A 115343-nucleotide genomic window follows, 5' to 3' on the forward strand; every position below is an offset into this window, starting at 1 on the left:
AACGCAGACGCATCCACGCGCGAGGCTGCTTGGCGCGCGATTGGCTGGCACAAGGTCTCGGTCAATGCGACAGAGATACGCTTGCCTTCCCCCGGTCTTTCCGCGCTGACATTGAACGGCGTCGCGCAAGGAGAGGTTACGGACCGAGTTGCCAACCTTCTGAAATCATTCGGTCTCCGGGATGTTCTGGTCAACATGGGCGAAATCCGCGCCGAGGGGCAACGCGGCGATGGCCGCCCATGGCAAGTTGGGCTGGCGGGCCCGGAGGGTCGTGTGCACCGTCATATCGGTCTACAGGACCGCGCCGTCGCAACCTCGGCCCCTTCAACAATGACGCTGTCCGGGGGGCACGGGCATATCCTGAACCCAACGGGCGAAGGTTTGGTTCACCGCGCCATTTCGGTGTCCGCGCCCAGTGCGGCGATGGCCGACGGATTATCGACGGCATTGTGCGCGCTTCCCGAAAACATGATCGACGCGGTTCTGTCACAGTTTCCGGGCGCAAGGCTAGAGATGCAGATTTGATTTGATGGGCTTAACACATCCCTAACAGAACAGCACCGTCGCCCACCCAGTCGCTTTTGCCTTGTGGTTGAAAGCCGCAACGCAATCAGCGCTTTCGCGCGACAATGTAGCGGCTTGGCAACGTTCCGAATTGATCTGCGGTCTCGATTACCTCAAACCCCGCGGCGGCCATCTTTTGTTCAAGGGTCGCCGCTGGCAAGAACTCTACAAACGGCGCTTTTCCGACGGCCTGCATCAACGGGATCGCGACGCGTCGGATCATCGCGTATTTGAACCCGCCACCACTTGGCGCGCAGACCGTTTTGGAAACGAAAAGACCACCGGGTTTTATCAGTGACCAAATATGCTCCAGCGCCGTGTCCAGATCCGGCAGCAGGTGAAGCAGGTTGTGCGCCAGGACCGCGTCATATGTCGCATGGTCCGAGGGATGATCAAGAACCTCGGCCACTTGGAATGTGACGTTCTGCAAGCGTTCGCGTTCAAGCTTTTCCCCGGCGATCTCGATCATTCCCGGTGCCACATCCGTGGCGGTTATGTGGGCGACATAAGGGGCGAGCAACAGCGCCGTCGACCCGGTGCCGCAGCCGATCTCAAGCACGGTGTCATCGGGTTTCAGGTAGGATTTCGTGCGTTCCAGCGTCTTAAGATACCCGTCCATGTTCCGAATTGGATCGGATGCGTATTTGCGGGATATCCTGCTCCAGAATGCGGCATCTGTGGTTCGTGCGGCCATAATGCGTCTCTTTCGTAAATGGGTGCTTTGCGCCTGCTAAACTTAAACACAGATATATGGAATTGCCTCGAATTGCAGAACTGTTATGCATTATTGCATGAACTGGACGGCGATCAATTTCGATTGGAACCAGGTGCGCTCATTTCTGGCGACGGCTGAAATGGGGTCTTTCTCGGCGGCGGCGCGCGTGCTTGAACAAACCCAACCCACCGTGGGCCGTCAGGTAGCAGCGCTTGAGCAATCCCTTGGCGTCACCCTGTTCGAACGGGTCGGCAAAACGCTGAACCTGACCAGCGCGGGCGAAGAATTGCTGGTGCATGTGCGAGAGATGGCCGATGTCGCAAACCGGATTTCGATAACGGCAACGAGCCAGTCGAAAACCATCGAAGGTCAGGTCAGGATTACCGCGTCGGACATCATGTCCGCCTACCAGCTTCCGCCTATCCTCAAACAGATACGCAAACTCGCACCGCGGTTGCAGATCGATGTGGTTGCCGCGAATGACCTGCGCGACATACAGCGACGCGAGGCCGACATTGCGATCCGACATGTACGCCCAACGCAACCGGACCTGATCGCAAAGCTGGTGGCCGAGGCGACAGCGCATTTCTATGCGGCACCATCCTACCTGGATCAGGTGGGTCGGCCCAAAACCGAAGCAGAGCTTGCCAAGCTGGACTTTGTCGGGTTCGGCGAAGTGCGCACAATGATTGGCTTCCTCAATCCGGCCGGGATTCCGGTTACGGAAAAGAACTTTCGGATGGGGTCAAAAACCGGTGTTGTGTCCTGGGAACTGGTGCGTCAGGGGCTGGGCGTGAGTGTCATGTCAGACGACGTCGCCGCCATGACGCCCGGAGTTGAACGCGTACTTCCTGATCGGGACCCCTTCACCTTTCCGATCTGGCTGGCCACACATTCCGAATTGCACACCGCGCGACGCATCCGATTTGTCTTTGACCTGCTTGCCGAGCAACTCGGCGGCAAGGCAGGTAGGAAGGTGTGAGTGAAACTGTCGACGGTTCTGAGAAACGCGTACTACATCTCTCAAGGACGACGCCGTTTCTAGGCCGTCTTTAGCCAACTTGTTACGTCAAAATGCACAAGGCTTTGCAGGGTCAGAATGTCTTCGCGATAAAAATCCACAAGCCTGTTGTGCAGCCCAGGTGTAAGACGCGGTGACGCGGGCCAGCCGGACTTTTTGACTTTGTGCGCACTGGTGTGAATCGGATCGGACAGCGTGTCGAGCGAGATGTCACACGGGATCTTCAGCTCGGAAAAAAGATGCCTGATCGCGGCAGCCGGGTTATCTTTCAGATCATCATAGCGGCAAACTATTATGTCAGGAAACACCGTTTTCCAATGACTTAGGATACGTCCGTACAAACCAATTGACAGCATAATGTGGTCATCTGTCATCAGATCGATTTCAGGTGTGTAGTCCAGCCGCCCCTTGTGAATGTGATGCGTGAAGGCCGACCGGTAGCGATCAATTGGATTGCGTAGAATAACCACTGGGCGCACATCCGGGACTGCACCTTTTATCTGACTGGCAATATCCACAAAGACATTGGGTGCATGAAAATAATGTGGCGTGCTTTCAAGATAATATGCGGCACCTGGCTTTTCGCGGACGGGAAAATGCGCGCGGTATTCATCAAGCCGCGAAGCGCAGTCGGCCCGCCCCCAGAAATTCACCTCTTTCTTGGCGGACCCGAATATATGCCGTGACGAAGACAGCACTTCATGCATCCAGGTCGAGCCTGACTTTTGAACACCGACTAAAAGAAGGTTTGGCAACCGCGTTGATGAACTTTTCAAAAGAACTCCACTTTTTGCTGAAGGCGAAGGCAGGACGGTTTCACAACTCTTCTACGTCAGCGTTATCTGTAGGCCCAGAGGCAAAAGCAACCAAAGCAACAGGATCAAATCACGTTGTGATACGGCCAGCGCCGTAACATCATCCACCGCTTGATTTGGTTTACCTTTGATGATTAAGGTCAGCCGGTATTTTCGAGGCCGATGTGCTCAGATCAGTACCGACCAAAATTCGGAAGCAGTCCCGGACGGCAAAATAACCAAGCATGGCACCCTATCTCCTCAATTCAGGTATCAAGGTAACCCTGTCGGGCCGACGCATCCACCCCAACGAAGCTCAGAATCTCAAGCGAGTTTAATCAGAATGACCGACGCACCGCTTCCTTCACATATTGTACTGGTTCTAGGTATGCATCGCAGCGGCAGTTCCTCTGTGACCAGGGTGCTCAACCTCTTGGGATATGCATTGCCGAAAACACTGATCAAAGGAAATGCATCGAACAGACGCGGACATTGGGAAAGCCAACCCGTCGCCAGATTGAACGACCGTTATCTGAACGGTGCTGACCTGACATGGGCGGACTGGAGCCCTGGCAAGCTGAAAACGGTCAGCGCGAAAGACCGTCAGAATTTCGAACAAGATATCAGGGCACTGCTCGCCGATGAGTTTCCTGCGGGTCAACCTGTCGTTCTGAAAGAACCCAGGATTTGCAGGCTGGTGCCTCATTACCGCGCAGCGTTGGAAAATCAGGTTCCGATGACCGCCGTGATAACGGTTCGCAACCCGCTGGAGGTCATCGCGTCTTTGGTCAAGCGCAACGCGCTTTCGGAAACCAACGCGTGTCTGCTTTGGCTGAGATATATGTTGGATGCGGTGTCTGACACGGATGGGATGCAGCGCACCTTTATTGCATATGAAGACTGTATCTCGGACCCGGTCACAACCCTGACGATGGCGGCAGAACATTCGCAACTGTCCTATCCGAATGATCTGCAGACAGTTGTCCCGGAAATTGATGAATTTCTAAGCACCTCCCTGCGCAACCACACCCGCACGCCCGAAGATGTCATTCACAACGATCTGACCCACGGATGGACCAGCGATGTCTACGAGGCACTGCGGTTGCTGAAACACGACCCGAATGCACCCACAGCGCTGGCGACAATTGCCCGTGTCCGGCAAGAGCTTGATGAAGCATCACCGATGCTGAACTTCATCGTTGGCAATTACGACCGGGAATGCAGCGAGTTGAACCGTCGCGTCGCGTCGTTGACCGCCGCGCTGGACCTGAAGACAGAGCAGGTAAAGCTACTGCGCGAGCAACTGGAACAACCGCTGACGAAAGTGGTTGCATCTTCGATCAAGGTGAATCGACGATCTCTTCGGGATCGGTTACGCAAGATCAGAAAGTCTCTCAAAAAGCGCGTTGGTAAGGCCTAGCGGCCGCTTCGCACCCGTTGACAAGCCGCCCCAATACGCTTCGGAAGATGCCGGTTACCAATACACCGGCGTCTGGTTCGTCGCGCAGTGCGACTTGGAAAAGAACCATGTTTCGATGGCATATCGCGGCTGCGTGTAACCCGGGTCCGACGATGTTGCGTGAAGGTTGAAGTGGTCAAAAAACAGCGCATCACCTGCGCCAAAATATGGTCTGACCGGTTTGATGTCGGGAAAGGTTTCGGCGACCGTTGCGCCTGAGATCGACCAGTTGAAAATCGCGCCATTCGTACCCGGCTTCAAAACCTTGGTCAGTCGCTTCGGAATCAAATCCATCCCGGGACTTTCGGTGCCTTCGCCGCAATCAGTCAAAGCGACCCAGACATTCAGGCTTTGAATGTTCTTGTTCATGAAGGCGCCATCCTGATGCCATTCAGCCTTATGCTTTAGTGGCGTGGCCCGGCGCAGCACGCATTTCTGGTAGGAAACGCATGGCTCGTCCTGAAAGTAGCGCTGTAAAATTTCCCGCAACCCGACGCGTTCAAAACTGTCGAACAGATTGTGCGAAACGAGCGGAGACAGAAATGTCTCGATCGAACCACTGTCATTCAGGAATACATGCGCCGTTTCTCTGTCTAACCCGGCCTCCTTGGTCAGAGGCATGAAGTAAGATTTCTGGGTCGTGCTGCGATCGTCAGGCCCACCGTCCTGTGTGGCTTCTGCAAATGCTTTGGCCGAGTCCATGACCTCATCAATGTCTTTTTGGAATCGCAACGCCCGAGCCGGTTCAAAAAAGTTCCTGACGATTATCGCGCCGTAGTGATGCATCGCGCTGATGACAGCATCGCTTGTCAACTCATGAATATCGACTTCCGGTATTCCATGCGGGCCCAAATCGAACAGGTTTTCGGGCGCCACGGGCCTGCCTCGCATCCACGAGGTGTTCAGATCGGTGTGCACGCTTTTACCTGCCATCACCCTTGAATCGCGCAGGCGTACCAAGTCGCCGATCTGACCGTCCTTGCGAAAAACCCCGGCTGCCTTCGAAACCTTCGCAACCAGCTCATCGTTCAGAACGGCCCCGTGCAAGGGCGATGTTACCTGTGTCATAAATGCGCGATCCCGTGATTCGTGTGGTTGTGTTGGTAAATTTACTCAATTACCACTCTGGGACGCGAGCAGAATTGAGAAAGTTCGGACGATGTCACCGAATACAAAAACACAGCGACGGATAGATCAGTTGCTTCGGCACATCAGCGCGCTTGAAGAAGAACGTGATAAGCTGAAAGAGCGTGATCGCATCTATCAGGCGACGTTTGACAGGGTTACCGACAGCCTGAAATCCGAACGGCCGAAAGATGACGCCGCGAAAGGTGTCTTTTCCGGCCTGTCCATCGTTATCGCCTACTACGACATCCCCAGACAAATCGAACGGACCCTGATTTCGTGTTCACCGGACTATCAGGGCGTTTCTGAAGGCGACATCGAGGTCATCATCATCGACAACGGCTCGAACGAACCGTTGCCTGCCGATCTTCAAGCCCGGTTTCCATTTGTCAGCCAGATCATCAGGGTGGATGGCCACCCCTCGCCCGTTTTCGGACTGAACCAGGGTATCGAAGCCGCCCGTCATGAGATGATCGCGCTGATGATCGACGGGGCCCATATGCTGTCACCGGGTGTCGTCCGCAATTCCGGCGAAGTCTACGAGAGATTCCAAAACCCGGTTATCAACGTACCTCAGTACATTCTGGGGGCTGAATCCCAGAACCTCACTCTGGCATCCGATGCATTTGAACGTGAGACCGAAGATCTGAAAGCGCTTGGCTGGCCCGCGGATGGCTATCGTCTGTTTGAATATGCAGTTTATCCGGGCGAGAACTATCGGCGCAGTTTTGTAGATGCTATCGAAACCAATTGCCTGATTACGACACGCAAAGTGTTTCAGGAAAACGGCGGCTTTGATGAGCGATACAGCGAGCCCGGCGCTGGGTTCGCAAATCTCGAGATTTTTTCGCGCCTTATACATGAGCAGGACAACAGCTACATCATTCTTTCAGGCGAAGGCACATTCCATCAGGACCACAGCGGCGTGACGACGCAAAAGTCACCGGAAGACCGCAACGTACTTGTCGCCGAATACAAGAACCGCCACGCAGAAGTCACCGGAAGCCAGGCCATCGTCAATGCGCGCAGCCCTATCCTGTACGGCAAAACGCGGCGCATGACGCAGCGTGTACCGACCATCTCAACCGAGTTCGGCAAAGCCAGCAACAAAGTTCTGTCTCAGTTGGCAGACGTCTATATCAGCCGTATCCGCGCGGGCATTACCGAAAAATACGAACCGACCCTGACCGTTGGTCTTGTGCCGGATGAACGAAGGGCGCGGCCCCATCTTGCCCCTTTGGGTCTGCTATCCGAAGCTGCGCGCCGCAACGGCGTTGAAGAAAAGAAGCTGAGTTACCTGAACTGCTTACGACAGGTTCATCGTCATGTACGACCTGAAAGCTATTTCGAGATTGGCGTGGATACAGGGGCAAGCCTGAGTCTTGCCAACTGCCCCAGTGTCGGTGTCGATCCGGCGTTTACTCTGTCAAATCAGATTAAAGCTCCGGCGCGGCTGTATCGGGAAACAAGCGACGATTTCTTTGCCAACACGGACAGGTGCAAGGCACTGTTCCCGCAAGGCATCGATCTTGCCTTCATCGACGGCATGCATCTGGCCGAATATGTGGTGCGCGACTTCATCGAAACCGAGAAATGGATGGGTCGCGACGGCGTTATTCTGATCGACGACGTGCTTCCGGACAAGATCGAGATGCTGGAGCGCGACCGCCGGTTCAACGCCTGGTGCGGTGACGTCTACAAGATCGTCCCGATACTCAGGCGCTACCGGCCGGATTTGTCCGTATCGGTATTTGAAACCTTTGTCGGGCCTTACCGCAAGGGTCTTGCCGTTGTCTCTGGCCTTGATCCCGACAACACCAAACTCAGGCGCCACTACAAGGAAATCGAGGCGGGGGTTCTGGGAAACACTTATGATGTCGCCTCGATCGAGGCACTGGACAAGGTGATGAAACCCGAACCGATTGCGGGTCTGGGCGCGGCAACCGGCCGACGACCTGTCCGAAATCTGGCGGCGTGTCTGGCGGATGGTCCCGTTGCAGATACTGCGACGGGATCTGAGGTTCCCGCCACCCCGCGCCTGTCGGTCGTAGTGATTGCACATGAGATGGCGCGGGAAATTCCACGCACACTGCGTACGCTGTCCGCCAAAATGCAAAAGGACATCTCGACGGATGATTACGAGATAATCATCGTGGACAACGGTTCCACCGACACGAGCGGATTTGCCAGCTGGGTTGAAACAACCCCCAATGCAAGGGTCATTTCCCTGCCAGCTGGCAATGTCTCCCCATGTCACGCCGTGAACATAGGGCTTGCCGCCGCCAAGGCGGATCAGATCGGCGTGTTCATTGACGGCGCGCGCATGGCATCACCCGGCATGCTGTCTCGCGCTTTGGATCAACTGAACACAGACCCAAATGCAATTGTCGGAACCTTCGGGTTTCATCTGGGGCACGAAGTGCAGGCCGATGCGGTTCAGTCTGGATATGACGCCTCTGCCGAGGATGCCCTTTTGGAAAACTCAGGATGGGAAGACGACGGGTATCGCCTGTTCGATGTTTCGGTATTCGCAAAATCGTCAGGCAAGGGTTGGAAGGTTCTTCCGTCCGAAGCAAACGCTGTCTTTATGCACAAGAAACTTTGGATAGAACTGGATGGGTTCGAGGAGCGCTTCCGCTCGCCGGGCGGTGGTCTAGCGAACCTTGATCTGTGGAAACGCGCTTGCGAGAAACCGGGCGTGACGATTCATATGTTGCTGGGTGAAGGAACATTCCATCAGATACATGGTGGTGTTTCGAGCAATGCGCCGGTTTCAAAGCGACCTGCTTTCGACGCGGAATACGAAACGATCCGTAAGGCGCCGTACCGCCGCCCGGACGTTCCTGCCAATTTCGTCGGCTCTGAACGTGAAACGGCAAAACCGGTTTTGTGATCAGTTTTGAGTTCAGATCATGAACCAGCGGGACTATTTAGAGCATCGACGCACTGAAACATATGGGGAACCATACTTGCGCTGAAACAAATGCGCATTCGACGAGACGAGTGCCTTAAGGCTAGGTCGGCATTGCCGAATGGCCCTATAGGATCGATGATAGGTAAGAATGACCAAGCTGACTGAACGCAATAAAAAAAACTCGCTCTGGCAGCGCCATTGGGTTCCGCAGATCAAACAAGCCGAGAAATGTCGGGCGTTCGACCAGAATTGTATGTCGCATGTTGCGGCGTCTGGACTGCCTGCGGCACATGCTATCCCTGAACAAGACGGGCTTGTCGTTTGCAGTTTGCGGATCGGCAACATTCCAGATGTGGACCGCTGGAACCTAATTGCCGTTTTGACGGCCGCAAAGCAGAACTGGCCCGAAACGGGTGCCAATCGCCATGCCAATTAGCCGGAGTGCAAAAATAAGAAGGGAACTTGTTCGGCCCGCCCGGCAACTCAGCCGCCTGATCTATCGATCCGCATCCAGCGTGTATTCGCCGTTTATTTACGACCATACCCAGCGGTCAAAGGTTCGAATCTCACCCGGCGCGGTCGCATTGAAGGATCATGTCTGCATTTATGTAATAGCTCCTTTTTTTGGATTGTGGCCATCAAGACTTGCTGCGTTGGACTACATGCTCGAAGCCGGAGTATCCCCTATCACGGTCTCGAACATGCCATTGTCGGAAAAAGACAAGGCATCCGTTTCCGAACGAAGCGCGATTGTAATTGAACGTCCAAACCACGGCTATGACTTCGGCGCGTATCGCGAGGCGAACCTTTACCTGCGGGATCGGCTGGACAGCTTGACGCGCTTGACGCTTCTGAACGACTCGACCTGGTTTCCGGCTCCGGGATCGCAGAACTGGTTCGCGTCCGTTGAACAAAGCCCGACAGATTTTATCGGTGCGACCTCCAATTTTGGAGGATCTACAATTGTCCCGAAATCGCTAACGCCGGAGCCCTGGGATTATGGTTCTTTTGCGTCCGGCTACCATCTTCAGTCCTTCGCCGTGTCCTTTTCACCGAACGTGCTGCGCAATCAAAGTTTTTTTGAGTTCTGGAAAAACTACCCATTGGTCAATGACAAAGACCTGACCGTAAAAAGGGGCGAAAAGGGCCTGACGAAATGGGCGCTTGAACAAGGCCTTTCAATGTCAAGCACCTATCCGGTTGAACAGCTTGACAACCTTCTGGCAAATTTACCCTTTGAACGTCTGCAACAGATTTCCGAGAATGTGATCGTCTTGGGTAATCCCAGATTTGAAACGTTAAAGCGTGAAGTCCTGCAAAGCTGCCCCGACGCCGAAACACTTAGATCGTTTCTTCTTGCGGCCGCGAGATGCCTGGGCGTTTCTTACGCATTGCCTGATTTCAACCTAAGAGAAATGCGGTTTCCGTTTCTGAAGAAAACACCCGTCTGGCATCAGCGGGAAGCGTCCGACATTACAATGAGGATCATCAACAGCCTTGGCGACACCTGGGACGTTGCGGAAGAAGCGCAGTATCTAAGGCGAACTCTGTTAAAATAATCTAGAAAGCTACCAACGGCACCTGCCGCGCTCGGTCGAAATCTGTCAGCCCGCCTTCAGGTTTTCGTGGCAGGAATATCCGAGGCGACAACGTCATTGGCCTTTATCCGTGCGCCGTTCCCGATGGTAATGGGGCCGATGATCTTTGCGCCCGTACCAATGCTCACACCCTTTCCAATCGTAGGGCCGACATAATCGCCGTCACGCAAGCCAATCGTTACAAAGGGTCTGATCGTGGCGCGCGCTCCGATATGAGTAATGCCGTCAATGACCACCTGCCCATGCGGCAAAACGATACCAGGGTCCATAACGACAGGGGCACCAATGTGCACCTGAGCAATCAGGATGGAAAGGCGTCGAAGGACGGTTGGTAAGATCGGAACCCCATGTGCGCGCAGTCGCGCGGCAGCCCGAATCAAAACAAGAGCGAGATACCCGTCAGCCTCCCAAATCATTCTTAGAACAACATGGGCAGCGGACCACTTTCTGCAAAGTTCGGCACTGTGCAAAGAGGCAGCGACAGCCTGTGCGTCTGCCAGGATTGCGGGGAAGAATTTGGGGTTCGCCCGACCGCGTTCTCTTAGGAATTCTCTTGGTGTCATATATGTACCCTCCGGCCGAGTAACCCTCACCCGATAATTGTTGATCACGTTTGGTGTTTCCAAGTAATGACCGGATTGTACAAAGACTACCAAAACCGCTTGCGTGTCGATTTAGTGACACACGCATGCACACACGCGTGATATGCCTGATGGATCCGCCGTGCAGACCTTGAACTGACGTGCGCACCCACCTAGAAGTTTGGTCGCTCGCGGGGAACAAACAGCAGTAGTGTTGGTGATCCTCAGAGCGACTAAAGCAATACTGCAAAGCGGTTCGCGCAGGCCCAAAGAAGTCTTGGATTTACGCGAGCTTTCCGTCGTCCTGCCGCGAAAGGCCGCTGCCTTTGAACGTGGCATCACACCGGTTAGCCTGCTGCGCGGTAAACAAGGGTAGCTGCATGGGATTGGCCAAATCAATCAACCGCCGGATGATGCTGGTCCGCGACGAAGACTTTCGGACGGCGCTCAAAGTGTTGCTTGCAAGGCGCAAGAAACGGCGTCAGTTCGAGCTTGAAAAGTTTGGCCGGTACCTGACCGAAGCGGGCTTGGGTCAGGATGATACAAATGCAGCAGAGTTCTTTACCGCGTCTGCATCCAGCCACCTCGACCGGGAATGGTACGCGCAAGTAAATGGTCTGCCGTCTGCCAAAGATGCCCTGTCGCACTATAAATCGGACGGGGTTAAGTTTGCCCTGGCACCGTTCCGGGAACTGGCGGCTGAAGATGGAAAAACCCTGTCGATGTGGGGCATTGAGTACCTTGTGCGCATGGGATTTCCCTTGGGTGACACCGGAGATCAACCCCTGCGCCCCGATGACCGCCGGGCGTTGGACCCCTTTAGCCTAACGAACAGCAACAAAAAGCGTATTGCTGTTGTAACGGCAATTTTCGGTCAATTTGACTCGCTTGTTCCGATCGATCCGGCTTGGAAAGAAACTGCTGACTTCTTTGTATTTTCAGATCGGGCTTATGATGCAACCGGCGGATGGCAACAGGTACACGCGCCGTTTCACCATGCGGATACCCGCCGCAAGGCCCGGTTCACAAAGCTGAATCTTCCGGCATTTTTCTCCGACTACGAATGGGTGATCTGGATCGACGGCAACATAATGATGTGTCATGGCCCAGAAGATATTCTGAACTCGCTGGATCCCGAATCCTTCGATTTTGCGACCTTCCGACATCCTGACCGTCAAGGTCTGATGGCCGAGGCCGCAAAATGCGTGCAACTTGCCAAAGACGATCTGCGCACGATGGCGCTTCACCTGAGCCAGAACCAATCCCACCCAGCGTTTCGCGACACTGATCTGTATGAAACTATGGTTATGGTTTTGCGCCCTTCGTCTTCGACAGTTCGGCAGATGTGCAACAGTTGGTGGCGGATGCTGGCACGCGGCTCGAAACGCGACCAGGTTTCATTGCCTTTGGCCATTGCAGAAACACCCGATTTACGCGTCAAACACTTGCCCGGTGACATGCGGTCATCCGCGTATTTCGCGCGTACGAGGCATCGCGCATGAAAAGAAACAAAACTCCGACCCCGGCCGAGGTTATTGTCTGCGTCCACAACAGTTTTGACGATGTGCAAGCCTGTATCCAATCTGTTCTCGACACTCTCAGGAACGATGACCGGCTTATCATTGTAGATGATGGATCCGAGACGGAAACGCAGAAACTGTGTGAGGGATTTGCTGCCAGCAATCCCGGCAACTGCCACTTGATCCGTCGACCGCAAGGCAGCGGGTTCTGCAAGGCGGCAAATGCCGGAATGCGGTATTCCACTGCTGACATGATTGTTCTGCTCAACAGCGACACAATTGTAAGCGGTGACTGGCTAAATCGTCTCGATGCCTGCTTAAACTCAAATTGGAAGATCGGGTTGGCCGGACCATTGTCCAACGCGGGGGGCTGGCAGTCCATTCCTTTCCTGCCGGGGCCAGATGCACGGCCAAACGAAGTCCCCTCAAACGGCGAAGTGATCGGTGCCATACATACACTATGCGGCGAATTCGCCGAGCGCTTTGGCTATCCGGTTGTCGAGCAGCTGAATGGATTCTGCCTTGCGATCAGTCGACCAGTGCTGGACGCCATCGGGATGTTCGACGAAGAGCGTTTTCCAATGGGTTACGGCGAGGAAAGCGATTTTGTCCTGCGGGCGCAGGATGCCGGTTTTCTGTGCGCTGTATCAATTGACTGCTTTGTTTTCCATTCAAAAACAAAGAGTTATACGCCCGAGCAACGTCTAAAATATAACGACGCAGGCCAAAAAAACCTGAAAGCTCTACACGGGGAACACCGGATTCGGAACGCGGTGTTAGGCACCCAATACCACCCGACCCTTGTGACGATCCGCAATGAAACCCAATCTTCCTTTGAGCAGAACGGTTGGCTTGATGCGGGCAAAGGACAAACCGCTTAAGCGCATGAAATGATTGGTCAAGTACCGGTCCTGGGTGCTCGTCCTCGCCTTGCGGGCTAACCCAACAGGGACTTCAGGTATTCGCCATAGGTGGATCTGGCGAACAGCTTTGCGCGCGCCTCCAGTACGGCGTCATCTACCCAGCCGTTCAGCCAAGCGATTTCGTCCAGGCTGCCGGTCTGCATACCCTGACGGTCTGTCAGGGTTCGCACGAAATTACCTGCATCCAAAAGTGAGCCATGGGTTCCGGTGTCCAACCAGGCAAAACCACGACCCATGGTCGAAACGTTCAGCAGACCGTCATGCAGGTACATTTCCAGCAATGACGTAATCTCCAACTCGCCGCGCTCGGACGGTTGCACCTGACGGGCACGGGCCGGTGCATCGCCGTCCAGAAAGTAAAGCCCCGTCACAGCGTAGTTCGATGGTGGAACCATGGGTTTTTCAACGATACCACGCACCTTGTCACCGTTGAAATCGACGACCCCATATCGCTCGGGATCGGCAACGCGATAGGCGAATACTGTCCCGCCGCTTTCCTGGGCATCCGCCTCTTGCAGCAACTCGGGCAGACCATGACCAAAGAAAATATTGTCGCCGAGGATCATCGCGGACGGCGCACCATCCAGAAAATCCTCGGCCAAAGTATAGGCTTGCGCCAGGCCTTCGGGCGACGGTTGCGTAATCCATGTGAGTGACAAACCATACTGACTGCCATCGCCCAGCAGTCGCTGGAATTGTTCTTGATCCTGTGGCGTGGTGATGATCGCAATCTCGCGGATCTGCGACAGCATCAGAACGCTCAGCGGATAAAAGATCATCGGCTTGTCGTAGATCGGCAGTAACTGCTTTGAGACCGCTGTGGTGATCGGATACAGCCGCGTTCCCGACCCTCCGGCCAGAATGATCCCTTTTCGTTGCATGTCCTATCCTTCTCCGGCGGGGCCGTTTGCCACCTTCATCTCGGATAACACATCCGAAAGGCCTGCTTTCCAGGCAGGTCGTCGAAGTCCGTAAATCTTTTCGATACGCCCGCAGTCCAGACTTGAATTCAAAGGCCTGCGCGCCGGGGTCGGGTATTCCAATGTCGGAATATCAACGATGCTGGTGGCCAGTCCGGCTTGCGCGACGATTTCGCGGGCGAAATCGGCCCAACTGACATCCGGGGCCCCGCTATAGTGAAACAGGCCTCCGTCGGCGCGCTGCCCGGATTTGGCAATGGTCAAAAGCGCATCAGCGATATCTGCGGCGGGCGTCGGACCGCCAATCTGATCCGCCACGATTGTCAGCTGATCGCGGGTTTCGGCCAACCGCAGAATGGTTTTGACAAAGTTGTTGCCATGGGCCGAAAATACCCAGCTCGTTCGCAGGATGGCGTACCACCCGCCAGCTTGCGCGATCTGGCGTTCGCCGTCCAGCTTGGTCAGGCCATAGACACCCAAAGGGCCAGTCGGATCCTGTGTGGACCGGGGAGTATCGGAAGATCCGTCAAAAACATAATCGGTTGAAACATGCAGGAAAGGCAGATCGCGCTGCGCTGCTGCCCGAGCCATTTCTCCCGGTGAGTCTCCGTTGATCAGCCGTGCGTGATCCGCCTCATCCTCGGCCTTGTCGACTGCTGTGTAAGCGGCAGCGTTTATGATCACCGCCGCATCAGTTTGTTCGATGACGGCTGCACAAGCCAGTGGGTCGGTTAAGTCAGCCCGAGATCGATCCAGCGCTTCAACCGAAATTCCATGCGTCCCGGCACGCCTGCGCAACTCTGTGGCGACCTGACCATTGCGACCGAAAACCAGCGCTTTCATCTGACAACCCCAAGCCGCTTGCCCACACCGCTGCGCGTCTTAAGCGCATTCAACCAGGCAGCATTGTCCAGATACCACCGAACCGTCTGCTCCAACCCGGTTTCCGGGGTATAGGATGGACGCCAGTTCAGCTCGTTCCGGACGCGGGTCGGGTCTATGGCATAACGACGGTCATGACCGGGCCGATCAGGAACATAGGTTATCAGATCGGCATAAGGCGCTTGACCCGGCTTCAACCGATCGAGAATGACACAGAGCATTTTGACCAGTTCAAGGTTGGTCATCTCATTCTCACCGCCAATGTTATAGCTGCGGCCCAGCTCACCCTTTTTCAACACCAGCAACAGCGCCTCGGCATGATCTTCGACATGGAGCCAGTCGCGGATATTGTCCCCTGCCCCGTAAATCGGAATAGGCTTGCCCGATAGCGCGCTCAGAATCACGACCGGGATCAGCTTTTCGGGAAACTGGAATGGACCGTAATTGTTCGAACAATTGGTGAAAACCACTGGCAATCCGTAGGTTTCATGCCAGGCGCGAACAAGGTGATCAGACCCTGCCTTCGAAGCCGAATAAGGCGAGTTAGGCCGATAGGGGCTGTCTTCAGTGAAAAGACCTTTCTCACCCAAAGACCCAAAAACCTCATCTGTCGAGACATGATGAAAGCGGAAGCTTTCTGGTCGGCCGGCATTCACCCAATAACTGCGCGCCGCTTCTAGCAGAACATAGGTTCCGGTGATGTTGGTGTCGATAAAGGCCGCGGGTCCGTCGATTGAACGGTCGACATGGCTTTCGGCTGCCAGATGCATGACTGCGTCTGGTCGATGACGGCTGAGAATTTCGGCCATCGCATCCGCGTCCCGGATGTCGGCGTGCTCAAAAGAGTAACCCTGCGCCCCAGCAACCGACGCGACATTTTCCAAACAGGCCGCATATGTCAGCGCATCCACATTGACGACCGAGTGACCTTCGGAAATAGCGCGCCGGATCACAGCAGAGCCAATGAAACCCGCACCGCCTGTCACCAGAATTTTCATAACGCGCCCTCAATCGAGAACGGAGAGTCGACGTCCCGCAGATTTGGCGCTGCTTTGTCTTTCTCTGACAATTGCGGCGCGGCACTGACCTGCGGCCAGATGATACCAATATCGGAATCGTCCCACCGAATGGACCCTTCTGTTTCCGGCGCATAGGTGTCCGAACACTTGTAGACAATCTCGGTATCCGGCTCCAACGTCATGAAACCATGGGCAAATCCGGCGGGGACCAGCAACATTCGGCCATTCTCAAAGCTAAGCTCTTCGCCGACCCAATGACCAAATGTGGGTGACCCCTTGCGGATGTCTACCGCTACATCGAATAGTCGACCGCGCCCGCATCGCACAAGCTTGGCCTGCGCTTTTGGCGGGGCTTGGAAGTGCAGGCCTCGCACGGTTCCGGCAGCGCTGGACAGCGAGTGGTTGTCCTGCACGAAGACCGTGTCGATTCCACTGGCCGTAAACCTGTCCAGGTTATAGGTCTCTTCAAAAAAGCCCCGATGATCGCCAAACCGACTGGGCGTGATCAGTTTCACATCCGGAATGGCAAGAAGCCTAATCTCCATCGTCCCAGTTGCCTCGTTCAAATAGCGCCGTACCACTGATTTGTGTGGTCATCTCATACCCGTGCGACAACGCAAAGGTTTTTATCTGTGTTGGCAGTTGCACTGCGGAGTAACCACGCGTCATTCCGCAACGCCCTACTGAGAGCTTTGTGAATTCTGGTGTGGCTGGGGTTCAATTGGATGGCTGCGGTCAGGTGTTCGCTCAGTTCGATTCCAAAACTGCGTTCAGGAATTGTTGCGTGCGTTCCCTTTGCGGGTTTTCGAACAACTCCCCGGGGGTCGCCTGTTCTTCGATTGCGCCGTTGAAGAAGAAACAGACCCTGTCCGAGATGTCCTTGGCGAACCCCATCTGATGCGTGACCATCAGCATGGTCAGGTTGTGGGCATCCACCAGTTTGCGGATGACATTGGTCACTTCGCCGATCACCTCGGGGTCCAGCGCAGATGTGACCTCGTCAAACAGCATGACCTTGGGGCGCATCGCAAGGGCGCGGGCGATGGCGACGCGCTGTTGTTGCCCACCCGACAGGCGCGAGGGGTGCTGGTCGCGTTTCTCGGCCATGCCGACCATCTGAAGCAGCTCCATCGAGCGTTCCTCGGCCTCTTTCCTTGGCAGGCCCAGAACCTGAACCGGCCCTTCCATGCAGTTTTGCAGGGCGGTCATATGCGGGAACAGGTTGAAATGCTGGAAACACATACCGATCTTGCTGCGGATGCGTCGGATATGGGCCGGGTTGGCGGGCACCAGAACGCCGTCCTTTTCCATATGCGTCAAGGGCTCCCCATCGACATAGATGACCCCGCCGTTGATCGTCTCCAGCGTCATCAGCATCCGCAGAACGGTGGTCTTTCCCGATCCCGACGGCCCGATGATCGTCACCATCTCGCCCGCGTCGATATCCAGATTCAGATTGTCGAGCACCGTCAGCGCGCCATAGCTTTTGCGCACGTTCTGAAACCGGACCATGGGGATGTCGTCACCCTCCAGACGCAAGGGGTACTGGCTCATGTCTTCGGTCATTTATCTCATTCCCATTTTGCGGCGTACCCATTTTTCGAACTGGGCAATCAGAAACGCGGTCGGCAGCGAGATCAAAAGGAAAATCACCCCCACCATGGTATAGGGTTCAAGGTAGCGATAGCTTTGGGCACCAACCGCATTGGCGGTATGCATCAACTCGGCCACGCCGATCACGGACAGCATCGGCGTGTCCTTGAAAATACCCACCAGATAATTGCCCATTCCCGATACGGCAGGCGGCAGCGCCTGCGGGATGATGATGCGGCGATAGGTCTGCAAGACCGGCATATTGATGGCCGTCGCGGCCTCCCACTGGCCTTTGGGCACGCTTTCGATGCCACCGCGATAGACCTCGGACAGGTAGGCCGCATAGTGCAGCCCGATGGCGATCAAACCGGATGTCCAGGGCGACAGGTTGATCCCGAGTTGCGGGCCCACATAGAAAACAAAGAACACCTGCAACAGCAGCGGGGTCGAGCGGATGAACTCGACAAATTCCCGCACGCACAGGGTCAGGATGCGGTAAGGCGTGCGCTGCGCCAGTGCAAACACAAGCCCCAGCACCACGGCGATGGCATATCCTCCGCCCGCAGCCAGCAGCGTTTTGCCCGTTGCGTCGATGAAACGCGGCAATTTAAATTGATCTTGAAACCAACAATGACAGAGTATTGAGCATGGTTGTCACACCATCGACAGCCTGGCTTCAGGCTCTTGTACGGGGATCGTTGGAAATGGAAGACACTTCAGTTCGTACGTCGGTACTAGAAGCGATAGACAGCGAAATTAGGGCTTCGAAAAAGCAGCAGAAGATCTATTGGCTGCTCTCTACAGTACTTCTGCTGGTGGTCATAGTGGCCGGTGCGTTGGCCACGTTCCTGTCCGCCGTCAAAATAGACAACAATATCCTGACGGCGGCATTGGCCTTGTGTACAACGATTTTCGGAACCATCGAGAAGAACTTTGGGCTAGCTCAGAAAGCCTCGGGCTATCGTAAGGTGAAAGCACATTTTCAGAACTTGAAACTGGATATGCTGCAGACAAAGCCAGAAGAGCCGGTCCCGGCAGAAGTATTCAAGAAAATCAAAGAGCTCAGGTTGCTGAAAGCAGAACTTACGGATGACTAGGGAACGCCGGAGGCACATTGACCTCACGCGATCTCTTGCTTCCGGAAACAGTGGCCAAACCAGCTGTACGAACATCCAGGCAAAGATAAAATCTTGTATCCGTCGAATTCACCTGCGGCGGGTCCAAACTGACGTTTCCGGCGTGACGACCCAAACCCCCTATCTGTCCCGGAAAAAAATTGTCGGAGGTGTATCATCCTTTCCATGAACAGCGCTGTCAAAGCTCTGAGGGGGTTTGCCGTGTGCAAGGTTCATATTCCGACAGGTGAACTCCTCTCACCCAAACCAAACCTGGCACCGCGCGCCGTCGCCTTTTGTTGATACAGCATCGGAAATCTGCCAGCATACTTTTCGGAAACGACCTAATTCGAAACCAATGAGTGTATTTATTGCGAGTTTAGCGTGTACAAGAATTCAAGGCGATTATTGACAATATTGGCGGCAGATGTCGCCGGATTCACAAAACTCGTTTCTGAGGATGAAGAAGCCACCCTCCATCGCCTTGCAGAGCTTCGCTCGATTATGGATCCGATTATCGAGTCTTACGGAGGCAGGATTGCGAACACGGCTGGCGACAGTGTTCTGGCGTGTTTTGACAATCCCACCGGCGCGGTGGAAGCCGCTATTTCTATTCAAGAACAACACAATGCCAACAACGCTCAGCTTAGAACAAGCGACCGCATGAGGTACCGGATCGGTATCAATATTGGTGAGGTAGTTCAGCAGCCCAACGGTGATTTGTTGGGTCACGGAGTGAATGTAGCATCCAGGCTTGAGACGATTTCGGAACCTGGCGGCATCTGCTTGGCTGAAAACGTTATTGAGCAAGTCAAAGGAAGCTTGGACTATCGGTTCACAAAGATCGGGGAGCATTTTGTCAAAAACCTTGATCAACCGCTAAAGGTGTACAAGGTGGGTGAGGCCACCTTGCCAACCTACGAGAAGGCCGCGCGAAGACTTCAGGCATGGGTTCGTGGGCAGTACTTCTTGCCCCTCTTGTTCGCGGTTGTCTTAGTATCTATTGGCTTCTCAGCCTTTGCCCTTCTGTCAAACAAATCCGACGAAGCCAAAAGTTTTGACCCTGAATACCTCGAAGATTTTCTGACCTTAGATCCATCTCCCGAAGAGTTGCTCGAATTTTTTGATTTGGTAACCGTCGGCGAATACGAGAATTCGACTTACTACGTAATCAGAACGTGGGGCGCAGAATTTGAGATTCTTGAAAAGGTTTCCGAAGCCTTGGGTGGACACCTCGTTACCATCACTGACGAAGAAGAAAACGACTTTGTGTATCAACTGACGCTGGAAGATGAAGGGCACTGGGCGTTTGAGGGAAACCTCGCTCTGGGACCATTAATTGGCTTGGTGCAGGACCCCGAAGGCGCAGAGCCTGATGGTGGCTGGGGATGGGCAAATAATGAGCCAATGAATTTCTCCAATTGGAAGCGGGGCAGTCCCGACAACAGCAGCGGCAATCAGGATTTCGGAAATTTTCAAGGCCCTAATGTTCCCAAAACCAGCCCTCTTTGGAACGACACAACAATATGGAAGCGCTCGTTCATAGTTGAGGTTCCCAAACCCTAATTCCGAAATGCGCCAGTCACAGTTTTGCGGAAGGTTCATAATTCAAGCGTGGTGCTTGACTGAATCCAAAACACCTCACTAGCATCAGTGAAAAGTATTCTAGTGGAGTATAGGTGATATGCGGTCTTTTTTCGCTTTATTTTTAGTATGCTGTGTTGGGTTTTTTGGCGCAAAACCCGTGATGGCCGATTTCGCAAACGCCCAAAAAAGACTGGAATTCTTCTCCGCGAATAGTTCCTACAGAAATGCCTGGTGCCCGGAACGTAAACCTTCCAAATTCACAACCGCACCAATCACTCAACCCTTCAAAACGGCATCCGGCAAAGACCGACCTCCCGCTGTTTTCATGAATGAACTCGGCGCAGCAAATTCCCATCTACTCCGTACCGGTTCCAAGGCGGACGCCAACCAGATCGCCGATCAGCTTGCGGCAGCCGCTCAGGCCAGATCATTCGAAAAGCAAGGTTTGTACGATGGCGTGAAGATAGACGCAGCCTGGTGGCAAGCGAACATTCTGCTCAACTTGTCGATGGTGCACAGTTCACTAAGCGCAATTCTGGGAAAAAATGACCCAAGAGTTGTCGCAATTGCGGATTGGGGAGATCGACTTGCAGCAAGAGCTGGCTCAGTAGGCGGTTTCGAGCAGATGTACGGGAAAGAAGGCCATGCCGCCCGTGCGGCTGGACTTTTGGCGTGGGGTGCAGAAACAGGTAATCGAAAGGCGTTCAAAAAAGGTGAAAGAGATCTAGCATATCTGGCGCGGCAAATGCGCCCTAACGCCCCTTTGGCCGGTACATTTGACCAAGCTCGCAACAAACGTCCGGCCAAACGGCAACTACATTACACGTTCATCACGTACGGGTACCTCGTGATTGCGATGGATGCATCGCGGCGTGGCGGTGGAAAAGGCTTTCGACATAAGAGCCGTCAGACAGATATCCATGGAGCATTGGTATGGCTTGTTCAGTCATCCGCAGCGCCGAATAACCCAGTTGGCTTAAGCGGTCCCCAAGATACCTTTTTCTGGACTACGCGAAGCGATAGGTACCACAACCTCGCTTGGGCGGAGGCTTATCTTCGTAACTATCCCAACACCCAAGCAGGATTGCTTTTGAAAAGAAAACTCAAAGGCCAACGTTCGCGCGGCGTGTTTGCCGGGTGGTATGGTGGCAACCTGACCTGTTCTCTTGGCCCCGGCAGTTAGGGCCACCCAAATATCATGAGTGTCACTTGCTTCCCCTGCCACGCCTGCGGCGTTCTTAGGACATTCGCGTCTCAGAGTGAGTCACGTAGTACCCGAAGCAAATTAGGTCTTTCGCCGTTTCGGAACCGCATCGCCGCCTTTTCCGGCCTTGGCCGCGGCAGCACGTGCGAGGTTCTTTTTGCTGTTTGGCTTCCCCTTCGGCTGCGGTGGGCCTTTTGAGGCGCCTCGGGTCGATTGTGTATCGCCGCCTCTGGGTGCAGCGCCACGGGCTTTGCGGTTTTTAGGTGTTGCCCCCGCCGCCTTGAACAAACCACCCCCGTCGCCTGTCCCAGCGTCGCGGCGTTCGTTTCTGTCAGAATGCTCAGGTTCCGGGCGTTGCTTCTTTGATTTGAAAGGCTCACGACCCTCGGGATCGGGTTTGCGACGATGCGGGGCTGGGGCCTGATCCCGTTTTGCCTGTTCGGGGCCTTTTTTCGGCCCAAACGGTTTGCCTTTGTGCTTGCGATTGGGTCCGGCCCGACCGGTTGCTGATAAGTCCGGGGCTTGATCCAGACGCACCAGGTCTTTAGTCTTTTCGATCTTCATATCGGGCCCAATGGCCGCCAGAAAACCTGCGACACTGGTCTCGCGGATTTCGACATAGGTCACGTCATCTGCAATCCGAATGGCCCCGATATCGTCTTTGGTCAGATCCCCGGCCTTGCAGATCATTGGCAACATATGACGCGGCGAGGCATTCTGATTGCGCCCCTCAGACAGCGAGAACCAAACGCTTGGGCCAAACGCCGCGCGTGGTTTCGGTGCGGGTTGATCGACCGCCGCCAGCTCTTCCGGTGCGGAATGGCGCAGCTTGTACTGACGTAGATAGGCCGCCGCGATCTGCTCGGGGGTGAACCCCTCAACCAGTTTCCGAACCGCAGGACGTTCGCTTTCCGTGATCTCTGCCAGCCAGTCATCTGAGGCAAGCATCCGGGACTGGTCGCGTTCATTCACCTCGTCGGCGGACGGGGCCTTTCCCCAATCTGCCGTCAGCTTTGCGAATTTCAGGATCCGTTCCGCCTTTTTTCGCGACGAAGGTTCAACGACCAGCGCGCTGACACCCTTGCGTCCGGCGCGGCCCGTCCGGCCAGAACGGTGCAACAGGGTTTCGTGGCTGTTTGGCAATTCGGCATGGACCACCAGATCAAGGTTCGGCAGGTCGATGCCCCGAGCCGCCACATCCGTTGCAACACAAACCCGCGCGCGCCCGTCGCGCATGGCCTGCAAGGCATTCGACCGCTCGCTCTGGGTCAATTCGCCCGAGAGCGCGACGACGGAAAGCCCCCGGTTCGAAAGACGCGCGGTCAGGCGCGCAACCATCGCCCGCGTGTTGCAGAACACGATGGCATTTGGGGCCTCATAGTAACGCAGCACATTGATGATCGCGTTTTCCCCGTCGCGCGGGGCCACCATCATGGCGCGATACTCGATATCCGCATGCTGGGTCTGTTCGCTGACGGTGCTTACGCGTTCCGCATCGCGCTGATACCGCGTCGCAAGATTGGCAATCGCGCGCGGCACAGTGGCGGAAAACAGCAGGGTCTGACGGTTTTCGGGTGTTTCATCCAGAATGAATTCCAGATCCTCACGGAAGCCCAGATCCAGCATTTCGTCGGCTTCATCCAGCACCACTGCACGGATGGCTGTCAGGTCAATCGAGCCCCGCATGATATGGTCGCGCAACCGCCCTGGAGTGGCAACAACGATATGCGCACCCCGCGCCAGTGCGCGCCGCTCGTCCCGGATATCCATACCGCCCACGCATGAGGCCAGATAGGCACCCGCATCGGCGTAGAGCCAGCCCAGTTCACGCTTGACCTGCAACGCCAGTTCCCTTGTCGGTGCGACAACCAAAGCCAGCGGGGCACCTGATGCCCCAAGTTTTTCACCTTCGCCAAGTACCTTATGCGCAATCGCCAGACCAAAACCGATGGTTTTACCCGATCCGGTTTGAGCCGATACCAGCATATCGCGCCCTTCCAGCTCGGGCCGGGTCACAGCCTGCTGGACCTGGGTCAGAGTATCATAGCCCTTGCGCGCAAGCGCATCTGCAATGGTTTGTTTCACGGTGGTGGTTCTTTGTATCGGCCAGGTGATGTGGCTGCGCGGTATTGCAATCAGCGCATCATCCAAGGGTAAAGACCGCCCCTTAACCGGTGTTATTCCCATTGTATAGATAAGAACCGGGGCAAATCCTCTGAAAAGCGTAAATGCAGGTCAGCCCTGCCGTCACGTATTTGGATGCATAAGGCCAGCCAATGCCGGCCTTCGTTCAAACATGGTGTGGGGCCGGTCGGCTGAACTTCGGGCAAATCGGCTCGACTTCCCACGCGCAGGAAGCCCGCGATGATACCGCTTTTATGCATTCATGGCCTCTTGGGTAACGCGCTGCACGATTCCATGTCACAGACTCCATGTTTTTGTTATGTGCATAATTTTATGTTTTTGTGCATTACATGAGCGGTGTCATGAGGCCAAAGCCCAACCGACAGCTACCGGGATGTGTCACAAACTATGAGACCCAATTGGCGAACATGCGTGATCTGACGTTTGTTCCCGTCGAATAGCCTTTCAACCGGTTTCGGCATGATTTCGTTGAAAGGCTGTCAGTTCCCCAAGGATGCAATTTTGCACGCTGTGTACTTCTATCTACGGTACACGGTGTCCTATCGTGACTTCTAAGAGATCATGGCTGAACGCGGTGTGCAGGTGGACCACACCACCCTCAACAGGTGGGTTGTTAAGTACTCATCAATAATCGCGGGGCGCGCGCAATCGAAGAAGCGACCAACACTGAGTTCCTGGCGCATGGACGAGATCTATGTTCGTGTTCGCGGCAAATGGATGTACCTTTATCGGGCCGTCGACAAAGCTGGAACGGCCCTTGATATCATGTTGCCTGGGCAGAGGAACCGTCCAGCGGCAGCTTGGTCCTTTGCCAAAGCTCTGTCTTCTAGTGGAATTCCAGACAAGATCGTCATTGACAAAAGTGGAGCCAACGCGGCCGGCATTCGGCTATTTGCCAAGATCGCAGGATAGGTGTGTCCAGTAAGTCGTTGGCACTGACCGCTCCAAAAATTTTTGCCATATCCATGTTTGATAGGGTGGCCCTTCACACACATATTAAAGCCAAATGTGTCGCTTGGGCGGTGCTATTCTGCTGCCTCGAAGCGCAGGCTACGCACCTCTGGGTCAACGCGGCCGTAGGCAGAGAGCAGACGCCCGGACCACTTCTGTGCTATGTAGTCGGCCATAAACCGAGACGGTGCCATCAGAGTCACCACGCCCCCTGCCCTGTCGGCCTCGGTCAGATGCTGGAACCAGCTGGACCAAAGCTCGGGATCGCGCCCGTGCAAAATGGTCTGAACCTGCGTCCAGACATCCGCGCCGCTCGAATCGGGTGCAGGTGGCTTCACCTTGAATGGCACGATATTGGTGTCACCCTTCGGCTCTTCAGTCATCCGCGCCTGGAAATCGGGGCCGATTGTGGGCCAAACCTCGGAGGTGTCCACCATCACCTGCTTCAGATCAAACTCATAAACTGCAACGCGACCACGGGCTGCCGGACGTTTGACGGTGATCCAGCCCATTGTTTTCAGCTTGGCCATTTCGCGTTTTACGGTCCGTTCGTTCACCGACCAGAGCCGGGCGATCTCTTCCCTGCCAATCGACAGCTCGTTGCTGCGCCAGTTATAGCGGGTGGTAATCAGAGCGATAACGCGGAGAATGCTGCGCTGGCGGTGCTTGTCGCCGGATAGGGCGTGCACCGTCAACGCCGAGAGAATGTCATATTTAATAGCGGGCGCATTTCGCCCGACCGGTTTTGCAACCTGCATCGCTATTCTCACCGTTCTATCTGCCTCGGACGGATGACACCGCCTATACCGCGTCGTTTTCCAACGCTTTTCGTCGTGTTGCCCTGATTAGCGTCCAAACCGACGATTCTGTCAAGCGGAGTCTGATTTGAGCGAGAGTTTGATCCAAATCTAAATCCAATTTCAAAAAGAAAATGGGTGAAGTATTGGTGATGGGGGACAGAATAGGAGTCCCCCTATTTCCTTGTTATGTCCCCCTAAATGGGGTGGTTCTACCGATTTCGTCCCCCTAAATACTGACGCTGGCAACGTTAGCCGGGCGGCATTGGAAGCAGACGACCCCCGAATCAGTCGGTGGCTGGGAACCCCTTGTTTTCTTACCCGTGGGTACGATTGTTCACTCATCATATTTCCTTTTGCGAAATGTGCAATTTAGGCGTAAAAAGAGAAAACGTAGAAAATAGCGTCCCAAAGAACGAGACCTGAGGCATGTACACGCACGAAGACCTTAACGCATTGCGCAACCAGTCCCTCAAGCTGCAGGGCTGGATTCGCCAGCAGACCTTCAGCCCCGAGATGGAAAAGACCCTCCGCCGCTTTTCAAGCTGGGAAGTGTCCGAACTGATCTTTCGCGTCAACCAATCCACTTTTCGCGGTAAGTTGGCCGCCGACCCTTCGCTGCCCGGAGGCGAGGTTGAGCCCGATGGCCGCCAGCGCTGGTTCAGCCTGGAAGAGGTGAATGAGCTGCGCCGCCGGCTCAAGGTGAACCGCAAGTCCCTCATGCCGCCTCGCCCCGCCGGCAAACGCGCCATCCGTGCGGCCGTGGCCAACTTCAAAGGCGGCGCCGGCAAGTCCACTGTTGCCCTGCATCTGGCTCACGCCGCCGCGCTGGATGGCTACCGTGTGCTGGTGGTGGATTTCGACCCGCAGGCAACGCTGAGCCACTCCATGGGGCTGACTGACGTGGCTGAGGATTTCACTGTTTGGGGTATCATGGCCCGCGATCTGATCCGCGAGACCGAGAGGATGAACAACCGCCCCGCTGCTGCCGAATCCGGGACCGCCCTGCCCCACCGCGAGTTGCCGCCATCAATCACCGATATGGGTCTCGGCGATCTGCGCATCTCGGACTTCATCAAGCAGAGCTCGTGGTCGACCATTGATGTCGTGCCCTCCTGCGCTAACGCCGCCTTCGTGGAATTTGCCTCGGCGCAGTATCGGCATCTGAACCCCGAGTGGTCGTTCTTTGCCGCGGTGTCGCGCTATCTGGATCAGATTCCTGACGATGCCTATGACTTGATCTTATTCGATTGCCCGCCTGCGATCGGCTACCAATCGATGAACGCGGTGTTCGCCGCGGATATGCTCTACGTTCCCTCCGGCCCCGGCTATTGGGAATATGACTCGACCACGTCCTTCATCGGCCAGCTGGCCGAGGCGCTGGAAGATCTGGCCTATGGTTTCGATAAGACCTTACCCACGGGTAAGATTGGGTTGCCGAAAACGTTCTGCGAGCTGCGCTTTCTGTTGACCCGGTACGAGCCGGGCAATGCGCTGCACCTGGCCATGTTCGACGCGTTCAAGAAGGTGTTCGGCGAACATGTGGCGGAGCACCCGGTCGAGATGACGCGCGCTGTCGAACAATCTGGCCGCTTCCTCAGTTCGGTCTACGAGATGGACTACCGCGAGATGACGCGCGAGACTTGGCGCCGTGCGCGCTCGACCTTTGACAATGTGTATGAAGAATTCCGGGGCGTGATGCTGTCGGCCTGGGATAAGCTGGAGGATGACGTATGAGCCGTAAACGCAGAATGTTCGACATCGACATGCCGGCCATGGATGACATCCCGGTTGGCAAGGTTCCGGACAAGGTGCTGGAAAAAAGACGCGGGCCGATGGCGACGGCGATCTCGGAAAACGCCGATGCGCTGCGCAATCAGCAATCGACCGAGGATTCCATCCGCGCCGAGAATGACCGTCTGGCGCATGAACTGGTTCGATTGCGGTCCGAAGGTTTGGTGACCGAGCATGTGGCCTTGGCGGATGTCGTAACCGAAAAACTGACCCGCGACCGCAAGAGCGGTGTCGACCCCGAACTGGAGGAACTGAAAGACTCGATCCGGGATATTGGTCTGTCGAATCCCATTCGTCTCGAGCGCCGGTCGGACGGTCGGTTCGACCTGATCCAGGGGATGCGCCGCCTGTCCGCGTATCGGGCGTTGCATGAGGAAACCGGCGACGAGACTTATGCGAAAATCCCGGCGGGCATTTCCGATGCGACCGATCTGAATGACAGCTACCGTCGGATGGTTGATGAGAACCTGATCCGCAAGGATATCTCCTTTGCAGAAATGGGTGCGCTGGCGCGGGCCTTCGCAGACGACCCGGCGAATGATTGCCCAGACGTGGACAAAGCCGTGGCGATTCTGTTCAAGTCCGCCAGCTATACCAAGCGGAGCTACATTAGATCTTTCGCCAGTTTGCTGATGATGCTGGACAAGGTGCTCATTCACCCCAATGAAATTCCCCGTAATCTGGGGGTCGAACTGAAACGCAAACTCGATGCCAATCCGGGATTGATCCGGCAAGTCAGCACGGCGGTGATGAGCGAACCTGATCGCGATGGCCCGCGAGAAGTATCCATTCTTCGAGAATTTGTGGAACCGAAGACCAGCGCGCTGAAAAAACCTATAGCATCCGGGAGCGGTAAAACGCGCCGTGCGAAAACCACATTTCAGGTGTCGGGTAGGGCAGGGGTGGCCAAGTGTTCGGCATCCAGTGGTAGGATTGAGTTGCGCTATGATCTCGACTTTACCCGTGTGGATAGAGCCAAGTTGGAACAGGCCATTGCCACTCTGATTGACGATTTGCAGGAGGATGACAGTCTTACCCATGGGTAAGATTGATACATGTAATTGGTAAGGCGAAGCGCCGGGTCCATAGCCCGGTGTTTTCTTTTTTGTTCCTACCCCAACAAATCCGCCGCCGGATTTTCTGTGATATCGACATCGTCATAGTATTTCTGCGCCTGTGCGAGGGAGCGGTGCAGCGACAGGCGCATGGCGGCCTGGATCGGGGCGCCGTCGAGTGCGGCCTGGGTCAGGAACCCCGAGCGCAACCCGTGCGGCGAGGCGAAGTCCTCAGGCAGCCCGGCCCGTGCCAGTCGATGTTTGACGATCTGCGCAATGGCATCCGGGCTGAGGCGGCGTTTCAGCACCCGGTCAGCCTTGGAGATGGGGCGGAACAATGGACCATCCTCGATCCCGCCAACCTCAATCCAATGCACCAGCGCCTGGGCTGCGCGGCCTTTCAGCACCAGCCGCGGCGTTTCACCTTTGGTTGTCGTCTTGGTCTCCAGCAGGGAAATCCAAACCAGGCCTTTCTCGTCGAACTCCTTCAGCGAGACGTCTTCAAACATCAACCCGGTGATCTCCGAGCGCCTTCTACCACCTGAAGCCCAGCCCAGCATCAAGATGGCGCGGTCGCGGCAATCCCGCCGGGACCCCCGACAGGTGGCCAGCAACTGCTCGAGCACATCGCGAGTGATCGGATGGGCGGATTTAGGGGTCGGGGGCCGGGCCGCAGCGCGCCGCGCCTTGGCACGGGCCTGCTTCACCTGCGGAGCGTCAAACGGGGAAGCGAGGTTCTTCATTCGGTGAAAGGCAAGCCAGGAGGCGATGCGCCGGTCCAGCGTCGAGGGGGCAGGGCAGGCGAGGGACTTGCGCAGCCCCTGGGCAATCAGCGCTTCTGCGGTTTCACGCGCCACATCCGTTTCTGGTGCGTCATTCAGATCGCGGGCGTGATCGAGAATGAAGGCGAGGGCGGTGGCCTCAGATTCCGGCCAGTCCAGCGTCGCAGCGAACCGCGCGGACTTCCAGGCGGTGACATAAAGAAGATCCCGTTCATATGCCCGCAGCGTGTTTTCCGGTGTGCCGCGCACATAAAGATCAGTGAGCGCCTCCTGATCTGTTTCCGAGAGGGCAGGGGCGGCGGCGGGGAGATATGGGGCAGGGGGCTTCATGTGTCGATTTTCCCAAACCTGTAGACTGCTCTTGCTTGTTGAGACCATTTTTCATGGTTGGCCTTGTGCTGTGCTGGTCCTTTAAGTGTAGACTCGCACTGGATTTGTGCCAATACTTGTTTACAAAATTGCAGATTTCAGCGCGGCGGAGACGAATGGGTGGTGTTGAGGCGATTGACGAAGCCCGTTGGGCGGAGGCCGTGCGGCGTGAGCGGGAAATCCGCCCCCTGAGTCAGCGACGGGGCAACCGGGCCGAGGTTGCACGGGCGGCCCGACGTCTGAACCTCTCCGTGGCCTGGGTGTACCGGCTGCTGAACAGGTATTCGGAAGATCCCAGGACGGTGTCACTGGTCCCTGCAAAAGGTGGTCGTCCAAAGGGGCATCGTTTGCTCTCGGATGCGGTTGAGGTCATCATCGCCGATCAGCTGGAAAGGTTTTATGCGTCACGACAAAAGCCGGTTCTGTCTGCGGTACACCGGGAGATTTCGAGGCTTTGCAAGGCGCAGGGTTTGAAGCCACCGAGTTTAAAGTCGGTCAGAACCCGTGCCTTACGCCTGAATCAGGTCAAACTGACACGGTCACGGGAGGGGTACAGGGCTGCTCAGTCAAAGGTCGGGCCGTCCAGAGGGTCTCTCCAGGCCACTATGCCCCTGAGTGTCGTGCAGATTGATCATACGCTTGTTGATGTCCAACTGGTCGATGATATTCGGCGCAAACCGATCGGCCGGCCCTGGCTGACGCTGGTCCTGGATGTTGCCACCCGCATGGTGCTGGGGTTTGTCGTCTCGCTGGACCCGCCGTCCCGCCTGTCGGTCGCGCTGGCGATTGCGCAGGCTGTCGGGGACAAAGCGGAATGGCTGGCGGATCGCAATCTCGCACATATTTGGCCCTGTACAGGGCTTTTTGACACGATCAAGCTCGACAACGCGGCAGAGTTTCGGGCTGTTGCATTGAAACGCGGGTGCGAACAATACGGTATGGCACTGGATTTCCGCCCGCCGGGTGCGCCCTGGTGGGGTGGCCATATCGAGCGCTTGATGGGCACATTGATGACCGAATGCCATCTGTTGCCAGGCACGACGTTCTCCAATCCGGTCGAAAAAGGGGCGTATGACAGCGAGGCCCGAGCCGTCATGACGCGCGCTGAGCTGGAAACCTGGCTCGCGGGCCGGATCACCGGTGTCTACCACAACCGGGTACATACGGCGCTTGGACGCACGCCGTTGAGCGCCTGGAGAGCGGCCGAGGCAACAGGGTGGGTGCCCAGAACTCCAAAAGATCCGGACCGGTTGTTGCTCGATTTCCTGCCCTTCGCATACCGCACGCCACGCCGAGATGGGCTGCAGCTGTTCAATATCGCTTACTGGCATCCGGAAATGGCGGTCTGGGCGGCGTCAAAGCCCGGTAAACTGCCGGTGCGCTATGATCCCCGGGATTTGTCCTGTGTCTGGCTTGAGACGCCGGAAGGGCGGTTGGAGCGGTTAACCACCAAACATGCGGATCGCCCACCAATCACCCTTTGGGAGCACCGGGCGGCACTTGCTGTGTTGCGCGAGGCGGGGCAGGGAACGGCAAATGAGGCCGCTGTGTTCGACGCCATTGAGGCAGGCCGCCATCTGGTGTCGGCCGCCGCCGGGAAGAGCCGGGCGGCGCGGCGGGCTGAGCAGCGCCGAACCGATGCGCATGAGGGGCTGGAAGCGCCAGAATCCGGTGCTGGGACCGATGCGCCAAACCCGGGTTATGTGCCGAAAATCTACGATTCCGAACTCTGGTGAGGCCATGAACGCATCTTTCACGCATTTACCGCCCGCAATACGCCCGCTGGCGGCTCTGGGCGACGCGGAGCGCAGGCGGATTATCCGGTCTGATCGTTGGGTGAGCTACCCGCTGGCAATGCAGACGGTGCGGCGGGTCGAGGAGTTGTTGCAGCGGCCCAGGGTGTCACGAATGCGCTCGCTGTTGATCCATGGCCCGTCCGGCATGGGCAAAACCCTGATCCGGCGCAAACTGGAACGGGATCATGCGGACGGCTTTGCCGTGCCGGGCAGCGACAGGCCGCATCCGCTGGTATCGATGCAACTGCCGGCCCGACCCGATGAGCGGCGGTTTTACGCACATCTTCTGGACCGGCTGGGCGCCCCTGCGCGCCCGCGGGACACGCTGGACCAGATCGAGATTGCCGCCATTCGGCTGTTGCGGCACCTGCAGCCGGCGGCGCTTCTGCTGGATGAGTTCCAGCATGTGGGGGCATCAGGGGTTCGGGATGTTCAGGCGCTGCTGAACCTGATCAAGTTTCTGGCCAACGAGCTTGAAATGCCCGTGATCGCCTTTGGCACCGATGCCTCCCTGCATGTTCTGAAGCTGGACACCCAGGTCGACAGCCGGTTTGACAAGCATGACCTGCGGGTCTGGCGAGATAATGAGGCATTTGCGGATCTGGTGTGCAGCATCGTGGCTGCAATGCCGTTGCGCGCCCCAAGCCCGGTGCAGGACAGGGCTGTGATGCGGGCGCTTGTGGCCCTGTCGGGGGGTATCACGGGGGATGTGTTCCATCTGCTGACGACGGCCGCGGCAACAGCCGTCGGGGGCGAAGAGCGTATCACGTTACAGGGCCTCGAAGCCGCAGCTGCCGGGGAATGGCAGGCCTTTGCTTGACAGTTTGCCATTTGTCCCGGCCCCGCGGTCGGGGGAGAGCCTGTCGGGCTGGCTGGGTCAACTGGTGGCACTGTATTTCGGGACGGAACGGCGCATGTGGCGGTGGATGGGGCTGCAAAACGGTCCCACGGATAGCGATCGTCCCGATCGCGACCACCTGGAGGCGCTGGCTCGGTGTAATGGCATCGATGTTGCGCGGTTATCTGCAATGGTGTTGCCGTGGGTCGAGGAGGCGCCCAGGCTTGCGGATCGGCTTCGGGTCACAGCTGCTCCATGGCGGATCGGGCCGTTCCGGCTGTTAGATGGCACCCGGCGCTTTTGTCCCCTGTGTCTGGCCGCGGCCACGCCGCTATGGCCACTGCACTGGCGCATGGGCGGTCCGGTGTGCCTGACGCATCACGTGTGGCTTGAGCGGGCGTGCAGCCACTGCCAGGAGCCCTTGCCTGTGACCGGCCTGCCACTTACCTGTTGTGCCCGCTGTGCCACGCCCTACCGCGTCACCCCGGTCGATCCGGTCGATCCCAGGGCAATGGCGTGCCTGGCCTCGATCCATCGGCGTATCGTGAAGATCGTGTCGGACCCTGATCGGACACGGGTCCGGGCGATGACCGGGGCTCTGGATTGGGCCGCGCTGGGACAACTGGCCGGGCAATACGGACATCACCTTGCGGCAGGCACATCCGTTCGAGACTGGCGGGCAACCCTGGAAGCCTGTGCAATCGCGGCCTCGGAACGAAACGTTGGGCTGGCGAATATGCCGGTCTTGGCGGCGCGCGAGGCGTCTCCAACCCAGGGCAGGGCACCTGTGGTACAGGCGCGCACAGCCATGGTGACACCAAAACCTCCGCAGCCGGTCTCTGTTCTCGACGGGCTGAAGGACCGCGTAGGGGAGGCCCTTGCGCAAGCCCGCACAGATTTGACGGCTCAAGGCCAACCGGTCACAGCTAAAGCGCTGCGGCGACGGGCAGATCAGATTCTTCGGAAGCAGAGTGTCGGGCAGGGCAGGAGTCTACGGGTTTTGGACCAATACAGTCGCGAATCCAGTAGTTAAGGAAAACCGACATCATGTACCCATTCTGCGTCAATTTGGGTCAGATTTCAAATAACATGATAAGGGATACTTATCGTGCATGATTGAAGTCTGTTACCACGCCCAATGTAACGCTCAAAAAGGCTTGATTTTGATTGTAAAGAGGGTGGAGGTCAAGAATTTTAGCAAAACCCGAGGGCTCTGTTGCAAAGTTTTGGCTGTTGACGCGCTTGAGATTAGCATGTGGATGGCTTTCAGTCCCAACTAGTCGAAAGCCGGCTCATGATCTCCTTCAAAGGCGCGCAATACCCCAAGGATGTGATCCTCTTTGCTGTATTCTTCTACGTCCGATATGGCGTGTCGTATCGTGATCTAGAAGAAATCATGTCTGAGCGTGGCGTTGCGGTAGATCACACGACGCTGAACCGGTGGGTGACAAAATACGCTAGTGCAATCGCCGAAGTCGCGCGCAGGCGCAAGGGACCGTGTGACCGCTCCTGGCGGATGGACGAAACTTACATCAGGGTGAAAGGTTCATGGGTCTATCTCTACCGAGCAGTAGATAAACACGGCAAGACACTGGATTTCATGCTTTCAGGACGTCGGAACAAACTTGCCGCTACGAAATTCTTCGCTCGAATGCTTGAATGCAATGGCCTTCCACGAAAGATCGTCATCGACAAGAGCGGTGCGAACACAGCCGGCATTAAAGCCATTAACAAAATGCTGAAGGGGTTTGGTTGCCCGATCTCTATTGAGATGGTGAGGCGGAAGTATTTGAATAACATCGTGGAACAGGACCATCGCTTCATCAAGAGGCGCACGCGACCGATGCTAGGGTTTAAGGCCTTTGCTTCAGCGGCTGCTACACTGGACGGAATCGAAGTGACGCACATGATCCGTAAAGGTCAAATCACGCCCGGACTCTGTCCATTTCGTCAATTTGCAGAACTGGCAGCATAAGCCGTGGGTTCGGTGTCAGCTCTTTGTTCAGTCAGAAACTTCGCAACAGATCCCCCCGTACGCATTCATATGGATCAAGGAGGGTATACACCACGTTTTGAAGCTATCGCGCAGATGGAAGTTTCCGCGCCGTCAAAACCTAAAGAGAAGACCAGCTGGCGCTTTTTAGGTTTGGTAGGATTAGTAGGAGCTGCGGCAGCTTTGGGTGCTATTTTCTTAGCAACAAATGAGAAGGGCCCCAACGTTACAATTCAACAAGCGAAGCCGCCTGAACTTGAACGCATTGCGCTTCGAGAAAAGTCCATGACAACTCTGCAAGCAGCAAACTTAGATTTACAAGGTCGGAACCTCCTCTTCCCAATTCTGGATCCCAATCGCCAAGAACTTGCGATTGCGATGTTTGAGGAAGCGATTCAATTAGATTCGGCCCACTTTGGCAGCTATGCGAGTGCTGCGCACAGCTATGGAACGCTTGCTCTTTTGTCCTCTTCTGAGGATGAGCGCCAAGAATTGCTTCTGACTGCACAGTCTATGGCAGATAAGGCCGTTTCACTTGCCCCACAGGAGGCATGGTCCCATGCGGGCCGAGCTTGGGTTAAGTTCGCTCAACGAGATTTTGAGGAGGCAGTCAGACTTGCCGACCTGGCGCGTAAAATGGATCCTAAAAATGGAAGTGTACTGGACACGTATGGTTTCATCATGCTCACGACGGGTCGCTTCGCAGAAGCTGCTGAAGCTTCTGCCCCAGACCGGAACATTGACTCCAAGGGGCTAAGACTGGCCCGACGCAACATCTTTGCTGTGTCCTCCTACCATTTAGGCCACTACGAGGACACGCTCGCATCTTTTGCTCAAGCTATTGAGGAAGGTGCGCCAGTAAGCGCGCCAACTCTGGTCTTTATCGCTGCTGCCTATGCCGAGTTGGGAAACAGGTCAGAGGCAGAAAAAACTGTCCGGGAACTTCAAGAAACCTATCCTGGATTTGATCCACAGCAAGTGTTCTCAAACTTCTACCAAGATCCTTCTCATGCGGATATGGTTGCAAAATCTCTCAGGTCAGCAGGATGGACAACAAACTGAGCCTAACGCGTACGAAAGTGTCTGAAGCCAAAAAGCGTCCAAGTAAGAATGCTTCCAAAGCGGTCATTGGTACAGCCCGCAGCTAATTGGTGCTTTGTCCGCAAAGCAATCAATGACCGTGTGAGCCCCGAGTTACCGATGTGGCAAGTAGCGTGAAAGGCGGCAAAGGTTTCAGAAAGAAACATTGAATCTCGCCGATCTACAATCGGGCATACAATCTAAAAGAAACACTTCAGCCCGAAATACGGCCCCTGCTGCGTGACGTCGTATGCGAATTCGCCTGAGCTGAGTGTATCGCCATAGTCGATACTGAAATACCGATAGCCGAACGTCAGCGCGACCTTTTCCCAGGGTTGGTAGTCGAATCCCACGTTGGCCCCAATTTGCAAATCGTTTCCTCCGGCGCCGAAGCCACCCAATTCCAGAGATGCGATGGAGGTCCATTTTTCATTCAAGCGCCACATGCCCCTTGCGCCCACGACAGGCTCTATCCAGCCTTCATCACCCCCCAAAACCGGAAGCGTCATGGGACCAGGGGTTGTAACTGAAATCTCCTGTCGGATCGAGTTGAAGCGCACACCACCTTGGATATCTACAGTGTATCTTTGATTTTTCCCCCCGTAAGTCCCGTCCGCGACGCGATAGGCAGCGAGGATGCCAAACCATTTTTGTCGGACGTCAACATTTACATCTGCGTTCAGTGGCCCCGGTAGGTTGGCATCCTGTTCGATGCCGACATAGTTCGCATCAACGATAATACCGAAATCACCTTTCCATGCCTCGTACCGGCCTGCTGCTGCAAAATCCAGAATGTCGAGAACATCTCCCAGGTTCAAATCCAACTCAGCGGATTGCCCTGCGACCGTTGATGTTCCCCGAGTGCGGAGCGGAGTGAACAGATAGAATGATGCGGCGTGACGCCAATTTGCTTCATCCTGTCCAGGGGCAGGCAGGGATTGTGCCAAAACGGTCCCGGGAAAGGCCAAGAAAGACGCAGAAAACAAAAGGCTGAACAGGGTGCCGGACTTTGGCATAGATGATCTCCACCGAAGTTGATTGAGGATGAATTAGTAATTGAACCGCAGACCCAGGCCCGCGCCTTTGTCGTAAGGGCGGTCGGACCCTATACCGATGAGAAAGTCGGCATAAATCGCAACGCTCGAGCTGAGATTCTTGCCGATCTGCAACTCAGCAGTCGCTGGCCAAACATCGTTCTCCCAATCATATGGTGCCTTGATGTCGGCTTTTGCCCAATACCCATCGCCAAACGGTTGCAGCGCAATCAACCGCATCGCGGTTTGGCTGATGTCGGTCGGGCCATTGTACGAAGCAAAATGCTGGAGCAAGGGGATCAGCGTTAGCCCCGATCTTGTGTTTGCAATGGCGAACCCGCCAAATGGCGCAATTTGATCGGACCCGGTTCCAATCCCTTTTTCCGGGTCGCCAAGGTCGAGTATCCACTCCAGACCAATGGCCGACTTGATGGCCCAAGTGTCGTTGAGCGGTCTCTGAGAGGGAAAATAGATCGCTTTGAGGCTCACTTTCTCGAAGTCAGTGAACCGCGTTCCGGTCACATCCGTTGAGTTGTAGTGCAGCTCATATTTCAGTTTCAGATCAGGCCGCAGCATGTATGCGCCATCTATAAAGGCGTCCTGCTTGTCAGCACCGTTGCCCAAATCAAAATACTGATACCGGATGTCCGTGTTATTGACTGCGGCCAAAGGGTTTGAAGCGTTTTCATCGGCAATTGCTGGGGCCGCGACAAAGTCAGTTGCCAATGCAAGTACAAGCGCTTGGAATTTCATATTGTTTCCAGAAACTTTGTTGTGGATGCCAAGCCCCACATCAAGCACATCATTTTCTGATGCGGGGCTTGCATTACTCTTATCAGCTTCACTTGTTAGTCGGGCTGAATGTCCCGCTTGGCTACAAAGGCATCCACCGCTGCGACGGTTTCAGGACGAAGGTTCACGATACCTTCATAGGGACGTCCGGTCGCGGCCGGTTGATCGGGGTACATTTCTTTGAATTTCAGGTGGCGGGCAATAATGCGGTTAAACTCATGCCCAGCCCATGCGCCGATCTCGGTCGATACGCTCTGTTCTTCGCGGGGGTCGCGGAACAGGTTGTAGAACTTGGCCACGATAGCATTTTCACCTTTGGCCGGAACCTTGAGTTTGATGTGTTCCTTTACCACCTCTTTCAGTGAGTTGATCGAGTAGATCAGTACATGATCCCGGCGCCCATGCGTATCGCCAATAAACATCAGGGACGTCTGATCGACACCGTCAATGATCCGGTCGCGGGGGATGGCATCCATCGCTCCACCGATACGCGCAATTGACGTGAACAGATCAGAGATATGAATAATGTCAGATACAATCGAGTCTCCCTCGATCAGGCCGGGCAGGCGGGCAAACGCGTCCACCCGAACGCCTCCTTCAGACGTATCGGCCTTGCCGCCGCGGAAGACCAGCGGCGAAAACCCACTGCCTGGGGCATATTTGGTGAAGTGACCGTTGTCGCCCATCAAAACGATCAGGGTGTTGTCCCTGAGCCCCAGCGTATCGACTTCGTTCAGAATGACCCCGATCCATTCATCCAGCTCTTCCATGCTTTCAACGAATGTACCGCCGTTGGGTGTCGTGAACGCCTCTCTCGTCGTGCGCGTTGTCGACAAAGGGACAAGCGGCCAGTATTGCAGGAAGAACGGTTCATCCCGTTCTGCTAACAGGCGCAACTGTTCCATCGCCTGTGCCTGATAGCGGATGTTCATTTCATTATATTTGTCCTGGGTCCATTTCTCACCCGGTTCCATATGGACTTCGCGGACCTCCCCGCCAATAACAGCTTCAAGGCCGGTAATCATGTGTCCCGGATCAGGGCGAAACCAATCATCCAGCGTGTATTTGGAGTTGTAGTTGTCTTCCCCTATGGCCATGGTGATTTCTTCCTTGGCTGCATCTTCGTTGAAGATGGCCAACTGGCCCTGCTGATGGATGGGGAACGCGGCGTAGTCAAAGCCCTGAAAAGTAGGCCAGGATTCCTGAATGTCGCCCATGTGCCATTTGCCAACATGCGAGGTATTGTAGCCTACGGATTTCAGAACTTCGGCAATTGTGACTTCTTCATCGGCAAGGCCAAAACCTGAAATATCGACGGCGGTATCGCCCATCCCATTGCGATACGGCTGGCGACCCGTCATGAACGCGACCCGCGACGGTGTGCAGGACGGCTCGGTATACATGCGCGCAAACCGCATGCTCTCCTCTGCGAGCGCGTTGATATTGGGCGTCGAATACCCGCGTATCGCGTTCATCTCGGGCATACCCATGTCGCCAAAACCCATATCGTCAATAAGGATGTAGAAGATGTTTGGAGGGTTCCCTCCGTTTTTCTCACGAAAATCGGCCAGCAGTTGGTCAACCTGTGCGTCGTTCTCGACCCAAACGGCTTCGTTTTGCTGCTTCAGCACATAGTATTCCGCATCATGCACAATATTGCTGTCCTGAGCTGCCGCCGTGATAGCGGAGCCGGCAAAGACCAGCGCGGAGAGGAACAGTTTTGATTTCATGAGATACCCCTGTTTCATGATTTACTTGTTTTCAGACCTTCAAGGATCAGATGATGGCAAAAGGTTGAAAGGGAGAGTTCGCTGTCTTCAGCCTGTGAGCGCAATAACTCTTTTTCGCTTTTGGTTAGCAGTGTTACGACGCGTTCGGTGCGCGCAGTATCGTCAGGCAACGATGGGCGTCCGAACCTCTTCCCTCTCGATTTGATTGCTTTGTCTTGCAACTGTCCAAGCCTACATATTCGAATAACATTTCATGAAAACTACCTGCGGGGCGGAATGGACGACATCAAAAAACGATCAGCCCCCAAAAAAACCTGCGCCCCAAACACACTTTTTTTGCAGGACCCTTCGCAATTCCGCGAGCTGTCCCAATGGGATGTTGAGCTACGCCAAATTGAAGAGGGAACTATGAACTCTTCGGTATCCGTTTGGGCAGGTCTTGACCTTCAAATGATTGATTTGTCGTTTGATAAGGCTGTGTACCAAACCGGTGTTTCTCGCCCTGACATTCTAGCGTTTGGTTTACCAGACAAAGGGAGTGTACGGACTTGGCTTAACGGCTCACCCTCAGACACCGCTCTTATGAATTTTGGTAGCGGAGACCCTTTTGAAGGCGTGAGCAATTCAACGCTCACAGGCCTGACCTTTGGCATCGACATCCGAAGGGCTCAACGGATCGCCGACGATTGCGGTCTTGATATCAGCACCGTGCGAGATGACGCTTTAAGATCTTTCGTTAGCGACGCTGGCAAGCTTCATTCCTTAATCAAAAACAAAGCGCGCTTTCTAATTGGATCAGCGGCCGGACCAAGCTCTGATAGTGAAGAGAGTGATATGATCTTAGAGCTTCTGGAAATGCTGGTGGTAGGCGAAAAATGGAGTGATCGGCGAAACAGTAAAAATAGAACCCGTTTAGCACAACAAGCCGTTGAGTTCATGCGGGCCCATTTGATGGATAACGTTTCAATCGGTGAAGTATGTGCAGATATTCAGGTATCCGCATGCACTCTTCGTCGCGCGTTTCAGGAAACATATGGGGTGAGCCCCAAGCAGTTTTATCTAAGAGCCCGTCTCGGTGCTGTACGCCATGAACTGGTATCCTGCTCGCCAGAGGAGAGTATATCGGACATCGCAAACGCTTACGGATTTTGGCACATGGGTCAGTTCGCGCGAGACTACAGAGCACTCTTTGGACAACTGCCGACACAAACGTTGTCAGGCAAAATCAACTGAAACAGAGCTTGGCAACAGTCTTTGGCGCAAAGTTTGTGTTAAGCAATTGTAGTTGCGGAGCCACTGTCAGAGTTCAGTGGCTAGCGACGCTGAGACCTTGGCAGTACGCGGCCTAACTTGTCCGCAACACGAGAATTGCAAAGTCGGATTTTGAAGGTCCGCTTCGGGCTGCGACCAACGAATGATGAAAGCCGCAGAGAACAGCGACACTGAGCCCATTGCGGCAGATGCTGCGGTCGCCATCAACGTCGGCGATGCGCAGAAAGCTGACTTTGCAAAGTTTCGCGTGCCTAACCTGACCGGCCCAGATGGTCGGAGGCTCTTCGTGGAAGTGCGGCAGTATAGATTGTTGGCCTATTTGAAGTAAATTTAGGTGCGGAGCATTGTCGGGCTACGTCGGCCAACGTAATCGCCAGGGAATAAAGCAATACGAAATCCAATTATCCAGATGACAATTGAGGAACTTTTGGTCGATTAATCTCATTGTCCGAGCAAAACCCACCAAGTGAGCTTCAGCGCTGCTTTCGTTTAACCGAAATAATGCATCCAGAGTGTTTTGGATGCCGTGCAGGGACATCTCGTGCCATAGCGTCCACGTTTCCGAGGTGCCGCAACGCTCCGTTGTTGAGCAATACGCCTCGCCCAGCATCATACCGGCGCTGTCCGAATCCGCTGGCAACACATTCCCAGTTTTCCTTGGCCGCCGCGTTGCGGAATCTCGGTAGGTCGTGCGGGTCATGCCGTCCCGGTGTCGCTGCGACGTGATCGTGTTTCTTTGAGTTGCTTTGGTGACTTAAGTGGTGGGTCACTTGTGTTGAGCCAGGTTGCTGAACAGTACCGGTTGTTGGCCTCGGCCTAGGGCGCATGATTGTCACGACACCTTGTGGATTCTTATGTCCTGGGACGGCTACGTGAGTTGCCGTAGGTCTTGGTGTCAACTGTGGAACCTGGCCAGGAACCGCTATGGGAACCTGATTAGGAGTCGCGGACGGGACGAGCGGTGGCACAGCAGTTTGGCCGGTAGGCTGAGGAGGAATCTGACCAGGAACGGCTGTCGGAACCTGGTTTGGTGTTGGATTTGGCACCAAGGGCGGAGCTAGGGTCGGCGCTACGATTGGCGTTGGAACTTGACCGGGAATCGCTATTGGCGTCGCGATAGGAACCCGACCGGGAATTGCATTCGGGACCGCGCCCGGCGCAAGGACCGGCACAGCAACGGAGGTGGGCGTTTGCGGCGTTCCCTGAGGTGGCAACTGATTTGCCACCGGCTGCGTTGGACCGGTAATTTGGTTGCCTGCCCCTTGCCCGCCGGCCTGCCCACATCCTTGGCTCGATTGGTGTGGGTTCCCTACGCCACGGCACCACCCGTAATGATTGCCGCGGGCGACGACCTGCGTGGCGGCCAGCTCTGCGACCAAACAAGCTGCGGAAAGTAAAACAATGCGGTTCCGTTTCATAACATCCTCACCAACTTGTTGTCAGAGCAAGATACGCGCCAGGATCGCCAGAGTCAGTCAACGGACCGTCTCTCAAAGGGACACCGACATATCCGGACAGGAATAGGTTTTGCTTAAACTCAATGTCCAAACCCAGACCTGTCGAGGCCAGTGTAGCACTATCAACTTCAAAACTCGCAGGGTCATTGTTCGAGATGTAGCCCACGTCGAAAAAGACAAAGGGCGTTAAGCGATGAATGCTTTGGGAACTTGGAAAGTAGGAGTGAGACACTTCGAAAATCGCGGAAATCCCGGAATCACCATCCACTTCGTCAAACCGATATCCACGCAAAGCATAACGATCACCAAGGAAGTACTCCTCGACCGAGGGCAGCCGGTCGGTGGTGTACTGCCCCCAAATCTCAGTGCGCCAAGCTGTGTTGGGCGACAAGCTCGTTAGCGGGCTTTCGTATCCAATGCCGCCCCGCAGATGCCAGAACGAAGAGTCTCCGTCGTCAAAATTCGCGTCCGTCGTGTCATTGTCGTTATCGCCAAAAGATAAGGTTAGTCCCGCTTCCAGAGCTTGACCTTTTGGATAGTTTTGCCCGTAAAGATATGTAAGGCCAACGACACTCGCGTCACTAGACAATGGAACGCCGCCACTGACTGAGTCCGCTTCGGAAAGGCGATAGTCCAGCAGAAGGTACCCATAGCGGGCCACATCGCGGATCACTGGGTAACCCAACGCGACGGTGAAGTTCTCGCCATCAACATCTGTTCTCGCAAAATCCCCCGAGAGGTCACGTTTTGCGTTTATGTTTCCGTAGAAAATCTCACCATACAGGCCATTGCTGTTCAACGGTGCGCGATAGGTAACAGCGCCCCACAATGAATGTTCGTCGTCTTTGTCCCAATTGTAGTTGCCTGACCCCTCAAAGCGCAGCAAATCGCCGACGGTCAGCGTCGAATAAAACTCTTGTACGATATAGAAGCTGAGCGCCTCTCCAAGCTCACGCGGAGGGTTGTCGAGTGTCGCACTGCCGGCTTGTTTGCGTAGAGGTTCTCCTAACACTCTCAGCCGAGCACCAGCCTGATCCGGGTAATCAAGTTCGGTCGACACGTCCAAGTCGGGTATGTCCTCGGCTAACATAACGGCCCGCTCAAATCGTTTTAGAGTTATAGGATATGCGGTAGTGAGGGGGCGAAAGATATTTTCCAAGGTTTGGAACGTGCGCGTATCTACCCCCTCTATTTCGATGGTTTGAATACGCCCTTCATCAACAACTATGCTCTGCCCATCGGGACCAGGCCAGGCCTCAGCCAAGAAGTAACCGTCTTCTCGGTAGATCTGCGTAATCGTTGATGCGACATCCGCCGCTGTGATGCGCCCCGACCGGTCAAAGGCCAACTGACCGGCAAACGTTAACAGCTCATCGGTATCATACACCGTTACGCCACTGACAGAGTGCTGGGATGCGATGTCCCAAGTTTGGGCCATGCCGTATTTTGGGACTGATACAATAGCCAAAAAAGTGCAAATGATCGCATTTACAACCGAGTTGGTTACAGGCATTTTCTACAACCTTAGCATGATTGAGCATGTTAAAACCCAATCCTATTACGAGGTTTGAATGTCTGAGCTTACCGGTACTCAAATTTGATCACGACTGGTGCTTTCGAGATACACAGCGACCAGATTACAGTGCGCCTTCGTCGCCCAGGAACTCGATACCAGCTGTCGCACCATCCGTGTAAGCAATACAATTCCAAGGAGCACGATCCTCACCAACGCCGACAGTGACTTGTGTTCCAGCTTCGCTAAACGCGGACGAGAGCACAACCACTTGCGAATTGCTCGTGGTTTTGGCCACATCTCGCAAACATGCCTGCTGAGCGGGTGTGGGTTCGGCGGACGCGCTAGACGTACTCGTTTCGTCACATGCCGCAAGCAATGCAAACAAAGTTGTGCCTGCAATCATCACTGTCTTTTTGGTCATTTTCTTCTCCATCAGGGTCCATCGAATCTAGTGAAATTGGATGCTCCTTTTTGAAGCGTCCGCTTCTACTCAGCCAATTGAGCACAGCTCGATCCGGTGCTTACCTATCTCAAAGATTTGTCGCCAACGGATTGGTCGGGGGAACGATATCGAGTTGATTGCCGGGGCCGATAACAACGTGGGTCAAATAAAGCTTAGTCGAATTCGCATGTTTGAATCTTATTTTTCATAAATCAACATTTTTTCCGCGCGTAAATTTCGCTACCTTTTTGAAAGATAGGTTTTTGGCGTTCAAACAAAAATAGAAGGCGGGAAAACCCAGAAGGGCGAAGGCGTGCTTTTGGGTCCGCGAGGCGTTCTGAGGCCGCACAGAAACTAAGAAAGGATTGAAAAATGGGATTTGGTGAAGCCGTTAAAACGTGTTTCTCGAAATACTTCCAGTTTTCCGGTCGGGCTATACGCTCAGAATACTGGTGGTTCTTCTTGTTTGTGGTTCTCGTGAGTGCGGCTTTAGCTGTGCTGGATACGATCCTATTCGGGACCAACCCTGAAACGGGGCAGGGATTACGGGTTTTGTCCTCTGTTTTCCAACTGGCCGTTCTCATACCTATGCTGGCCGCCGGTTGGCGGAGGCTGCACGATACAGGACGACCTGGCTGGTACTTGCTACTGCCGATGGCGCTCAGCATTGTAACTCTTTTTGTTATGCTGGGTGGGGTGGCGTTCTTCTCGGTATTGGAGCAAGGGACCGAAAACCCCGATGCATTGCGAGGACCTGCGGCCGTCCTGGGCGTGACCGGCATTGTTGTTGTCTCAATTCTTCAATTGGTTCTGTCCATCCTGATGATCTGGTGGCTGACGCGACCTTCCCAAGAAGGCGCAAACGAATACGGCGCACCTGTTTCCTAACCTGGTTGCCCGAGTAACGGGCCGGAAACTCTGGCTGAATGACAGTACGAACCACAACACCATGGAGAGAGAAAATGAGTTTCAAATCGATTTCCATTGGAATGCTACTGATGGTTATGTCGACTACGGCATCAGCGGAGTGGTCGTTCAACTCCGGGCCTAACCCCAATGCTTTTTTTCAGACCGGAAACATGACGCTGGAACTTCAGTGTAATCGTATCCGCTTTGCTCCGGCTGGGTATGAGGATAGCCAGGACATCGTGGAAAAGCAGGGGCTCTCCATTCGATTTTTGAAGAACGGCACCACCGAAGTCGGGGCATTTCAGGTTGGCGCAGGAAACGCTGACGTGCAGATCGTCGACAATTATCCTGTCGAGGTCAGTTTCAATAGTCAGCAGGATTATGGTTTTGTACTGGAACAGCTCGCGGCCAATGCATCCGTTAACCTGTCCATGATTGATCAAGATGTCAGCTACGGAATCTTTGACTTGAAAGGTTCCAGCGCGGCAATTCGATCCCTTCGCTCCGCCTGCGATTCAGGTGCTAGCCAGGGGGCCTCCTACGAACCCCCAGAAGGCATCGTCTATTGTGGTGGCGGAGCGGTAGAGCGTGTCATCGAACCGGTAATTTTGGACAACCCGGAGGGAGAATGGGACGCGCGAGTAACGGTCAACGGCAAGTCGATCAGAGCCATGACGGCCTACAGTTACTTTGGAAACTATGAGCCTCCCGCCGGATTTGTCGTCGCCCTGCTTGGGGAAGACAGGTCCGAGTTTCTGATTTTTAGCGAAGGCTCGGTAAACTGGCTGGAATACGGGGACTACAGATATGATCAGTGCAATTGATGCCACCTTCCAAACAGCTTCCCAAATAGTGCGTCAATTGAAAGGTTTAGTTTCCAGGTTTGTGCTGGTCTCTGGTCTAGTATGGAACTCACCAGCTGTCGCGGCTGATGTATCGCAACTTCCGCCCGGTTTGCAGGCGAAGGTTGATCTGGCGGCACAGGCCTGCGCGGAGTTCAACGACGGTCAGTTTGACTTAGACTGGGGTGCGGTTGAGAGGGCCGATCTCGACGGAGATCTACGACGCGACTGGGTTCTGAATGAGTCTGGTTTCGCGTGTTCAAGCGCCGCATCTCTTTATTGCGGAACTGGCGGATGCATGTCGCATTTTTGGGTTGGTGAAGAGGTGCACTCCTTGCTCAATCAAGGCTGGACAGTCGTTGAATTTGGGCGCCAACGCGTTGTTGTGGCAGGTATTCATGGATCCAATTGCGACGGAATAAACCCAGCGCCTTGCGTTACGGCCAGTGTTTGGGACGCGGAAGCTAAAGCGTGGCGCTCGTCTGCTGGTGATTGGGAGTAAACTGCAATTGGGCACCGTATAGAAGCCTGAGAGCCTGTTTGTTCGATGGGTTCTCTGTAGCATGCAAACTTTTGGGCGAAGTTTCAGCATATTAATTTATAAAATCAATCTTATACATGTAGCAGTTTAAACGCACCTACACCCAGTCTCGGAAATTGCAAATTCTTGTTACGAATGTCCGCTTCGGGCTGCCTCCAGCCGCTTGTCTGGGGCGCAGAGAACGGCAGCGGAGAGCCCAAACCTACCACTCAAAGTCAAGGGCATGCTACACTTGCATTCGGCAGGTCGCAGCCCGAAGCGGACCTACGAGGTTCGCATGATTCTGAGATCGCCCTCGGTCCAGTTGGCACCGAGAACGCCAAGGTGAACTGGGCTTCAACATGAGAATTTATGAGGGCGTTACGTCGCCCCCAATACCGAGATTTGCAGCTTCCATTAGTTCGTTTTCACGCTGCACGTCTTGATCCCTAGAGCGGAGTAGATCGGGCAAACGCCAACTAGACCTGTGATGAGTGGGATGATGCCAATAAGCCCCCACATCGTCTGAGGGCCGACAAAGATCAAAGACAGCAGCACAAGGCCGAGAATGATACGCAGTGAGCGATCAAGTGTTCCTTCATTTCTGGACATCATTAAATCCTCCTTGGTTGATTGATGCCCAATTCTAACCTTTTGCGTCGTCGACAGACGGTGACAGAGTCACCGCTAACCTGCGGCAACATGTTCCAGTTCCTTGCGGTCAAGTATGGCTATGCCGTCCTCATGCTGCTTTACCCAGCCTTTTTTCGCGAACTCCGCCAATCTGCGAGAAACGTAGGCGCGACCTGAGGCTGTTTCGCTTGCGAGTTCGGAGTGGGTTGCCTTCACCCTGCTGTCTGAAGACGCAAGCCTTATCAACGCCTTGGCGAGCCGCGCATCGAAGTTCGTAAGCGCCACATCTTCAATCAACTGCTGGTACTCCGAAAACCGCGAGGAAACGGACAACATAATCATATCTCGGAACTCAGCGTCCTCGGCGAGTTTGTTTCGAAACTCGTGCGCTAGCACGAGTTGCCCGGTCAAGTCGGTCTCTGCAACACCTTCGGCGCCGTAGGCCTCGTCCTTTATCAGGCATGACAAAGTCTGGAGGCATACGTCGCCCGGCGTGACACGATAAAGGACCACTTCGCGTCCGCTCGGGCCTGTAAGCGTTACACGAATTGATCCCTCTGACAGAATGACGAAGCCTGGACATGCTTGACCTGGTTGAAAGACTGTTGCGCCCCGTGGCGCGGCAAAACTGCGGAGGATACTCATTCTCCCAAATCTCCCAAATTCCCGAAGATTAGAAACTTGTGAATTGATCAATTCAAGCCGGATCGCCTTAGATTCTTCCCGTGTGCAGTTTAGGCTCAGTTTTGCCCTTCTCCGCAGCAATCATAATTGATTGGAGTAGCCCAATGCGAACGTTTCCGACAGGGCTTTGCAAATTTGGAAAGTCAAAAATTATAGAACTCGAAAGTCTCAGTTGCACAAAATCACTTAGCTAGCGCTTCCGATAGGAGTTCGACTAGTGCCTTCTGAACTACAGCAAACCTTGGAGTTTGCGAGATTTCTTCTAATGTTGCGACCCACAGCGCAACCTCGATCTTAGGATTCACGTCCTGTGACCGTTTAAGGCGGGTATCCACGTCGCCAAAAAATGACGGCAGAAAGGTTTTACCAGCTCCCGACGCAGCCATCTGTTGTAGCACCAGAAAACTGTCCGCTCCGTTGGTCATTTCGTCGGCGCTCACATTCGCCTTTAGCCATTTGGCAGGAAGTGAACGGCTTAACGCCCCATCAAGCCTCATCCATTTGCGATTTGGGAAACCATCGTCAAAGACACCGAAGGACAGCGTTCCTGCACGCTCCCCGATCAGCCCTTCCCCGAGCTTTATCGAAGGGCGCACAGCAATGTCTGCTGTCAGTCGGGAAAGATCATGGTGGCTGTTCTGGCTTAGCAGAGTCAGGTTCAAACCTGGGTAAAGGCGTGAGATTTCGTTCAGTATTCTAGGGAGAACAATCTGACAAAGACTATCAGTCGATGTAATGCGCACGTGACCCATAGGGGAGCGATTTGCTCCGACAACTGCCCGCTCCACCGAAAGCACCGCTTCTTCAACGCTTTCCATGGCCGAAAAGATCGCACTGGCTTCGGGGAGAACGGAATATCCCGACGGATTTTTCTGGAAAATCCGGCAGCCATTTCTCTCCTCGAATGCGGCCACCCTGCGCAAGACTGTGGCGTGCGTGACGCCCATTGCCGTTGCGGCTGCATTAAGTGAGCCGTATTTGCTTACCGCCAGCGCGTATCGAATGTCGTCCCAGTTTTCGTTGTACATAAATTAACAGGAGACGACCAATAACAAACAATTACAAGAAAATTCGTTCAAGATAACATTCGGGCATTGAACAGGGAGACACATCATGATGAAGCAGTTCTCAATCTTCGCAGCGGGACTTTTGTCATTGGCCGCAATTGGCACAGCCATCGCCCACGAAAGTGAAAACCCGGCTGTGAAGGCTCGAACCTCGATCATGCAGCTCTATGCCTTCAATCTTGGTACACTTGGCGGCATGGCCAAAGGCGAGGTAGATTATGATGCCGAGGCCGCAACACGGGCTGCAAACAACCTTGTTGTGCTAACGCAGATCGACCAATCCGCGATGTGGCCCCAGGGATCTGACAATGTGTCCGATCCATCGACCCGGGCCCTTCCGGCAATCTGGGAAAACTTCCCTGACGTTGGTGCGAAAGGGCAGGCCATGGCAGACGCCGCTGTTGCGATGCAGGCTGCAGCAGGGCAAGATGTTGAAGCCCTGAAAGCTGCGATGGGCGACCTGGGTGGAAGCTGTTCGGCATGTCACAAAGCTTACAGAGCACCGAAAGAATAAATGGCAGACAGCCGTGAAGCGGTTTTTCTTTTTCACCGCTTTCGTTGCACTTGTGGTCGGGTTGGCCGGTTTAGTGCTGACCCGACCGCAAAGAATGGATCAGTCTCAACTCGACGGTTTGAACCCAGATATCGCCAGAGGTGAAATCGTGTTCCACGCCGCCGGATGCGCATCGTGTCATTCGGCGCCGGATGCGGTCGGTGAAGACAAGCTCATACTCGCTGGTGGTCGTCGGTTTGAGACGGATTTCGGCACATTCATTGCTCCCAACATATCCAGTGACCCAAACAATGGAATCGGGTCCTGGTCTGCCCTGGATCTGGCCAATGCCCTGATCCATGGAACCGGACCCGAAGGGCAGCACTATTTTCCAGCTTTTCCTTATACATCTTACGCCAACATGTCGGACGAGGACGTTGTTTCGCTCCATGCCTTCCTCGGCACTCTGCCAGAGGATTCAGCCGAAAATGCGGCGCATGAGGTAGGTTTTCCCTTCAACGTTCGGCGCGGATTGGGGGTATGGAAGCTCTTGTTCACCTCGCCAGATTGGGTGGTCGAAGGTGATCTGACCAACCAACAAAGGCAAGGCCGGTATCTGGTGGAGGCGTTGGGTCACTGCGCCGAATGCCATACGCCACGCAACGGCTTAGGGGGTATGAAGCGCAACCTTTGGTTGACGGGAGCGCCAAACCCCAGCGGAAAGGGACGTATCCCCGGCCTGACCTCAGACCAGCTTGATTGGTCCGAGGCTGATATCGCCGAGTACCTGAAATCCGGTTTCACGCCGGATTATGACAGCGCAGGTGGTGAGATGGTGGACGTCATCGAGAACACATCGCGCCTCACGGATGAGGACCGTTTGGCGATTGCCGCCTATCTCAAAGCTGTTCCTGTTTCGTCGACAGGGCTTCCATCCGAGTAACAGTCGTTCGGCGCCATGCTGCGGGGACCAAATGCTGTTGCCGGTCGCCAGTAGGAGGCTGTGAGGCCTATTCCCTTTTCACCAAACACCTGCTTTACGTTTTGAAAATCGGAGCTCACCAATCACCCGAGTTTCTGTTCATGATTGACTGAGGGTCGCGGCCAAATGACACAAAAGATCGCTCTTTGGTCCATTCCGATATCCATTGCGGTACTGGCCCTAAAACTGTTGGCTTGGTGGCTGACAGGCTCGGTCGCGTTGTTGTCGGACGCAATGGAATCCACCGTGAATGTCGTTGCGGCGTTGCTGGCATACTTTGCGGTTCGGGTTGCCAATAAACCCCCTGATGAAAACCACCCGTTTGGTCACAAAAAGGCCGAGTATCTTTCCGCTGTCGTCGAGGGCGTGCTGATTGTGCTGGCGGCGTTCTTGATCATCAGAGAAGCTGTGCTGGCGCTCCCAAACCCGCATCTGGAGGATGCGCCGCTGCTCGGCATCATCGTCAATGTCATTGCAACGGGTGTGAATGGCGCATGGGCCTACCTATTGCTCAAAATCGGGAGGCGGGAGGGTTCGCCTGCATTGGAGGCGAGCTCCCGGCACATTTTTACGGATGTCATGACTTCAGTTGGTGTCATCGCAGGTCTGATACTGGCGCTTGCCACCGGCTGGCTGATCCTCGATCCGATCCTGGCAATTCTTGTTGCACTGAACATCTTGTGGGAGGGATGGAAAGTTATTCGGTCGTCCGTCGATGGCCTGATGGATGTGACGCTTTCGGACCATGACTTGCAGACTGTTTCCAACGCAATCGAAGCAAATCTCGGCGCAGCCTTAGAGTACCACGACCTCAAAGGGCGCAGATCCGCGAATGTCATCTTCGTGGAGTTTCATCTTGTTGTGGACGGCACAATGCCAGTCAGCGCGGCGCACGATATATGCAATGACATTGAGGAAGAATTGGATCGTTTGTATCCAGGTTCCGTCTTTGTCATTCACCTCGAACCTGATGACGAGTTGAAAGGTGACGGGGTTACTTCCCACTGAACTGGTCACATGGCTCAGCAAAACTCTATTGGTATGACTGATCTGACTAAGACGTTGGGCTTGAAATTCGTCAGACCTAAGCCCGATGTGGGAAAGCCGAACCAGAAGTAACCTGTCTCCAACGTAGCTGATCGTGATGCTCAAATTTGGAGGCGAAAATGAAAATACAAAGAAAGCTGGGTCAACTTCTTAGTACTGCGGCGTTGGCTTCGTTGATCGCGGCGACACCTTATGTGCCAGTGTTCGATGCCGATGGTCGCCTACAATTTGAACCGTCATATGCCTTTGCCAAAAGCGGCAAGGGAAAAGACGGGGATGGTCGCGACGATGATCGTGACGACGACAGAGATGATGATCGTGACGATGACCGGGATGACGATAGAGACGATGATCGCGACGACGACAGAGATGATGACCGGGACGACAATTCGGGATCGGGCAAAGGTGGTCGCGACGACGACGATGATGACGATGACGATGATGACTCCAAACGCTCCAACAAAGGCAGCGGAAAGAAGGATCGGTCTCACGCAGGTGGCAAACCGTCGGGTTCGGCTGGGATAACGAAGGTCGAAACAAACGCTAACGGCATTGAAGTGCGGTACGCCGACGGAACCAAGGAGGAGATCGAAAACGGGCGGTATGAGAGAAAGAATGCTCAGAACCGAACTGTTGAGGAACGCCCCGCGACCGGTGCTGACGTCTCGCGGCTTCGGTCTTTGGCCAATGGCATCTCAATCGACAACGTAAGTTCTTCTGGGCAAGGCGGCACTGCTGGAAGTCGCCCCACGAAAATCGAACGCCAGGGCAACAATATCGAAGTGAACTACGCCAATGGTTGGAAAGAGGAGATCGAGTTTGGGCGTTACGAGTTGAAAGACCCGTACAACCGGACTGTTGTTGAGAGAAACGCGACGGCCTCTGATCGCCGGAGGCTACAGGCGGTTGCTAACTGAACAGCAGCACCAGTCGAATATCCGTTGGCGGCTTCTCTCTGTGGAGGGCCGCCATCGTCGTCAATGAAACCGCAGTTAGTCTCCCTTGTTCCAAACATCATGGGCGATGAGTGCTGCCTCTACCCGATTGCGCGCATGAAGCTTGGATAGAATTGCGGTCATGTAGTGCTTAACGGTCTTTTCCTGAAGGTCTAACCCATCTGCTATTTCACGATTACTCAGACCTTTGGCCACGCGTCGAAGTATTTCTTCCTCACGATGCGTAAGGTCATCGAGAATGCTGCCGTTCTTAGAGGTGCTGCTGTCAGTGTTGATTTGAAGCAATACTCGCGAGGCCAAGCCCGGAGAAACGAACCCTTCTCCTGCGGCGATGCTGTGTAAGGAAGCGGTTAGTTCGCTCGCGGTTACTCCCTTCACGATGTACCCAATCGCGCCCGCCTCCAAGGCGTCTGCGACGTCGCTGCTGTTCTCTGAGACCGTCAGGATTGCGATGAAGGGTGGATTTTCCATCGCCACAATTTCACGTGTTGCTCTTATCCCGCCACCGGGCATCGAGAGGTCAAGAATGGCTATGTTCGGCTGATGCGAGTCGACCAGCGATATTGCCTCTTCAGCGTTGGACCCAGCGGCCAAAACTTCGAAACCATCAGCTTCATCCAACGTGCGTTGCAAACCATCCCTGAATATCGGGTGATCATCAGCTATTACGACAGATGTAGTCATGATGTGCCTAACTTTCTGGGAAAGAGTGTCATAGCAATGGTGGTGCCTTCGCCCGGTTTCGATGCGACTTCGAACCTGCCACCAATACTCTCGACCCGATCTCGCAAGCCCATGAGCCCCTGGCCACCATCGTCTCGCAACGCGGTTTCTTCTAACCTATCAAATCCAGGTCCGTCGTCTTTGACCTTTACAACTATGCAGTCGCTCTGCACTTCAGAGAAAACAGTGCACTTGGAAGCTGGAGCATATCTCGCGGCATTGGAAAGCGTCTCCTGAAGGAACCGAAAAACGCACAGCTTGTCGGACAATGACAGCTCTGGGGCCTGGCTGCCCAGGAATGAAACATCCGGTCGCAACGGGCTGTGTTCGGCGTGATCCTCTACGGCTCTTTTCACAACATCGACGAGTGACAGGCTGTCGATATCTGGCGCGGACAGCCCTCGTGATATCGCACGAATTTCAGTCAGAGACTTTTGCAAAGACTGCTGAATCTCTTCTGCCTCTTTAGGCCTTTCGGACTCTTTGGAAAACGCCGCCTCCAGTCTAAGGGCGGCGAGCGACATGTATTGCGCAGGACCATCATGTAGCTCGGCACCGAGTTTTTTGAGGAACCGATCTGTTTGCGTGGCATATCTTTCTGACGCTTCGACTACACGCGACCGCAGCCGGGCATTCTGCTCGGCCATCCTCTCACTTTCTGTAAGGCGCTGTTTAAGAAGAGTCCCCTGTCGTCGAATTGTTTTGTCACCAATTGCGACGATGGAATACAGAACAATCGTACTTGCCAGAAATGCGGAACCGACGACCAACCAACTTGTTCGCCTGGCCTTGGCTAAGTCTAACTCAAGCTGATCAGCTCTTTCGTAGAACTCCGCAACTGCAATGATTTCGCCGGACCAGAGTTCGCGGATGGGGCTGTAAACTTCAAGCAGTGGTATCCCCAATGCCGCCTCGGCGGCGCTCTCGGCATGATCAAGCTCTTCGAAAGAGCCGGAGATATCACCGCTCCACGCCCGCCTTAAGTCATCCGTTGGATTGAAACGGTTTCCAATGATGTCTGTATCCGAGGCATGCGCAATCACACCGCCTTGCTTCCAGAATTTGTAGGAAACGATTCGGTCACGCATTGGCTGGGTCATAAAAATCTCGTCCAGCGCCAGGCTCGCCTGCTCTGAAAGTCGGTCGCCATGTGCCAATTCCTGGCTGAGCGGGGAAACCACGCTTTCCATATACAGTGCCGCGGAGTTGGCGGAGTTTTGCACGACTGCGTTCTGTATTCGATTTGACACCCAGACCCCGACGATTGCAGTAGCAGTGCCCATCACAACGATGCTGGCCGCAAGAAACACTCGCGACAACGACCAATTGCCAATCGTTAGGTCAGGTACTTTCACTCTCATCGTGAAATCGACTATGAACTACAATCTGTTACCGCACCACAGACCTTGGTCTGACGCGATCTGGCTAAATCTCAGACTCTGTGATTCCGCCCGGCGGCCAGAGTCAGATATCATCCATCGTTCTCAGTCTTTGCAGCATCGGGCATTGAACGTTTCCGCTATCACAATTGGCCGTAAGCTCACTCAAGGCGCGCTCCAGACGTCTGAGCTCATCAATCTTGCTTCGAACGCTGGCAATGTGTGCAACGGCCAGTTCTTTCACTGACCGGCAGTCTTCGGTACTTCCTTCTGACAGCTCCAAAAGCGCCTTTGCGTCAGATAGAGGAAACCCCAGGTCGCGGGATTTCTTCAAAAACCGAAGTCTACCCACATCATTTGCTGAATAGAGGCGACGATTGTTCAGAGCTCGCGCGGGTCTCGGTACGATACCTTCGCGTTCGTAGTAGCGGATGGCTTCTATTCCGACTCCGCTTAGGCGGGAAGCCTCACCTATCGCAATCACGTGAAGTACTCTCTCTTGATCCTGTAGTTGCTACAGAAGTTATACGCTGTCAGCGTCGATGCCTCAACACAGTCAAATGGAGTATCCAGGGAGCGAAAGATGAAGAAATATGTGAGTCTCAGCTACCTGGGATCGGTTTCCGCTCTGGGGGTCGCGACATGCTGTGTTCTTCCAATGGCCATGATGTTGCTCGGCTTGGGTGGCAGTTGGTTGGCGATGTTCGGAAAAATAGCGGTGGCGAGCTACTATGTTCTCGCCATCTCAACAGCGCTGGTCGCGGTTTCATGGATCGTAGCGCATCGAAACGGGACGTTGGAAAATCTGAAATGGTGGCTTGGTGGAAGCTCAGCGATCACCGCGCTGGCATGGGTTATCGTGGGCTCTGTTGCAAAGTTTTGGCTGTTGACGCGCTTGAGATTAGCATGTGGATGGCTTTCAGTCCCAACTAGTCGAAAGCCGGCTCATGATCTCCTTCAAAGGCGCGCAATACCCCAAGGATGTGATCCTCTTTGCTGTATTCTTCTACGTCCGATATGGCGTGTCGTATCGTGATCTAGAAGAAATCATGTCTGAGCGTGGCGTTGCGGTAGATCACACGACGCTGAACCGGTGGGTGACAAAATACGCTAGTGCAATCGCCGAAGTCGCGCGCAGGCGCAAGGGACTGTGTGACCGCTCCTGGCGGATGGACGAAACTTACATCAGGGTGAAAGGTTCATGGGTCTATCTCTACCGAGCAGTAGATAAACACGGCAAGACACTGGATTTCATGCTTTCAGGACGTCGGAACAAACTTGCCGCTACGAAATTCTTCGCTCGAATGCTTGAATGCAATGGCCTTCCACGAAAGATCGTCATCGACAAGAGCGGTGCGAACACAGCCGGCATTAAAGCCATTAACAAAATGCTGAAGGGGTTTGGTTGCCCGATCTCTATTGAGATGGTGAGGCGGAAGTATTTGAATAACATCGTGGAACAGGACCATCGCTTCATCAAGAGGCGCACGCGACCGATGCTAGGGTTTAAGGCCTTTGCTTCAGCGGCTGCTACACTGGACGGAATCGAAGTGACGCACATGATCCGTAAAGGTCAAATCACGCCCGGACTCTGTCCATTTCGTCAATTTGCAGAACTGGCAGCATAAGCCGTGGGTTCGGTGTCAGCTCTTTGTTCAGTCAGAAACTTCGCAACAGATCCAAACCCGAGGATGTTTCGCAAACACTTAGAATGGCTGCCACGCTATCCTTAATTACTGGTCTGTGCTCCCAATACGCTGCAATCCCATGCTCTGATCGGCTATTACCTCGACGGCTGGGAGTACTGGTTTCGCTAAGCCGCGGCGGGCGCGATCATTCAAAGGCCTATTGCCGGGTAATCTGTATCTGCGCGCGCAGGCCCTGATCTCCGGCTTCGAAACTCAGGCCGCCGCCATGTTGCTCGGCGACGGTTGCCGCGATGGTCAGGCCCAGGCCGAACCCGTCTGACGAACCGGTGTTCGAGCCGCGGCGGAACGGGGCCATCAGCGCCTCGATATCCGAGACCGAGAGATCGGTGCCTTTGTCCTCGACCGTGATCGTCGCGGTGGTGGCGTCGGTTTCCAGTTGCACCTCGGCGCGGCGACCGTATTTCAGCGCGTTGTCGATCAGGTTGGTCAAGGCGCGTTTCAGCGAAATAGGCCGCCCCATCACCAGCATGCGCCGGGTTTCCGGCAGGGATCCATGGCCGCGCCGCGACATGAATACCGACGGTGCGCCCTCGATCTTGACCGGAGCGATTTTTCTGAGCGTCACCGGCAGGTCCATGTCCTGATAATCGGCCACGAGGGACTCGACCAAAGCGGTCAGCGAGATTTGCTGCGGCTCTTCGATGCTGAGTTCCGAGCGGGTGTAGGTCAGCACGCTTTCGATCATGCCGGTCATCTGGTCCACATCGGCCTCGAGCTTTTCGCGCAGCTCGTCATCGGCAATCAGCGCGGCGCGCAGGCGAACGCGGGTGGCGGGGGTGCCGAGGTCATGGCTGACGCCGGACAGAACCGTGGCGCGCTTTTCCAACTGCATCCGCTCGTCATCCAGATGGGCGTTCACGGCCGAGACGATCTCACGCAGTTCTGCCGGGCCGTCGGCGTCATAGCTGTTTGGTCCGCCTCGGCGTTTGCGGTCGTGCAGGGCGGTGGCGAAACGGGTGAAGCTGTCCGAGACATTGCCGACCGAGGTCAGAATGACCGCCAGCGCCACTATCGCGGCCAGAATGGCGGGCAGGCGCAGATCGGCAGGGGCGGCTTTGCAACCCCAGACCCCGGTGCCATCGACCCGCTGCCAGGGGCTGCGCCCGAATTGCGCGATCAGGATCGGCTCGCTGCAATAGGTGGCCAGCAGGCGGGTCAGGTTGGCCAGTTTTTCGGGGGGGGTCTGGTCAATGCCGGACATGATATCCGAGACCGGATAAACCAGCCGGTCGGACATCACCGCCAGCGTCAGCTCGCGCCCGGCCAGAGGGGCGGTGTTGTCGGTCAGGATCGACAGGTTGGTGACAAAACTGCGGTCCGACAGGCCGGGTAGTTGCTCGAAGAGCCCGGCATCGGCCAGCGCTGCGGCCTGGGCGGGCAGGGGGGTGATGGTGATCCCCGGCGGGGGGATTTGGCCGATGCGCAGATCCTCGTAGACCGCGAAGCCCGCGACATAGGCGCGGGTCAGGAAATCCTCCCATGCGCGGGCCGAGGCGAACCACAGCCCCGCCGCCAGCAGGCCCGAGGCAAAGGCCGCCCCGGTCCAGATCCAGCCCAGGCTGCGCAGGCGCGGGGCGCGCGCTGTCATGCGTCCTCTTCCACCGAAACCTCGGCGGCGAAGACATAACCGACCCCGCGTTCGGTGCGCAGCATCTGCGGGTCTTTCGGGTTGGCCTCGATCTTGGACCGCAGCCGCCCGACCAGCATGTCGATGGCGCGGCCCTGCGCCTCGGGCTTGTCGGCGCTGCCGGTGACATCCAGCGCGGCGGCGATCTCATCGCGGGTCAGGGGGATATGCGGGTTGGCCAACAGCACCTTGAGCAGCGCGGTTTCCCGTTGCGACAGGGATACCAGATAGCCCTCGGGCGAATGCACCTCATCGCGCTTGCCGTCATAGCTCCAATCGTTGAACCGAAAACTCTTGGTCCGGCGGCGATAGGCCAGCGAGGGGGTGCGCCTTGCGCGCTGCATCACGGCGCGGACACGGGCCAGCAGCAATTGGGGGTTGAAGGGTTTGGCGATATAGTCGTCGGCCCCGACCTCATACCCCGCCATGCGCTGATGATCGGCGGACAGGGCCGAGACCAGAATGATCGGCACATCCTGTTCGGCGCGCAGTCGGGCGCAGATCTCGACCCCGTTTTCGTCCCCCAGCATCACGTCCAGCAGAATCAGGTCGATCCGGCCCGACGTCAGATGCGAGCGGATTTCGCTTTCGGAACTGGCGGGCAGGGCGATGAACCCGTTCTGATGCATGAACTGGGTCATCATCGACCGCATCTCGGGGTCGTCATCCACCACCAAAAGTCGCGGAATGCTCACGCGGTTTCTCCTCCCGATTTCTGCGCCTCCGACATCATGCATTGTAACGAACGGAAACAGATTCAATGTCAACGTAACACGCTGTAACAAAAGCGGTGAAAATTTGGGCAGTGGCACGCATTCGTCGCGGATTCTGCGTTGCCAGATGATGATCCGGTCGCAGTAATGCAGCCATCGCTGCTTTTCGCAGTCACTGAGTTCTCAGGGAGGAGACACATAATGAATCGTTTTGCATTTGCCACCGTTTCGACACTGGCCATTGCGGCCGCGTCGTCTGTTGTGGCCGAGCCGCAGGCCGAAGTTCTGCATTGGTGGACATCGGGTGGTGAAGCCAAATCGGTGGCCGTTCTGCAGGAAGAGTTCGCCTCGAACGGCGGTACATGGACCGACATGCCGGTGGCCGGTGGCGGCGGTGATGCGGCGATGACCGCGCTGCGTGCCCGCGTTCTGGCCGGTAACGCGCCTACCGCCGTTCAGCTGAAAGGCCCTGCCATTCAGGAATGGTACGAAGAGGGCGTTCTGGCCGACATTTCCAGCGTGGCCGAGGCCGAAGGCTGGGCCGATGTGCTGCCCGCCTCGATCGCCGGTCACATGCAGTGTGAAGGCACCTGGTGCGCGGCACCTGTGAACGTGCACCGCGTTGACTGGATTTGGGCTAACGCAGACGTTCTGGCGGCCAATGGCATCGAAATGCCCACCACATGGGACGAGTTCAACGCCGCCGCTGACAAGCTGCAGGCCGCTGGTGTGATCCCGCTGGCCCATGGTGGTCAGGCGTGGCAGGATGCGACCGTCTTTGAAACCGTGGTTCTGGGCATTGGCGGGCCCGAGTTCTTCCAGAAAGCTCTGGTTGATCTGGACCCCGACGCGCTGACCTCGGACACGATGGTTCAGGTTTTTGACCAGATGCGCACCCTGCGCGGTTATGTGGACGAGAACTTCTCGGGCCGCGACTGGAACCTTGCCACCGCGATGGTCATGAACGGCGAAGCGGCGTTCCAGATCATGGGCGACTGGGCCAAGGGTGAGTTTCTGGCGGCGGGCAAGAAGCCCGGCGAGGACTTCCTGTGTGCCTCGACCCCCGGTGACGGCTACCTGTATAACGTTGACAGCTTTGCCATGTTCGACGTGGACGGCGATGACAAGAAAGCCGGTCAGGACCTGCTGGCCAAGCTGATCGTTGCGCCGAACTTCCAGAAAGTGTTCAACCTGAACAAAGGCTCGATCCCTGCACGCACCGACGTTGCGCTGGATGACTTTGACATCTGCGCCAACCTGTCGGCCGAAGACATGGGCTCGACCTCGGACGCAGGTTCGCTGCTGCCGTCTTATGCCCACGGCATGGCGCTGCGCGGGTCGCAGTCCGGTGCGATCACCGATGTTGTGACCGCGCATTTCAACTCGGATATGTCGTCGGCTGACGCAGTTCAGCAACTGGCGACCGCAGTGGCAAACAGCTACTGATCCAAATCGCTCTGCCCCCTATACTGACGGGGCAGAGCACCTTTCCCCGGAGGCTAAAATGTCCGAATGGCTGGAAAACCACCTGCCCAAGGTGGTGCTGGCACCGTCGTTCATTGCCGTATTGATCTTTGTCTACGGCTTTATCGGATGGACGGCTTGGGTGTCACTGACCCGATCGAAACTACTGCCGAAATACGAGATCAACGGCTTCATCCAATATGAACGCCTGTTTGACTCCCCGCGCTGGGATACGGCAATCAACAACCTGTATATCTTTGGCGCGCTGTTCATCGTGATTGCGATGGTGCTGGGCCTGCTGCTGGCCATCCTGCTGGATCAGAAGATCCGCGTCGAAGGGGCGATCCGCACGATCTACCTCTACCCGATGGCGCTGTCGATGATCGTCACCGGCACAGCGTGGAAGTGGATACTGAACCCAGGTCTGGGCATTGAATCCATGGTGCAGGGCTGGGGCTTCACAAACTTTGAGTTCGACTGGTTGGTGAACCCCGATTACGCCATCTACACCATTGTGATGGCCGCGATCTGGCAGAGCTCGGGCTTTGTCATGGCGTTGTTTCTGGCTGGTCTGCGGTCGGTGGATGGTGAGATCATCAAGGCCGCGCAGGTCGATGGTATCCCCACATGGCGCATCTATACGGCGATCATCATCCCGTCGATGGCCCCGATCTTCCTGTCCGCCTTCATCGTTCTGGCGCATCTGGCCATCAAGAGCTTTGACCTTGTCATCGCCCTGACCGGCGGTGGTCCGGGGTATGCGACTGACCTGCCCGCGACCTATATGTACGCCATGGCGTTTTCGCGCGGCGATATTGGTCAGGCGGCCTCCTCCGCGATGATCATGATGCTGGTCGTCTTTGCCATCGTGGTTCCTTACCTTTACTCAGAGCTGAGGGCGAAAAATGACTGATCTGTCGATGCCCCAAACCCAAACCCGCCAACAGAGCGCCTTTGGCAAGATTGCCCTGCGTTGGCTGCTTTATGTCCTGCTGGGCCTGTTTGCGCTGTATTACCTGATGCCGCTTTTTGTGATGCTAACCACATCGCTGAAAAGCCTTGAGGAAATTCGCACCGGGTCCCTGATCTCGCTACCACGCGAAGTCAGTTTTGATGCCTGGAAAACCGCTTGGTCCGGGGCTTGTACCGGTATCCAATGCGAGGGCCTGCGGCCTTACTTCTGGAACTCGGTCCTGATCGCGGTGCCAGCGGTGGCCCTGTCGACCCTGCTGGGCGCGCTGAACGGTTATGTCGTGGCGCAGTGGCGGTTCAAAGGCGCGAACATCATCTTCTCGCTGATGCTGTTTGGCTGCTTCATCCCGTTCCAGGTGGTTCTGCTGCCGATGGCGCGCCTGCTGGGCATGATGGGCATCGCCGGAACCATTCCGGGCCTGATCTTCGTCCACGTGATCTACGGGCTGGGTTTCACCACGCTGTTTTTCCGCAACTACTATGTCACCATCCCAGCCGAGCTGACCAAGGCCGCGCGCGTCGATGGGGCGGGGTTCTTGCGGATTTTCTGGTCGATCTTCCTGCCGCTGTCACTGCCCATCATCGTTGTGACCGTGATCTGGCAGTTCACGCAGATCTGGAATGACTTCCTGTTCGGCGTGTCGTTCAGCCAGGCGGGCACGCAGCCCGTGACCGTGGCGCTCAACAACATCGTAAACTCCACCACCGGCGTCAAAGAGTACAACGTCGACATGGCCGCCGCGATCATCGCGGGGCTGCCGACGCTGCTTGTCTATGTCGTTGCCGGTAAGTATTTCATCCGCGGCCTGACCGCTGGTTCTGTGAAGGGATAAGACCCATGGCTCCTATTCTCGACATCAACAAACTCTATAAGAATTACGGCGCGACCGAGATTCTCAAGGACATCAACATCTCGATCGATCCGGGCGATTTTCTGGTGCTGGTCGGGCCGTCGGGCTGCGGCAAGTCCACCCTGCTGAACTGTATCGCGGGGTTGGAGGAGATCACCGGCGGCACGCTGTCCATCGGCGGCAATGACATGACCCATGTCAGCCCCAAGGACCGCGACATCGCGATGGTGTTCCAGTCCTATGCGCTGTACCCGACCATGTCGGTGGCCAAGAACATAACCTTTGGCATGAAGGTGCGCGGGGTCGATCAGGCGACGCAGGAGGCCAAGCTGAAACAGGTGGCCCAATTGCTGCAGATCGAGCCGCTGCTGAACCGCCGCCCCAGCCAGTTGTCGGGCGGTCAGCGTCAGCGGGTGGCGATGGGCCGGGCGCTGGTGCGTGATCCCAAACTGTTCCTGTTTGACGAGCCGCTGTCGAACCTCGACGCCAAGCTGCGGGTCGAGATGCGGACCGAGATCAAGAAGCTGCACCAGACTTTGGATGCCTCCATCGTCTACGTGACCCACGATCAGATCGAGGCGATGACGCTGGCGACCAAGATCGTCGTTCTCAAGGGTGGTGTCGTGCAGCAGATCGGCAGCCCGGCCGAGATCTACAACAACCCGGCCAACCTGTTTGTTGCCGATTTCATGGGCTCGCCCGCGATGAACCTGATCCCGGCACAAGCCAGCAAGAACGGCCCCGGTACGCAGATCGCCATTTCGCGCCCGTCCGGGGACACGCTGGTTCTGAACGATGCGCGCGAGTTGTCGCTGCCGCAGGACGTGATCCTTGGCCTGCGCCCCGAAGACATCGCCGAGGCCGGGTTCCGTGCCGGGGCAGGGGTGCAAGAGGCCGAATGTCTGGTCGATATGGTCGAACCCGCCGGGGCCGATACCTATGTGGTCTCGGAACTGGGCGGCAAGCAGGTCACTGCACGGCTGCACGCCGAAACCAGCGCCAAAGCCGGAGAGATGCTGAACTTTGCCATCGACATGAGCAAAGTGTCGTATTTCGCAAAAGAAACCGGCGAGCGGCTGAACTGACCCCATGCGACTGGTTGCGGATATTGGCGGCACAAACACGCGGCTGGCCCTGACAGGGGCCGGTTCCGCGTTGATCGAAAACGCCAAGGGCTACAAAAACGCGGACTACGCCAGGTTCGAGGATGTGATTTTGGCTTATTTCGATGAGGTCGGTGCCCGCGACCCCGACCAGATCGTGGTTGCCATGGCCGGGCCGGTCAGCGGCAACAAGGGCCGATTGACCAATCTGGACTGGGTGATTGATGGGGCGGCCTTGTCGTCGCGCTTTTCGGGCGCGCGGGTGCGTGTGATCAATGACCTGACCGCCTTGGGCCACGCGGCCTTTCACCTGAAACCTGCGCAACTTTTGTCTGTCATGGAAAATGATCCACTGGGCTCTGAGCAACCACAGGCGCTGGTGGTGGGGATCGGCACCGGTTTCAACGTCAGCCCGGCGGTCGATCTGGGCGACCGGACGGTCTGCCCGCCGGTCGAGGCCGGGCATGCGAGCCTCTATAGCTCGGTCAGCGCCGCGCTGGAGGACGTGCAACCGGGCCTGTCCGCAGCCTTTCCCACGGTCGAGACGCTGTTCTCGGGCCGTGGCCGCCGCAAGTTCCTGTCCTTGGTCACAGGGCAGCGCGTTGACAGCGCCACGCCCTATATCGCCAAAACCGGCGAACCCGGAAACGAAGCCTTCGACACGGCGCTTGACAGCTATGCTCATCTGATCGGCGTGTTGCTGCGTGAATTGAAGGTGGCCTACCTGCCCACCGATGGAATCTTTCTGGCCGGGGGCGTTGCGCGCAGCTCGCTTGTGGGCAAACGGGCCGAGATTTGCTGCGCGGCTTTGTTACAGAAAAACGACTATGTATCGCTTTCGCCTTCGGTCTGGATCATCGATGACGATGCGGCGGCGCTAACAGGCTGCGCATCACTGGCCTGAAACCCGGTTTCGTTCAACGTCAAGTAAACAAGTTGGGATATCGGACTCAACCGACTGGTAACGGCGTGGTGCACCCACTAAGCTCGGCCCGACCTTGCGGCAGAGAGGTTTTGTTCCTGCCGGCAAGGGCCGTTGTGGAGCCAAAATGCGTGTCAGTGTCGGGATCGCCGTATCTATACTTGTTGCCCTGTCGATCGGTGTATCGACCTTTGCCGTGCATTCTTTGTGGTGGACCACGGCGCGGGAAAACAGCCGGATGCTGGCGGCCGAGATCAATGGCCAGATCGCCAATACCGTAAAAACCGAACTGGGCCTGACCCTAAGGTCGGCCGAGGCGGCCTGGGCCGCGGTGCGGACCATCTTTATCCAGAACGTCATCCAGACCCGTCAGGCCGACAAGCGCGAGTTCGTGTTTCTGTCGCAGCTGCAGGCGCAGCCCAATATCTCGTGGATCACCTTCGGCTGGCCCGACGGCAATTTCTTTGCCGCCCATCGCCTGGGCGACAGCGGGCTGGAGATGATCGAGATCGACGAGAATATCCGCGATCGGCAACTGCGCAAGGATCGCTACATCTTCATCCCCGGCGATATTCAGTTCGAGGAACGCAGCTTTACCGAAACCGGATACGACCCACGCGCGCATGCCTGGTACCGTAATTTCATAACCCGTGACACGCCCGACTGGATCGAGGTCCGGGACCTGCCGGACAGCGACAAGACCGTCTATGCCTTTGCCGGTCCAATTGACGTGCGCCGTCAGCGGCAGGGTGTTTTGGCTGTGGCCATCGACACTGACCGGTTGTCGCGCTTTCTGGGCTCCTTGCGCCCGGGCGAGTTTGGCGCGGCCTTTATCCTGAACGCCGATGGCAAGGTGATCGCCATTCCCGATCCCAAGGCGGACGAGGTCACACCGGCCCGGATGGGTGAGGGGGAGCTGTATGAGGTTGCCAAGATCTCGGGCGAACGGCTGATGGCGGATGCGGAAAACAAGACGCCCGGCCCGGTGACCAAGCGGATCGTCTATGATGATGTGCCTTATGCGGTGGCGCTGACGCCGCTTGGGTTTTACGGCTGGCGGGTTGCTACGGTGATCCCTGAATCCGCCTTTTTGTCGGGGATCGACCGGACGCTGGTCAATCTCGTCTACATCCTGCTTGGGGTCGTGGTTGTGGCCATCGGTCTGGCGATCTGGTTCGTGCGCCACGTGGTGGCGAACCCGCTGTCCCGCGTGGCCGAGGACCTGAGCCGGATCGAACGGTTTGACGTCGAACAGGTCTCGCGCCGCCCCTCGCGCCTGACCGAGTTGGAGAACCTGTCGGCGGCAACGGCCAGCATGGCGGTGGGTCTGTCGGCCTTCCGCAAATACGTGCCGACCGATCTGGTTCGGATGCTGGTGGCCGAAGGGATCAAGACCCAGCCCGGTGGTGAGACCAAACAGATCTCGGTTCTGTTCTGCGATGTGTCGGGCTTCACCGGTTTGACCGAGAAGCACGGCCCCAAGATCGTGGAGCTGATGGAGCCGTTTTTCAGCGCGGCCTCATCCACCATCGAACGGCATGACGGGACTATCGACAAGTTCATCGGCGACGCGGTGATGGCCTTTTGGGGCGCGCCCCGGGCGAACCCGGATCACGCCGAACATGCCTGCCGCGCGGCGCTTGAACTGATCGATGTGGTGGAAAAATCGGGCCTTCAACGCGAAAACGACAATGCGCTGCGGGTGCGGATCGGGCTGAACAGCGGTGAGGCCTTGGTCGGCAATATCGGGTCCGAGCAGCGGTTGAACTACACCGCGATTGGTGACGTTGTGAATGTGGCCAGCCGCCTGGAAGGGGCCAACAAGGGCTACGGAAGCTCGATCATCATCGGTCCCGAAACTAGGCGCGAGGCGGGCGAGTCCATCGTGGTGCGCGAATTGGACACGGTTGAGATCATGGGCCGGTCGAAGGAACTGGTGGTGTTTGAACTGATCGCCATGGCAGACAGTTTCACCGGGCCCCGCGACTGGATCGACGCGTATCAGACCGGTCTGTCCCACTTCCGCGCCGAACGCTTTGCCGAGGCTATCGCCGCCTTCCAAAAGGCCGACAGCTTGCGCGGCGGTGATCCGGCGTCGGTTATCATGATGAAACGCGCCTCCGCCCTGCAGTCTGATCCTGTACAGACCGCCTGAGCCTAGCGGGCGGCGGTCGTTATGAAGAAATAGACCCACTCACCTTTGAAATCCGCATCCTCGGCACGGGCATCGGCAACGCGTTGCCTGAGGAAATCCAGATACGGACCGGCGGGTTCGGCAAGGGGCCGTTCCCCTTCATACAAAGGCACGGATGAGGCGAAGGCCACGGCGATTTCCTGCCCGTAGGGCGGGCCGATGGTAATGAAAAGGCCGGGATCGCCCTGTTTCTCGGCTCCGATCTTCAGCGCCGCCTTGGCAGGCGTTTGCGTCAATGGGGCCGAACTGTTGGGGCTGAGGTGGATCACCTGACCGGCAGCATCGAAGTAATCGACATAGACATAGGCGTCGTAATCGGCTCCGGTCAGGTCCAGCACCAGTTGCTGGCCTTGGGTGTATTTGAACTCGCGCGCATGAACGTCCTCACCCACCAGAAGCGAGTTGGTGATCTGGTCCGTCGATTGCGGCAGGCCGACGGATGCGATCCCGGATAGCGCGCCGCATTGGGGGCGCGGCAGGATCAGCAGATTGTCGGCTACCCGGATGTTTTCACCCATCCGGGCCTGCAAGGCGTTTAGAACCGGCGCGCGCAGGCCGTCCTCGGGGATATGGCCGATCAGCTCCAGCGTGTTGGTCTCGGGTTGGAACTGAACCTGCAACCGGGCGCAAGGCACCTGAGACAGCAGCCCGTCGATCCCGTCGCGCAGATCCTGCGCGCTTTGGCCCACATCCTCGGGCCTTGTGAAGCTTTGGAACGCGGCGAGGCTGACCGGATCGACCGGGCCATCGCCCGTGGCCGAAAACACGTCGGTGGCCTTGGCTGTTTCCGTTTCGGGGACCGTCTGGGTCAATGCCACGGGCTGCGCCTCGACCGCTGTCGCGCTTTCCGCTTCGGGGGCCGCTAGGGCCACCGCTTGGGTTGGTGCAATCCCGGCCTCAACCGCGTTCAGCGGCAGGCTGGCGGCAATCAGGGGTGCGGCCGCGACCTCGGCGGTCTCAAGCGGCAGGGGGGCATCCTGAACCGGGGTCAGGGCCTCGGCGCTCGCGGTCTGATCCTCGGCACGCAGTTCAACGGATGGGGCCGCGATGGCCATGGCCGAGGATTGCGGGATCGCGCCTTGTTTCAGTTCTGCGCCTTCGGCGCTTTCGCTCTCGGCAGTGGTGGCCTCGGGCTGCGCCTCAACGGCGGTGCTTTGGGTCACCTGATGCGCTGACAATTGCATCCGGGTTTCGGGCACGGGCTGTTCCGTGACGGGCTCGGGGTTGACCGAGTGCAGCAGAACCACGCCAGCCACGGCATGCAGCGCCACTGAACATAGCAGGGCCGCGCCCCATATCAGCGGCGCGCGCCTCATCGGATCGGCCCCGGCGGGGTGACGACCAGAACCACATCGCGTGCGCCTGAGGCTTCGAATTCCGCGATCAGCGGCAGAACTTCGCGCAAGGCGGCGTCCTGATGGGCGTTGATGCGGATCAGCAGGCCGGGGTTCTCGTTCAAGGCCGCCTGAACCTGTTGCAGGGCCTCCGCGCTGGTCACTTCGGCTCCGTCCAGCGCGAAGGTTCCATCCATACTGACCGACAGGGTCAGACCGCCCGCAGGCATATCCGCACCGGTTTGCGCGACGGGGGGTGAGACGTCGAACGGGGCGGTTGCATCCATCCGGCCGATCAGCATGAAGAAGACCAGCAGAAAGAACACTACGTCGATCAGGGCAATGATTGTCTCGGGGCGATTGCGGGGCGCGGGGCGCGTGATCCTCATGGCCGCGCCTCCAGCCGGACAACACGCAGATTGGCGACACCCACCTGCGTGACCACATCCATCACCGAGACCAGCGATTGCAGCCGGGCGCTGCCGGTGGGCAGGATGATCACCTGCGTCGCCGCGTTCTGGGTCAGGCGGTCGCGCAACAGCAGTGTCAGCGCCTCAGGCTCTAACGCCTTGCCCTGAAAATGCGGTGCGCCATCCGCACCGATGCGGATCAGCAGAACGCCCGAGGCATCCGGGCCGCTTGTCGCCGAGGCGGGCGCGGGGCGGTCGGATTGCGCCAGCGCCGGGATCATGTCGAGGTTCAGATAGGTCGAGGTCACCATGAAGAAGACCAGCAGAATCAGCATCACGTCGATCATCGGCACCAGTGAGATCACTGGCCGTGATGGTGTGCGTCTGCTCAGGCTGATCTCGCGCGACATCGATGGCCCCTTAATGCGCGCCGCGTTCTTCAAGCACCATCAGGCGACCCACCGCGTTTTCGATGGATTGCGCCCCGGCCTCGGCCCGGCCTGACAGCAGGGATGCCCCGATGGCGGCAGGGATGGCCACCAGCAGCCCGGCGGCGGTGGTCAGCAACGCCTGCCAGATCCCGCCCGCCAGGACCGAGGCATTGGCCGAACCCTGCGCCAGTTCCAGTTCCTGAAACGACTGGATCATGCCAGTCACCGTACCCAGCAGGCCCAGCAGGGGTGAGATCATGGCGATCAGCTCAAGCACCCGTATCCATGTGTTCATTGCCGTGAATTCAAGATTGCCGCGCCGGGTCAGTTCGGCGGTCAGGGCCGGGCCCTTGAAGCCGTCGATCAGCGCCTGCATCGCGTAGGCGCAAACCCGGTCTGCCGGGGATATGCCGGATGCCACAGCGGCCTGAGCCCCCTGTCGGTCTCCACTCGACCATTGCACAAGGGCCGCATCGCGCGCCGCTGCGCCGGATCGGACCGGGGCAAGTTGGATGACCTTGAACGCGATCACGGTCAGCGACAGCAAAGACAATGCGCCAAGAACGATCAGGATCGGGCCGCCGGTGCCCAGATTTTCAAACCCCAACATGGCTTATTGCGCCAGGCTGGCTGAGGTCTTGCTGTCCAGCGCCAGCAGCGGGAAGCAATCGATGGGTTCGGCATTCTGCGGCGTGCAGGCAGGCAGGTCGTGCAGCAGAACCTCGGAGATGTTGGCGCAGTCGATCTCGGGGATTTCGAACAGTTTCAGAACGGTGCGCTGGACGGGCAGGGGGGCCGCGTCGATGGACAGCAGCCGGTCGATCACGCCATTGCCGTCCAGAATGGCCAGCGACATCTCAAACTCTTCGAAACTGTTGCCGGTCTGGTTGCGGAACAGGAAAAAGGCGCGGCAGCCGCCGGTTTCACCGGGTTCGAACTTGTTCAGCTCGATCGACAGTTTGCCTTCATCCGCGTGCGCGATCACGGGCGACAGCGCCAGCAGGAAGGCGGCGAAAATCCCTGGTCTCATGTTTGGTTCCCTGTTCTTATGTGCGACGGCATTGATTTTGGGCCCTGTGGTGACGTCAGGACCCTGTCCGATCATTGCAGCAACAGGGCCAGACCGGGAAGATAAAACTGCGCGGTTCGTGAAAGCTTGAACCGGGCGGCGTTTTGAACACGCCCCGTAGCGCAAGGGCGAATATGTATGTTAAGTTCGACATAACCGGGCCAATGCGGCGGATTAACCACACAGAATGCAGATAAATAGCAAAGTGTTTGCCAGTCTTTAACTCCTGTGAACAAATTCATACACACGGGACCACACGCTGCGCTAAGCGGTGCAAGAGAACAAGAATCGACGAAAAAGTCAGATGCGAACGGGGAAAAAATGGATCTAACGTCTTATCTGGAACCCAGGGGGGATGATGCCCCGAGCGGCGAGAATCTGGAATACGATCCTGCGTTCACAGATTTGGAGATTGCCGCGCAGCCCGGCGAAGAACGTCAGATGGGCGACGAGGTTGTCGCGGCGGAAGAACAGGACTGGGGCGATGTCGAAGGCAAATCGCTGGCGGTCATGGACAAAAGCCACGACCTGCGCGCCGCGGTCTATCTGGCCGAGGCGGTTCTGCACACCAAGGGCTTGCCCGCCTTTGCGACCTCGGTCGGGTATGTGAAATCGCTGCTGGAAGATTTCTGGGACAGCTGCCACCCTGAACTGGACGAAGACGACGGCGATGCCACGATGCGGATCAATGCAGTGCGCGGGCTGGCCTCGACCGATCGCATCGTGCGGGCGCTGCGCCGCACCGGCCTGACCGAAAGCCGGATGTTTGGCCACATGACCCTGCGCCATCTTGAGGTGGCCGAGGGCAAGATCAACATGCCGCCGGACATGGACGACATTCCCGATGCCACCAGCGTCGCGGCGGCGTTCAAGGATACCGATGATGAGGTTCTGGCGGCCAATGCCGATGCGGTTGCGGGCGCGCTGGACGATGTGGCCGCAATCGATGCGGTCTTTTCCGACAAGACACCCGGCGAAGGCCCGGACCTTGAGCCGCTGACCGATGTCCTGAAACACATCAAACAGGCGCTGGCGCGCTATGCCGATGTGGGCGAGGTGGACGAGGATGATGCCGGTGACACCGACGCGGGCGCTGCCCCGGCGGCGGCGCGGGCTGCTGCACCGGGGCCGTCGGGGGGCGGTGCGATCAACTCGCCCGATGATGTCACGATGATGCTGGATCGCATCATGGACTATTATGCACGCTGCGAGCCGTCCAGCCCGCTGCCGGTCCTGCTGGAACGTGCAAAGCGCCTTGTTAATGCCGATTTTCTGACGATTATCGAAGACATGGCGAAGGAAGGTCTGGATGAGGTCCGTCAGATTGGCGGTCTCAAGCAGGACGACGACGATTATTAATCCGGTCCGGCTGCGCCGGTACAGCGGATTGCAAGTAAAAACTGATGGATGAATCGAGGAGCATCAGATGGCTGACAGTTCACAGAAATTTATAGCCCGGAACAGGGCTCCGAGGGTTCAGATCGAATATGATGTTGAACTGTACGGGGCCGAGAAGAAGGTACAGCTGCCTTTTGTCATGGGCGTCATGAGCGATCTGGCGGGCAAGTCCGAGGTCGAACAACCCGCCGTGGCCGACCGCAAGTTTCTGGAGATCGATGTCGACAATTTCGATGACCGGATGAAGTCGATGGCCCCGCGCGCGGCCTTTACCGTGCCGAACACCCTGACGGGTGAGGGTAATCTGGCCGTGGATATCACATTTGAATCGATGGATGATTTCAGCCCGGCGGCCATCGCCGCCAAGGTCGAACCGCTGAAAGAGCTGCTGGATGCGCGCACGCAGTTGTCCAACCTGATGACATATATGGATGGTAAGACCGGGGCCGAGGATCTGATTTCCAAGATCATGCAGGACCCGAGCCTGCTGAAGACACTGGCAGCCCAGCCCAAACCGGGCGGCGACGCCGCCGAGGAGGAGTAAAAGATGGCCGAAGAAGAAGCCAAGGTAGAAGCCGCCGAAGGCGCGACAGCATTTGGATCCTCGGAATTCGAGGCGCTGCTGACCAAAGAGTTCCGCCCCAAATCGGATCAGGCAAAAACCGCTGTTGAAAGCGCGGTCAAGACGCTGGCCGAACAGGCGCTGGCCAATACCGGCCTGATCTCGGACGACGCGCTGCGTTCGATCGAAGGGATCATCGCCGAGATCGACAAGAAGCTGACCGAGCAGGTCAACCTGATCCTGCATCACGCGGATTTCCAGCAGATGGAAAGCGCGTGGCGGGGTTTGCATTATCTGGTGAACAACACCGAAACCGACGAGATGCTGAAAATCCGCGTGATGAACATCTCGAAAAAGGACATGCACAAGACCCTGCGCAAGTTCAAAGGGACCGCGTGGGATCAGTCGCCGATCTTCAAGAAGCTGTATGAAGAGGAATTCGGTCAGTTTGGCGGCGAGCCTTACGGGACGCTGGTTGCGGATTACCATTTCGACCACAGCCCGCAGGATATCGAGCTGCTGGGTGAGATGTCCAAGATCGCGGCGGCAGCCCATGCGCCGCTGATCACCGGGGCCAAGCCCAGCCTGTTCCAGATGGACAGCTGGTCGGAACTGGCCAACCCGCGTGACCTGACCAAGATCTTCCAGACCCCGGAATATGCCGCATGGCGGTCGTTGCGGGACAGTGAAGATGCCAAATATGTCGGTCTGGCGATGCCACGCTTCCTGGGTCGTCTGCCCTATGGTTCGAAAACCGAACCGGTTGAAGAGTTCGCGTTCGAGGAAGACACCACCGGTGCCAACAGCGAAAGCTATAGCTGGGTGAACGCAGCCTATGGCATGGCGGTGAACATCAACCGTTCGTTCAAGGAATACGGCTGGTGCTCGCGCATTCGCGGTGTGGAAAGCGGCGGTACGGTCGAAGGCCTGCCCGCGCATACGTTCCCGACCGACGATGGCGGCGTGGACATGAAGTGCCCGACCGAGATCGCGATCTCGGACCGGCGCGAGGCGGAACTGGCCAAAAACGGCATGATGCCTCTGATCCACCGCAAGAACAGCGATTCGGCGACCTTCATCGGCGCGCAGTCGCTGCACAAACCGGCCGAATATGACGATCCGGACGCAACCGCGAACGCCAACCTGGCCGCGCGCCTGCCTTATCTGTTCGCGACCTGCCGATTCGCGCATTACCTGAAATGCATGGTGCGCGACAAAGTGGGTTCGTTCAAAAGCCGTCAGGACATGGAAACTTGGCTGCAGGACTGGATCAACCAGTATGTGGACTTCAACGCAGATGTCTCGGCCGAAGCGGAAAAAGCCCGCAAGCCGCTGGCCTCGGCCGAGGTCGTCGTAGAGGACGTGGAAGGCAACCCCGGATATTACACATCCAAGTTCTTCCTGCGTCCGCACTATCAACTTGAAGGTCTGTCGGTCTCGCTACGTCTCGTATCGAAACTTCCGTCAGAAAAAGGCGCATAAAAGTAAAAAAACCTGGCGGGATGTGAATTGTTTCACTGCCGCCGGGCCGACATTTCCGTAGACCGGAACCATAAACCTTAGAGGAAGGCAAAATGGAAAACGTATTCGTAAAAATCGACGGAATCCCCGGTGAAGCACGTGAGAAAGGTCACAAGGACTGGATCGCCTGTAAGACGCTGGCATGGGAAGTTGCCCGCACCCTGGACATGGCCGACCTGGGCACCACCCAGCGTGGCTATGCCAACGCCAACTTCGGCAAAGTCACCATGACAACCGAGCTGAGCAAGGCATCCCCCAAGCTGATGCTGTATGTTGCATCGGGCAAGGCGACCAAAGAGATGACTGTTCATCTGTGCCGGTCGGGCGATGACGACAAGAAAGGCATGGAGCCCTATCTGATCTTCACCCTGCGCCACGCAATCATCGACAGCTACTCGGTCGATGGCGGCGAGGATTCGATCCCGTCGGAAAACTGGACCATCGCTTATCGTGGTATCCAGATTCAGTACAAAGAAGCTGACTTCAACACCGGCAAACTGGGCGCCCCGACCGAGTTCCTGTGGAACCTGGAAACCGGCGACGTCAGCTAATCCCGGCAAAACCATGGGTCCCGGCGGCGTGGGCTGCCGGGGCCTTTACGCATTTTTACCATCCTGACAGCGCGAGGGTTACATGACGCCGGAAGAGCATCTTAAATCAGGCGATCTGGCGGCCACGCTGGCCACTCTGCAAGACAAGATCCGCGCCAATCCCGCAGATGCCAAGCTGCGGATTTTTCTGTTTCAGCTGCTCTGTGTAATGGGTGACTGGAAACGCGCGATCACCCAGCTGAAGCTGAGCGCCGAGATGGATGAAGCTGCCACGATGATGGCCAAAACCTATCGCGAGGCGATCATCTGCGAGGTCTATCGCGAAAAGGTGTTTGCGGGGGAAAAGACCCCGATGATTTTTGGCGAGCCGCAGGAATGGCTGGCCCATCTGATCGAAGCACAGAAGCTGACGGCGGGCGGTCATTTCGATCAGGCCGCCGAGATGCGCGGGCGCGCCTTCGACGCCGCCCCGGCAACCTCGGGCACTGTGAACGGTGAGGCGTTCGAATGGATTGCCGATGCGGATATGCGTCTGGGACCGGTGCTGGAAGTGATCGTGAATGGCCGTTACTTCTGGCTGCCCTTTGCACAGATCGTCCGCTTGGACATCGATCCCCCCAGTGATCTGCGCGATGCGGTCTGGACCGCGTGCACGCTGACCGTCGCCAGCGGAGGCGAGGTCGCGGCGCTGATCCCGACGCGTTATGCCGGCACCACCGAACAGGGCGACGATGCGACGCGTCTGGCGCGGGCGACAAGCTGGTCTGATGCCGGTGCGGATACTTTTGTCGGCCTTGGACAGCGATTGTTGGCGACAGATAAATCTGACGTCGCATTGTTGGATATTCGCGAACTGGTACTGGACGTCGCCGTGGAGGCCGAGGAAGCGGCAGGAGATGGCTGAAAAGACACTTGCCGAACGATTGCAGCCTTCGCTTCTGGATCGGCTGACCGATAACGCTCCGGATCAGAAGAAAGAAGGGCGCGATGCACGTGTCATCGATGTTGGCCGTCTGCGAGAGATTATCCAGCGCGATTTGTCCATGTTGCTTAATACCACCGATCAGTCCGATCTGATCGACGAAGATGTTTATCCCTACGCGTCGAAATCCGTGTTGAACTACGGCATTCGCGAAACCTCGGGCGCGTTTTCGACCCTGAGGCAGGCGCAGCGCATCCAGAAATCCATTGCGGATTCGATTGAGGTGTTCGAACCCCGGATCGTGAAAGGTTCGGTCGCGGTTGATCTGCGGTCGGAAAACCGCTCGGGCGAGATGCATGTCGAATTCGACATCCGCGCCGTGATGTGGGCACAGCCGATGCCGCTGGAACTCTATCTGCGCAGCCGGGTCGATGTGACCACCGGCGAAGTCGCGATTGAGCGGAGTTAGACGCCATGGATACGCGACTGCTGAAACATTACGAAACCGAACTGGCCTTTCTGCGGGAAATGGGGGCCGAGTTTGCCAGTGCCTATCCCAAGATCGCCTCGCGGCTGGGGATGGAGGGGATCGAGGTGGTCGATCCCTATGTGGAACGTTTGCTGGAAGGCAGCGCCTTTCTGGCCGCGCGGGTGCAGTTGGAGCTGGAAATGCAGTTCCCGACCTTCACCTCGAACCTGCTGGAGATTGTCTACCCGCATTATCTGGCCCCGACGCCGTCGATGATGATCGCGCAGCTTGAGCCGGATGTGGGCAATGCCGCGCTGAAAGAGGGGTATCCGATTGCCCGGGGGTCCACCCTGCGGGCGCGTCTGGCCGAAGGGGAACAGACGGCCTGTGAGTTTTCGACCGCATCGGACCTGACACTCTGGCCTATCGAGATTTCCGAGGCGGAATATATCGACGGTCGCGGAGAGCTGGTGGCCGCCGGTGTGGCCCGCGACACCGACGCCCGCGCGGGCATCCGGTTGCGGCTGAACCGAACCGATGGCGAGCCGATGGCTGAGCTTGAGATGGACAGCCTTGTGCTGCATCTGGACACGCAAAGCGGCAAACCCTGGGCGCTGCACGAATTGCTGGCCACCCAATGCGTTGGTCTGACCGGGCGTTCCACCGACCGCCGCGCCGACTGGACGACGCGCCTGACCGACGCGGATGTGGTGCCCAAAGGGTTCGAACCGGACGAGGCGCTGTTGCCGACCCCGCGCCAGTCTTTCGACGGTTACCGCCTGTTGCAGGAATATTTCGCCATGCCGGAGCGATTCCTGTTTGTGGAACTGACGGGGCTGAAACCCGCGCTGCAGCAATCGGCGGGGACGGATGTCGATATCTACATTCTTCTGAAAGACGGCATGCGCGACGTGGCCCCGGCGGTCACACCTGCGGCGTTTTCGCTGAATGCGGTGCCCGCCGTGAACCTGTTTCACCGCCGCTGCGACCGGGTGCATATCACCCAGATGGACACCCAGCACCACGTGGTGCCGAACCGGACGGCGGGGTTGGATTACGAGATTTTCTCGATCGAGCGTGTGACCGGTATCCAGTCTGAAGAGGAAGGAGATATTCCTTTCCGTCCCTTCTACAGCGACACCGATCTGACGGCGGCGGGCGACAATCACTCGGCCTATTACACCGTCAAACGGCGGATGCGGCAGCGCAATGAAAAAGAGCGTCTGCGCGGGGTGCGAACTTCGTATCTGGGGTCCGAGGTCTACCTGACGCTGGTGGATCGGGCGCAGGCGCCTTATCCCGGATCGCTGGATCAGCTGGCAGTTGAAGCCTTATGTTCCAACCGTGACCTACCCATGCTGCTGGCGGCAGGCGGCGATGATGTGTTCCATCTGCCCGATGGTGGGCCGGTCAAATCGGTGCGCACTCCGGTTACACCGACGCGCCCTCACGCCACGTTGGCGCAAGGCGATGCGGCGTGGAAGCTGATCAGCCACCTGAGCCTCAATTACCTGTCCATCGCGGGCGACGGCAAGGAAGGCGGGGCAGGGGCGTTGCGCGAACTTCTGGGTATTTACGCCCCCCTGGGCAATCGCGTGACGGAAAAGCAGTTGGAAGGCGTGGTCTCGGTCACCAGCCGCCCCATCGTGCGCCGCATGAGCGACGAGGTGCTCAGCACCGCCGTGCGGGGTCTGGAAATCACGCTGGGTTTTGACGAAAGCTTTTACGAAGGCACCAGCGTCTACGTGCTGGGCGCGGTGCTGGAGAGGTTCTTCCGCAAATACACCACGATCAACAGTTTCACGGAAACCGTGCTGAAAACCGAACGACGAGGAGAGATTGCCAGATGGCGACCGGCAGCCGGACTGGGCAGGATCATCTAAGCCTGCTTGCCGCGCTTGCGGCCGACCCTGAAAGACATCACGTCTTTCAGGCGTTGCGGGTGATCGAGGCGCATTATGCAGATGCGCCGCGTCTGGGGGAATCACGCCGCCCGCGCGAGGATCGCGTGCGTTTGGGGCAGGATGTCTCGCTGGCCTTTCCGCCCACCACGCTGACGCGGTTTGAACCGGCGACGGACGCGGCTCCGGGCAAGCTGAACAATCTGTTCTTCGGGTTCTTCGGCCCGCAAGGTCCGATGCCGCTGCACCTGACGGAATTTGCTCGCGACCGGCAGCGCAACCATCGCGACCCGACCTTTGTCGCCTTTGCCGATATGCTGACCCACCGGATGATGAGTTTGCTCTATCGTGCGTGGGCGGCGGCGGAACCGGCACCCAGTTTTGACCGGGGTGATGACCCGTTCGAACAGCGCGTGGCGGCCTTGGCCGGGTTCAAGGGTGCGGATTTCAGCGACCGCGATGCCATGCCCGACATGCTGCGCCGCTTTTTTGCGGGGCATCTGGGATCGGGCACCAAGACGGTCGAGGGTCTGATCGCGATCATCTCCGACTATTTCGGGGTCGAGGCGCATGTGCAGCAGTTCATCGGCTCGTGGCTGGAACTGGAACCGGATGACACATGGCAATTGGGTGGGCCTGCGCGGCTGGGGCAATCGACCAGCATTGGCAACCGGGTCTGGTCGCGCTCGGCCAAGTTCCGCATTCGCATCGGGCCTTTGTCGCTTGAGGATTACAAACGTCTTCTGCCCGGCGGCGTGTCGCAGGAACGGCTGGAATCGATCCTGCGCACCTATGCCGGCGACACGCTGGATTGGGAGGTCAATCTGGTCCTAGCCGGTGACGAGGTGCCGCGTGCCTCGCTGGGCGGAACCACGCAGCTGGGCCATACCAGCTGGATCCGCACCCGCGATGACCCTGACAAGAACCGCCCGGATGCGGATGATCTGATCCTGTATCCCGGTTACGTAACACAAGAATTCGAGGCCGAAGAACTGGCCCACAGCGAGAGGTATTGAAGATGACGGAAATCAGCCGTGTGTCGCTATTCGGCAAGCTGAACAAGCTGGGCTATCAGGCCATCGAAGGGGCCACCGTGTTCTGCAAGATGCGGGGCAATCCGTATGTCGAGATCCAGCATTGGCTGCATCAGATCCTGAACGGTCAGGACAGCGACATTCACCGCATCATTCAGCATTATGATCTGGACCCGGGCAAGATCGCCTCGGAATTGACCCGCAGCCTGGACATGCTGCCGCGTGGGGCGTCCTCGATCTCGGACCTGTCAGATCACCTGATGGACGCGATGGAGCGGGGCTGGGTCTGGGGCTCGCTGCTGTATTCCGACAGCAAGGTGCGCACGGGCTATCTGATTTTGGGGATGCTCAAGACGCCCGCGCTGCGCAACATTCTGGCCAGCATGTCGCCGGAACTGGCCAAGATCGGGGCCGATGATCTGGCCGACAGCTTTGGTGAGGCCACCGATGGCTCGCCCGAGGATACGCTGGGCGCGCAGGACGGCTCGAACGTGGGCGGCGGAGCGGAACCCGGTGAGGCCAGCGGCGCGATGGCCCCCGGCGCGATGGGCAAGGGCGAGGCGCTGGAGCAGTTCTGCACCGACCTGACCGAACAGGCCCGTAACGGTGAGATCGATCCCATCGTGGGTCGTGACGAAGAAATCCGCCAGATCGTCGATGTTCTGATGCGCCGTCGTCAGAACAACCCGATCCTGACCGGTGAGGCGGGTGTTGGTAAAACGGCTGTGGTCGAAGGTTTCGCGCTGCGGATCGCTCGTGGTGACGTGCCGCCCGCGCTGAAAGATGTGCGCCTTTTGGTGTTGGATGTGGGCCTGCTGCAAGCGGGCGCGTCCATGAAGGGCGAGTTCGAAAACCGTCTGCGTCAGGTGATTGATGAGGTTCAGGCCAGCCCGACGCCGATTGTGATGTTTGTTGACGAAACGCACACATTGGTTGGTGCAGGGGGTGCCGCCGGAACCGGCGATGCGGCCAACCTGCTGAAACCGGCGCTGGCGCGGGGCACGCTGCGCACTATCGGCGCGACCACATGGGCCGAGTACAAAAAATACATCGAGAAAGACCCGGCCCTGACCCGCCGTTTTCAGGTGGTGCATGTGGAAGAACCCGATATCCCAAAGGCGGTTCTGATGATGCGCGGCATCGCCTCGATGCTGGAAAAACACCACCGGGTGCAGGTGCTGGACGAGGGGATCGAAGCGGCAGTGACGCTGTCTGCACGCTATATCCCGGCGCGTCAATTGCCGGATAAATCGGTCAGCTTGCTGGATACGGCCTGCGCGCGGGTCGCGGTGTCTCAGCACGCGGTTCCGGCCGAGGTCGATGACAGCCAACGGCGGATTGAGGCCTTAACCACCGAATTGGAGATCATCGAACGGGACGAGACCGCAGGCTATGACGTGGCCGACCGGCGCGAGGCGGTGAATGCCGCGAAAGAGGCGGAAGAGGCGCGGCTGGAAGACCTCAACGGTCGTTGGGAGGCCGAGAAGAAAGTGGTCGAAGAAATCCTCGACCTGCGGGCCAAGCTGCGCGCAGGCGGGCAAGAGGTCGAAGGCACCGGCACCGCCGAAGGCGAAGCCGCGACCGAGGAAGCGCCAGACGCTCAGCCCATCGACCGTGAGGCTCTGCTGGCGGAACTCAAAGCCAAGAATGCCGAACTGGAAGAGGTGCAGGGCGACAGCCCGCTGATTCTGCCCATCGTCGATCATCAGGCGGTGGCCAGTGTGGTCGGTGACTGGACCGGTATCCCGGTTGGCCGCATGGTCAAGGACGAGATCGAGACCATTCTAAATCTGGAAACCCGTCTGGCGCAGCGCGTGATCGGTCAGGACCACGCGATGAAGATGATCGCCAAGCGCGTTCAGACCAGCCGCGCGGGGCTGGACAATCCGAACAAACCCATCGGGGTCTTCATGCTGGCAGGCACCAGTGGCGTCGGCAAAACCGAGACCGCGCTGGCTCTGGCCGAGGTTCTCTATGGAGGCGAACAGAACGTCATCACCATCAATATGTCTGAATACCAAGAGGCACACACGGTCAGCAGCCTGAAAGGGGCCCCTCCGGGCTATGTCGGCTATGGAGAAGGTGGCGTACTGACCGAAGCGGTACGACGCAAGCCATACTCGGTCGTTCTGCTGGATGAGGTCGAAAAGGCCCACCCCGACGTGCACGAGATCTTTTTCCAGGTCTTCGACAAGGGCGTCATGGAGGATGGCGAAGGCCGCGTGATCGACTTCAAGAACACGCTGATCCTGCTGACCTCGAATGTCGGTACCGAGATGATCATGGATATGTGCGCCGACCCGGACCTGATGCCCGATCCCGAAGGCATGGCCAAGGCGCTGCGCGATCCGCTGCTGAAAGTCTTCCCGCCGGCACTGCTGGGACGTCTGGTGACGATCCCCTATTATCCGCTCAGCCCCGATATGCTGGGCGAGATCACCAAGCTGCAGCTGGGTCGCATCAAGAAGCGGGTCGAATCCGCGCATGGCGTGCCGTTCGAATACACCGACGCCGTGGTGGAAGAGATCGTCAACCGCTGTCAGGAGCTGGATAGCGGTGGTCGTATGATCGATGCGATCGTAACCAATACAATGCTGCCGGATATTTCGGCTGAATTCCTAAAAAGAATGATGGAGGGCGAAGAAGTTGCCAAAGTCGTGATCGATGTCACAGACGGCGACTTCACTTATGGGTTTGACTGAGCGGGACCTGAATACAAGGGCAACTGGAACTAGAAAATCCCGATAGCGGAGGAACGCTGAAATGGCCAAGAAAGAAGTTACATCCCACAAATTCTATGTCGTCGATCTGATCCGGTCGAAACCCAAACTGGAATATATCGAAATCCCCAGCTACCGCGTTGACGTCAAATTCGACGTCACCGCCAAGGGTCCGGTCCCGTCGACCACGCTGAAGCGTCTTGAAGCGACCGGCATGAAAGAGCTGGAACGCTACGAGAAGGTCATCACGCAAGAGGCGGTCAAGCTCGACAAGAAAGTCGGCGAGCTGATGAAAACGCCGGGTCCGAAAGCTCAGGCCGAAGCCGAGAAGATGATCCAGGCGACCAACCAGATGATCTTGAACGCGCTGAGGTCTGCGGAAGGGGCGGCCAATGTCGCGATCGAAAAGCAGATCAAGGTTGAGGCCAACAAAGACAAGCTGCTGAAAGAGGCGCGGGTCAAGACCACGCTGAAAGTGACCGCAGGTGTGATCAAGATCGGCACCGCAATCACCCGGCTGGTGGCGACCTCGGGCGCAGATGTCATGGCCTACAAGACCATCGTCAAGCAGGTGTATGATCTGGGCAAAGAGGTTCAGCAGCAATTGAAGGGCGAAGAGGCGCTGCGCAAGGATCTGTACAGCGCGATCCAGAAATATATCACGCTGCGCGGTACGTCGATCATGCAGGCGGCGGAACGGCAGGGGATCACCGACACATCGGGGATTTCGGTCAAAAAGCCGATGGAAGCGATCAAGAAGTTCACCGCCAAAGCCGTTGCCATGGGCGACGAGGTGACCAAGGGCCGCGATCCGAAGGCCATCGCCAAGGACATCATGGATTTTGCGATCAAGGGCTATCAGTCCTACCAGAAGGATTCGGACAAAAAGCGCAAGCTGTACCGGGAGCACACCACCAAGACCCGTCAAAAGGTGGATTCGCTGGGCAAGGCCGCTGACAAGCTGATGAAGGCCGCGAAATCCCAGAAAACGCTGAAGGAAGGCATCAAGCTGGGCGCCGAATGTATGGCCGTCAAGCGTGAGGCCAGCGCCATGGCCGCCAAGCTGGAAGAACGTCAGAAGTTCCTGGCCGAAATGGAAGCGCTGATGGAAGGCAACGGCCTGAAGGTGGATGACACCGCCATCATCGACAAGCTGAAGAAACTGGACAAAATGACCGTCCTGAAAGAGGCCAAAGAGATGGTGACCTCGGTCAAGGGTGTCATTACTCTGGTTGAAGGCATTAGCGACGTCGTCGGCTAAGACAAAAACACGCGCCGGGTGCAGGATGCTGCGCCCGGTGCCTATGTGACAGGAGGGCGTGTTGGAGACCGGTATCGAGAAGAGCGAAACGCTCCGCGACACCGCGCGCGAATTTGTCGAGCGCAAGGCCGTGACCAACACCATTCTGGGCGTGATCATCTTCAACGCGATCACGCTGGGCCTGTCCACGTCCGCGTCAATCCAATCCAGCATCGGCGATGTTCTTGTGGTGATCGACAAGATCGTGCTGGGCGTTTTCGTGGCCGAGCTGCTGGTCAAGTTTTACGCCTATCGTCTGAGTTTCTTCAAAAACGCATGGAATATCTTCGACCTGGTGGTCGTGACCCTGGGCCTGTTGCCCAACCGCGATGGTCTGTCCGCCCTGCGGGGGCTGCGCGTTATCCGCGCGATGCGCCTGTTGTCGGTCATCCCGCAGATGCGCGCCGTGGTTCAGGCATTGCTGGACGCGCTGCCCGGCATGGGTGCGGTGATCATCATGATCTCGATCGTGTTCTATGTCTTCGCGGTCATGGCGACGCTGATGTATGGGCCTGATTTCCCGGAATGGTTCGGCACGCTGGGCCGCTCGCTCTATTCCCTGTTCCAGATCATGACGCTGGAAAGCTGGTCGATGGGCATCGTGCGCCCGGTGATGGAGACGCACCCGACCGCCTGGATCTTCTTTGTGCCCTTTATCGTCATCACCGCGTTTTCGGTACTGAACCTGTTCATCGGTCTGCTGGTCAACACCATGCAATCGGCGGTAGAGGACGAGTCGGTCGAAGAATTCTCACATCTGCGCGAACTGGTGCGCAGCGAGACGGATATCGTCGATGAGCGCGTTAAGGAACTGCTGGAAGAGGTCCGGGCCCTGCGCCGTGAAGTGGCCGACTTAAAAGGGCAGAACAATGGCTGACAGTTCCCAGAAATTCATCGCGCGCAACCGCGCGCCCCGCGTTCAGATTGAATATGATGTCGAGCTTTACGGGGCCGAGAAAAAGGTTCAGCTGCCCTTTGTCATGGGGGTGATGAGCGACCTGTCCGGCAAATCCACCGTGGAAACGCCGTCGGTGTCGGACCGCAAGTTCCTTGAGATCGATGTTGATAATTTCGACGACCGCATGAAGGCCATGGCCCCGCGGGTCGAATTTGCCGTGCCCAACACGCTGACCGGCGAGGGCAATCTGGCTGTTGATCTGACCTTTGAAAAGATGGCCGATTTCACCCCGGCCCAGATCGCCTCAAAGATCGAGCCGCTGCGCAAGCTGCTTGAGGCGCGCACCCAATTGTCCACGCTGATGGCCTATATGGACGGCAAAACCGGGGCTGAGGCCTTGATCGAGAAAATCCTGGCCGACCCGGCGCTATTGGGCGCGCTGGCCAACAGCCCGGTGCCCGAGCAGGACAGTCAGGCCACGCTGGACGCCCTGCGCGACGCGGCCCCCGAAGACGCGCCCGAAGATACGTCTGTCGAGGATGCGCTGGCCTCGCTGCCCGAGACGGAAACTGCTGAGGAACAGGATCAGTCCGATGACATCCTGTCGGGACTGGCGGCGGCGGCTCCGGACGATGTGCCCGAGGATACATCGGTCGCGGACGCCTTGTCCTCGATCCCCGAGGTTGAGGCGTCGGAAGAGGCGGACGGTTCGGCAGATGTTCTGGCCGATTTGGCTGAGGCCGCCCCGACGGACACGCCCGAGGATACATCGGTCGCGGACGCCCTGTCCTCGATCCCCGAGGTTGAGGCGTCGGAAGAATCTGACGGCTCGGCGGATGTTCTTGCCGATTTGGCCGAGGCCGCCCCGACGGACACGCCCGAGGATACCTCGGTCGCAGATGCCTTGTCCTCGATCCCCGAGGTTGAGGTGTCGGAGGAGGAGGACGGTTCAGCAGACGTTCTGGCCGATTTGGCTGAGGCCGCTCCGACGGACACGCCCGAGGATACTTCGGCCGCAGACGCCCTGTCCTCGGTCCCCGAGGTTGAGATTTCGGAGGAGGAGGACGGCTCGGCGGATGTTCTTGCTGACCTCGCCGATGCCGCACCCGCTGAGCATGCCCCTGACAAGGCGACGGATGACGCCCTGTCGTCCCTGCCCGAGATTGACCTGCCCGAGGATGCGGACTCATCCGGCGATGTTCTGGCCGGTCTGGCCGACGCAGCCCCCGAGGATACGCCCGAAGATCAATCCATGGACGACGCCCTTTCATCCTTGCCTGAAATGGAGGCAGCAGAGGCAGACGACCAAAGCGACGATATTCTGTCACAACTGGCGGATGCGGCCCCGGAAGAGGCCGACGCCGGTGCCGAGCTTGAAGACGCGCTGTCCTCGATCCCTGATGCGCCGGAAACGATCGAGGAAGACAACTCGGATATTCTGTCCGACCTGACGGATGCCGCGCCTGAGGAAACGGAAGACGACACCGATCTGGATGATTTGCTGGGCGATTTGGCCGACGCTGCGCCTGAGGACGAAGAGGATACGTCAGCCGATGATGTTCTTGCGACCATTCCGGAGGTTGAGGCTGCCGAGGAAGAGGACGGTTCGGACGATATTCTAGGAGACCTTTCGGACGCAGCACCCGATGAGGTGGCTGATGACGACACCGATCTGGATGATCTGTTGGGCGATCTGGCCGACGCTGCTCCTGAGGACGAGGAAGGTACATCTTCGGACGACGTCCTTGCGGCAATGCCTGAGGTGGACGCCGAAGATGAGCTGGATGAGTTGGATGACATATTGGGTGATCTCTCCGACGCTGCGCCACAAGAGGTTACCGACGACGGTGATACGCTCGACGATGTGCTGGGCGATCTGACCGGCGACACCGAGAGCGAAGAAGAGACTGAGAGTGATGAGGGTGATCTGGACCTCGATCTGGACGACTTGCTGAGTGACGATGCACCGTCCGGTGATGACGCCGATACGGCGGAGGATGATGCGGACGACCTGGATCTCGATCTGGATGACTTGCTGAGCGGCGATGCACAGTCCGATGATGATGCCGATACGGCGGAGGATAATGCCGACGACCTGGACCTCGATCTGGACGACTTGCTGAGTGACGATGCTCCGCCCGATGATGACGCCTATACGGCGGAGGATGATGCCGACGACCTGGATCTCGATCTGGACGACTTGCTGAGTGACGATGCTCCGTCGGGTGATGACGTCGACACGGCGGAGGATGATGCGAACGATCTGGACCTCGATCTGGACGACCTGCTGAGTGATGACGCATCGTCCGATGATGATGCCGATACGGCGGAGGATGATGCCGACGACCTGGATCTCGATCTGGACGACCTGCTGAGTGATGACGCATCGTCCGATGATGACGCCGACACGGCCGAGGATGACGCGGACGATCTGGACGATTTGTTCGATGACGATACGCCGTCCGAGGAAGATAAAGACACGACCGAGGGTGATGCTGACGACTTGGACCTCGATCTGGATGATTTATTCAATGATGACACGCCGGCGGGGGATGACTCCGAAACGGCTGATGATCTGGATCTGGACCTCGACGATCTGCTGAGTGGCGATGATGCGGAAAGCGGGGAGTCGGATGAGGCCGCGCCCGACACGGAAGGAGCCGAGCAATCAGGCGAACCGCAGCTTGCCTTTGGGCGGATGAGCGCGGATCGGCCGGACCCGGAACGTCTCAGGCGTACGCGATTCCGGATTGCCATATTCGGCGATTTCTCGGGCCGTTCGGCGCGGGGGCAGATCGAAACCGGGGACGCGTTGGCCGCGCGCAAACCGATCCTGCTGGACCCCGATACGGTCGAGGATGTGATCGAAAGCTTTGCCACAACGCTGGTGCTGCCGATTGGTAAGGACGGGGCCGGGATCGAGGTCAAGCTGAACGAATTGGACGACCTGCACCCCGATGAGCTTTATGAAAAGGTCGAGTTGTTCGACGGGCTGTCGGGCCTGAAAAGCCAGCTAAGTTCGGGTGCGACGGCAGATCATGCTGCCAAGCAGTTGATTGCCTGGGGTGAGGAATTTGGGCAGGCGGTGGTGCCGCCACGCAAGACCTCGGGGGGCAATACGGTGCGCGCCGACCTGAAGCTGAGCGATTTTCAGAAGCTGATTGGGGACACTTCGGGCGAATTGGCGCAAGCCTCGCCGGTGGATGATCTGCTGAAACGGGTGGTTGGCCCGCATATCCGCAAGCTGCCCAGCCCGGACGTGAGCGCCATGCAGACGGCGGTGGATGAGGCGCTGAGTGCGGCGATGCGGATGGTGCTGCATCACCCGGAATTCCAGTCGGTCGAGGCGCAATGGCGCAGCCTCGATCTGATTGCCCGCAGTGTCGAGGATGACGATACGCTGGATGTGATCCTGTATGATGTGTCCGCCGAGGAAATCGCTGCCGATCTGGCCGCCGAAGAAGATCTGGCCAAGACCGGTCTGGTGCGGTTGCTGACCGAAGAACCGCTGGATGAGGAAAACGGGCGCGGCGGATATTCGGCGATGATCGGGCTTTATACGTTCGAGGAAACGCCGCCCCATGCCGAGCTGCTGGGCCGGATCGGTCGGGTCGCGGCCCATGTGGATGCACCCTTCCTCAGCGCCATTACCCCGGCGTATCTGGACATCAAGAAAGAGGACCGGCACCCGCTGGTGGTCAAAGCCTGGGATACATTCCGCGCCATGCCCGAGGCGGGGCATGTGGGTCTGGCCTCACCCCGGTTCCTGCTGCGCCGGCCCTATGGCGCCAAGTCGGAACCGATCTACGAGTTCGACTTCGAGGAATTCACCGAGACCGAGGGCCTGCGCGGCATGCTCTGGGCCAACCCGGCGGTTCTGGTGACGATCCTGCTGGCGCGCTCGTTCAAGCAGAATGGCAAGGCGATGAAACTGGGCTCGGTCATGAGCCTTGGGGGCATGCCCTATCACTATGTAAACGACCGCTATGGCGATCAGGTGGCGCTGCCCTGCACGGAACGCAATATCACGCTGGACAAACACGAACACTCGGTCCAGCGCGGCTATATGCCGGTGCTGTCGGTCAAGGGTCGCGATGAGATCCGGCTGGGTTCGTTCAACTCGGTGGCGGGGCAGGAAATCCTGGGGCCGTGGACTGGCGTGCCGGTGCCGGAACCCTCGCCCGATGTGCCGCCCGAGCCCGAGGCAGAAGAAACGCCTGATGCGGATGATTTCGATCTGGATCTGGGTGGCGACGACTCGGATGATCTTGATCTGGGCGGCGATGACGCGCTGGATCTTGGGACCGACGATTTTGATCTGGATCTGGGCGATGGTGAGACCAGCGATCTGGACGATTTCCTGTCCGGATTTGGCGATGACGACGACGATGAAGAAGACGACGAAGAAATGGACCCGGAACTGGCTGCCTTGCTGGCTGATCTGTGACGGCATGGCGAACAAGATGTGGAAGGAACGGTAAATGGCTGAGAGTTTGCAAAGCAAGGAATGGCCGCTTCGGATCACCGGGTCATATACGTATGACGAGGATGAGTTGGTCATCCGCCGCGCCATCGTGACCGAACAGCTGGGTGAGTTGACGGATATTCAGGTCGAGGTGCTGTCGCCTGACAAGTCCATCGCGCTGGACAAGCTGCTGGGCAAGATCATGACCATCCATATGGCCGCCGCAGAAGGGGCCGAGCGCAAGTTTACCGGTACCATCGTGCGGGTCGAACGTCTGGCGCTGCGGGACGGGTTCGTGCAGCTGCTGGTCGAACTGCGGCCCTGGTTCTGGATGCTGGATCAGACCACTGACAGCCGCATCTTTCAGGAAAAGACTGCCGTGCAGATCATCGAGCAGATCTTTGGCGAATACGGGTTCTCGGACTTCAAGAAAAGCCTCAGCGCGACGTATCAGCCACGCGAATATTGCGTGCAGTATCGCGAGACGGATTTCGACTTTATCTCGCGCCTGATGCAGGAAGAGGGTATCTATTACTACTTCGACTATTCAAAGGCCGAAGACAAGCTTGAGACGCTGGTGCTGTGCGACGATGTCTCGGCCCATAAGCCGATCGAGGGGGACTCGTCGGTCGAATACCGACCGGGTGACGATTACAAGCAGCGCCTGTCGGATTGCGTGTCCGAGTGGGCCAGTTCCCAGCAGATCGTGCCGGGTGTCGTGTCGCTGCGGGATTTCGATTTCAATACACCCAACGCCAAGCTGGAAGTGCGGGCAAATACCAAGACCAAGGCCACGCACAACCATAAAAGCCATGAGCTGTATGACGCGCCGGGGCATTACTACAAGGAAACCAAACTGGGCACGACCCGCGCTCAGGTGCGGATGGAGGCTGAAGATGCCCGGTTCGACCGCCGCCGGGCGCGCGCCTCGGTCCGCGCGATGGAGGTCGGACGGACGTTTACGCTGAAGGAGCATCCTGACAAGGATCAGAACGATGATTACCTGATCACGGGCGCAACTTATTATCTGCAGACCACCGAAGGTTACGGGTTCGAAAAGAACGAAAAGGATCTGGACACCGGTGCGCTGGAATTCCCCGACGATAGCGGCGAGATGTTCATGGTCGAGTTCGACGCGCAGCCGAAATCGGTCAAGTATCGCTCGGCCCTGACGACGCCGTGGCCCGAGATCTCGGGTCTGCACACGGCGATTGTCACCGGCAAAAGCGGTGAGGAGATTTGGACCGACAAGCATGGCCGCATCAAGGTGCAGTTCCATTGGGACCGCGAAGGCAAGAAGGACGAAAACACCACCTGCTGGGTCCGCGTTGTGACCCCGTGGTCCGGCAAGAACTGGGGCATGGTCAGCATTCCCCGGATCGGGCAGGAGGTTGTGATTCAGTTTGAAGAAGGCGACCCGGATCGGCCGATCTGCACCGGTATGCTGTATAACGCCGATACGATGCCGCCTTACGCTCTGCCCGCCAATCAGACCCAGTCGGGCATCAAGACGCGGTCTTCGAAAGGCGGTAGCGCCGAGATGTTCAATGAGCTGATGTTCGAGGACAAGAAGGGCGAGGAACTCGTGCGCTTTCAGGCGCAGAAGGATCACGAGAAACTGGTCAAGAACAAATCCACCATCACGGTCGGCTATGACAAGCTGGATGTGGGCGGCAATGGCGGTGATGGCTGTCTGAGCCAGGTTGTCAAGAAAAACGTGGACGAGACGATCAAGGAAGGCGATCACACCTTCACCATCGAAACCGGCAGCCAGAAAGTCAGTATCAAGACCGACCAGACCGAAACCATCGAAGGGAAGTCCACCCGCACCGTGACCGGCAACCATGCCGAGACGATCAAGCAAGGCAACCTGACGACCGAGGTCAGCCAGGGCGACAAATCCACGACGGTCAAGATGGGGGACATCAAGGTCGATGCCAAAATGGGCAAGATCACAATGACCGCCATGAAGTCGATCGAATTGAAGGTTGGCGGCTCATCGATCAAACTGGACCCGACAAGCATCACGATCAAAAGCACGATGATCAAGGTTCAGGCCAATGCCAAGCTTGATGCGAAAAGCCCGATGACCACGGTAAATGGCGATGCCATGCTGACCCTCAAGGGCGGCCTGACAATGATCAACTAAGGGGGCCGAGTGATGAGCGATAGATTTGCCGGAATGGCCAAGGTGCCTCAGGTCCCTGCTGCGCGGATGCTGGCGGATGCCCATGCGCGGCTGGCCACCAAGCTGGACGCGCCCGCCAGCGCGCCGTTGGACGTGGTGCTGACCGAGCTTGAGGAAAAAGGCGCGGTGGTCGACATATTGCGCCTGCTGGGCGTTGCCTTGCCTGCGCGGGAACGGGTCTGGTGGTCCTGTCTGGCCGCGCGCGACTATATCGGCGAAGCGCCGGACAACAACACACCGTCACTGGCCGCGTCTGAGGAGTGGGTGTTCCGCCCGACACCCGAGAACCGCGAAAAGGCCGAAGAGACGATCGATCTGGCCGAACCCGATGACGAGACCATCAATTGCGCGATGGGCGTGTTATACTCGGACGGAACGCTGGGCACCGGGGATCTGGCAACCATGCCAGCGCCGCCCGGCGCGGCCGAGATTATGGCATTTGCGATGAATGTTGTTGCAATGGATATGCACGAAGATGACTTTGATGCCTATGTGCAGTTGCTGATTGATCGCGGCGTCGATATTGCTCGGGGTGGGAATGGTAAGCTGGACCGCACGGAAGGCGGTCTGGAGACGAAGGAGTAGACATGGGATTTCCACAAGCCCGCGTCACTGACATGCATTTGTGCACGCTGCCGGCCCCGCCGCCAGCGCCGCCGCCTCCTGCGCCGGTTCCGATGCCGATCATGCCACCCTGCTGCCCTACAGTTCTGGTGTCCAAACTGCCTGCGGCGCGTATGTCGGATCTGGCCACGCCCGCTTTCCCGCATCCGATTGTCAAAGGGTCTGCAACTGTGCTGATCAGCAAGCTTCCTGCGGCGCGGGTTACAGATAATTGCGCCTGTGGCGGTCTTATCATACCGCCGTGCTGCCCTACCGTACTGGTCGGAGGATGAAGACAAACGCATGACGGTCACGTTGAAATTCCAATCCACCGGCGTTGTGCCGGGCGACGGACGCCCGGTGTCGATGCAGGGGGGCTCTTTGACCGTCGGGCGTGGCCCGGCCAATGATCTGGTATTGCCGGACCCCGAACGCACGCTGAGCAAAAGCCATTTCGTGATCGAGGATCACAATGGCAACGTGGTGATCGTCGATCTGTCGACCAATGGTACGTTCCTGAACTACTCGAAAATCCCCTTGGGCCGCACGCCGACGCCGCTGAACAATGGCGACGTGCTGACCGCAGGCGGGTATGAGATGGTGGTCGAGATCGGGGCCGATCTGCCCACTTTCGAGGAGATGATCCCGCAGCCGATGCAACAGGCCGGGGTGTCTCCGGGCCAGTCCCAGAACGCGCCGGACCCACTGGCCTTGCTGGACGATGCGGGGCCGGGCGGGGATTTTCTGGATGACCTGCTGGGTGGCGATGCCAAGGGGCCGGGGCAGATTGCAACGCCCGACCCGATGGACGAGCTGTTGCCGCCGTTGGACGATGATGACCCGTTCTTTGCCAAGCCCAAGGACGGACACGCGGATATGGGCGCAAGCGATCCGATGCATAACCCCTCGGCCAGCGATGCGTTTTCGGCACCGCAATCCGGAGGCGGGGCAAACCTGATCCCCGATGACTGGGATGATGACGATCTGTTGTCACCCTCGGGCGGCGCACCGTCGGACCCGTTTGCCGCGCCCGAGCCGCCGCAACCTGCGGCCCCTCCGCCGGAACCCGCGCCTCCGCCACCCGCGAAACCGACGCCCGGCGGTCAGGCTGATATTGCACCACCCACCCCCGCCGCGCCTGCGCCGGAGCCGCCAAAGCCTGAAACACCTGCGCCTGTGGCCGCAGGTGATCAGGCCGCCGCGCGGGCACTGTTAGAGGCGCTTGAGGTGGACGACCTGCGCATCGACGACGCCGATCTGCCCGCCACGATGGGCCGCATGGGCCGCGTGTTGCGTGCGATGATCACGGGGTTGCGGGAAATCCTGATGACCCGCACCTCGATCAAGTCGGAATTCCGCATTGATCAGACCATGATCAGCGCCGGTGGGAACAACCCGCTGAAATTTTCTATCAGCCCGGAACAGGCCATCGAGGCTTTGGTCAAGCCGCGCGTCAAAGGCTATCTGGCCGCTGAAGAGGCCACCGAACAGGCGCTGAACGACATCAAGGCGCATGAGGTTGCGATGGTCACCGGCATGGAAGCCGCGCTGAAGGGCGTGCTGGCCCGGCTGGACCCCGAGGTGCTGGCGGGAAAAATCGAAGGCTCGGGCAAACTTGGGTCACTTTTCAAGGGTAAAAAGGCCCAGTACTGGGAAGTATATGAAAAGATGTATGCTGAAATCTCGGATCAGGCAGAGAACGATTTTCATGATCTCTTTAGCCGGGAATTCGCGCGCGCATATAAAGAACAGCTGGAAAAGCTGAAATAACGCCCCGATCAGGGCGGCAAGAACAAGGGAGGGCAGCCATTGTCCTGGGACAGCAAGGTGCTTTGGACCGAAGGGTTGTTTCTGCAACCCCATCATTTCCAGCAGGCGGATCGGTATACCGAGGCGCTGGTGGCGGGCCTTGCGCGGCGCGTCACGCCCTATGCCTGGGGTGTCAGCGCGCTCGAGATCGATGACGAGGTTCTGAAGGTTGGGCAGTTTGCACTGAAATCCTGCTCGGGGCTCACCCCGGACGGGCAAGTGTTTCGTGTGCCACAAGCCGAAGACCACCCGCCCGCGCTGGAAGTGCCCGAAACCATCAAGGATTGCGTCGTTTACCTTACGGTTCCGCAGCGGCGGCAGGGTGCGTCCGAAGTTGATCTGAGCGGGGCCGAACAATCGGTCAGCCGGTTGCGCCCGGCGGAGCAGGAAATCACTGACGTGATGAGCCAGCAGAAAAAGCCGGTGACGCTGGGCATCGGCAAGCTGCGCCTGCAATTCGCGCTGGCGGTGGATGATCTGGCCGACAAGCTGGCCATTCCAATTGCCAAGATCATCGAGGTGCGCCCCGATAAGGAAATCATTCTGGATCGCGGCTTTATCCCCTCCGTTCTGGATGTGCGCGCAGCCCCCGCGCTGGCCGGGTTCATGAACGAATTGGAAGGGATGCTGTCACACCGGATGCAGGCGCTGGCCGGGCGATTGTCCGAAGGTGGACCAGCGAAGGGTGCCGCCGAGATTTCGGACTTCCTGCTGCTGATGACCATCAACCGCAACCTGCCGCTGGTGCGCCATTTCGCCAATATTGAGAATGTGCATCCCGAACACGCCTACCGCGTCTGCGCCTCGCTGGCCGGTGAACTGGCCACCTTCATGAGCACCGAGAAAGAGGCCGTGCAATTCCCGGCCTATCAGCATGACAACCTGACGGACTCCTTCGCGCCGGTGATCCGCACCCTGCGCCAATACCTCAGCTCGGTTCTGGAGCAGACGGCGATTTCGATCCCACTGGAGCCACGAAAATACGGTATCAGTGTTGGTGTCATTGCCGACCGCAAGCTGATCGGCAATGCGGGCTTCGTGCTGGCGGTCAATGCCGACATCCCCGCCGAAGACGTGCGGCGGCATTTCGCAGGTCAGGCCAAAACCGGCCCGGTCGAGGAAATCCGCCAGCTTGTGAACTCGGCCCTGCCGGGGATCACGCTGCGCCCGCTGCCCGTTGCGCCGCGCCAGATCCCCTATCATTCCGGCGTCGTCTATTTCGAGCTGGATGCAGCCAGCCCCTATTGGGGCAAGATGACAACCTCGGGCGGGATCGCAGTGCATGTCTCGGGTCAGTATCCGGGGCTGCAGATGGAGCTTTGGGCGATCCGCAACCAGTAAGAGTGAACGCGATCACTGGCTGCGCCGAAACAATTTGATAGGGCTTCCCAAGTGGGTCACACTTGTGACGTGGAAGCCTTGAGGAAACAGGTCAAACGATGTCCGACAAAGATCCTTTCGCCGAACCGGACGATACCGACAAGACGGTGATCCGACCCAATCCGGGCGGGCGGCGTCAGGCGGGCGGTGCGCCGCAACAGCCTGCTGCGCCTCAGCAACCGGCGGGGTATCCGGACCCGATGCAGATCCCGCAGCCGTCGCTTGCGCCGGAACCTGCTGCTGCACCCGCTGGTGCCGGTTACGGCGTGCCCCCGGCACAGCCCCAGCAATCGCGGCCCGCGCCGGGCGGCGGCGAAGAGGTGGCGACCACCGGCATGAACCGGCTGAACGCCTGTGCTGCACCGCTGTTTTCTCTGATCAGCCGTATTCGCAACCGTGCCCAGCATATGGACCCCGACAAGCTGCGCCAAAGCGTCGTGGCCGAGGTGCGTTCCTTCGAAAACGCTGCCCTACAGGCGGGTATCGCGGCCCAGACGGTCAAGGTGGCGCGCTATGCGCTGTGTGCGACGCTGGACGATGTGGTGCTGAACACGCCCTGGGGCGGTCAATCCAGTTGGGCCACGCAGTCTCTGGTCGGTACCTTCCACCGCGAAACTGTGGGCGGCGACCGCTTCTATGACCTTCTGGCGCGTCTGGAACAGGACCCGGCCAACAATATCGAGTTGCTGGAATTCGTCTATATGTGCCTCTCGCTGGGGTTCGAGGGGCGTTTGCGCGTCGAACAGGGTGGCTCGGACAAGCATCTGCAAATCCGGCAGGGTCTGGCCCGGATCATCCGCGGCCAGCGCGGTGCGATTGAACGCGACCTGTCCCCGCATTGGGAAGGGGTCGACAAACCCTATCGCGCGCTCAGCATGTGGAAGCCGGTCTGGATCGCCGTAGGCGTCACCGCCTTGCTGCTGATGATTGAGTTTGGCGGGCTGTCCTTCCTGCTGTCCAACAAGACCGAAAACCTGGTGGGTCAGATGTCGGTGATCGATGCAGGTCCGGTGGCCGAGTTGCAGCGCCGCGCACCGCCTCCGCCGCCTCCACCCCCGCAGGCGCAGCCGCAGGTCGAGAAGGTGGTGGCCTTCCTGCAGCCCGAGATCGACGAAGGGCTGGTCGAGGTTTTTGAAAAGGGCAACACGCTGATCATCCGCATCAAAGGCTCGGGCATGTTCGGCTCGGGCTCGGACCATTTGCAGGACAAGTTCCGCGAACCGGTGCGTCGGGTGGCTGTGGCCCTGAATGAAGAACCCGGCTCGGTCATTGTGGCGGGGCATTCGGACAATGTGCCGATCCGCTCGTCCCGGTTCCCGTCGAACCTTGCGCTGTCGCTGGCGCGGGCGAAATCGGTGATGAACCAGATGGCGGGTGAGATGGGCGACCCGGACCGCCTGAGCGCCGAAGGCCGGGCCGATAGCGAGCCCATCGCCGATAACTCAACCCGTGAAGGCCGCGCGACCAACCGCCGGATCGAAGTCCTGCTGGTTCAGGAGGAGAACTGATGTATTTCCGCCGAATTCTGAGATACGTGTTCTTGTCGATCTACACCGTGCTGTTCTTCACGGCCACGGTGCTGTCGTTCAGCCTGTTCTATTTCGGCCCGCTGATCGGGTCCGACGAGTGGCGCCCACTTGACGGTACGGGCACGCGCCTGATCTGGTGCGGGGTGATCTATCTGATCTTCCTGATCATCGGGCTGACCATATTCTTCATCCGGCGCAGGCGCGAAAAGAAACTGACCGAAGAGATCACGGAATCCGTCGCCGATGGTGGCGACATGATCGACAGCGAGATTGCCGAGCTGCGCGGCAAGCTGAAAACCGCGATGGCGGCGCTGCGCAAGTCCAAGAACGGCCGGCGGCATCTGAACGAATTGCCGTGGTACGTGATGATCGGTCCGCCGGGGGCGGGCAAGACCACGGCCATTGTGAACTCGGGCCTGAACTTTCCGCTGGCCGATGAGCTGGGCAAGACCGCCATTGGCGGGGTCGGTGGCACGCGTAATTGCGATTGGTGGTTCACGGAAAACGCGGTGCTGATCGACACCGCCGGGCGCTATACCACGCAGGAAAGCGATGCCGAGGTCGACAATGCCGCATGGATCGGGTTCCTGAACCTGCTGAAAAAATACCGCAAGCGCCAGCCCATCAACGGCGCGATGATTGCGATTTCCCTGTCCGATCTGTCTTTGCAGGACGAGATCACCCAGAAAGAACACGCCAAAGCCGTGCGCCGCCGCCTTGAGGAGTTGCGTGAAAAGCTGGGCGTGCGTTTCCCGGTCTACATCCTGTTCACCAAGGCCGACCTGATCGCAGGCTTTGCCGAATTCCACGACAACTTGGGCAAAGAAGACCGCGAACAGGTCTGGGGCTTTACCCTGCCGCTGGACAAGTCGAAATCCGAGCAATCGCCGGTCGCGGCATTCGATGACGAGTTCGCCCAGCTTCTGGGCCGTCTGAACGCGCAATCGCTTGAGCGGATGCAGACCGAGACCGACCCGCAGCGCCGCGCGCTGATTGCGGGCTTCCCGATGCAGGTCGCCTCGGTCCGCAAGGTGGCGCATGAGTTCCTGACCGAAGTGTTTCAGGACAGCCGATATCAGCACCGCCATATGCTGCGCGGGGTCTATTTCACCTCTGGCACGCAAGAAGGCACGCCGATTGACCGGCTGATGCTGGGCATGGCGCGCACCTTCGGGATCGGACGTCAGGCGATCGGGTCCGGGCAGGGCTCGGGTCGGTCCTATTTCCTGACCCGTCTGTTCGATCAGGTGATTTTCCGCGAGGCCGGTCTGGTCAGTGCCGATGACAAGGTCGAGCGGCGTTATAAGATCACCAAATGGGCCTCGATGGCGGCGACGGTTGTGGCCGCCGCGACCGTTGGTGCGTTGCTGGTGCGCAGCTTCATGGGCAATTCCGACCTGATTGCCGAGGCGCAAAAGGGTGTGTCCGCCTATCAGGCCGCCGCCGCGACCCTGCCGCCCAGCCCGGTAGGCGACACCGATCTGGTGCCGGTGGTGCAGGCGCTGAACACTCTGCGCGATCTGCCCGCCAACCCGACCCTGTCCGATCCGGACCCCGAAACGCGCCTGACCTATGGTCTGTATCAGGGTGACGTGATCGGGACGCAGGCGGCGCAGACCTATCGCGCGGCACTGAACCAGCGCTTCCTGCCGCGTCTGCTGCTGCGTCTGGAAGAGCAGATGAGCGCTAATATCAACAACGCGGATGTGCTGTATGAGGCGCTCAAGGTCTATCTGATGTTGGGCCTGCAGGGACCGATGAATCAGGATCTGGTCAAGGAATGGATGAATATCGACTGGACGGTCTCGTTCCCCGGTCCGGCGCGGGAAGAGTTCCGGGCCGATCTGAATGATCATCTGGACGCGTTGCTGAGCCAGCCGATGCGCGAGGTCGCGCTGAACGGCCCGATGGTCGAGCAGATTCAAGGCATCCTGTCCGAATTGCCGCTGGCGCAGCGGGTTTATAACGGCATCATCTCCAGCCCCGCCGCCACCGCGCTGCCCGAATGGCGGATTACCGAGGTTGGCGGCCCTGCCGTGGGCCGGGTTCTGGTGCGCTCCTCTGGCAAGCCGCTGAATGACGGTATTGAAGGCATCTTTACCTATAACGGGTTCAACAACGTCTTCGTGGGCGAGGCCGTTGGTGTTGCCAAACGAGTGCAAAAGGAAAGCTGGGTTCTGGGTCCGCGCGGCGAGGCGGAACAGACCGAACAGGCGCTGGCCGCGCTCAGCCGGGACGTGCTTGACCTGTATTACAACGACTATATCGCGCGCTATGACGCGATGCTGGGCGATATCGATATCGTGCCCATGGAAAGCCTGAGCCACGCGGTCGAAGTGACCAATGTTCTGTCCGGCCCCACCTCGCCGATTGTGAATGTGCTGAATTCGATCTCGGACGAGACCAAGCTGACCGAGACCCGCTCGGTTCTGGGTGACACGGATGCGCTGAGCGAGGGGCTGTCGGACGCCGCCAGCCTGGAGCTGCAATCGGCCACCTCGGTCCAGACGCAGATTCTGCTGGAGGCGCTGGCCAAAACCAGCGGTGCGAGCGTGACCGAGCCTGTGGCGGCCCCCGGTCAATATGTCGAGGATCGCTTTAGCTGGCTGCATGATCTGGTGGATCAGCAAGAGGGCCAGCCCTCGCAGCTTGATCTGCTGATGGGGTCGTTGACGGGTGTGTATCAGGAGTTGAACAAGATGTCGTTCAGCGGCGTCTCGGACGGTCAGACCGGTCAAGCCTTGCAGCAGTTCCAGCAAGAGGCCGCGCGCATTCCCGGCCCGATGGAACGCTGGGCGGTGCAGATCATCGACGGGTCCTCGGGGATCACCTCGGACAGCACACGGTCGTCGATCAACGCGCGCTGGCAGGCCTCGGTTCTGCCGTTCTGCGAGCAGGTGGTGACGGATCGCTATCCGTTCAATCGCCGGTCCGGTGCGGATGTGGCGATGGGCGATTTTGGCAAGCTGTTTGGCCCGCAAGGTCTGATCGACAACTTCTTCAACGAGAATCTGGCCAAGCATGTGGATATGCGCACGCGGCCATGGTCGTGGAAATCGGGTGTGAACGAGGCCGATCTGGGGATCAGTCAGGCCGTTCTGACCCAGTTCCAGAACGCCGCCGAGATCAAAGAGGCGTTCTTTGCCGGTGGTCCGCAGCCGCAGATTCAGTTCCAGATCATGCCCGAGGCGCTGGATCCCAAGGCCAAGGGCGTCAAACTTGAGATTGATGGCCAGTCGCTGGAATTCCGCCATCGCGGCGGGCTGCCCTCGCCCCTGGCGGTGACATGGCCGGGGTCGGTCGGGCTGGCGCGCGTCAGCTTCGAGCCGGAAAAGCGCAATATCGAAAGCGTGTTGTCCAAGGACGGCCCATGGGCGTGGTTTAGGTTGCTGGACGCAGCCGAGGTGCGGCGCACCAATGTGTCGGACCGCAAGAAGGTGATCTTTAACGTCGGTGGCCGGATCGCGATCTTTCAGCTGCAATCGGGCTCGGTGATCAACCCGTTTGCGCTGCCGGCGTTGCAGAACTTCAGCTGTCCAAAGTCGTTCTGATGCCAGCGGACGGGTTCGGCGCATTTGGCAAGATGCCCTCGGTCGGGGATTTCTTCCGGCTTGGGGTCTCACCCGCTTTTGTGCAGCCATGGGACGAATGGATTCAGCGCAGCATGCTGGCGGTTTCGCAGGTGATGGGCGACGCGTGGGATGCGCATTACATGTCTGCGCCGATCTGGCGGTTTTGCCTGTCGCCGGGCTTGAGCGGGCCGCAGAAGATGCTGGGTGTGCTGATGCCGTCGGTAGACAGTGTCGGGCGGCGGTTTCCGCTGACGCTGGTGGCCCCGGTCTCGAACGAGGGATCGGCGATCCTGACCCATTTCCGCACGGATCAGACCTTTCGCCAGTTGGAAGACATCGCTTTGGCCGCGCTTGAAGATGACATGACACGCGACAAGCTGGCTGGCAGCCTGGCCGAACTGACAGTGCCGGTGCAGCAACCAACGGCGCCGATCCGCGGGTATGAAAGCACCATGGTTCTGACACGGGGCGAGGCCGCAGACAGCGTGCTGCCCGATCTTGCCGCCGGATTGATGTCGCAAAGATATCGCACTCCCAGCATTTGGAGCACGGAAATCGGTGGCGTCCCGCGGATGATGGTCTGCGAAGGTTTACCGGCTGGGGCAAACATGCAAGGCTTGTTCAACCTTCACGCCGCATTGTGGACCGAGGCAAGACCAATATGAATTCAAGTCACCGCGTTCGGTACAGTGCACGCAGCCATGTCGGTCACAAGCGCAAAGTCAACGAAGATTCAGTGCTGGCCCTGCCCGAGGAAAGCCTGTGGCTGGTGGCCGATGGCATGGGCGGGCATGAGGCCGGTGACTATGCCAGCCGTCTGGTGGCCGACATGGTGGCCTCGATCCAACCCGGTCTGGCCCCGTCGGATCGGTTGGGCGCTTTGCGCGACGCGCTGACCCGTGCCCATGCAGTGATCCGGCAGGAAGCGGCGGCGCGCGGGGGCGGCACCATCGGAACCACGGTGGCCTGCCTGATGCTGGCCAATGGGCATTTCGTCGGGCTTTGGGCCGGTGACAGCCGGATTTACCTGCTGCGCGGGGGCGAGATCCAGATGCTCAGTTCAGATCATTCCGTCGTGGCCGAGCTGGTTCTGGCCGGGCAGATGACCTGGGATGAGGCCGAGCAACACCCGCAATCCAACGCCATCACCCGCGCGGTTGGCGTCGGTGAGGAGCTGGAGCTGGACAAGGTCCGGGGCGAGGTTCAGCCGGGCGACCGGTTCCTGATCTGCTCGGACGGCCTCAGCAAATACGCGACTTTCGCGATGCTGCAAAAAGCGCTGTCGGAAATGCCGATCGAGACGGTCTCGGACCAGCTTGTGCAGGTGGCCCTGGATGGTGGCGGGGCCGACAATATCACCGTTGTGGTGGTGGATATTCTCTAGAATACAGATGGCAACGCCGGGATCGGCGGCGGCGAGGGCAGTTGCATCCCCGCGATGCTGTCTTTGATCGCGCCAATGTCGAAATTGCAGGCGTTGCATGGCCCCAGCGGCAGACCGGGCAGGGATTTTGCCATTTTCGCAAGGGATTGCAGGGTTGGAAGCACAGGCATGGGCGGGGCCTGAACGCTCATGGACATGGCCATGTTCACCGCGCCGCTTTGCGCCGCCTGTGCGCCTTGGGTGATGTCGTCGATCTTGGGCAGGGCGTCCAGTTGCATTTGCAGCGCCTGCGCGTCCAGCGGTACGGGAATATTCAACCGGGCCACATAGCTGAGCATCGCATTGATCCGGGCCACGCCAGCGGGCGTCAGGGCGTCGGGGCCGAATGCCTCTTGGATTGTCGCCAGGTCCGACAATTGATCCGCCAGCGCCTGCAACTCGTCCAGCGAGATTGGCAGGTTGGGGATTGGCACCGTGGACAGGGCGGCCAACTGGCCCATCAGCGCCTTCATCAGATTCGGGTCCGAGAAGGCCGGCAGGCCCAGATCGCCCGGCGCGGTTGCCGCCGGGGCCAGCAGCGCCAGTTCCTTGGCCAGATTGAGCTTGGGCAGTGGCAGCGCAAAGGGCGGCAGCGTGATCCGGGGCAGCGAGGCGGCAAAGTTCAGCGCCGCCGAGCAGGTCCCCCGAGAGCTTCCGGCCTCGCCCAGTTCCATTTCCGATTCAAAGGAATAATCAAGCCCGGCCAGCGCCATAGGGCAGATACCTTGTGCCCGCAGCGCCAAGGTCATCTTGGCGGCCAGCGTGATGTTCTGCATTTGCGGGCCGGGGATCTTGGGCATGGCCTGCGCCTGCGGCATGACATTTGCGGCAAGGCTCAGCACTGCTTGCTGGATTTCGGCCAGCAAGGCGCGCGGGTCCGCCAAGGGGAAACCGGTCGCCGCCAGTTTCATCATCAGCGAAATCGCTCCACCGCCACCGGGCGGAAGGATCGCGGGCAGGGCGATGTTGGGCGCCTTCGCGTTCATCGTCGCCTTGAGGTATATGTCCGGCGTCATCGCGGGCAACATGGCGTTCAGCTTGAGGTCCGCGCGCGCCTGTCCGCTGGCTGTGCCCTGCAGGCCCAGCAGCGATAGCAGTTTCATCATCTGCGGCGGCACCGCCTGTACCGACAGGTTGGCCGTTGCGTTCAGACCGGGCAGCGTCGCGGCATTGGATTTGCAGAAACAGGGCATGACGCGGCCTACTGCTCCAAGGTCGTCAGGATGCGGCTGTCCAGCGACAGGATCTGCGTCTCGACATTGCGGTCCTGTTCGCGCAGCGCCTCGGCGTAACCGGCAGCGGACTCGGTGGTTGGGCGCATCGTGTTGAACAGCTGATTATCGGTGTGCAGCACGATCACCTTGCTTTTACCCAAGGCGCTGTCATCGACCTGAAAGGCAATGCCGCCATTGTCCTGGCTTTCGGGGATGGAATAGGCCACCCGTACGGACATCGGCCCGGTATCCCCGTCGCGCAGCGCGGCAATGGAATTGTCCGGGCGGATGACGTTGGGCAGCAGGTGGAACACATTGCCCGAAACATCCAGCACCGACACCGACAGATAGCCGTCCTGAACATCATCCGGAAGGTCCACGTCGATCACCGGGTTCTGGCCAACGATGAAATCGCCGGTCGGATTGGGGGCGTTGTTTTGTTCGCCGTTGAAGAAGGCGATCGAGATATCGCTGGTCGGAGCCGAGGGCAGGAAGTTCTCGATCAGACACAGGCTCGGGTTCAGCAGCGCCACCTGATCCAGATCGATGGGGCGCGGCCCGGCCAGCGCGGTCAGGGCGGTGTCCAGACCCACTAGACTGTCGCGCGAGGCCAGGGTGCCGCTGACTTCGATAGGAGTTTCCGGGCCATATCCGGCGGTTGGCACGTCGACCAGCGTCAGGGCGCCACAATCGGCCATGCCTGACAGGATCGGGCGGACCTCCTCGGGGGACAGGAACAGGGATTCCAGTTCGATTTCGGCCGACCCCTGCAACCCGGCAGGCAGACCGGCCGAGTAAAGTTGTTCCAATTGCGCATGCAGTGCCTGATCGGTGGTTTGTCCGGTCAGGCGGGCCTGATTGCCCTCGACCACCAGCCGCCATTCGTCCAGCGGCATGGCGGCGTCGATCACATCGACGACGGCGGTGCCCCAGCTGTCCGAGATGTCGCCCGAGGCCAGCGTCAGATCAACCTCGCCCCCTTCGCCGGTGATCTCGCCGGTCATCGCGTCGCGCACGGTTTCCGATGGCACAAAGCCCACGGCGCGCGGCGGCAGGCCGTCGCGCTTGTCGGCGACCAGAGTATAGGGCGCGGCAACGGGATATTGCGGCCCGGTCAGCCCGTCGAAGACCCCGCCGAAATACCCGCCTGCGCCGACGCCTGCGACGGCAAGCACGCCAAACACCGCGACCAGCCAGCCGCGAGATTTTGTCGGTTCGTCCACCTGTACCGGTTTCGGAGTTGCAACCTCGGCCTTTGGGGTGGAGGCGGGGGCTGGTTTTGGGGCGGGGGTCGGCGCGACCGCCTCGCCGCGCGGTTTGATCACCGTGGCATCGTCCAGATCATCCGTTGCCGGTGCGGGCGCGCCATTGCGGGCCGTGGCCAGGGCGCGCAACACTTCTCCGGCTGTTTGGTACCGATCATCCGGGTTCGGAGCCGTCATCTTGTCGAGGATCGATTTCAACGGCTCGGGCACGCCTTCGGTATCCAAAGGCTCTTTCTTGTTTTCGACCACTTCCAGCAGGTTGCGACCCGCATCGGCCTTCTGGCCGCGGAAATTGGCCAGCAGCAGCGCGCCCAGCGAATAGATGTCGGTGCGCTGGTCGGTCTTGCCCGACAGTTGTTCGGGCGCGGCATAGGCGTATTTCCCGGCGAACTCGCCACCGACGATGGTTTCAGCACCGGGATTGGTGTCTTTGGCGATGCCGAAATCGATGATCACCGCCTGCGCCGGGTCGCCGTCGCGCAGGATGATGTTGTCGGGGCTCAGGTCGCGGTGGACGATATTGCGGGCATGGGCGGCCTCCAGCCCTTCGCACACGCGTTTGCACACGGTCAGAACGTCACCGGCGGGCATCGGAGCTTCGCGAAGCTTCTGGTCCAGACCCGGCCCATCGACATAATCCATCACCAGATAGACATGGCCATCGGCGGTGCGGTTGTTTTCGGAATAGCGGACAACCGCATCGTGGCGGATGTCGCGGATCTCTTCCTCGCGCGTCAGAAGGACAAGATAGTCGTCATTGCTGGAAAACTCGGCCTTCAGCACCTTCAGCGCGGCAAGCCGCCCGGAAATTTCCGAGCGGGCCCGATAGACGTCAGAAGTACCGCCCCGCCCAAGGATGGCTTCGATCCGATAGGTATTGTTCACCAGATCGCCCGGCTGAAACAGGTCGCCTGCGCGGGATTCAGTCATACTGCCCTCAGTCTTGTTAGTCAGGTGGTGTGGCGATCAGCCGAGGGCTTGGAATTCGACGCGACGGTTTTCATCGGCGCGCGGATTGTCCTTGTTCAGCGGTTCCGCCTCACCCACGCCTAGCACTTCGAGGCGTTCATCGGCAATGCCGCAATCGCCGACGAGGAAACGCTTGACCTCTTTGGCGCGCAGCAGCGACAGGTTCTGGTTGTATTCGGCGGAACCGGCACTGTCGGTGTGGCCGATGATCTGGAAGACGTTGACGTCAACGCCCTTCATCGCCTCGCACAGGGCGGCCAGCTTGGGCTTTTCATCATCGCGCAGCGCGGCCGAGGCAAAGTCGAACCGGACCTGGATATTCACCTGATCTTCGGCGGCAACCGGCTGGTATTCTGTCGGCGCGGCAGCGACGGTGGTATCGGCATCATCGGTTGCTGCGGCGTCATCGCCGGTCGAGGGCACGATCACCAGCCCGCGTGTCTTTTGCTTGTTGAACGCGTCGGTGATTTCGTCGGCTGTCAGATCATTGGATTGCGCCAGCGCGATCTGCGTGGTGCACAGGGCGGCAAAAGCCGTGGCCCCGATGAATTTCAGCGAAAAAAACGTGGACATATACCTATTCCTTACCTGTTTCACGCAAAGAGTACCCCTGCGCCCGACAACCGACAATGAAGAAAGTCACACTTCTGACGTTCATTTTGGTGCAATGACGTGACATCCCGACGGGTGGCTTCTAGGTTCGGGTGAGAAGACGGCGGAAATAGGAAAATCCAAAGACATGCGCATCGTTCCAGCGATAATTCTGGGTGTGGCCATCATCCTGGCCCCGATCATCTGGTATGTTTTCCCTTTGATTGTCCCGCTTGAGGAGAATTTCGAAGGCCCCGCCATCGATTCGGGCGCCCGGATCGAGATCGAAATGCTAAGCCAGCAGGTCGAGGATATGCGCGACCAGATCGAACGCCTGTCGCTGGAGCTGTCGCGATCGCAAAACAACTCGGCCGTTGTGCCGCAGGACAATTCGGCCGCTGATGATTACGGGTTTGACCGGTCCAGCCCGAACGACATCATCGACGCTTACGCGCAGGTCGTGCTGATCGCCAACCGCAACAACGTGAACAAGGGGCTGGAGCTGGCAAATTCGTCCTTCCTGCGCGACACGTTCGGCCTGCCGCGCGAGGATCTGACGGATGAGTGCCAGTCGATGACCAACCCGCGACTGGAAGATCTGCTGGTGCTGGAAGAGGTAGGCCCCGTGCGGGTGCGGATGCTGAAACCGGCTGTCGATTCCCTGCGCAATGTTTTCGAGAATATTCAGCGCACGGACCCGGACCTGTATGACCGTATCAACACCGCCGGGTCGCTGTGTGTGCGGCGCATTCGCGGGGCGACCTCATCCGCGTCGGCGCATGCTTACGGTTTGGCGGTCGATCTGAACATCGACGGGGTTCTGGACACGCTGGGTGATGGAAAAACCCAGCTGGGCCTGACCATCCTGGCCGATTTCTTCCGCGATGAAGGCTGGGTTTGGGGGGCTGCCTGGGGGCGCGAGGATTCGATGCATTTTGAGGTCAGCCGCAACAAGATCGAAGAATGGGTTGAGGCCGGGCTGCTCTGAATTCGAAAAAACGATAATAAAATCGGCACATTGTGAAGTCAGACACAGACGGCTGCCGAATACCTGTGTTCAGGTTGTGGGGCAATTTCAACGGTGGCCAGAGAAGTTTGAGTTCAACCTTGCTTTGGTCCCCTGATTGGGATTTGCTATTTGCAGACGACAGCGTGGGGCAGGTCGGAAAATGCGTAAAGGTTACCTTTAATATGATGTGGGTCCGACAGTTTGTGTGTCTGGCAGCCCTTGCTGCGCTATGTGTTATCGGCGCGGCAGAGACGGCACTGGCACAAAGCGCGTCGAACCTTGCGCCCTCGACATTTCAGCCGCAGAATCAACGTGGGACCGGGCCGGTTACGGTTGCGCGCGATCCCGGCGCACCGGCCCCCGAAGGGGCCGACCGGTTGTTTGTCACCGTCGGCAGCGTCCGGATTGAGGGGGCCTTGCCGCAGATGGAGGCTGCAAATGCCGGTTTTGTCGAACGGCTGACCGGCAAACGCGTTGCCGTGTCCGAGATTTTTGCCGCCACCAACCAGTTGGAAGGCGCGTATACCAATGCGGGCTTTGTGCTCAGCCGGGTTGTGCTGCCGCAGCAGACCCTGCGCGATGGCGGCACCCTGCGCATCGTGGTGATCGACGGGTTCATCGAACGGATCGACGCCGAGAAAGTGCCCGAACAGGCCCGCGCGCGGGTGGTTGAGATCACCAAGCCGCTGATCGGCAAACGTGGCATCAAGCTGCAACAGATCGAACGCGCCCTTCTGCTGGCGGGGGATACGTTTGGCATCCGTTTGGCCTCGACGCTTTCTGCAGGCGACGCGCGGGGCGGCACGGTGCTGACACTGGATGGCCAGTTCAAGCAGATCACCGGCTCTTACGGGTTCGATAACACCCTGTCGGATCAACTGGGCCCGGTGAACCTGAGCCTGGGGCTTGAGGTCAATGGCGCGCTGGAAATGGGCGAGACCTTCTATTTCAACCTCGGCGGCTCTCCAACCCGGTTCTTTTCCAGCGATCCGCAATATCGCATCGCGGCGGCGGGGGCCGTGTTCCCGATCGGCTATGACGGGCTGACCTTCAATGCCGAGGTCACATCGAGCGTGGCGCAGCCGGACTCGGATTTTCTGCCCAATGAAAGCACGTTCCAGCGCCTGTCGCTGCGGCTGTATTACCCGTGGATCCGGACGCGGAAACTGAATGTATCTTCGCAACTGATCTTCGATCGGGTCAGCGATTCACAGGATTTGCTGGTGGGCTCGCTGAACCTGCCGATTTATGACGATGATCTCAGCGTGCTGCGGGCGACTGTAGATGCCAGCTGGAACCAGACCAATGGCGGTTTCCTGACCGCCGGGGCCGTGCTGTCGCGCGGGCTGGATGCCTTTGGGGCCAGCGCCTCGGTCGGGCCGGGCGATACGCCTTTGTCGCGGCAGGGGGCCAGTGCCGAATTTACCAAGCTGGTGCTGTCGGCGCAGTATCAGCGCCCGCTGAACGCAAACTGGTCGGTGAACGTCAATGGTCGTGTCCAGACCAGCTTTGGCGACCCGCTGGTGACCTCGGAACAATTCAGCATTGCCAGCAGCAACGAACTGTCCACATTTGACGCGGGCGAGCTGCGCGGCGATGATGGTTGGGTGCTGCGCGGTGAGGTTGGCCGTTCGCAACAGGTTCAGGTTGCCGATTTTCCGTTTATTTTCAAACCATACGTATTTGGCGCATATGGTGAACTTGGGGTGGAACAGCCCACATTTTTTGAGCAAAGCACAACAACGGCTTATTCTTACGGCGTCGGCTTTGACGTGTTTACGATTGAGGATTCGGCCTATCGGTCCGGATCGGTACGAGTTGAATATGGGAGAGGTGAACGAGATGATCTGGGGGAAGACGGAAACCGCTTCAGCATTGTTGCAAGCCGCCGGTTCTGACGGCGCGACAGCTATGAAACACGGGCTTTTTGCACTGGCCTCGGCCTCGGCCCTGCTTTGGGGCACCACCGCAATGGCGCAATCGCTGCCCAATGGCGGGACGGTGGCTGCCGGGAATGTGGTCATCACCCAGCCCAACGGCACTCAACTGAACATCAACCAGAACAGTGGCGCAGCCATCGTGAACTGGAACGGGTTCTCGATTGGCAAGGGTTCGACCGTCAATATCAACCAACCGGGCAAGAACAGCGTGATCCTGAACCGGGTCACGGGCGACACCACCAGTCAGATCCACGGACAACTGAACGCCAACGGTCAGGTGCATCTGGTGAATCCAAACGGCATTTTTATCGGGCCGAACGGGCATGTGAACACGGCGGGCTTTGTGGCCTCGACCCTGAATATCTCGGATGACGATTTCCTGAACGGGCGCTACCGCTACAACGGCAATGGCAACTCGGCTGCGGTTGAGAATGCCGGAACGATCTCGGTCGTACCCGGCGGCTATGCGGCGCTGATTGGGGGCAAAGTGTCCAATTCGGGCCTGATCCGTGTGCCTTTGGGCAAGGTGGGTCTTGGGGCCGGTGAAAAGGTCACTCTGGACGTGTCGGGCGACGGATTCCTGCAGGTTGCGGTGCCGTCGAACAGCGACGATGCCTCGATGGAGGCGCTGGTGTCCAACTCGGGCCGGATCGAGGCGGATGGCGGGATCGTCCACCTCAAGGCAGCAAGCGCGCGCAATGCGGCGCGGCAGGTGATCAACATGTCCGGCGTGATTGAGGCGCGCACGGTCGGCGGTGTGTCCGGGGCGGTGGTGCTGGGCGGCAGCGGCGGCGCGGTTGAGGTCAGCGGTCGCATCGATACCTCGGCCAAGACCCTTGTGGCCAGTTCGCCCCGCCCGGTGGCGCGCGGTCAGGATGGCGGATCGATCACCATCACGGGTGAGGCGATTGCACTGCGTGGTGCGACGCTGAAGGCCAGCGGGTCAGGTAATGGCGAGGGCGGCAACATCCGGGTCGGCGGAAACTATCAGGGCGGCGCTGGATTGCAGACGGCCCATTCGACCTATGTGGATGGCGACACCCGGATCATCTCGGACGGCGGCAACCGCGGCAATGGCGGTGAGATCATCATCTGGTCGGACGTTCTGACCGAGTTCCACGGCAACATCTCGGCCCGTGGCGGGGCGCAGGGCGGCAATGGCGGTTTTGCCGAAGTGTCGGGTAAGCAGGATCTGGTCTATCGCGGGCTTGCCGATCTGCGCGCACCAAAGGGAACGGTCGGACACCTGTTGCTGGACCCGACGAACATCACGGTTCCCGGCACCATCGACGTAGCAACGCTTGAGGCAAACCTTGCGAATGGAGACGTGACGCTGGATACGTCCGGGACGGGCCCGGATGTCGGCAACATCACGATCAACGCTGATATCGACTGGACGTCCGGTTTCGACCTGACGCTGCTTGCAGACAACAACGTCGTCTTGAACGGCGCGATCAACACCAATGGTGGCTTGATCATCGATGCAGTGGGCACGATCACCACCGGGGCAGGAGGCATCGTGAATGTGGGCGCATTCACCTTGCTGAACGGATCGTGGCAGCAGATTTCCAGCACCCTGCCATCCTTCTTTGCCGCCGATTTCACCATCGAATCCGGCGGCACCTTCCTACGGGTTCTTGGCGGGGCAGGGACGGCTGGCAACCCGTACCGGCTGACCGACATTTACGGATTGCAGGGGCTGGGTGGGTCCAGTCAGAACTTTGAGCTGGCAAACAACATCGATGCTTCGGTGACCTCAGGCTGGACGCGAGGGTTTGAGCCGATGGACTTCGACGGCACGCTCGACGGCAACCGATTTGCGATTGATAGCCTGTTCATCGACGATGCATTTGCCTTTGGTGGCATTTTTGGTGATCTGAACGGCACCGTTCGCAACCTGAGCGTTACCAATGCCGATGTCACCTCGGCCGAGGGCGGCATTCTGGCGGGATCAAACAACGGCACGATTTCCGGCGTCATGGTGTCCGGCAGCTATACCAGCACCGATTTTGAGGCAGGTGGCATTGCCGGGTTCAATACCGGGACCATCATCGACAGCTTTTCTACTGCCTCTGTGAGTGTGTTTACAATTGAATCAGACTTTGTTGTTGCGGGCGGTCTTGTCGGAGACAACTCGGGCTCGATCATCCGGTCCAACAGCTCGGGTGCGGTTCTGGGCACAACCGCCGGCGGACATGCTATGGGGGGACTGGTCGGGGTGAACTCGGGCTCGATTACCGATTCTTACTCAACCTCGGATGTATTTGGCGTCAATCTGACAGATGTGCAGACCTTTACAGCGACATTGGGCGGGTTGGTCGGCAGGAATGTCGGCGGAACGATTAACCGCACGTACTCAACCGGTAGTCTTGGTTTTTCAGGAATAAACACCCCGACGTTTGGCGGGTTGGTCGGCAGCAATTCCGGGTCGGTCAGCGCGTCCTTCTGGAACACCCAGACCTCCGGTCAAAGTTCCAGCGCCGGGGGCACGGGCCTGACCACCGCGCAGTTGCAAAATACCCAAAGCTTCTACAACCGTGCCTCGGCGCAGGGTTGGGATTTTGCCAATGTCTGGGCACCGGGCACCGGCAGCACGAACCCGGCGAACTACACCACGTCGCCGGTGGTCTTTGCCATCCCCAACCCGCTGGTCGTGGCGCAGGGGCAAACCGGCAGCGCAACGGCCACCGGTACCGTGGCAGGCGGCCCGTCGGTTTATCGCTTTGGCCCGGCTTCGGACAGTCTGAACACATCGCCGATCTTTGGATCGCCGAATTTCGCCAGCACGTCGCCCGGGACCACGACCTTTACGCTGAACACCTCGTCGCTGACCAGTTCCGGGGGGCAGGTCTATACGGTGGCGGCCTTGCCCGGTACGGCTGTGATCGGGGGCGGAACCACCATCGTCACCATCCCGCCGACGCCGACGATCAAGATCACGCCGACTGTGGACACGACAATTACCGGCGGTGGCAGTGGTGGCACGGTCACAACCACCGTCACCGAGGCTGAAACCGCGCTTGGTACTGTCGACAACGCCTCGCAGGATTTTGACGCCACGCTGTCGGCCTGTGCCTCGCAAGGGGCCGATGTCAGCGCCTATCTGGCCTGTCTGGCCGAGGCGATGGACGACTACGCCTCGGATCTGGATGCGATTGTCAGCGGTCTGCCGCCGGGGCTTGAATCCGTGGGTGACATCATTCGCGGCGCCAGCGCCGGTATTCGCGAAGCCGGCAATGACGCCAACCGCCGTCTGGCACTTGCAACCACCGCCGAAGAGCGCGCGGCGATCCGTCGTGAAGCAGTGCAGGAAGCCCGCCGCCAGATCCGTCAGGCGCAGCGCGAAATTCGCAAGGCGATCACATTGATACGAGCAACCGATCCGGAACTTGTCAGCGTCCAGAACCAGCAGGTAGAGTCGATCGTGGCGGCCGTTGGACAAGCCGAAATCGGCCTGAGCCGCGCCATCGGTCTGTAATCCTTCGGAGGCATAGCCTATGTTCGTGATCCGTCTTTGTGCGGCCTTTCTGGTGACGCTGATCAGTGCCTGCATGGCGCTGGCCGATAAACGCGTGGCCCTTGTGATCGGCAATTCGGACTATGCGTCTGTCAGCCCGCTGGACAACCCGATCAACGATGCCTCGGACCTGACCCTTGCGCTGGAAGGGTTGGGGTTTGACGTGTTTCTGGGGATGGACCTGACACGGGATGAGATGCTGTCGCTGGCGGAATCCTATGGCGCGACAGCGGCGGATTCGGATGTCTCGCTGTTTTTCTATGCCGGGCACGGGTTTCAGGTGGGGGGGCGCAACTATCTGGTTCCGGTCGATGCCAACCTGACCAGCGCGGCGGACATCCCTGAACAGACCGTTGCGATGGAAGAATTCGTTACCCGGATGGAAAGGTCCGACGGTATTCGCCTGGTGTTTCTGGATGCCTGCCGCGACAACCCGTTCGAGGATGCCGGGATCAGCGTCGATAACGGTCTGGCCCGCGTCGGCAGCGCAGCGGATTTCCTGTTCGCCTACGCCACCCAGCCCGACAACGTGGCCTATGACGGTACAGGTCGGAACAGTTTCTTCACCGAGGCGCTGCTGAGCCATATCTATACGCCGGGACAGGATATCTCGGACCTGCTGATCTCGGTGCGCAAGGATGTCCTGACCTCGACGGGCGGGCGGCAGATTCCGTGGGACAACTCGTCGCTGACGCGGCAGTTTCGTTTTGACAACAGCCCTGTGACGGCCTCGGAAGAGACGCTGTTGTGGCAGGTGGCGGCGAATTCGCAGGAGCCGTCGCTGATGCAGCTTTATGTCGACCGCTACCCGCAAGGCGCGCATGTGAATGAGGTTGTGGCCTTTCTGGATCGCGCCGGGCAGGCGGGTCCGCAGACCCGCGCGCTGTCGGTCGAGGAAGAGGATGAACAGGCCGAGCGTCTGTGGAAACTGGCCCAACGCAGCCGGATGCGGCCTTTGCTGGAATTTTACCTTGAGCAATACCCCGATGGTGTCCATGTCGATCAGGCGCGACGGTTGATCGCGTCGGTGCCGCGCCCCGAAGACAGCACGCCGGGCGGGATTTGCGAGCGTCTCGCGACCCACCCAAGGGACCGCACCGCCAGCATTCCCGGCGTGCCCTTCACCCGGTTGCAGGAAAACGCCCTGACCGCGATTCAGGCGTGCAGCGCCGCCGCCGCGCAGTCGCCGGAGTTGTCGCATTACGTCGCCCTGCTGGCGCGGGCCACGATTGCCGCCGGGGATGTTGACCGGGCCGTGACCCTGTATAAGCAAGCCGCGGATGAGGGCGACTTGCGGGCCATGGTCTCGCTGGCGCAACTGCATGAAAGCGGCACCGGCGTGCCGCAGGACATGACCCGCGCACTGGACCTGTATGAACGGGCCGCCGCCGGGGGCAGTTTCGATGCCATGATCAACCTGGCCGTCACCCTGTTCGAAGGCCAGATCGTGCCCAAGGACGAGGCGCGCGCCATTTCCCTGTTGCAGCAGGCCGCTGACGGAGGTTCGGCCAAGGCCACTTTCAATCTGGGCGTTCTGGCGCAGGACGGGGTGGCGGGCGTGCCCGCGCAGGCGCTTGGTTATTTCCAGAAGGCGGCCCAGAATGGCGAATATCAGGGCTATCTGGCCGCCGCCATTCTGCTGGACGAAGGGCGCGGCATCCCGCGCGATCCGCAGGAGGCCGCGCGTATGCTGCTGCGCGGTGCGGCTGAGGATAACGGCGCGATCCTCGATCAGCTCTCGCTCGCCTCGGACCAGTGGTCGCGCGACACGCTGATGGAGGTGCAGAAATTCCTGCAGACCGCTGGTTACTACAACAGCACCATTGACGGTGTACCGGGGCCGAACTTTGTCGAGGCCCTGCGCCAATGGCGCAGTGGCGGGTTCGACCCGGTCATTCTGGCCGCGAACTAAACGCCAAGCCCCGCCCGGCAAGGGCAGGATCAGTTCACCGGAACAAACTCGATCCGGCGGTTGCGGCGTTTGCCCTCTGCCGTGTCATTCGAGACTACGGGACGGGTTTCGCCATAGCCCACTGTCACCAGACGCTCGGGCGCGATGCCTTTTTCGACAAGGTAGGTGTTCACCGCACGGGCGCGACGCTCGCTGAGGGCAAGGTTGTCCGCATCCGATCCGTCACTGTCCGTATGACCGCCGATTTCGATCTTCAGCTCGGGGCAGCGATCCACGATGTCATAGAGGTTGGTCAGCAGCGGGATCGAGTCAGTTTTCAGCCGCGCACTGCCCGAGTTGAAATAGATATTGCCGGTGCGCGACAGGATTTCCATCCGGCCCTCACAGGCGGTGCGGTCCAGATCGCCCTTGGTTTCCAGCGCGGCCGCACCCGGCGTGGCCGACACAAGTTCCAGTTGCGGCGGTGTACCCGCCTTGGCGCGGTCGAAGACAAAGCCGAAGCTGACAAAACCAAAGGGCAGGATATCGACGCCAGCAGCCTCTTGCAGCTTGCCACGGCCTTCTTCCAGATTGAAATCGGGCAGGGCGATGGCAATCGGCGTCGTGTTCGCCACCGCCACCCGGTCATTGTCGACCAGAGTGATCGCCACCTGCGCCACGCTGTCCTTGGTCACGCCATGCAGGGTCAGCCGATAGGGCAGGTCGATGATCTTGTGGCGGGACTGATGCAGATCGACCAGTTGTTCGGGCGGCAATTGGGCGGTGATCACGGCCTCGGGGAAGTTGAAGGTCTCGAAAAACAGAAACCGCATCCGCACGTTGCGCAGGTCGATCTTGGTATCGACACTGTCCATCTGCACCCGGATATCCGCCGCCCCGTCCGGGCCGATCACGCCCGACAATGTGGCAAACCCGGAATTTTCGGCGACCGAGTTCTTTTTCACCGACAGGAATTGCAGTTCCGAGGCTGCGGCATCCAGTTTCCAGCCGTGTTCGAACGGATCCACGTTTTGTGCCCACGCGGATTGTGCGATCAGCACCCCGGCTATCGCAGAAACGAGTCGCATCAGGGTTGAATGCGGCATGTGTGAACCTCTTCCTATTCTTGATACCTTTTTCGGGATATGGCAGGGCGTGGCCATAAGAAAGCCCAAAAAGGTTTGTAAGGGATTTCCGGGTCAAATGATGCCCGCGGATCACGGGCAAGGGCCGAAGATTAGGATCAAGGAACCAGACGTGCTTGGACTGTGCAGAATACTGATTGCGATCTTCGCGATGACGTGGGCGGCAACGGCCATGGCCGAGCCGCGCATTGCGCTGGTGGTCGGCAATTCCGCCTATGGTTCGGTCTCTGCGCTGGACAACCCGGTCAATGACGCGCGTCTGATGGCCGAAAAGCTGGAAGGGCTGGGGTTCGAGGTCCGGCACCTTTCCGACAGCAATCAGATCGATATGAAGCGGGCCATTTCCCAGTTCGGGCGCGATCTGCGGCGCGGTGGTGAGGATGCGGTCGGTCTGTTTTATTACGCAGGCCATGGCGTGCAGTCCTTCGGGTCGAACTATCTGCTGCCGGTGGATGTGTCGCTGGACGACCCGGCGGATCTGGACCTGATGGCGGTCGAGGCGCGCTCGGTCCTGCATCAGATGGCCTCGGCCAACAACAAGACAAACATCGTGATTCTGGACGCTTGCCGGAATAACCCGTTCGAAGATCTGGCCGATATGGACGACAATGGTCTGGCCGAGATGAAGGCGCCCACCGGCACCTTTCTGGCCTATGCAACCGACCCCGGCGGTGTCGCGCTGGATGGTGAGACGGGCAACAGTCCCTTTACCCTGAGCCTGGCCAAACATATCGAAACGCCCGGCATGGCGATTGAGCAGCTGTTCAAGAAGGTCCGGGTCGAGGTTCTGGACCAGACACGCGGCTTGCAGACGCCGTGGGATACCTCGTCCCTGACGCAGGATTTCGCGTTTTCGCTGGAGACTGAAACCCAGATCGTTCAATCTCTGCAAAGCGAAGAGGAACAGTGGCAGCAGGCCGTGAACTCGCGCGATCCGGTGCAGATCATGCTGTTCATGCGCAGCTTTCCCGAAAGCGTCCACGCCGACAAGGCCAGCGATCTGTTGCAGGTTGTTCTGGCCGAATCCTTCGGCACCGCCCTGACGCCTCCGACCCCCGAGGCAAAGCCCGAAGTGGCCGATGCCAATGAAACCGACCGTCTGATGTTCGAACTGGCGCAGGTGGACGATTCGATTCATTCCTACGAGGTCTATTTGCACAGCTTCCCGGACGGCGCGTTTTCGGATCAGGCCATCGAACGGCTGGCGGCGCTGCAGTTGCAGGGCGAGACAATGACCCGCAAGGCCGAGCCCAACGTGAAGGCCCCCGACACCCAGACCACCGGCACCATCGACGCCTCGGCTGCGGTGACGATGCAGTCGGTCCTGACCTTCGGAAACTCGCATGTGCGCGGCAAAACGATTGAAGAGCTGGTCGCAGGCTCACCGCAATTCCCACCTATCGAGGGGCTGCCGGATGAACTGTGGAAGAACCAGAACTGTTCGAACTGCCACCAATGGACCGCTGACGCGCTGTGCGAACAGGCGCAGACCTATGTCAAACGTCCGGCAGCAGGCAACGTGGCCAAACAGCATCCGTTCGGCGGTGGGCTGAAAGTCAATCTGCGCCGTTGGGCCATTGACGGGTGCCAGGGCTGAGCGTCCTTGGATTGCGCCCGAAAATCACCATTTGCAAATCCTGGGTATATTGGTCGTATAACCCACGGCTCAGTCAGATCTTTCGGAATCACGCCCGGCCTTTACGAACTCAGCCCGCCTATCAGCCCGTGCGCGAAAGGAGCGCTCTATGACGCTTGCATCCTTCGCCCCGACGGATGGCCGTCTGGACGCGACTGGCCGCTTGCCGCTGGATGGTTTTTGAGACCGGCTTGCCGCAATGGGTTTCGCAGCAAGCCAACGTCTGGGTTGCTAACGCTCAGCTATGGACCTCGATCTTGCAGATCGACATCTCTTCGACCTCATCCCAGTCGATTTCAAGACCCAGCCCGGCACCGCCCGAGGCGTTGATGTAGCCGTCAGCGTCAACCTCGATCCGGCCAAGCGCGTCGACCTGAAAGTCGGCATAGGGCACCGGCATTTCGAAATAGTCGCAATTGTCGTAGGCCAGCATCAGGTGCAGGTTCGCCGCCATCGACAGGGCGCAGCCCCAGCTTTGGAACTCGACGTTGAAATTGTTGGCCTCGGCCAGCGCCATGACCTTGCGCGAGGGCGTGATGCCGCCCGCGGTGGTGGCGTCGATGCGCACCCCGTCCCAACAATCGTGCCGCATGGCGTGGGCGATGTTCGGCAGGTCGACGATGGTGTTGCCGCCCGGCAGGATCGGCAGTTCGGTGCGGCGGCGCAGCTCGCGATAGCCGTCCAGATCGTGATCGGGGAAGGGCGCTTCGAGCCAGACATAGCCCATTTCATGCATCGCCCGGGCCACTTTCAGCGCGCCCTTGTGGCTGTAATAGGCGTCGGCGTCGAACATGAAATCCAGCCCCTTGTCGCCATGGGCGGCATGGACCGCGCGCATCATGTCGATATCGGCGTTGGGCTCGCATTTATAGTGGAATTTGAACGCGCCAAAGCCCTGTTCGCGCAGCTCGTCGATCAGATCCACATAAGGCTCGGGCCCGTCGAATACCTGGGTCGAGGCATAGGCCTTGACCCGGTCGCGCGCGCCGCCGAGGAACATATACAGCGGCATGTCCGCCCGTTTCGCGGCCAGATCCCACATGGCGATGTCCAGCCCGGCGATCGAGGTGTTGGGGATCGAAAGGCGGCGCAGCTGCATCCATTTCCAGATGTCCTCGCGGCGCAGCGCCGCACGGCCCAGCAGCCCTTTGAGCAGCGGCCGCATCCCTTCGGCCACGGCGCGGTCGAAGTCATGTTCGGTGCACGAGAACACGCCACCCGCGCCCTCATACCCGTCCGAAGTGGTGATTCTGGCGATTGTATTCGTCGTCAGCAGTGCGGGCATGGTCGGCGACCATGAGAATTTGGGGATTCCGGTCTTGACCACATAGACCTGGATTCTTTCGATCTTACCAAAACGATCTTCTGTCATTTCAGTCATTTGCGCGCCCTCGGATGCGGGGGTTGAGGTTGAATTGCGTTGCTACGCTCTACTCAACTATGTCAAAGACTATTGACGATCAATAGATATATCAATTAATGCGCCAAAAATCGATCACCGCCCAAATGG

Annotated in this window: 97 protein-coding genes and 2 pseudogenes (1 of these 99 running past the window's edge); 62 read left to right on the forward strand and 37 right to left on the reverse strand. The window is 58.1% G+C overall.

The features are described 5' to 3' along the window. Positions 1–525 carry the 3' portion of an FAD:protein FMN transferase gene (locus ACR0LW_RS05435; RefSeq protein ID WP_480881832.1) on the forward strand. The gene continues 378 nt to the left of window position 1, outside the view, so only the last 525 of its 903 coding nucleotides appear in the window; its start codon lies off the left edge, out of view; the stop codon is at positions 523–525. 85 nt (positions 526–610) lie between these two features. Here the strand turns inward: ACR0LW_RS05435 and ACR0LW_RS05440 are convergent, their stop codons facing one another. Then, positions 611–1258: a class I SAM-dependent methyltransferase gene (locus ACR0LW_RS05440; RefSeq protein ID WP_480881833.1), complete on the reverse strand. Its 648-nt coding sequence runs from the start codon at positions 1256–1258 to the stop codon at positions 611–613. A 97-nt stretch (positions 1259–1355) separates the two neighbouring features. Here ACR0LW_RS05440 and ACR0LW_RS05445 point away from each other — a divergent pair, with 97 nt between their 5' ends. Continuing rightward, positions 1356–2261 (forward strand): LysR family transcriptional regulator, encoded by a 906-nt coding sequence (locus tag ACR0LW_RS05445; RefSeq protein WP_480881834.1) that lies wholly within the window; start codon positions 1356–1358, stop codon positions 2259–2261. A 59-nt stretch (positions 2262–2320) separates the two neighbouring features. Here ACR0LW_RS05445 and ACR0LW_RS05450 read toward each other — a convergent pair whose 3' ends face one another. Further along, positions 2321–3055, reverse strand: coding sequence for a sulfotransferase family protein (locus tag ACR0LW_RS05450; RefSeq protein WP_480881835.1), 735 nt, complete (start codon positions 3053–3055; stop codon positions 2321–2323). A 190-nt stretch (positions 3056–3245) separates the two neighbouring features. On the opposite strand from ACR0LW_RS05450, the gene ACR0LW_RS05455 reads away from it, so the two are divergent. Next, positions 3246–4514 (forward strand): sulfotransferase family protein, encoded by a 1269-nt coding sequence (locus ACR0LW_RS05455; RefSeq protein WP_480881836.1) that lies wholly within the window; start codon positions 3246–3248, stop codon positions 4512–4514. 54 nt (positions 4515–4568) lie between these two features. Here the strand turns inward: ACR0LW_RS05455 and ACR0LW_RS05460 are convergent, their stop codons facing one another. Further along, positions 4569–5600: a phytanoyl-CoA dioxygenase family protein gene (locus ACR0LW_RS05460; RefSeq protein WP_480881837.1), complete on the reverse strand. Its 1032-nt coding sequence runs from the start codon at positions 5598–5600 to the stop codon at positions 4569–4571. 151 nt (positions 5601–5751) lie between these two features. Here ACR0LW_RS05460 and ACR0LW_RS05465 point away from each other — a divergent pair, with 151 nt between their 5' ends. From ACR0LW_RS05465 to ACR0LW_RS05475, 3 genes are all read left to right on the forward strand, one after another. After that, positions 5752–8571, forward strand: a complete 2820-nt coding sequence (locus tag ACR0LW_RS05465; protein ID WP_480881838.1) for a glycosyltransferase — start codon at positions 5752–5754, stop codon at positions 8569–8571. Between the two features lie 169 nt (positions 8572–8740). Beyond that, on the forward strand, positions 8741–9028 hold the full coding sequence (locus ACR0LW_RS05470) for a hypothetical protein (RefSeq protein ID WP_480881839.1): 288 nt from the start codon (positions 8741–8743) through the stop codon (positions 9026–9028). Then, entirely contained in the window at positions 9006–10151 is a 1146-nt protein-coding gene (locus ACR0LW_RS05475; protein WP_480881840.1) for a rhamnan synthesis F family protein, read from the forward strand. The genes ACR0LW_RS05470 and ACR0LW_RS05475 overlap by 23 nt, the downstream gene beginning before the upstream one ends. A 56-nt stretch (positions 10152–10207) precedes the next feature. Here ACR0LW_RS05475 and ACR0LW_RS05480 read toward each other — a convergent pair whose 3' ends face one another. Beyond that, complete coding sequence (locus tag ACR0LW_RS05480) at positions 10208–10459, reverse strand: LbetaH domain-containing protein (RefSeq protein WP_480881841.1); 252 nt, start codon at positions 10457–10459, stop codon at positions 10208–10210. A 692-nt stretch (positions 10460–11151) separates the two neighbouring features. On the opposite strand from ACR0LW_RS05480, the gene ACR0LW_RS05485 reads away from it, so the two are divergent. After that, positions 11152–12273, forward strand: coding sequence for a glycosyltransferase domain-containing protein (locus ACR0LW_RS05485; protein ID WP_480881842.1), 1122 nt, complete (start codon positions 11152–11154; stop codon positions 12271–12273). Continuing rightward, positions 12270–13172: a glycosyltransferase family 2 protein gene (locus ACR0LW_RS05490; protein ID WP_480881843.1), complete on the forward strand. Its 903-nt coding sequence runs from the start codon at positions 12270–12272 to the stop codon at positions 13170–13172. The genes ACR0LW_RS05485 and ACR0LW_RS05490 overlap by 4 nt, the downstream gene beginning before the upstream one ends. Positions 13173–13228: 56 nt before the next feature. On the opposite strand, the gene rfbA is transcribed toward ACR0LW_RS05490, so the two are convergent. From rfbA to ehuD, 6 genes are all read right to left on the reverse strand, one after another. Further along, entirely contained in the window at positions 13229–14095 is an 867-nt protein-coding gene (gene rfbA / locus ACR0LW_RS05495) for a glucose-1-phosphate thymidylyltransferase RfbA (protein ID WP_480881844.1), read from the reverse strand. Positions 14096–14098: 3 nt separating this feature from the next. After that, entirely contained in the window at positions 14099–14977 is an 879-nt protein-coding gene (rfbD, locus tag ACR0LW_RS05500) for a dTDP-4-dehydrorhamnose reductase (protein ID WP_170622496.1), read from the reverse strand. Beyond that, positions 14974–16014 carry a dTDP-glucose 4,6-dehydratase gene (gene rfbB / locus ACR0LW_RS05505; protein ID WP_480881845.1) on the reverse strand — a complete coding sequence of 347 codons (1041 nt, stop codon included), beginning with the start codon at positions 16012–16014 and terminating at the stop codon, positions 14974–14976. The genes rfbD and rfbB overlap by 4 nt, the downstream gene beginning before the upstream one ends. After that, a complete protein-coding gene (gene rfbC / locus ACR0LW_RS05510; protein ID WP_480881846.1) occupies positions 16011–16580 on the reverse strand; it encodes a dTDP-4-dehydrorhamnose 3,5-epimerase in 570 nt (189 codons plus the stop codon). The genes rfbB and rfbC overlap by 4 nt, the downstream gene beginning before the upstream one ends. A gap of 202 nt (positions 16581–16782) precedes the next feature. Further along, positions 16783–17601 carry an ectoine/hydroxyectoine ABC transporter ATP-binding protein EhuA gene (gene ehuA / locus ACR0LW_RS05515; protein WP_480584291.1) on the reverse strand — a complete coding sequence of 273 codons (819 nt, stop codon included), beginning with the start codon at positions 17599–17601 and terminating at the stop codon, positions 16783–16785. Next, positions 17602–18234 (reverse strand): ectoine/hydroxyectoine ABC transporter permease subunit EhuD, encoded by a 633-nt coding sequence (gene ehuD / locus ACR0LW_RS05520; protein WP_480881847.1) that lies wholly within the window; start codon positions 18232–18234, stop codon positions 17602–17604. It abuts the gene before it with no gap. Positions 18235–18275: 41 nt separating this feature from the next. Here ehuD and ACR0LW_RS05525 point away from each other — a divergent pair, with 41 nt between their 5' ends. From ACR0LW_RS05525 to ACR0LW_RS05535, 3 genes are all read left to right on the forward strand, one after another. Beyond that, positions 18276–18725 carry a hypothetical protein gene (locus ACR0LW_RS05525; RefSeq protein WP_480881848.1) on the forward strand — a complete coding sequence of 150 codons (450 nt, stop codon included), beginning with the start codon at positions 18276–18278 and terminating at the stop codon, positions 18723–18725. A 402-nt stretch (positions 18726–19127) separates the two neighbouring features. Continuing rightward, positions 19128–20309, forward strand: a complete 1182-nt coding sequence (locus ACR0LW_RS05530; RefSeq protein WP_480881849.1) for an adenylate/guanylate cyclase domain-containing protein — start codon at positions 19128–19130, stop codon at positions 20307–20309. A 118-nt stretch (positions 20310–20427) separates the two neighbouring features. Next, entirely contained in the window at positions 20428–21513 is a 1086-nt protein-coding gene (locus tag ACR0LW_RS05535) for a hypothetical protein (protein ID WP_480881850.1), read from the forward strand. A 102-nt stretch (positions 21514–21615) separates the two neighbouring features. Here the strand turns inward: ACR0LW_RS05535 and ACR0LW_RS05540 are convergent, their stop codons facing one another. After that, entirely contained in the window at positions 21616–23619 is a 2004-nt protein-coding gene (locus ACR0LW_RS05540) for a DEAD/DEAH box helicase (protein WP_480881981.1), read from the reverse strand. Positions 23620–24138: 519 nt separating this feature from the next. Between ACR0LW_RS05540 and ACR0LW_RS05545 the strand changes: the two are divergent. After that, a pseudogene (locus ACR0LW_RS05545) lies at positions 24139–24567 on the forward strand (IS6 family transposase); the annotation flags it as partial. Positions 24568–24704: 137 nt separating this feature from the next. Here ACR0LW_RS05545 and ACR0LW_RS05550 read toward each other — a convergent pair. Further along, entirely contained in the window at positions 24705–25388 is a 684-nt protein-coding gene (locus tag ACR0LW_RS05550; protein WP_170622504.1) for a DnaA N-terminal domain-containing protein, read from the reverse strand. Between the two features lie 468 nt (positions 25389–25856). On the opposite strand from ACR0LW_RS05550, the gene ACR0LW_RS05555 reads away from it, so the two are divergent. Continuing rightward, positions 25857–27164, forward strand: a complete 1308-nt coding sequence (locus tag ACR0LW_RS05555) for an AAA family ATPase (RefSeq protein ID WP_480584279.1) — start codon at positions 25857–25859, stop codon at positions 27162–27164. Further along, positions 27161–28267, forward strand: a complete 1107-nt coding sequence (locus ACR0LW_RS05560; protein WP_480707849.1) for a ParB N-terminal domain-containing protein — start codon at positions 27161–27163, stop codon at positions 28265–28267. The genes ACR0LW_RS05555 and ACR0LW_RS05560 overlap by 4 nt, the downstream gene beginning before the upstream one ends. Before the next feature lie 65 nt (positions 28268–28332). On the opposite strand, the gene ACR0LW_RS05565 is transcribed toward ACR0LW_RS05560, so the two are convergent. Continuing rightward, complete coding sequence (locus tag ACR0LW_RS05565) at positions 28333–29388, reverse strand: tyrosine-type recombinase/integrase (protein ID WP_480881851.1); 1056 nt, start codon at positions 29386–29388, stop codon at positions 28333–28335. A gap of 644 nt (positions 29389–30032) precedes the next feature. On the opposite strand from ACR0LW_RS05565, the gene ACR0LW_RS05570 reads away from it, so the two are divergent. The 5 genes from ACR0LW_RS05570 to ACR0LW_RS05590 all read left to right on the forward strand — a co-directional run bounded on the left by ACR0LW_RS05570 (position 30033) and on the right by ACR0LW_RS05590 (position 35116). Continuing rightward, positions 30033–31163, forward strand: coding sequence for a transposase (locus ACR0LW_RS05570; RefSeq protein ID WP_480881852.1), 1131 nt, complete (start codon positions 30033–30035; stop codon positions 31161–31163). Between the two features lie 4 nt (positions 31164–31167). Then, entirely contained in the window at positions 31168–32043 is an 876-nt protein-coding gene (locus tag ACR0LW_RS05575) for a TniB family NTP-binding protein (RefSeq protein ID WP_480881853.1), read from the forward strand. Next, complete coding sequence (locus ACR0LW_RS05580; RefSeq protein WP_480881854.1) at positions 32036–33094, forward strand: TniQ family protein; 1059 nt, start codon at positions 32036–32038, stop codon at positions 33092–33094. Before ACR0LW_RS05575 ends, ACR0LW_RS05580 begins: the two co-directional genes overlap by 8 nt. 261 nt (positions 33095–33355) lie before the next feature. Then, positions 33356–34036 (forward strand): IS6 family transposase, encoded by a 681-nt coding sequence (locus ACR0LW_RS05585; protein WP_480881855.1) that lies wholly within the window; start codon positions 33356–33358, stop codon positions 34034–34036. Between the two features lie 3 nt (positions 34037–34039). After that, positions 34040–35116, forward strand: a complete 1077-nt coding sequence (locus tag ACR0LW_RS05590; protein WP_480881856.1) for a tetratricopeptide repeat protein — start codon at positions 34040–34042, stop codon at positions 35114–35116. Positions 35117–35334: 218 nt separating this feature from the next. Here the strand turns inward: ACR0LW_RS05590 and ACR0LW_RS05595 are convergent, their stop codons facing one another. Genes ACR0LW_RS05595 through ACR0LW_RS05605 form a run of 3 tightly spaced genes read right to left on the reverse strand, consistent with a single transcriptional unit; the run spans position 35335 to position 38690 of the window. Continuing rightward, positions 35335–36150 (reverse strand): hypothetical protein, encoded by an 816-nt coding sequence (locus ACR0LW_RS05595; protein ID WP_480881857.1) that lies wholly within the window; start codon positions 36148–36150, stop codon positions 35335–35337. Positions 36151–36183: 33 nt separating this feature from the next. Then, positions 36184–36969 carry a hypothetical protein gene (locus ACR0LW_RS05600; protein ID WP_480881858.1) on the reverse strand — a complete coding sequence of 262 codons (786 nt, stop codon included), beginning with the start codon at positions 36967–36969 and terminating at the stop codon, positions 36184–36186. 47 nt (positions 36970–37016) lie between these two features. After that, positions 37017–38690, reverse strand: a complete 1674-nt coding sequence (locus ACR0LW_RS05605; protein ID WP_480881859.1) for a sulfatase-like hydrolase/transferase — start codon at positions 38688–38690, stop codon at positions 37017–37019. Between the two features lie 276 nt (positions 38691–38966). On the opposite strand from ACR0LW_RS05605, the gene ACR0LW_RS05610 reads away from it, so the two are divergent. Both ACR0LW_RS05610 and ACR0LW_RS05615 read left to right on the forward strand, forming a co-directional pair. Further along, positions 38967–39923, forward strand: a complete 957-nt coding sequence (locus ACR0LW_RS05610; RefSeq protein WP_480881860.1) for a helix-turn-helix domain-containing protein — start codon at positions 38967–38969, stop codon at positions 39921–39923. 184 nt (positions 39924–40107) lie between these two features. Then, complete coding sequence (locus ACR0LW_RS05615) at positions 40108–40290, forward strand: hypothetical protein (RefSeq protein WP_480881861.1); 183 nt, start codon at positions 40108–40110, stop codon at positions 40288–40290. Positions 40291–41387: 1097 nt separating this feature from the next. Here the strand turns inward: ACR0LW_RS05615 and ACR0LW_RS05620 are convergent. Together ACR0LW_RS05620 and ACR0LW_RS05625 are read right to left on the reverse strand one after the other, a co-directional pair. Continuing rightward, positions 41388–42932: a ShlB/FhaC/HecB family hemolysin secretion/activation protein gene (locus ACR0LW_RS05620; protein WP_480881862.1), complete on the reverse strand. Its 1545-nt coding sequence runs from the start codon at positions 42930–42932 to the stop codon at positions 41388–41390. 124 nt (positions 42933–43056) lie between these two features. Next, entirely contained in the window at positions 43057–43356 is a 300-nt protein-coding gene (locus ACR0LW_RS05625; protein ID WP_480881863.1) for a hypothetical protein, read from the reverse strand. 393 nt (positions 43357–43749) lie between these two features. On the opposite strand from ACR0LW_RS05625, the gene ACR0LW_RS05630 reads away from it, so the two are divergent. The 3 genes from ACR0LW_RS05630 (at position 43750) to ACR0LW_RS05640 (ending at position 45630) form a co-directional block, all read left to right on the forward strand. After that, positions 43750–44265, forward strand: coding sequence for a DUF805 domain-containing protein (locus tag ACR0LW_RS05630; RefSeq protein ID WP_480881864.1), 516 nt, complete (start codon positions 43750–43752; stop codon positions 44263–44265). A 74-nt stretch (positions 44266–44339) separates the two neighbouring features. Next, on the forward strand, positions 44340–45110 hold the full coding sequence (locus ACR0LW_RS05635; RefSeq protein WP_480881865.1) for a hypothetical protein: 771 nt from the start codon (positions 44340–44342) through the stop codon (positions 45108–45110). After that, positions 45094–45630: a hypothetical protein gene (locus ACR0LW_RS05640; protein ID WP_480881866.1), complete on the forward strand. Its 537-nt coding sequence runs from the start codon at positions 45094–45096 to the stop codon at positions 45628–45630. Before ACR0LW_RS05635 ends, ACR0LW_RS05640 begins: the two co-directional genes overlap by 17 nt. A 435-nt stretch (positions 45631–46065) precedes the next feature. On the opposite strand, the gene ACR0LW_RS05645 is transcribed toward ACR0LW_RS05640, so the two are convergent. From ACR0LW_RS05645 to ACR0LW_RS05655, 3 genes are all read right to left on the reverse strand, one after another. Next, positions 46066–46263 (reverse strand): YgaP family membrane protein, encoded by a 198-nt coding sequence (locus tag ACR0LW_RS05645; RefSeq protein WP_480881867.1) that lies wholly within the window; start codon positions 46261–46263, stop codon positions 46066–46068. Positions 46264–46335: 72 nt separating this feature from the next. After that, positions 46336–46926, reverse strand: a complete 591-nt coding sequence (locus tag ACR0LW_RS05650) for a Crp/Fnr family transcriptional regulator (RefSeq protein ID WP_480881868.1) — start codon at positions 46924–46926, stop codon at positions 46336–46338. 221 nt (positions 46927–47147) lie between these two features. Continuing rightward, complete coding sequence (locus tag ACR0LW_RS05655) at positions 47148–47993, reverse strand: LysR family transcriptional regulator (RefSeq protein WP_480881869.1); 846 nt, start codon at positions 47991–47993, stop codon at positions 47148–47150. Between the two features lie 88 nt (positions 47994–48081). Here ACR0LW_RS05655 and ACR0LW_RS05660 point away from each other — a divergent pair, with 88 nt between their 5' ends. The 4 genes from ACR0LW_RS05660 (at position 48082) to ACR0LW_RS05675 (ending at position 51471) form a co-directional block, all read left to right on the forward strand. Beyond that, positions 48082–48546 (forward strand): c-type cytochrome, encoded by a 465-nt coding sequence (locus ACR0LW_RS05660; RefSeq protein ID WP_480881870.1) that lies wholly within the window; start codon positions 48082–48084, stop codon positions 48544–48546. A gap of 13 nt (positions 48547–48559) precedes the next feature. Next, complete coding sequence (locus ACR0LW_RS05665) at positions 48560–49468, forward strand: cytochrome c (protein WP_480881982.1); 909 nt, start codon at positions 48560–48562, stop codon at positions 49466–49468. Positions 49469–49633: 165 nt separating this feature from the next. Continuing rightward, positions 49634–50515 (forward strand): cation diffusion facilitator family transporter, encoded by an 882-nt coding sequence (locus ACR0LW_RS05670; protein WP_480881871.1) that lies wholly within the window; start codon positions 49634–49636, stop codon positions 50513–50515. Positions 50516–50673: 158 nt separating this feature from the next. Further along, entirely contained in the window at positions 50674–51471 is a 798-nt protein-coding gene (locus tag ACR0LW_RS05675; protein ID WP_480881872.1) for a hypothetical protein, read from the forward strand. A 75-nt stretch (positions 51472–51546) separates the two neighbouring features. Here ACR0LW_RS05675 and ACR0LW_RS05680 read toward each other — a convergent pair whose 3' ends face one another. From ACR0LW_RS05680 to ACR0LW_RS05690, 3 genes are all read right to left on the reverse strand, one after another. Continuing rightward, the gene (locus ACR0LW_RS05680) at positions 51547–52194 is read right to left on the reverse strand and encodes a response regulator (protein WP_480881873.1); all 648 of its coding nucleotides are present in this window, start codon (positions 52192–52194) and stop codon (positions 51547–51549) included. Further along, positions 52191–53543 carry a sensor histidine kinase gene (locus tag ACR0LW_RS05685; protein ID WP_170517311.1) on the reverse strand — a complete coding sequence of 451 codons (1353 nt, stop codon included), beginning with the start codon at positions 53541–53543 and terminating at the stop codon, positions 52191–52193. The genes ACR0LW_RS05680 and ACR0LW_RS05685 overlap by 4 nt, the downstream gene beginning before the upstream one ends. A gap of 154 nt (positions 53544–53697) precedes the next feature. Beyond that, a complete protein-coding gene (locus tag ACR0LW_RS05690; protein ID WP_480881874.1) occupies positions 53698–54096 on the reverse strand; it encodes a MerR family transcriptional regulator in 399 nt (132 codons plus the stop codon). 463 nt (positions 54097–54559) lie between these two features. Here ACR0LW_RS05690 and ACR0LW_RS05695 point away from each other — a divergent pair, with 463 nt between their 5' ends. Beyond that, entirely contained in the window at positions 54560–55240 is a 681-nt protein-coding gene (locus tag ACR0LW_RS05695; protein ID WP_480881875.1) for an IS6 family transposase, read from the forward strand. Between the two features lie 217 nt (positions 55241–55457). Here ACR0LW_RS05695 and ACR0LW_RS05700 read toward each other — a convergent pair whose 3' ends face one another. After that, entirely contained in the window at positions 55458–56909 is a 1452-nt protein-coding gene (locus ACR0LW_RS05700) for a sensor histidine kinase (RefSeq protein ID WP_170622507.1), read from the reverse strand. Then, positions 56906–57643: a response regulator transcription factor gene (locus ACR0LW_RS05705; RefSeq protein ID WP_170630660.1), complete on the reverse strand. Its 738-nt coding sequence runs from the start codon at positions 57641–57643 to the stop codon at positions 56906–56908. The genes ACR0LW_RS05700 and ACR0LW_RS05705 overlap by 4 nt, the downstream gene beginning before the upstream one ends. A 219-nt stretch (positions 57644–57862) precedes the next feature. Here ACR0LW_RS05705 and ACR0LW_RS05710 point away from each other — a divergent pair, with 219 nt between their 5' ends. From ACR0LW_RS05710 to ACR0LW_RS05735, 6 genes are all read left to right on the forward strand, one after another. After that, the gene (locus ACR0LW_RS05710) at positions 57863–59107 is read left to right on the forward strand and encodes an ABC transporter substrate-binding protein (RefSeq protein WP_170630658.1); all 1245 of its coding nucleotides are present in this window, start codon (positions 57863–57865) and stop codon (positions 59105–59107) included. Positions 59108–59165: 58 nt separating this feature from the next. Beyond that, positions 59166–60038, forward strand: coding sequence for a carbohydrate ABC transporter permease (locus tag ACR0LW_RS05715; RefSeq protein ID WP_170622510.1), 873 nt, complete (start codon positions 59166–59168; stop codon positions 60036–60038). Continuing rightward, on the forward strand, positions 60031–60930 hold the full coding sequence (locus ACR0LW_RS05720) for a carbohydrate ABC transporter permease (protein ID WP_170622511.1): 900 nt from the start codon (positions 60031–60033) through the stop codon (positions 60928–60930). The genes ACR0LW_RS05715 and ACR0LW_RS05720 overlap by 8 nt, the downstream gene beginning before the upstream one ends. A 5-nt stretch (positions 60931–60935) precedes the next feature. Beyond that, positions 60936–62033: a sn-glycerol-3-phosphate ABC transporter ATP-binding protein UgpC gene (locus tag ACR0LW_RS05725; protein WP_170622512.1), complete on the forward strand. Its 1098-nt coding sequence runs from the start codon at positions 60936–60938 to the stop codon at positions 62031–62033. A gap of 4 nt (positions 62034–62037) precedes the next feature. Further along, positions 62038–62955, forward strand: a complete 918-nt coding sequence (locus ACR0LW_RS05730; RefSeq protein ID WP_480881876.1) for a glucokinase — start codon at positions 62038–62040, stop codon at positions 62953–62955. Positions 62956–63100: 145 nt separating this feature from the next. Further along, entirely contained in the window at positions 63101–65128 is a 2028-nt protein-coding gene (locus tag ACR0LW_RS05735; protein ID WP_170622514.1) for an adenylate/guanylate cyclase domain-containing protein, read from the forward strand. Between the two features lie 2 nt (positions 65129–65130). Here the strand turns inward: ACR0LW_RS05735 and ACR0LW_RS05740 are convergent, their stop codons facing one another. The 6 genes from ACR0LW_RS05740 to ACR0LW_RS05765 all read right to left on the reverse strand — a co-directional run bounded on the left by ACR0LW_RS05740 (position 65131) and on the right by ACR0LW_RS05765 (position 68653). Continuing rightward, positions 65131–66483 (reverse strand): DUF4384 domain-containing protein, encoded by a 1353-nt coding sequence (locus ACR0LW_RS05740; RefSeq protein ID WP_480881877.1) that lies wholly within the window; start codon positions 66481–66483, stop codon positions 65131–65133. Beyond that, complete coding sequence (locus ACR0LW_RS05745; RefSeq protein ID WP_480584239.1) at positions 66480–66890, reverse strand: ExbD/TolR family protein; 411 nt, start codon at positions 66888–66890, stop codon at positions 66480–66482. The genes ACR0LW_RS05740 and ACR0LW_RS05745 overlap by 4 nt, the downstream gene beginning before the upstream one ends. Further along, positions 66887–67321, reverse strand: coding sequence for an ExbD/TolR family protein (locus ACR0LW_RS05750; RefSeq protein WP_480584237.1), 435 nt, complete (start codon positions 67319–67321; stop codon positions 66887–66889). The genes ACR0LW_RS05745 and ACR0LW_RS05750 overlap by 4 nt, the downstream gene beginning before the upstream one ends. A 10-nt stretch (positions 67322–67331) precedes the next feature. Continuing rightward, the gene (locus ACR0LW_RS05755; protein WP_480881878.1) at positions 67332–67952 is read right to left on the reverse strand and encodes a MotA/TolQ/ExbB proton channel family protein; all 621 of its coding nucleotides are present in this window, start codon (positions 67950–67952) and stop codon (positions 67332–67334) included. A gap of 3 nt (positions 67953–67955) precedes the next feature. After that, positions 67956–68372, reverse strand: coding sequence for a hypothetical protein (locus tag ACR0LW_RS05760; RefSeq protein WP_170622519.1), 417 nt, complete (start codon positions 68370–68372; stop codon positions 67956–67958). 71 nt (positions 68373–68443) lie between these two features. Continuing rightward, a complete protein-coding gene (locus ACR0LW_RS05765) occupies positions 68444–68653 on the reverse strand; it encodes a hypothetical protein (RefSeq protein ID WP_480881879.1) in 210 nt (69 codons plus the stop codon). A 79-nt stretch (positions 68654–68732) separates the two neighbouring features. On the opposite strand from ACR0LW_RS05765, the gene tssA reads away from it, so the two are divergent. The 22 genes and pseudogenes from tssA to ACR0LW_RS05875 all read left to right on the forward strand — a co-directional run bounded on the left by tssA (position 68733) and on the right by ACR0LW_RS05875 (position 98617). Further along, complete coding sequence (gene tssA / locus ACR0LW_RS05770) at positions 68733–69770, forward strand: type VI secretion system protein TssA (RefSeq protein ID WP_480881880.1); 1038 nt, start codon at positions 68733–68735, stop codon at positions 69768–69770. Between the two features lie 67 nt (positions 69771–69837). Beyond that, positions 69838–70353: a type VI secretion system contractile sheath small subunit gene (gene tssB / locus ACR0LW_RS05775; protein WP_039526464.1), complete on the forward strand. Its 516-nt coding sequence runs from the start codon at positions 69838–69840 to the stop codon at positions 70351–70353. A 3-nt stretch (positions 70354–70356) separates the two neighbouring features. Next, entirely contained in the window at positions 70357–71853 is a 1497-nt protein-coding gene (tssC, locus tag ACR0LW_RS05780) for a type VI secretion system contractile sheath large subunit (RefSeq protein WP_170622521.1), read from the forward strand. Positions 71854–71945: 92 nt separating this feature from the next. Then, complete coding sequence (locus ACR0LW_RS05785; RefSeq protein WP_170630637.1) at positions 71946–72443, forward strand: Hcp family type VI secretion system effector; 498 nt, start codon at positions 71946–71948, stop codon at positions 72441–72443. An 82-nt stretch (positions 72444–72525) separates the two neighbouring features. Next, complete coding sequence (locus tag ACR0LW_RS05790; RefSeq protein WP_480881881.1) at positions 72526–73347, forward strand: type VI secretion system accessory protein TagJ; 822 nt, start codon at positions 72526–72528, stop codon at positions 73345–73347. Continuing rightward, positions 73340–73834 (forward strand): type VI secretion system baseplate subunit TssE, encoded by a 495-nt coding sequence (gene tssE, locus ACR0LW_RS05795; RefSeq protein ID WP_170630634.1) that lies wholly within the window; start codon positions 73340–73342, stop codon positions 73832–73834. The genes ACR0LW_RS05790 and tssE overlap by 8 nt, the downstream gene beginning before the upstream one ends. Positions 73835–73839: 5 nt before the next feature. Then, on the forward strand, positions 73840–75717 hold the full coding sequence (gene tssF / locus ACR0LW_RS05800; RefSeq protein WP_480584226.1) for a type VI secretion system baseplate subunit TssF: 1878 nt from the start codon (positions 73840–73842) through the stop codon (positions 75715–75717). Then, entirely contained in the window at positions 75681–76751 is a 1071-nt protein-coding gene (gene tssG / locus ACR0LW_RS05805) for a type VI secretion system baseplate subunit TssG (protein WP_480584224.1), read from the forward strand. Before tssF ends, tssG begins: the two co-directional genes overlap by 37 nt. Before the next feature lie 2 nt (positions 76752–76753). Beyond that, entirely contained in the window at positions 76754–79471 is a 2718-nt protein-coding gene (tssH, locus tag ACR0LW_RS05810) for a type VI secretion system ATPase TssH (protein ID WP_480881882.1), read from the forward strand. A 61-nt stretch (positions 79472–79532) separates the two neighbouring features. After that, positions 79533–80750 carry a hypothetical protein gene (locus ACR0LW_RS05815; protein WP_170622528.1) on the forward strand — a complete coding sequence of 406 codons (1218 nt, stop codon included), beginning with the start codon at positions 79533–79535 and terminating at the stop codon, positions 80748–80750. Between the two features lie 58 nt (positions 80751–80808). Continuing rightward, on the forward strand, positions 80809–81666 hold the full coding sequence (locus ACR0LW_RS05820; protein ID WP_170622529.1) for an ion transporter: 858 nt from the start codon (positions 80809–80811) through the stop codon (positions 81664–81666). Continuing rightward, positions 81659–82159 (forward strand): annotated as a pseudogene (gene tssB, locus ACR0LW_RS05825) (type VI secretion system contractile sheath small subunit); the annotation flags it as partial. The gene ACR0LW_RS05820 and the pseudogene tssB (ACR0LW_RS05825), both read left to right, overlap by 8 nt. 810 nt (positions 82160–82969) lie before the next feature. Next, positions 82970–86134, forward strand: a complete 3165-nt coding sequence (locus ACR0LW_RS05830; RefSeq protein ID WP_480881983.1) for a type VI secretion system contractile sheath domain-containing protein — start codon at positions 82970–82972, stop codon at positions 86132–86134. 34 nt (positions 86135–86168) lie between these two features. Continuing rightward, positions 86169–88301, forward strand: coding sequence for a type VI secretion system tip protein TssI/VgrG (locus ACR0LW_RS05835; RefSeq protein WP_170622531.1), 2133 nt, complete (start codon positions 86169–86171; stop codon positions 88299–88301). A 12-nt stretch (positions 88302–88313) separates the two neighbouring features. Then, positions 88314–88925 carry a DUF6931 family protein gene (locus ACR0LW_RS05840; RefSeq protein ID WP_170630624.1) on the forward strand — a complete coding sequence of 204 codons (612 nt, stop codon included), beginning with the start codon at positions 88314–88316 and terminating at the stop codon, positions 88923–88925. 101 nt (positions 88926–89026) lie between these two features. Continuing rightward, positions 89027–89236, forward strand: a complete 210-nt coding sequence (locus tag ACR0LW_RS05845) for a PAAR domain-containing protein (protein WP_480881984.1) — start codon at positions 89027–89029, stop codon at positions 89234–89236. A gap of 10 nt (positions 89237–89246) precedes the next feature. Continuing rightward, positions 89247–90713, forward strand: coding sequence for a type VI secretion system-associated FHA domain protein TagH (gene tagH / locus ACR0LW_RS05850; protein ID WP_480881883.1), 1467 nt, complete (start codon positions 89247–89249; stop codon positions 90711–90713). Positions 90714–90752: 39 nt separating this feature from the next. After that, positions 90753–92093 carry a type VI secretion system baseplate subunit TssK gene (gene tssK / locus ACR0LW_RS05855; protein WP_480881884.1) on the forward strand — a complete coding sequence of 447 codons (1341 nt, stop codon included), beginning with the start codon at positions 90753–90755 and terminating at the stop codon, positions 92091–92093. 98 nt (positions 92094–92191) lie between these two features. After that, complete coding sequence (icmH, locus tag ACR0LW_RS05860) at positions 92192–93640, forward strand: type IVB secretion system protein IcmH/DotU (RefSeq protein ID WP_480881885.1); 1449 nt, start codon at positions 92192–92194, stop codon at positions 93638–93640. Beyond that, complete coding sequence (tssM, locus tag ACR0LW_RS05865) at positions 93640–97212, forward strand: type VI secretion system membrane subunit TssM (RefSeq protein WP_480881886.1); 3573 nt, start codon at positions 93640–93642, stop codon at positions 97210–97212. The genes icmH and tssM overlap by 1 nt, the downstream gene beginning before the upstream one ends. After that, positions 97212–97898, forward strand: a complete 687-nt coding sequence (gene tagF, locus ACR0LW_RS05870; RefSeq protein WP_480881887.1) for a type VI secretion system-associated protein TagF — start codon at positions 97212–97214, stop codon at positions 97896–97898. Before tssM ends, tagF begins: the two co-directional genes overlap by 1 nt. Further along, positions 97895–98617 (forward strand): protein phosphatase 2C domain-containing protein, encoded by a 723-nt coding sequence (locus tag ACR0LW_RS05875; RefSeq protein ID WP_170622539.1) that lies wholly within the window; start codon positions 97895–97897, stop codon positions 98615–98617. Before tagF ends, ACR0LW_RS05875 begins: the two co-directional genes overlap by 4 nt. Here the strand turns inward: ACR0LW_RS05875 and ACR0LW_RS05880 are convergent. From ACR0LW_RS05880 to ACR0LW_RS05890, 3 genes are read right to left on the reverse strand one after another with little or no spacing between them, the layout of a single operon-like run. Then, a complete protein-coding gene (locus ACR0LW_RS05880; RefSeq protein WP_480881888.1) occupies positions 98614–99849 on the reverse strand; it encodes a hypothetical protein in 1236 nt (411 codons plus the stop codon). The two genes, ACR0LW_RS05875 and ACR0LW_RS05880, sit on opposite strands and share 4 nt — an antisense overlap. Positions 99850–99857: 8 nt before the next feature. Beyond that, positions 99858–102065, reverse strand: a complete 2208-nt coding sequence (locus ACR0LW_RS05885; protein WP_480584204.1) for a protein kinase domain-containing protein — start codon at positions 102063–102065, stop codon at positions 99858–99860. 36 nt (positions 102066–102101) lie between these two features. Next, on the reverse strand, positions 102102–102677 hold the full coding sequence (locus tag ACR0LW_RS05890; protein ID WP_170622542.1) for an OmpA family protein: 576 nt from the start codon (positions 102675–102677) through the stop codon (positions 102102–102104). Positions 102678–102843: 166 nt separating this feature from the next. Between ACR0LW_RS05890 and ACR0LW_RS05895 the strand changes: the two genes are divergently transcribed. From ACR0LW_RS05895 to ACR0LW_RS05910, 4 genes are all read left to right on the forward strand, one after another. After that, positions 102844–103683, forward strand: coding sequence for a M15 family metallopeptidase (locus tag ACR0LW_RS05895; protein WP_480873408.1), 840 nt, complete (start codon positions 102844–102846; stop codon positions 103681–103683). 206 nt (positions 103684–103889) lie between these two features. Further along, entirely contained in the window at positions 103890–105602 is a 1713-nt protein-coding gene (locus tag ACR0LW_RS05900) for a ShlB/FhaC/HecB family hemolysin secretion/activation protein (RefSeq protein ID WP_480881889.1), read from the forward strand. 13 nt (positions 105603–105615) lie between these two features. Further along, the gene (locus ACR0LW_RS05905; protein ID WP_480881890.1) at positions 105616–109122 is read left to right on the forward strand and encodes a two-partner secretion domain-containing protein; all 3507 of its coding nucleotides are present in this window, start codon (positions 105616–105618) and stop codon (positions 109120–109122) included. Between the two features lie 19 nt (positions 109123–109141). Continuing rightward, complete coding sequence (locus ACR0LW_RS05910) at positions 109142–111073, forward strand: caspase family protein (RefSeq protein WP_480881891.1); 1932 nt, start codon at positions 109142–109144, stop codon at positions 111071–111073. Positions 111074–111102: 29 nt separating this feature from the next. Here the strand turns inward: ACR0LW_RS05910 and ACR0LW_RS05915 are convergent, their stop codons facing one another. After that, the gene (locus ACR0LW_RS05915) at positions 111103–112140 is read right to left on the reverse strand and encodes an OmpA family protein (RefSeq protein WP_480881892.1); all 1038 of its coding nucleotides are present in this window, start codon (positions 112138–112140) and stop codon (positions 111103–111105) included. Between the two features lie 169 nt (positions 112141–112309). Between ACR0LW_RS05915 and ACR0LW_RS05920 the strand changes: the two genes are divergently transcribed. Further along, positions 112310–113794 carry a caspase family protein gene (locus ACR0LW_RS05920; protein WP_480881893.1) on the forward strand — a complete coding sequence of 495 codons (1485 nt, stop codon included), beginning with the start codon at positions 112310–112312 and terminating at the stop codon, positions 113792–113794. A 277-nt stretch (positions 113795–114071) separates the two neighbouring features. Here the strand turns inward: ACR0LW_RS05920 and ACR0LW_RS05925 are convergent, their stop codons facing one another. Beyond that, complete coding sequence (locus ACR0LW_RS05925) at positions 114072–115214, reverse strand: mandelate racemase/muconate lactonizing enzyme family protein (protein ID WP_170622549.1); 1143 nt, start codon at positions 115212–115214, stop codon at positions 114072–114074. Positions 115215–115343 lie beyond the last annotated feature (129 nt).

This window comes from Ruegeria sp. N4, from assembly GCF_056531425.1.

Coding starts and splice junctions, on each gene's coding strand:
- ACR0LW_RS05440 (WP_480881833.1), bottom strand. CDS start 1,258: ATGGCCGCACGAACCACAGATGCCGCATTCTGGAGCAGGATATCCCGC.
- ACR0LW_RS05445 (WP_480881834.1), top strand. CDS start 1,356: ATGAACTGGACGGCGATCAATTTCGATTGGAACCAGGTGCGCTCATTT.
- ACR0LW_RS05455 (WP_480881836.1), top strand. CDS start 3,246: ATGATTAAGGTCAGCCGGTATTTTCGAGGCCGATGTGCTCAGATCAGT.
- ACR0LW_RS05470 (WP_480881839.1), top strand. CDS start 8,741: ATGACCAAGCTGACTGAACGCAATAAAAAAAACTCGCTCTGGCAGCGC.
- ACR0LW_RS05480 (WP_480881841.1), bottom strand. CDS start 10,459: ATGGACCCTGGTATCGTTTTGCCGCATGGGCAGGTGGTCATTGACGGC.
- ACR0LW_RS05485 (WP_480881842.1), top strand. CDS start 11,152: ATGGGATTGGCCAAATCAATCAACCGCCGGATGATGCTGGTCCGCGAC.
- ACR0LW_RS05490 (WP_480881843.1), top strand. CDS start 12,270: ATGAAAAGAAACAAAACTCCGACCCCGGCCGAGGTTATTGTCTGCGTC.
- rfbA (WP_480881844.1), bottom strand. CDS start 14,095: ATGCAACGAAAAGGGATCATTCTGGCCGGAGGGTCGGGAACGCGGCTG.
- rfbD (WP_170622496.1), bottom strand. CDS start 14,977: ATGAAAGCGCTGGTTTTCGGTCGCAATGGTCAGGTCGCCACAGAGTTG.
- rfbB (WP_480881845.1), bottom strand. CDS start 16,014: ATGAAAATTCTGGTGACAGGCGGTGCGGGTTTCATTGGCTCTGCTGTG.
- rfbC (WP_480881846.1), bottom strand. CDS start 16,580: ATGGAGATTAGGCTTCTTGCCATTCCGGATGTGAAACTGATCACGCCC.
- ehuA (WP_480584291.1), bottom strand. CDS start 17,601: ATGACCGAAGACATGAGCCAGTACCCCTTGCGTCTGGAGGGTGACGAC.
- ACR0LW_RS05525 (WP_480881848.1), top strand. CDS start 18,276: ATGGTTGTCACACCATCGACAGCCTGGCTTCAGGCTCTTGTACGGGGA.
- ACR0LW_RS05535 (WP_480881850.1), top strand. CDS start 20,428: ATGCGGTCTTTTTTCGCTTTATTTTTAGTATGCTGTGTTGGGTTTTTT.
- ACR0LW_RS05550 (WP_170622504.1), bottom strand. CDS start 25,388: ATGCAGGTTGCAAAACCGGTCGGGCGAAATGCGCCCGCTATTAAATAT.
- ACR0LW_RS05555 (WP_480584279.1), top strand. CDS start 25,857: ATGTACACGCACGAAGACCTTAACGCATTGCGCAACCAGTCCCTCAAG.
- ACR0LW_RS05560 (WP_480707849.1), top strand. CDS start 27,161: ATGAGCCGTAAACGCAGAATGTTCGACATCGACATGCCGGCCATGGAT.
- ACR0LW_RS05565 (WP_480881851.1), bottom strand. CDS start 29,388: ATGAAGCCCCCTGCCCCATATCTCCCCGCCGCCGCCCCTGCCCTCTCG.
- ACR0LW_RS05570 (WP_480881852.1), top strand. CDS start 30,033: ATGCCCCTGAGTGTCGTGCAGATTGATCATACGCTTGTTGATGTCCAA.
- ACR0LW_RS05575 (WP_480881853.1), top strand. CDS start 31,168: ATGAACGCATCTTTCACGCATTTACCGCCCGCAATACGCCCGCTGGCG.
- ACR0LW_RS05585 (WP_480881855.1), top strand. CDS start 33,356: ATGATCTCCTTCAAAGGCGCGCAATACCCCAAGGATGTGATCCTCTTT.
- ACR0LW_RS05595 (WP_480881857.1), bottom strand. CDS start 36,150: ATGCCAAAGTCCGGCACCCTGTTCAGCCTTTTGTTTTCTGCGTCTTTC.
- ACR0LW_RS05605 (WP_480881859.1), bottom strand. CDS start 38,690: ATGAAATCAAAACTGTTCCTCTCCGCGCTGGTCTTTGCCGGCTCCGCT.
- ACR0LW_RS05610 (WP_480881860.1), top strand. CDS start 38,967: ATGGACGACATCAAAAAACGATCAGCCCCCAAAAAAACCTGCGCCCCA.
- ACR0LW_RS05615 (WP_480881861.1), top strand. CDS start 40,108: ATGAAAGCCGCAGAGAACAGCGACACTGAGCCCATTGCGGCAGATGCT.
- ACR0LW_RS05620 (WP_480881862.1), bottom strand. CDS start 42,932: ATGCCTGTAACCAACTCGGTTGTAAATGCGATCATTTGCACTTTTTTG.
- ACR0LW_RS05625 (WP_480881863.1), bottom strand. CDS start 43,356: ATGACCAAAAAGACAGTGATGATTGCAGGCACAACTTTGTTTGCATTG.
- ACR0LW_RS05630 (WP_480881864.1), top strand. CDS start 43,750: ATGGGATTTGGTGAAGCCGTTAAAACGTGTTTCTCGAAATACTTCCAG.
- ACR0LW_RS05635 (WP_480881865.1), top strand. CDS start 44,340: ATGAGTTTCAAATCGATTTCCATTGGAATGCTACTGATGGTTATGTCG.
- ACR0LW_RS05640 (WP_480881866.1), top strand. CDS start 45,094: ATGATCAGTGCAATTGATGCCACCTTCCAAACAGCTTCCCAAATAGTG.
- ACR0LW_RS05645 (WP_480881867.1), bottom strand. CDS start 46,263: ATGATGTCCAGAAATGAAGGAACACTTGATCGCTCACTGCGTATCATT.
- ACR0LW_RS05650 (WP_480881868.1), bottom strand. CDS start 46,926: ATGAGTATCCTCCGCAGTTTTGCCGCGCCACGGGGCGCAACAGTCTTT.
- ACR0LW_RS05655 (WP_480881869.1), bottom strand. CDS start 47,993: ATGTACAACGAAAACTGGGACGACATTCGATACGCGCTGGCGGTAAGC.
- ACR0LW_RS05660 (WP_480881870.1), top strand. CDS start 48,082: ATGAAGCAGTTCTCAATCTTCGCAGCGGGACTTTTGTCATTGGCCGCA.
- ACR0LW_RS05670 (WP_480881871.1), top strand. CDS start 49,634: ATGACACAAAAGATCGCTCTTTGGTCCATTCCGATATCCATTGCGGTA.
- ACR0LW_RS05675 (WP_480881872.1), top strand. CDS start 50,674: ATGAAAATACAAAGAAAGCTGGGTCAACTTCTTAGTACTGCGGCGTTG.
- ACR0LW_RS05680 (WP_480881873.1), bottom strand. CDS start 52,194: ATGACTACATCTGTCGTAATAGCTGATGATCACCCGATATTCAGGGAT.
- ACR0LW_RS05695 (WP_480881875.1), top strand. CDS start 54,560: ATGATCTCCTTCAAAGGCGCGCAATACCCCAAGGATGTGATCCTCTTT.
- ACR0LW_RS05700 (WP_170622507.1), bottom strand. CDS start 56,909: ATGACAGCGCGCGCCCCGCGCCTGCGCAGCCTGGGCTGGATCTGGACC.
- ACR0LW_RS05710 (WP_170630658.1), top strand. CDS start 57,863: ATGAATCGTTTTGCATTTGCCACCGTTTCGACACTGGCCATTGCGGCC.
- ACR0LW_RS05715 (WP_170622510.1), top strand. CDS start 59,166: ATGTCCGAATGGCTGGAAAACCACCTGCCCAAGGTGGTGCTGGCACCG.
- ACR0LW_RS05720 (WP_170622511.1), top strand. CDS start 60,031: ATGACTGATCTGTCGATGCCCCAAACCCAAACCCGCCAACAGAGCGCC.
- ACR0LW_RS05725 (WP_170622512.1), top strand. CDS start 60,936: ATGGCTCCTATTCTCGACATCAACAAACTCTATAAGAATTACGGCGCG.
- ACR0LW_RS05730 (WP_480881876.1), top strand. CDS start 62,038: ATGCGACTGGTTGCGGATATTGGCGGCACAAACACGCGGCTGGCCCTG.
- ACR0LW_RS05735 (WP_170622514.1), top strand. CDS start 63,101: ATGCGTGTCAGTGTCGGGATCGCCGTATCTATACTTGTTGCCCTGTCG.
- ACR0LW_RS05740 (WP_480881877.1), bottom strand. CDS start 66,483: ATGAGGCGCGCGCCGCTGATATGGGGCGCGGCCCTGCTATGTTCAGTG.
- ACR0LW_RS05745 (WP_480584239.1), bottom strand. CDS start 66,890: ATGAGGATCACGCGCCCCGCGCCCCGCAATCGCCCCGAGACAATCATT.
- ACR0LW_RS05750 (WP_480584237.1), bottom strand. CDS start 67,321: ATGTCGCGCGAGATCAGCCTGAGCAGACGCACACCATCACGGCCAGTG.
- ACR0LW_RS05755 (WP_480881878.1), bottom strand. CDS start 67,952: ATGTTGGGGTTTGAAAATCTGGGCACCGGCGGCCCGATCCTGATCGTT.
- ACR0LW_RS05760 (WP_170622519.1), bottom strand. CDS start 68,372: ATGAGACCAGGGATTTTCGCCGCCTTCCTGCTGGCGCTGTCGCCCGTG.
- ACR0LW_RS05765 (WP_480881879.1), bottom strand. CDS start 68,653: ATGAATTTGTTCACAGGAGTTAAAGACTGGCAAACACTTTGCTATTTA.
- tssA (WP_480881880.1), top strand. CDS start 68,733: ATGGATCTAACGTCTTATCTGGAACCCAGGGGGGATGATGCCCCGAGC.
- tssB (WP_039526464.1), top strand. CDS start 69,838: ATGGCTGACAGTTCACAGAAATTTATAGCCCGGAACAGGGCTCCGAGG.
- tssC (WP_170622521.1), top strand. CDS start 70,357: ATGGCCGAAGAAGAAGCCAAGGTAGAAGCCGCCGAAGGCGCGACAGCA.
- ACR0LW_RS05785 (WP_170630637.1), top strand. CDS start 71,946: ATGGAAAACGTATTCGTAAAAATCGACGGAATCCCCGGTGAAGCACGT.
- ACR0LW_RS05790 (WP_480881881.1), top strand. CDS start 72,526: ATGACGCCGGAAGAGCATCTTAAATCAGGCGATCTGGCGGCCACGCTG.
- tssE (WP_170630634.1), top strand. CDS start 73,340: ATGGCTGAAAAGACACTTGCCGAACGATTGCAGCCTTCGCTTCTGGAT.
- tssF (WP_480584226.1), top strand. CDS start 73,840: ATGGATACGCGACTGCTGAAACATTACGAAACCGAACTGGCCTTTCTG.
- tssG (WP_480584224.1), top strand. CDS start 75,681: ATGGCGACCGGCAGCCGGACTGGGCAGGATCATCTAAGCCTGCTTGCC.
- tssH (WP_480881882.1), top strand. CDS start 76,754: ATGACGGAAATCAGCCGTGTGTCGCTATTCGGCAAGCTGAACAAGCTG.
- ACR0LW_RS05815 (WP_170622528.1), top strand. CDS start 79,533: ATGGCCAAGAAAGAAGTTACATCCCACAAATTCTATGTCGTCGATCTG.
- ACR0LW_RS05830 (WP_480881983.1), top strand. CDS start 82,970: ATGGAGGCAGCAGAGGCAGACGACCAAAGCGACGATATTCTGTCACAA.
- ACR0LW_RS05835 (WP_170622531.1), top strand. CDS start 86,169: ATGGCTGAGAGTTTGCAAAGCAAGGAATGGCCGCTTCGGATCACCGGG.
- ACR0LW_RS05840 (WP_170630624.1), top strand. CDS start 88,314: ATGAGCGATAGATTTGCCGGAATGGCCAAGGTGCCTCAGGTCCCTGCT.
- ACR0LW_RS05845 (WP_480881984.1), top strand. CDS start 89,027: ATGCCACCCTGCTGCCCTACAGTTCTGGTGTCCAAACTGCCTGCGGCG.
- tagH (WP_480881883.1), top strand. CDS start 89,247: ATGACGGTCACGTTGAAATTCCAATCCACCGGCGTTGTGCCGGGCGAC.
- icmH (WP_480881885.1), top strand. CDS start 92,192: ATGTCCGACAAAGATCCTTTCGCCGAACCGGACGATACCGACAAGACG.
- tssM (WP_480881886.1), top strand. CDS start 93,640: ATGTATTTCCGCCGAATTCTGAGATACGTGTTCTTGTCGATCTACACC.
- tagF (WP_480881887.1), top strand. CDS start 97,212: ATGCCAGCGGACGGGTTCGGCGCATTTGGCAAGATGCCCTCGGTCGGG.
- ACR0LW_RS05875 (WP_170622539.1), top strand. CDS start 97,895: ATGAATTCAAGTCACCGCGTTCGGTACAGTGCACGCAGCCATGTCGGT.
- ACR0LW_RS05880 (WP_480881888.1), bottom strand. CDS start 99,849: ATGCCCTGTTTCTGCAAATCCAATGCCGCGACGCTGCCCGGTCTGAAC.
- ACR0LW_RS05885 (WP_480584204.1), bottom strand. CDS start 102,065: ATGACTGAATCCCGCGCAGGCGACCTGTTTCAGCCGGGCGATCTGGTG.
- ACR0LW_RS05890 (WP_170622542.1), bottom strand. CDS start 102,677: ATGTCCACGTTTTTTTCGCTGAAATTCATCGGGGCCACGGCTTTTGCC.
- ACR0LW_RS05895 (WP_480873408.1), top strand. CDS start 102,844: ATGCGCATCGTTCCAGCGATAATTCTGGGTGTGGCCATCATCCTGGCC.
- ACR0LW_RS05900 (WP_480881889.1), top strand. CDS start 103,890: ATGTGGGTCCGACAGTTTGTGTGTCTGGCAGCCCTTGCTGCGCTATGT.
- ACR0LW_RS05905 (WP_480881890.1), top strand. CDS start 105,616: ATGAAACACGGGCTTTTTGCACTGGCCTCGGCCTCGGCCCTGCTTTGG.
- ACR0LW_RS05910 (WP_480881891.1), top strand. CDS start 109,142: ATGTTCGTGATCCGTCTTTGTGCGGCCTTTCTGGTGACGCTGATCAGT.
- ACR0LW_RS05915 (WP_480881892.1), bottom strand. CDS start 112,140: ATGCGACTCGTTTCTGCGATAGCCGGGGTGCTGATCGCACAATCCGCG.
- ACR0LW_RS05925 (WP_170622549.1), bottom strand. CDS start 115,214: ATGACTGAAATGACAGAAGATCGTTTTGGTAAGATCGAAAGAATCCAG.